This is a genomic window from Trichocoleus sp. FACHB-262 (assembly GCF_014696035.1).
Lineage (GTDB): Bacteria > Cyanobacteriota > Cyanobacteriia > FACHB-46 > FACHB-46 > Trichocoleus.
Map to the genome: position 1 here is coordinate 287266 of NZ_JACJPK010000017.1, position 115343 is coordinate 402608.

At 50.4% G+C, this 115343-nt stretch carries 88 protein-coding genes, 1 tRNA gene, 1 other RNA gene, 1 pseudogene and 1 riboswitch (2 of these 92 only partly in view); of the genes and pseudogenes, 44 read left to right on the forward strand and 47 right to left on the reverse strand.

Annotation, left to right across the window (positions count from 1 at the left end; translation table 11 throughout):
• A protein-coding gene (locus H6F68_RS02475; protein ID WP_190556191.1) for a cellulase family glycosylhydrolase crosses the window boundary here: on the forward strand, nt 1-978 show its 3' portion. 765 nt of this gene lie to the left of the window's left edge; 978 of the gene's 1743 nt are visible here — the last part of the coding sequence; its start codon lies beyond the left edge, outside the window; its stop codon occupies nt 976-978.
• Nucleotides 979-1081: 103 nt separating this feature from the next.
• On the opposite strand, the gene H6F68_RS02480 is transcribed toward H6F68_RS02475, so the two are convergent.
• From H6F68_RS02480 to rpsT, 5 genes are all read right to left on the reverse strand, one after another.
• Complete coding sequence (locus tag H6F68_RS02480) at nt 1082-5074, reverse strand: DNA-directed RNA polymerase subunit beta' (protein ID WP_190556193.1); 3993 nt, start codon at nt 5072-5074, stop codon at nt 1082-1084.
• 125 nt (nt 5075-5199) lie between these two features.
• Complete coding sequence (locus tag H6F68_RS02485) at nt 5200-7074, reverse strand: DNA-directed RNA polymerase subunit gamma (RefSeq protein WP_190431416.1); 1875 nt, start codon at nt 7072-7074, stop codon at nt 5200-5202.
• A 124-nt stretch (nt 7075-7198) separates the two neighbouring features.
• Nucleotides 7199-10498 carry a DNA-directed RNA polymerase subunit beta gene (gene rpoB / locus H6F68_RS02490; protein WP_190431415.1) on the reverse strand — a complete coding sequence of 1100 codons (3300 nt, stop codon included), beginning with the start codon at nt 10496-10498 and terminating at the stop codon, nt 7199-7201.
• Between the two features lie 399 nt (nt 10499-10897).
• Complete coding sequence (locus H6F68_RS02495; protein ID WP_399312576.1) at nt 10898-11836, reverse strand: TatD family hydrolase; 939 nt, start codon at nt 11834-11836, stop codon at nt 10898-10900.
• 74 nt (nt 11837-11910) lie between these two features.
• A complete protein-coding gene (gene rpsT, locus H6F68_RS02500; RefSeq protein ID WP_190431411.1) occupies nt 11911-12216 on the reverse strand; it encodes a 30S ribosomal protein S20 in 306 nt (101 codons plus the stop codon).
• A gap of 183 nt (nt 12217-12399) precedes the next feature.
• Between rpsT and hisD the strand changes: the two genes are divergently transcribed.
• Both hisD and H6F68_RS02510 read left to right on the forward strand, forming a co-directional pair.
• Nucleotides 12400-13716, forward strand: a complete 1317-nt coding sequence (gene hisD / locus H6F68_RS02505) for a histidinol dehydrogenase (protein WP_190556197.1) — start codon at nt 12400-12402, stop codon at nt 13714-13716.
• A gap of 138 nt (nt 13717-13854) precedes the next feature.
• Nucleotides 13855-16167: a bifunctional serine/threonine-protein kinase/ABC transporter substrate-binding protein gene (locus tag H6F68_RS02510; protein ID WP_190556199.1), complete on the forward strand. Its 2313-nt coding sequence runs from the start codon at nt 13855-13857 to the stop codon at nt 16165-16167.
• Nucleotides 16168-16205: 38 nt separating this feature from the next.
• Here the strand turns inward: H6F68_RS02510 and H6F68_RS02515 are convergent, their stop codons facing one another.
• The 5 genes from H6F68_RS02515 to H6F68_RS02535 form a co-directional block, all read right to left on the reverse strand.
• Entirely contained in the window at nt 16206-16631 is a 426-nt protein-coding gene (locus tag H6F68_RS02515; RefSeq protein ID WP_206755493.1) for a hypothetical protein, read from the reverse strand.
• A gap of 176 nt (nt 16632-16807) precedes the next feature.
• The gene (locus tag H6F68_RS02520) at nt 16808-17725 is read right to left on the reverse strand and encodes an ABC transporter permease (protein ID WP_190556203.1); all 918 of its coding nucleotides are present in this window, start codon (nt 17723-17725) and stop codon (nt 16808-16810) included.
• Between the two features lie 40 nt (nt 17726-17765).
• On the reverse strand, nt 17766-18785 hold the full coding sequence (locus tag H6F68_RS02525; protein WP_190556205.1) for an ATP-binding cassette domain-containing protein: 1020 nt from the start codon (nt 18783-18785) through the stop codon (nt 17766-17768).
• Between the two features lie 58 nt (nt 18786-18843).
• Nucleotides 18844-19839, reverse strand: a complete 996-nt coding sequence (locus H6F68_RS02530) for a heme o synthase (protein WP_190556207.1) — start codon at nt 19837-19839, stop codon at nt 18844-18846.
• 110 nt (nt 19840-19949) lie between these two features.
• On the reverse strand, nt 19950-20924 hold the full coding sequence (locus tag H6F68_RS02535) for a heme A synthase (protein WP_190556210.1): 975 nt from the start codon (nt 20922-20924) through the stop codon (nt 19950-19952).
• A gap of 500 nt (nt 20925-21424) precedes the next feature.
• On the opposite strand from H6F68_RS02535, the gene H6F68_RS02540 reads away from it, so the two are divergent.
• The 9 genes from H6F68_RS02540 to H6F68_RS02580 all read left to right on the forward strand — a co-directional run bounded on the left by H6F68_RS02540 (nt 21425) and on the right by H6F68_RS02580 (nt 34589).
• A complete protein-coding gene (locus H6F68_RS02540) occupies nt 21425-22552 on the forward strand; it encodes a cytochrome c oxidase subunit II (RefSeq protein ID WP_190556212.1) in 1128 nt (375 codons plus the stop codon).
• Nucleotides 22553-22641: 89 nt separating this feature from the next.
• A complete protein-coding gene (ctaD, locus tag H6F68_RS02545) occupies nt 22642-24408 on the forward strand; it encodes a cytochrome c oxidase subunit I (RefSeq protein WP_190431392.1) in 1767 nt (588 codons plus the stop codon).
• Between the two features lie 49 nt (nt 24409-24457).
• Nucleotides 24458-25090, forward strand: coding sequence for a heme-copper oxidase subunit III (locus H6F68_RS02550; RefSeq protein WP_190431390.1), 633 nt, complete (start codon nt 24458-24460; stop codon nt 25088-25090).
• Between the two features lie 112 nt (nt 25091-25202).
• Nucleotides 25203-26411: an esterase-like activity of phytase family protein gene (locus H6F68_RS02555; protein ID WP_199299857.1), complete on the forward strand. Its 1209-nt coding sequence runs from the start codon at nt 25203-25205 to the stop codon at nt 26409-26411.
• Nucleotides 26412-26594: 183 nt separating this feature from the next.
• Nucleotides 26595-28169, forward strand: coding sequence for an alkaline phosphatase (locus tag H6F68_RS02560; protein WP_190556214.1), 1575 nt, complete (start codon nt 26595-26597; stop codon nt 28167-28169).
• A 160-nt stretch (nt 28170-28329) separates the two neighbouring features.
• Nucleotides 28330-28920, forward strand: coding sequence for a chromophore lyase CpcT/CpeT (locus tag H6F68_RS02565; RefSeq protein WP_190556216.1), 591 nt, complete (start codon nt 28330-28332; stop codon nt 28918-28920).
• A 183-nt stretch (nt 28921-29103) separates the two neighbouring features.
• Nucleotides 29104-30255 (forward strand): NAD-dependent epimerase/dehydratase family protein, encoded by a 1152-nt coding sequence (locus H6F68_RS02570; RefSeq protein WP_190431381.1) that lies wholly within the window; start codon nt 29104-29106, stop codon nt 30253-30255.
• 84 nt (nt 30256-30339) lie between these two features.
• Nucleotides 30340-31473 carry a glycosyltransferase family 1 protein gene (locus H6F68_RS02575; protein ID WP_190556219.1) on the forward strand — a complete coding sequence of 378 codons (1134 nt, stop codon included), beginning with the start codon at nt 30340-30342 and terminating at the stop codon, nt 31471-31473.
• 485 nt (nt 31474-31958) lie between these two features.
• Nucleotides 31959-34589, forward strand: a complete 2631-nt coding sequence (locus tag H6F68_RS02580) for a GAF domain-containing protein (RefSeq protein WP_190556777.1) — start codon at nt 31959-31961, stop codon at nt 34587-34589.
• A 93-nt stretch (nt 34590-34682) separates the two neighbouring features.
• Here H6F68_RS02580 and H6F68_RS02585 read toward each other — a convergent pair whose 3' ends face one another.
• On the reverse strand, nt 34683-34940 hold the full coding sequence (locus tag H6F68_RS02585; RefSeq protein WP_190431375.1) for a hypothetical protein: 258 nt from the start codon (nt 34938-34940) through the stop codon (nt 34683-34685).
• Nucleotides 34941-35415: 475 nt separating this feature from the next.
• Here H6F68_RS02585 and H6F68_RS02590 point away from each other — a divergent pair, with 475 nt between their 5' ends.
• The 4 genes from H6F68_RS02590 to H6F68_RS02605 all read left to right on the forward strand — a co-directional run bounded on the left by H6F68_RS02590 (nt 35416) and on the right by H6F68_RS02605 (nt 40685).
• A complete protein-coding gene (locus H6F68_RS02590; RefSeq protein WP_190556221.1) occupies nt 35416-35604 on the forward strand; it encodes a DUF4089 domain-containing protein in 189 nt (62 codons plus the stop codon).
• Nucleotides 35601-36998 carry an AtzE family amidohydrolase gene (locus H6F68_RS02595; RefSeq protein WP_190556223.1) on the forward strand — a complete coding sequence of 466 codons (1398 nt, stop codon included), beginning with the start codon at nt 35601-35603 and terminating at the stop codon, nt 36996-36998. Before H6F68_RS02590 ends, H6F68_RS02595 begins: the two co-directional genes overlap by 4 nt.
• The gene (locus tag H6F68_RS02600; protein WP_190556225.1) at nt 36995-38179 is read left to right on the forward strand and encodes an FAD-binding oxidoreductase; all 1185 of its coding nucleotides are present in this window, start codon (nt 36995-36997) and stop codon (nt 38177-38179) included. The genes H6F68_RS02595 and H6F68_RS02600 overlap by 4 nt, the downstream gene beginning before the upstream one ends.
• Before the next feature lie 313 nt (nt 38180-38492).
• On the forward strand, nt 38493-40685 hold the full coding sequence (locus H6F68_RS02605; protein ID WP_190556227.1) for a sensor histidine kinase: 2193 nt from the start codon (nt 38493-38495) through the stop codon (nt 40683-40685).
• On the opposite strand, the gene H6F68_RS02610 is transcribed toward H6F68_RS02605, so the two are convergent.
• The 10 genes from H6F68_RS02610 to rimI all read right to left on the reverse strand — a co-directional run bounded on the left by H6F68_RS02610 (nt 40654) and on the right by rimI (nt 52113).
• The gene (locus H6F68_RS02610; protein ID WP_190556229.1) at nt 40654-41724 is read right to left on the reverse strand and encodes a Gfo/Idh/MocA family protein; all 1071 of its coding nucleotides are present in this window, start codon (nt 41722-41724) and stop codon (nt 40654-40656) included. The genes H6F68_RS02605 and H6F68_RS02610 overlap by 32 nt on opposite strands.
• Before the next feature lie 36 nt (nt 41725-41760).
• Nucleotides 41761-42495: a ribonuclease III gene (rnc, locus tag H6F68_RS02615; protein WP_190556231.1), complete on the reverse strand. Its 735-nt coding sequence runs from the start codon at nt 42493-42495 to the stop codon at nt 41761-41763.
• Between the two features lie 85 nt (nt 42496-42580).
• Nucleotides 42581-43171: a hypothetical protein gene (locus H6F68_RS02620; protein ID WP_190431369.1), complete on the reverse strand. Its 591-nt coding sequence runs from the start codon at nt 43169-43171 to the stop codon at nt 42581-42583.
• A gap of 334 nt (nt 43172-43505) precedes the next feature.
• An RNA gene (gene rnpB / locus H6F68_RS02625) (RNase P RNA component class A) lies at nt 43506-43961 on the reverse strand.
• A gap of 62 nt (nt 43962-44023) precedes the next feature.
• Nucleotides 44024-44668, reverse strand: coding sequence for a hypothetical protein (locus tag H6F68_RS02630; RefSeq protein WP_190556233.1), 645 nt, complete (start codon nt 44666-44668; stop codon nt 44024-44026).
• 3 nt (nt 44669-44671) lie between these two features.
• Nucleotides 44672-45883 (reverse strand): magnesium/cobalt transporter CorA, encoded by a 1212-nt coding sequence (gene corA, locus H6F68_RS02635; protein ID WP_190556235.1) that lies wholly within the window; start codon nt 45881-45883, stop codon nt 44672-44674.
• Between the two features lie 221 nt (nt 45884-46104).
• Entirely contained in the window at nt 46105-47790 is a 1686-nt protein-coding gene (gene groL, locus H6F68_RS02640; RefSeq protein WP_190556237.1) for a chaperonin GroEL, read from the reverse strand.
• A 105-nt stretch (nt 47791-47895) separates the two neighbouring features.
• Entirely contained in the window at nt 47896-48717 is an 822-nt protein-coding gene (locus tag H6F68_RS02645) for an SDR family oxidoreductase (protein ID WP_190556239.1), read from the reverse strand.
• Nucleotides 48718-48818: 101 nt separating this feature from the next.
• Nucleotides 48819-51287, reverse strand: a complete 2469-nt coding sequence (locus H6F68_RS02650; RefSeq protein ID WP_190431364.1) for an ATP-dependent Clp protease ATP-binding subunit — start codon at nt 51285-51287, stop codon at nt 48819-48821.
• 211 nt (nt 51288-51498) lie between these two features.
• A complete protein-coding gene (rimI, locus tag H6F68_RS02655) occupies nt 51499-52113 on the reverse strand; it encodes a ribosomal protein S18-alanine N-acetyltransferase (protein WP_190554125.1) in 615 nt (204 codons plus the stop codon).
• Nucleotides 52114-52215: 102 nt separating this feature from the next.
• Between rimI and lysA the strand changes: the two genes are divergently transcribed.
• The 3 genes from lysA (at nt 52216) to H6F68_RS02670 (ending at nt 55461) form a co-directional block, all read left to right on the forward strand.
• Nucleotides 52216-53622, forward strand: a complete 1407-nt coding sequence (lysA, locus tag H6F68_RS02660; RefSeq protein ID WP_190556241.1) for a diaminopimelate decarboxylase — start codon at nt 52216-52218, stop codon at nt 53620-53622.
• Between the two features lie 169 nt (nt 53623-53791).
• Nucleotides 53792-54715 carry a diadenylate cyclase CdaA gene (gene cdaA / locus H6F68_RS02665; protein WP_190431361.1) on the forward strand — a complete coding sequence of 308 codons (924 nt, stop codon included), beginning with the start codon at nt 53792-53794 and terminating at the stop codon, nt 54713-54715.
• Nucleotides 54712-55461 carry an isoprenyl transferase gene (locus H6F68_RS02670; RefSeq protein WP_190431360.1) on the forward strand — a complete coding sequence of 250 codons (750 nt, stop codon included), beginning with the start codon at nt 54712-54714 and terminating at the stop codon, nt 55459-55461. The genes cdaA and H6F68_RS02670 overlap by 4 nt, the downstream gene beginning before the upstream one ends.
• 34 nt (nt 55462-55495) lie before the next feature.
• Here the strand turns inward: H6F68_RS02670 and H6F68_RS02675 are convergent, their stop codons facing one another.
• From H6F68_RS02675 to H6F68_RS02690, 4 genes are all read right to left on the reverse strand, one after another.
• A complete protein-coding gene (locus tag H6F68_RS02675) occupies nt 55496-55762 on the reverse strand; it encodes a DUF3143 domain-containing protein (RefSeq protein ID WP_190431359.1) in 267 nt (88 codons plus the stop codon).
• 124 nt (nt 55763-55886) lie between these two features.
• Entirely contained in the window at nt 55887-56495 is a 609-nt protein-coding gene (locus H6F68_RS02680; protein WP_313930003.1) for a J domain-containing protein, read from the reverse strand.
• A gap of 33 nt (nt 56496-56528) precedes the next feature.
• Nucleotides 56529-57938, reverse strand: coding sequence for an O-antigen ligase (locus H6F68_RS02685; protein WP_242065302.1), 1410 nt, complete (start codon nt 57936-57938; stop codon nt 56529-56531).
• A gap of 9 nt (nt 57939-57947) precedes the next feature.
• Nucleotides 57948-58925 (reverse strand): YaaW family protein, encoded by a 978-nt coding sequence (locus H6F68_RS02690; protein WP_399312605.1) that lies wholly within the window; start codon nt 58923-58925, stop codon nt 57948-57950.
• Between the two features lie 2 nt (nt 58926-58927).
• Between H6F68_RS02690 and H6F68_RS02695 the strand changes: the two genes are divergently transcribed.
• Complete coding sequence (locus H6F68_RS02695) at nt 58928-60064, forward strand: FAD-dependent oxidoreductase (RefSeq protein WP_190556243.1); 1137 nt, start codon at nt 58928-58930, stop codon at nt 60062-60064.
• A gap of 97 nt (nt 60065-60161) precedes the next feature.
• On the opposite strand, the gene H6F68_RS02700 is transcribed toward H6F68_RS02695, so the two are convergent.
• Nucleotides 60162-60344, reverse strand: coding sequence for a hypothetical protein (locus H6F68_RS02700; RefSeq protein ID WP_190431357.1), 183 nt, complete (start codon nt 60342-60344; stop codon nt 60162-60164).
• 246 nt (nt 60345-60590) lie between these two features.
• Complete coding sequence (locus H6F68_RS02705) at nt 60591-61967, reverse strand: CCA tRNA nucleotidyltransferase (RefSeq protein ID WP_190556245.1); 1377 nt, start codon at nt 61965-61967, stop codon at nt 60591-60593.
• Nucleotides 61968-62083: 116 nt separating this feature from the next.
• Here H6F68_RS02705 and H6F68_RS02710 point away from each other — a divergent pair, with 116 nt between their 5' ends.
• The 3 genes from H6F68_RS02710 (at nt 62084) to tsaB (ending at nt 65054) form a co-directional block, all read left to right on the forward strand.
• Nucleotides 62084-62332 (forward strand): Ycf34 family protein, encoded by a 249-nt coding sequence (locus tag H6F68_RS02710; protein WP_190431355.1) that lies wholly within the window; start codon nt 62084-62086, stop codon nt 62330-62332.
• 138 nt (nt 62333-62470) lie between these two features.
• On the forward strand, nt 62471-64360 hold the full coding sequence (locus tag H6F68_RS02715; protein ID WP_190556248.1) for a serine/threonine-protein kinase: 1890 nt from the start codon (nt 62471-62473) through the stop codon (nt 64358-64360).
• 34 nt (nt 64361-64394) lie between these two features.
• Nucleotides 64395-65054 (forward strand): tRNA (adenosine(37)-N6)-threonylcarbamoyltransferase complex dimerization subunit type 1 TsaB, encoded by a 660-nt coding sequence (tsaB, locus tag H6F68_RS02720; RefSeq protein ID WP_190556250.1) that lies wholly within the window; start codon nt 64395-64397, stop codon nt 65052-65054.
• 526 nt (nt 65055-65580) lie between these two features.
• On the opposite strand, the gene H6F68_RS02725 is transcribed toward tsaB, so the two are convergent.
• The 3 genes from H6F68_RS02725 to H6F68_RS02735 form a co-directional block, all read right to left on the reverse strand.
• Complete coding sequence (locus tag H6F68_RS02725) at nt 65581-66645, reverse strand: ABC transporter permease (RefSeq protein WP_190556252.1); 1065 nt, start codon at nt 66643-66645, stop codon at nt 65581-65583.
• Nucleotides 66646-66711: 66 nt separating this feature from the next.
• Nucleotides 66712-67902: an AI-2E family transporter gene (locus H6F68_RS02730; RefSeq protein WP_190556254.1), complete on the reverse strand. Its 1191-nt coding sequence runs from the start codon at nt 67900-67902 to the stop codon at nt 66712-66714.
• 24 nt (nt 67903-67926) lie between these two features.
• Nucleotides 67927-68769 carry an Npun_R2479 family HD domain-containing metalloprotein gene (locus H6F68_RS02735; RefSeq protein ID WP_190431350.1) on the reverse strand — a complete coding sequence of 281 codons (843 nt, stop codon included), beginning with the start codon at nt 68767-68769 and terminating at the stop codon, nt 67927-67929.
• A 320-nt stretch (nt 68770-69089) separates the two neighbouring features.
• Here H6F68_RS02735 and H6F68_RS02740 point away from each other — a divergent pair, with 320 nt between their 5' ends.
• From H6F68_RS02740 to H6F68_RS02755, 4 genes are all read left to right on the forward strand, one after another.
• Nucleotides 69090-69812 (forward strand): tetratricopeptide repeat protein, encoded by a 723-nt coding sequence (locus H6F68_RS02740; RefSeq protein ID WP_190556256.1) that lies wholly within the window; start codon nt 69090-69092, stop codon nt 69810-69812.
• A gap of 66 nt (nt 69813-69878) precedes the next feature.
• Nucleotides 69879-69950: transfer RNA gene (locus H6F68_RS02745), tRNA-Gly, on the forward strand.
• A gap of 163 nt (nt 69951-70113) precedes the next feature.
• A complete protein-coding gene (locus H6F68_RS02750; protein ID WP_190556258.1) occupies nt 70114-71304 on the forward strand; it encodes a site-specific integrase in 1191 nt (396 codons plus the stop codon).
• Between the two features lie 284 nt (nt 71305-71588).
• On the forward strand, nt 71589-72071 hold the full coding sequence (locus H6F68_RS02755) for a hypothetical protein (protein WP_190556260.1): 483 nt from the start codon (nt 71589-71591) through the stop codon (nt 72069-72071).
• Between the two features lie 109 nt (nt 72072-72180).
• Here the strand turns inward: H6F68_RS02755 and H6F68_RS02760 are convergent, their stop codons facing one another.
• Complete coding sequence (locus tag H6F68_RS02760; protein WP_190556263.1) at nt 72181-72339, reverse strand: hypothetical protein; 159 nt, start codon at nt 72337-72339, stop codon at nt 72181-72183.
• Between the two features lie 464 nt (nt 72340-72803).
• Between H6F68_RS02760 and H6F68_RS02765 the strand changes: the two genes are divergently transcribed.
• Together H6F68_RS02765 and H6F68_RS02770 are read left to right on the forward strand one after the other, a co-directional pair.
• The gene (locus tag H6F68_RS02765; protein WP_190556265.1) at nt 72804-75914 is read left to right on the forward strand and encodes an MHYT domain-containing protein; all 3111 of its coding nucleotides are present in this window, start codon (nt 72804-72806) and stop codon (nt 75912-75914) included.
• 91 nt (nt 75915-76005) lie between these two features.
• On the forward strand, nt 76006-76542 hold the full coding sequence (locus H6F68_RS02770; protein ID WP_190556267.1) for a cysteine hydrolase family protein: 537 nt from the start codon (nt 76006-76008) through the stop codon (nt 76540-76542).
• Here H6F68_RS02770 and murD read toward each other — a convergent pair.
• The 4 genes from murD to H6F68_RS02790 all read right to left on the reverse strand — a co-directional run bounded on the left by murD (nt 76539) and on the right by H6F68_RS02790 (nt 81079).
• Nucleotides 76539-77906, reverse strand: a complete 1368-nt coding sequence (murD, locus tag H6F68_RS02775; RefSeq protein ID WP_190556269.1) for a UDP-N-acetylmuramoyl-L-alanine--D-glutamate ligase — start codon at nt 77904-77906, stop codon at nt 76539-76541. The genes H6F68_RS02770 and murD overlap by 4 nt on opposite strands.
• Nucleotides 77907-78007: 101 nt before the next feature.
• Nucleotides 78008-78220 (reverse strand): hypothetical protein, encoded by a 213-nt coding sequence (locus H6F68_RS02780; RefSeq protein ID WP_190556271.1) that lies wholly within the window; start codon nt 78218-78220, stop codon nt 78008-78010.
• 227 nt (nt 78221-78447) lie between these two features.
• Nucleotides 78448-80622, reverse strand: a complete 2175-nt coding sequence (gene glyS, locus H6F68_RS02785; protein ID WP_190556273.1) for a glycine--tRNA ligase subunit beta — start codon at nt 80620-80622, stop codon at nt 78448-78450.
• Between the two features lie 301 nt (nt 80623-80923).
• The gene (locus H6F68_RS02790) at nt 80924-81079 is read right to left on the reverse strand and encodes a hypothetical protein (RefSeq protein ID WP_190556275.1); all 156 of its coding nucleotides are present in this window, start codon (nt 81077-81079) and stop codon (nt 80924-80926) included.
• 97 nt (nt 81080-81176) lie between these two features.
• Here H6F68_RS02790 and H6F68_RS02795 point away from each other — a divergent pair, with 97 nt between their 5' ends.
• Together H6F68_RS02795 and H6F68_RS29570 are read left to right on the forward strand one after the other, a co-directional pair.
• A complete protein-coding gene (locus H6F68_RS02795) occupies nt 81177-81335 on the forward strand; it encodes a hypothetical protein (protein ID WP_190431340.1) in 159 nt (52 codons plus the stop codon).
• Between the two features lie 477 nt (nt 81336-81812).
• The gene (locus H6F68_RS29570) at nt 81813-82931 is read left to right on the forward strand and encodes a RodZ family helix-turn-helix domain-containing protein (RefSeq protein ID WP_190556277.1); all 1119 of its coding nucleotides are present in this window, start codon (nt 81813-81815) and stop codon (nt 82929-82931) included.
• 85 nt (nt 82932-83016) lie between these two features.
• Here H6F68_RS29570 and proB read toward each other — a convergent pair whose 3' ends face one another.
• The 7 genes from proB to H6F68_RS02835 all read right to left on the reverse strand — a co-directional run bounded on the left by proB (nt 83017) and on the right by H6F68_RS02835 (nt 90329).
• The gene (gene proB, locus H6F68_RS02805) at nt 83017-84189 is read right to left on the reverse strand and encodes a glutamate 5-kinase (RefSeq protein WP_190554106.1); all 1173 of its coding nucleotides are present in this window, start codon (nt 84187-84189) and stop codon (nt 83017-83019) included.
• Between the two features lie 244 nt (nt 84190-84433).
• On the reverse strand, nt 84434-84955 hold the full coding sequence (locus tag H6F68_RS02810) for a YqeG family HAD IIIA-type phosphatase (protein ID WP_190556279.1): 522 nt from the start codon (nt 84953-84955) through the stop codon (nt 84434-84436).
• 112 nt (nt 84956-85067) lie between these two features.
• Nucleotides 85068-86210 (reverse strand): endolytic transglycosylase MltG, encoded by a 1143-nt coding sequence (gene mltG / locus H6F68_RS02815; protein ID WP_190556281.1) that lies wholly within the window; start codon nt 86208-86210, stop codon nt 85068-85070.
• A 56-nt stretch (nt 86211-86266) separates the two neighbouring features.
• Nucleotides 86267-86854, reverse strand: a complete 588-nt coding sequence (locus tag H6F68_RS02820) for a DUF3727 domain-containing protein (RefSeq protein ID WP_242024560.1) — start codon at nt 86852-86854, stop codon at nt 86267-86269.
• 179 nt (nt 86855-87033) lie between these two features.
• Complete coding sequence (gene ruvX / locus H6F68_RS02825; RefSeq protein ID WP_190431335.1) at nt 87034-87504, reverse strand: Holliday junction resolvase RuvX; 471 nt, start codon at nt 87502-87504, stop codon at nt 87034-87036.
• Between the two features lie 64 nt (nt 87505-87568).
• Nucleotides 87569-88960 (reverse strand): GNAT family N-acetyltransferase, encoded by a 1392-nt coding sequence (locus H6F68_RS02830; protein ID WP_190556283.1) that lies wholly within the window; start codon nt 88958-88960, stop codon nt 87569-87571.
• 169 nt (nt 88961-89129) lie between these two features.
• On the reverse strand, nt 89130-90329 hold the full coding sequence (locus H6F68_RS02835; protein WP_190556285.1) for a F420-0:Gamma-glutamyl ligase: 1200 nt from the start codon (nt 90327-90329) through the stop codon (nt 89130-89132).
• A gap of 473 nt (nt 90330-90802) precedes the next feature.
• On the opposite strand from H6F68_RS02835, the gene cruF reads away from it, so the two are divergent.
• From cruF to H6F68_RS02850, 3 genes are read left to right on the forward strand one after another with little or no spacing between them, the layout of a single operon-like run.
• On the forward strand, nt 90803-91774 hold the full coding sequence (cruF, locus tag H6F68_RS02840) for a gamma-carotene 1'-hydroxylase CruF (RefSeq protein WP_190556287.1): 972 nt from the start codon (nt 90803-90805) through the stop codon (nt 91772-91774).
• Between the two features lie 32 nt (nt 91775-91806).
• Nucleotides 91807-93021, forward strand: a complete 1215-nt coding sequence (gene cruG, locus H6F68_RS02845; RefSeq protein ID WP_190556785.1) for a 2'-O-glycosyltransferase CruG — start codon at nt 91807-91809, stop codon at nt 93019-93021.
• Between the two features lie 32 nt (nt 93022-93053).
• Nucleotides 93054-93848 carry a ZIP family metal transporter gene (locus tag H6F68_RS02850; RefSeq protein ID WP_190556289.1) on the forward strand — a complete coding sequence of 265 codons (795 nt, stop codon included), beginning with the start codon at nt 93054-93056 and terminating at the stop codon, nt 93846-93848.
• A 4-nt stretch (nt 93849-93852) separates the two neighbouring features.
• Here H6F68_RS02850 and cimA read toward each other — a convergent pair whose 3' ends face one another.
• The gene (gene cimA, locus H6F68_RS02855; RefSeq protein WP_190556291.1) at nt 93853-95511 is read right to left on the reverse strand and encodes a citramalate synthase; all 1659 of its coding nucleotides are present in this window, start codon (nt 95509-95511) and stop codon (nt 93853-93855) included.
• 109 nt (nt 95512-95620) lie between these two features.
• Here cimA and H6F68_RS02860 point away from each other — a divergent pair, with 109 nt between their 5' ends.
• The 6 genes and pseudogenes from H6F68_RS02860 (at nt 95621) to H6F68_RS02880 (ending at nt 101446) form a co-directional block, all read left to right on the forward strand.
• Nucleotides 95621-95959 (forward strand): 2Fe-2S iron-sulfur cluster-binding protein, encoded by a 339-nt coding sequence (locus H6F68_RS02860; RefSeq protein WP_190556293.1) that lies wholly within the window; start codon nt 95621-95623, stop codon nt 95957-95959.
• A 32-nt stretch (nt 95960-95991) separates the two neighbouring features.
• On the forward strand, nt 95992-96357 hold the full coding sequence (locus H6F68_RS02865) for a hypothetical protein (protein WP_190556295.1): 366 nt from the start codon (nt 95992-95994) through the stop codon (nt 96355-96357).
• Between the two features lie 36 nt (nt 96358-96393).
• Nucleotides 96394-97389 (forward strand): annotated as a pseudogene (gene thiO / locus H6F68_RS28815) (glycine oxidase ThiO); the annotation flags it as partial.
• Between the two features lie 237 nt (nt 97390-97626).
• Complete coding sequence (locus H6F68_RS28820; protein WP_313930015.1) at nt 97627-98430, forward strand: thiazole synthase; 804 nt, start codon at nt 97627-97629, stop codon at nt 98428-98430.
• 103 nt (nt 98431-98533) lie between these two features.
• Entirely contained in the window at nt 98534-98713 is a 180-nt protein-coding gene (gene psb34, locus H6F68_RS02875) for a photosystem II assembly protein Psb34 (RefSeq protein WP_190431326.1), read from the forward strand.
• 219 nt (nt 98714-98932) lie between these two features.
• Entirely contained in the window at nt 98933-101446 is a 2514-nt protein-coding gene (locus tag H6F68_RS02880) for a tetratricopeptide repeat protein (RefSeq protein WP_206755494.1), read from the forward strand.
• A 28-nt stretch (nt 101447-101474) separates the two neighbouring features.
• On the opposite strand, the gene H6F68_RS02885 is transcribed toward H6F68_RS02880, so the two are convergent.
• Nucleotides 101475-102305 (reverse strand): universal stress protein, encoded by an 831-nt coding sequence (locus tag H6F68_RS02885; RefSeq protein WP_399312828.1) that lies wholly within the window; start codon nt 102303-102305, stop codon nt 101475-101477.
• A 148-nt stretch (nt 102306-102453) separates the two neighbouring features.
• Nucleotides 102454-102583: riboswitch (cyclic di-AMP (ydaO/yuaA leader) on the reverse strand.
• 575 nt (nt 102584-103158) lie between these two features.
• On the opposite strand from H6F68_RS02885, the gene H6F68_RS02890 reads away from it, so the two are divergent.
• Nucleotides 103159-105816: an RNA helicase gene (locus H6F68_RS02890; RefSeq protein ID WP_190556300.1), complete on the forward strand. Its 2658-nt coding sequence runs from the start codon at nt 103159-103161 to the stop codon at nt 105814-105816.
• A gap of 485 nt (nt 105817-106301) precedes the next feature.
• Nucleotides 106302-109070 (forward strand): family 10 glycosylhydrolase, encoded by a 2769-nt coding sequence (locus H6F68_RS02895; RefSeq protein ID WP_242065306.1) that lies wholly within the window; start codon nt 106302-106304, stop codon nt 109068-109070.
• Between the two features lie 42 nt (nt 109071-109112).
• On the opposite strand, the gene H6F68_RS02900 is transcribed toward H6F68_RS02895, so the two are convergent.
• Both H6F68_RS02900 and H6F68_RS02905 read right to left on the reverse strand, forming a co-directional pair.
• On the reverse strand, nt 109113-110441 hold the full coding sequence (locus H6F68_RS02900) for a response regulator (protein ID WP_190556305.1): 1329 nt from the start codon (nt 110439-110441) through the stop codon (nt 109113-109115).
• Nucleotides 110442-110515: 74 nt separating this feature from the next.
• On the reverse strand, nt 110516-113338 hold the full coding sequence (locus tag H6F68_RS02905; RefSeq protein ID WP_190556307.1) for a hybrid sensor histidine kinase/response regulator: 2823 nt from the start codon (nt 113336-113338) through the stop codon (nt 110516-110518).
• A gap of 160 nt (nt 113339-113498) precedes the next feature.
• Here H6F68_RS02905 and H6F68_RS02910 point away from each other — a divergent pair, with 160 nt between their 5' ends.
• On the forward strand, nt 113499-114113 hold the full coding sequence (locus H6F68_RS02910) for a GDSL-type esterase/lipase family protein (protein ID WP_190556309.1): 615 nt from the start codon (nt 113499-113501) through the stop codon (nt 114111-114113).
• Between the two features lie 175 nt (nt 114114-114288).
• Here the strand turns inward: H6F68_RS02910 and rppA are convergent, their stop codons facing one another.
• Nucleotides 114289-114984 (reverse strand): two-component system response regulator RppA, encoded by a 696-nt coding sequence (gene rppA, locus H6F68_RS02915; protein ID WP_190556311.1) that lies wholly within the window; start codon nt 114982-114984, stop codon nt 114289-114291.
• Between the two features lie 74 nt (nt 114985-115058).
• On the opposite strand from rppA, the gene hisG reads away from it, so the two are divergent.
• Nucleotides 115059-115343, forward strand: the start of a protein-coding gene (gene hisG, locus H6F68_RS02920) for an ATP phosphoribosyltransferase (protein ID WP_190556313.1). Its footprint extends 360 nt past the window's final position; only the first 285 of its 645 coding nucleotides appear in the window; its start codon is at nt 115059-115061; its stop codon lies beyond the right edge, outside the window.

Sequence of the window (115343 nt, forward strand, 5' to 3'; positions counted from 1 at the left end):
CTGGCCGCTGAGCGAGCAGGTAGTGCCATTTTGAAGACGAATCCTCATTGGCTGATTGTCGTTGAGGGAGTAGAGAATAATGTCCCTGGACAAAAATTATCCAGGCACTGGCAAGGCGGCAACCTAGAAGGCGTGAAACGTTATCCAGTTCGCTTAGCAGTCAAGAATCAACTCGTTTACTCCCCTCATGAGTATGGCCCTGGAGTTTACGACCAACCTTGGTTCTCAGAAAGAACTTTCCCTAAAAACCTCTACAACCGTTGGGAAACTGGATTTCACTACATTGCGACTCAGAAGCTAGCTCCAGTTTTAATTGGAGAATTTGGGGGACGGCAGGTAGACAGCAATTCCAAAGAAGGCATTTGGCAACAACAGTTGGTTGAGTTTATTAAACAGAAACAACTGAGTTTTACTTACTGGAGCTGGAATCCTAATAGCAAGGATACCGGAGGCGTTTTACAAGATGATTGGCGCAGCATCGAGGACGCTAAGCAAAAACTCTTGAGCCAACTCTTACCTACAGCGCGTTCTCCACTCACAACTTTCCAGCCAACGGGTGCGGCTGTCCCAGCAAAGCAGCAACGAGCGGGGGCAAGCCAGGGGTCAATTCCACGGCCAACTCCGCGATCGCCTGTCACCTCACCCACCTCCTTATCACCTAACAAAACTCGAACGACCAAAAATCAACTCACAACTAAGATGACAATCGAGTCGGATTGGGCGAGTGGCTTTTGCGTCAGGTTCCTAGTCCAGAATCCAACTCAGAAGGCTGTGCAGAATTGGCAGTTAGCTTTTCGCATGAATCAAGCCAACATTAACAATAGCTGGAACGGAAATTTCAACCGCCAAGGTTCGCAATACCAAGTCACACCACCGAGTTGGGCAAGAGTACTACAACCCAATCAAACCGTTGACCTAGGTTTTTGTGCCAACAAGGCAGGCTCTGACTACCGACCACAGCAAGTGTCTGTGTTTTAGTCGTTAGATTTACCGTGGCAAAGAAAAACCGGAGGCTCAGGAATATCTGAACCTCCGGTTTCACTTAAGTCTTAACGGTGTTAGATAGCGCGATTAAAGAAGATTACTCTTCATCGTCATCATCCACCACATCGGTAAACTCATCATCAATCAGTTCATCATCGTCCAAGATGGCAGATGTTGGTTTTTCATCTCCGGGAACGGGAGCCGTGAAACTCTCGAAGCTGAAGTTGGGGCGATCGTCGAATGCACCATCTAACCCGTAGCTACGAGCAGTGCGATCGTCTAAGACCACATCTCGGAGGTCCGCATCTTCATCAAAGACACTGGTGCCATCGAAGGTAAGGTCAATATCGGGACTGCCCACTTCTTCATAAGCATTGAAACCAGTACCCGCTGGAATCAAGCGTCCAATAATCACGTTCTCCTTCAGACCTCTCAACCAGTCAGACTTCCCTTCGATCGCCGCCTCTGTGAGCACCCGTGTAGTTTCTTGGAAACTAGCCGCCGAAATAAAGCTGTCCGTGTTGAGCGATGCCTTGGTGATCCCCAACAACACAGGAGTGTACTCAGCAGGTGCCCCTCCGGTAATGGCCATTGCCTCGTTTACTTGCTGAACTTGGTAGAGTTCCACCAATTCACCAGGCAACATGGTGGTGTCTCCACCATCATCGACGCGAGCCTTAGAAGTCATCTGCCGCACAATCACTTCAATGTGTTTGTCCGAAATATCAATCCCTTGGGATTGGTATACAGACTGCACTTCGTTCACTAAGAAGGTTTGTACCTTCTGCAAACTAATCAGGGATGCGTCATGAACTCCCAACGTTTCGCGGTTGACCTTGAAGACGATCTCCAAAATCTCGTGGGGGTTAGAAGGACCATCCGTGAGAGGTTCTGATGCACCAACTTCCTGCCCATCGGAGACAATCACGTTCTGACCAGGACCAAGGGGATAGTCTGTCATCACGCCATCAGCTTCGATGACTTTGACTTCTGCCACATCATCATCGCTGTAGACGACTTGCGCGGTACCGGGACGCTCTGAGAGGACACAAGCTTCCTTAGGTTTGCGAGCTTCCAATAATTCTTCAATTCTGGGCAAACCTTGGATGATGTCTCCAGTTTTCGTCCGCTCAAACACCAGCAGCACTAAGTTGTCACCCCGCTGAACTAGATCCCCATCATCAATGTGGAGTACAGCTCCAGGAGACACCCGATAAGGACGAGCAATGCGTAAGGTGACTTCACTCTCGCCTATCCCAACGACTTGGCCAGATTCCTCTAGCTTGGTACCAGAGGCGATTTCTGTGCCAGCTACTAGTAAGTCACCTTCTTTCACTTTGGGAGCCTTGCCTTGAGTGCTAATGACCACTCGGTCAGCATCCCTCACCACGAGGATTCGGCGAATCGCTTCGGCTCCTTCGCGAATACCTCGTACTTCACCGGATTCCTTACACTGAATTTCCGTCCGCGCTACGACAGCACCAGGAGCAATCTGCTCGCCATCTTTGACCAAGAGACGAGTGTGAGTACTACCTTGAGTGGTGTCTGCGGCAATATCGCGACGAATCACTAGAGATTCCAGAATCACGAGTTGGAGCCGCATAATCTCTGGATCAGTCTCGTCCGGAATTAGCTCAATGTCAGCGGCTAATTGAGGTGCGTCTTGATCAATCTCCAGTACGAGCTGAGTGCGGAGTAGTTCTAGACCTTCCACGGACTTAACTCGCTCTCCATCCTTGTAAGGCAAGCGTTGTACCGCACGTAGCTGAATGGTACGGCCCGACTCTTCACTAGTCGAGGCTTGACTCGGCACAGAAGGTTCGTTTGGCACCACAAATTCGGTAACCGGACGCAGGAGCACGGCTGGACCTTCGGGCGTTTCTACATACTCCAGGAAGCGGAGTTCGCTCAGGGTTAAACCAGGGAGCACTTCTTGCCCAGGATTAGCCAAGGTGGGTTCTTTACCCATAAATTCTTCGGGATTGTCAATCATGTGCAAGTCCCCTGGCTTGACCACGATTTCCCGCAGAATGTCGTTCTTCTGAATGACTTCAACTACACCATTGCTTTGACAGAAGATGTCTTTAACGACTTCCGTTCCTGCTTCGACGTACTGGCCGTCCTCAACGAGGAGCAAAGAAATATCTTTGTTCACTTCGTGCGCTTCTTCCGGAATCCAAAGCAGCGTCCCGCCTTGAACCACTTCGTAGCCTTGCTTAGCCTTACCTCGCTTCGCCACTTCAACGCCAGAGTAGCGAATGATCCCACCGGTTTGAGTCCGGTAGCGATCGTCGATCAGTTCTGCGACGACTTGGTTGTTTGTCACTTTCGTTCCAGGCGTTGCTTTCAGAGAGAACGACTGGTTGTGGTTGGTTTCAACTAAGTAGTGGTCGCGGCCTTGATAGCTCTCAACCCGCACTCGCGCTTCATCTAGCAATACGGAAGCTGTAATAATTTCAACTTCACGACCGCCCTTACCTTCAGCTTCCTGCTGAGGTAGGCGTACGGTTCCACCATGCTCAGTGATCAGCTTGGTTTCAGCGAGGACGCTACTAGAATCCACGCGATCGCCGTTCTTCACGGTCGGTTCGGCACCAGGGGGCAAGTTGTAAACTTCACCCGATAGAATCCAGATCAAGCCACCTCTTTGAGCAATTCGGGTGGTGTTGCCTTGACGGTCTTTCTTTTCTTCAGGAACGATGTCGGCAAACTTGACTTCTCCAGCCAAGTCAGAAGCTACGTCTTTACTAGCCTTCTCAGTGGTGCGCTGAGTTCGACCCGCCAGCGGGACTTCTGCCAAGAATTGATCCTTCTTGACATGCTCACCATCTTTAACGAGCAAAGTTGAACCTTGAGGAATCGCAAAGGATTCTTTCTTAGAACCCGACTCCAGCATCAAATCAGTATTACTTTCCGCAATTAAAGCTTCATCTCCATGACGGGTCCGGTAGGGACGAGTCCGGAAACGCTTAGCGTAGCGGATGGTGCCTTCAAAAGTAGCCCGCACTTGACGCGCCATTTCTCCAGTAAATACCCCTCCAGTGTGGAAGGTCCGCATGGTTAGCTGCGTTCCAGGCTCACCAATAGATTGGGCAGCAATAATTCCAACCGCTTCACCCAAATCCACCATGTGAGCGTGCGCCAAGCTCCACCCGTAGCAATGCTGACAGACAGAACGAGTCGCTTCACAAGTTAGAGGCGATCGCACCATCACTGTTTCTACGCCTGATTGACCAATGATGTGGCATAGGTCATCCGAGAGGTCTTGGTTCCGAGCAGCGACCACTTCTCCGGTTTGCGGATGCACCACATCCTCTGCGATCACTCGACCAAACAAGCGGTCTTTCAGGGGAATCAAGACGCGATCGCCGTCGGTCATGCTACGCACTGGGATACCCCGTTGGGTGCCACAGTCAAGTTCGCGAATAATCACATCCTGGGCCACGTCCACCAGACGACGGGTGAGATATCCAGAGTCTGCGGTTCTGAGCGCAGTGTCTACTAGTCCCTTCCGCGCCCCGTAAGAGGAAATGATGTATTCAGTAACGGTCAAACCTTCCCGGAAGTTGGTCTTAATTGGCAAGTCAATGATTTCACCTTGCGGATCAGCCATCAGTCCGCGCATACCAACTAGCTGGCGTACCTGGGAGATGTTTCCTCTGGCTCCAGAGAAGGCCATCATGTAAACCGAGTTCAACGGATTGGTGGTTTTGAAATGGCGTACCACCTCATCCTTGAGTTCTTCGCTCGTCCCGTTCCAAGTATCGATCACCTTTTGAAAGCGCTCTACTTCGGTAATCTCGCCACGGGTATAACGGGTTTCCGTTTCTCGAATTTCTTCTTCCGCTGCGTCCAATAGCGCTCGCTTGGTTGGAGGTATTTGTAGGTCATCTACACTAATTGAAACCCCTGCCTTCGTAGCGTAGCGAAAGCCCAGATCCTTCAATAAGTCAGCCACCTGAGCGGTCCGAGCCGTACCGTAGTTGGTAAAAGACCAAGAAATTAGTTTCTTAAGTTGTCCTTTATCAACCACTCGATTCCGAAAAATCACTGGTGCTTCAGGCTTTTGATTTGAATTTTGCTCTGCCATTGTTGCTCTCTGTCCCTCTTTTGATGCAGGAAGAGACGCGTATAGACGCGACTTCCCAGTCGCGTCTACTCATCACGTCTGTAAAGGCTTACGCCACGAAATTGAAGCTTCTACTTTCATGAAGCTTAGTCAGTCAAGGCGTCTTGAATCGTCTTGTTGTAGATAATTCGTCCTGGAGTCGTCCGAATATACTGCGAGATTAAATTCCCCTCCCCGTCTTCACGGGTTCTGCGGAACTTATAAACCTTAGTGACCGTACCATCGGTAGACTCTTGGACTTCTAATGGGTCTGTATCCGGTTCATTGGATTCCATAGCACCATCAAAGCGCACCCAAACGTAAGCATGAAGGTCAACCTGTTGCTGCTCATAGGCCGTGATCGCGTCATCTAAGCCAGAAAAATAACGGCCTGAACCCTTCTGATGAGTAGGATTTTCCGCAGTCAAGTAATAGCAACCCAACACCATATCTTGGCTCGGAGTGACAATTGGGCGACCTGTCGCTGGCGACAAGATATTATTAGAAGCCAGCATCAACAGCCGAGCCTCTGCTTGCGATTCTAACGAGAGTGGAACGTGAACGGCCATTTGGTCACCATCAAAGTCAGCGTTAAACGCGGGACAAACTAATGGGTGCAATTGAATCGCGCGGCCTTCCACTAGAATCGGTTCAAACGCCTGAATCCCCAATCGGTGGAGGGTTGGCGCTCGGTTTAGTAGCACTGGGTGACCATCAATCACTTCTTGCAGCACATCCCAAACACTCGGATCGCCCCGCTGGATTAGCTTCTTGGCAGCCTTGATGTTGTTGACTAAGCCTTGGCGAATCAGCCGATGAATCACGAAAGGTTGGAATAGCTCGATCGCCATTTCCCGTGGCAACCCACATTGGTGAATTTTGAGTTTCGGACCCACCACAATTACAGAACGGCCAGAGTAATCTACCCGCTTACCCAATAGGTTTTGGCGGAAGCGACCTTGCTTACCTTCAATAATGTCTGACAGCGACTTCAAAGGACGGTTGTTGGCACCTACTACGGTTCGTCCGCGACGACCATTGTCAATCAAGGCATCCACTGCTTCCTGAAGCATCCGTTTCTCGTTACGGACAATAATTTCAGGAGCCAGAATTTCTTGTAGACGGGCTAGACGGTTGTTACGGTTAATTACCCGCCGATACAAGTCATTCAAGTCGGAGGTCGCAAAACGGCCTCCATCCAACTGCACCATTGGCCGCAAATCCGGCGGAATCACCGGAATTACCGACAACACCATCCATTCCGCTTGAGCGCCGGTTGCAATGAAGTTGTCAATTACACGCAGTCGCTTAATCAACTTGGCTCGCTTCTGACCCTTGGAGGTCGCAATTTCCTCACGCAGCTGCTCAGCTTCTGTTTCTAAGTTGATGTCTTGCAGCAACCGTTGCAGTGCTTCGGCTCCAATGCCAACTTCAACCCCTTCCAGAGGGGAGTCTTCGCTGTAGATTTGGTCTTCAATCTCAATCCACTGGTCTTCTGTCAGCAGCTGCTTATAAGTTAGATTTTCTGCATTACCTGGATTGAGCACCACATAGGCGTTAAAGTAAACAATCTGCTCCACATCCCGTAAAGGCATATCGAGTAGAATCGCCATGTAGCTCGGAATCCCCTTGAGGTACCAAACGTGAGCTACAGGGGCAGCCAGCTTGATATAGCCCATGCGATGCCGACGCACCCGAGATTCTGTGACTTCGACGCCACAACGCTCACAAACGATCCCGCGATGACGAACTCGCTTGTACTTACCACAATGGCATTCCCAATCTTTAGCTGGGCCAAAGATCCGCTCACAGAATAAACCATCCATCTCTGGCTTCAGGGTCCGGTAGTTGATGGTTTCTGGTTTTGTTACTTCACCAACCACTTGCCCATTAGGTAGAGTCCGCTCCCCCCATTGGCGAATTCGATCCGGAGATGCCAGACCAATTTTGACGTAGTCAAATCGCTGTTCTAGCTTTGGCATCGCTTGCAGCTTCCTTAGTATCTATTGTTGAGATCTGTTGTTGCGCTTAGTCTTTGGGTGACAGGTTGCTAGCTGCCAGCTCTATGAACTGACTATTAGCGCTAGCAACCCATCTCGTATTGACTTAAGCGTCTTCTTCTTCCAGCTCTTCTCTGGAAATGGATTCGTAGGTGGGCCGAGAGGGGGCTCGACGGCTATTGACATCCGCCATTAGGTCTACCTCTACGTCTCGGCTAGTGCCGTCCTCCTTCGTCTCTACCTTGTGGACTGCGATATCCAAACAGAGAGATTGGAGTTCTCGCATCAACACCTTGAAGGATTCTGGGGTTCCCGGACGAGGAATGGCTTTCCCTTTGACAATTGCATTGAGGGCTTCATTCCGACCCTGCATGTCATCCGACTTCACAGTCAACAACTCTTGCAAGGTGTAGGCAGCACCAAATGCCTCCAGTGCCCACACTTCCATTTCCCCAAAGCGCTGACCACCTTGTTGAGCTTTACCACCCAACGGTTGCTGCGTGACGAGCGAGTAAGGTCCAGTAGAACGAGCATGAATCTTGTCATCCACCAAGTGCACCAGCTTCAGCATGTAAGCTTTACCAATGGTCACAGGTTGATCGAAAGGTTCGCCAGTCCGACCGTCAAAAACTTGAGTCTTGCCAGCATTGTCAGGGTCAAACAACCAAGGTTGTCCCTTTCGCTTGCTCGCTTCCTGAAGTTTGCCGTGCACGGTTTCACGAGACTTCTCTGCTCCGTGCATTTCGTCGAAAGGCACGACCTTGAAGCGGGCATCCAAGTTCTCTCCCGCCCAAGCCAAGAGGCATTCAAAGACTTGGCCCACGTTCATCCGAGAAGGTACGCCCAAAGGATTGAGTACGATATCCACAGGACGCCCATCCGGTAAGTAAGGCATGTCTTCGAGCGGCAAGATGCGGGAAATAATTCCCTTGTTGCCGTGACGACCTGCCATCTTGTCCCCGACTTGGATCTTACGCTTCTGGGCTACATAAACCCGCACCACCATGTTGGCACCCGGTGGCAGTTCATCTCCTTGCTCACGGGTAAAGACTCGCACATCCACCACTCGGCCTTTTTCACCATTGGGGACGCGCAGAGAGTTATCACGGACATCTCTGGCTTTTTCACCAAAGATCGCTCGGAGTAGCTTTTCTTCAGGGGGTTGGTCCGATTCTCCTTTGGGAGTCACTTTACCAACCAGAATGTCGCCTGCTTCTACCCAAGCGCCAATCCGAATGATGCCGCTTTCATCCAGTTGGCGAAGTGAATCTTCACCGACGTTGGGAATTTCACGGGTGATTTCTTCGGGGCCAAGCTTGGTTTGACGCGCTTCAATCTCGTATTTCTCAACGTGAATTGAAGTGTAGACGTCGTCAGAAACGAGACGCTCGCTGATCAGGATCGCGTCCTCGTAGTTGTAGCCTTCCCAAGGCATGTAAGCCACTAGAACGTTTTGTCCTAGAGCCAATTCTCCGCCTTCAGTCGCTGAACCATCAGCTAGAACTTGACCTGCCACGACGCGATCGCCCACGAACACGATGGGGCGTTGATTCAAGCAGGTATCTTGGTTAGACCGCTGATACTTCTGCATGGGATACTCAATCTCGCGACCTTGAGGATCTCTCACTCGCAGCTTGTCAGCCGCTACATAAGTGACTTCACCGTCGGTTCGGCTGACTACAACCATCCCGGAGTCACGCGCCGCTTGGGCTTCCAAACCTGTCCCTACCAAGGGCCGCTCTGGCCGCAACAGAGGAACTGCTTGGCGTTGCATGTTAGAACCCATCAGAGCGCGGTTCGCGTCATCATGCTCTAGGAAAGGAATCAACGAAGCTGCCACCGAAATGATTTGCACGGGCGAGACAGCCACGTAGTCCACCTGATCTGGCGTAGTGGTCGTGAAGTCTTGGCGGTAACGCACTGGAACAGTCACACCTTGAATGTAACCTGCCTCATCCATCGGGATATCACCCGGAGCAACCCGCAGATCATCTTCCTCATCTGCGGTCATGTAGATAGGGGGCTGGTCCTTCAGAACGCATCCCGTCTCCACAGGATAAAACGGTGTCTCAATGAACCCGTAGGCGTTGACGCGAGCATGAGTTGCCAAAGAACCGATCAAACCAGCGTTCGGACCTTCTGGAGTCTCAATCGGACAAATCCGCCCATAGTGGCTAGGGTGAATATCCCGTACTGCAAAGCCCGCCCTCTCTCTCGTCAAACCACCAGGGCCTAAGGCACTGAGGCGACGCTTGTGAGTCAACTCGGCCAACGGATTGGTTTGGTCCATGAACTGAGACAGTTGGCTGGAACCAAAAAACTCTTTAATCGCAGCAACGAGGGGTTTGGGGTTCACCAAAGAGGCAGGTGTCAGAGAATCTGCATCCGAGACAGTCATCCGTTCTCGAATAATCCGCTCTAAACGGTTGAGGCCGACTCTAACTTGGTTTTGCAACAACTCACCCACGGAGCGCACCCGACGGTTGCCCAGGTGATCGATGTCATCAATGTTGCCAATATCAAATTCCAAGTTAATCAGGTAATCAATGGCCGCCAAGATATCCTGAGCCGTCAAGACTCGGACGGTATCCGCCACATTGAGTCTGAGTTTCTTGTTGAGCTTATAGCGACCCACCCGACCCAAGTCGTAACGCTTAGGATCAAAGAAGCGGGAGTCCAGCAGTTGTTGTCCCCCGGAAACGGTTGGAGGTTCACCAGGACGCAGTTTGCGATAAAGCTCCATCAAAGCTTCTTCTTCGCTAAACTGGCCTTCCTTCTCAATCGTTTTCTGGAAGTACTCTGGGTGACGCAGAGCATCAAAAATTTCGTTGTCGGTGAGACCTAAGGCCTTCAACAACACCTGAGCAGATAGTTTGCGGGTTTTGTCAATTCGTACCCACACCAAGTCGTTCTTGTCAGTCTCAAACTTGAGCCAAGCGCCTCGGTTGGGAATCAAGCTGGCATTGTAGGTACGACGACCATTTTTGTCAGTTTCAGACTTATAGTAGACGCCAGGGCTGCGAACAATCTGATTGACGATAACCCGCTCAGCACCGTTAATAATGAAGGTACCGCGATCGGTCATTAAAGGCAGGTCACCGATGAAAACTTCCTGCTCTTTAATCTCACCCGTCTCTTTGTTGATCAAGCGGGTAGGAACGTACATCTGGACAGCATAAGTGCCATCCCGTCGCTTCGCTTCATCAACGTCGTATTTGGGTCGCTTCAGTTTGTAATTCTTACCTAGGAAATGTAACTCCAGTTTGCCCGTGTAATCGGTAATAGGCGAGAAGCTCTCTAGCTCCTCAATGAGTCCCTCTTCTAAGAACCAGCGAAAACTGGATCGCTGAATCTCAACTAAATCTGGAAGGGTGAAGGCCAGTGCAGTTTGAGTCTGATTAGTCATGCGTCTCCTCAGGAGGGTCACGCCCAGCGCGAGTCCCAGATGTTATGCGATCTGCACAAAAATGTCAATAGAAAAGTTTGGACCCTGACGAGAAGGACCCAAAAGTGTAGTCTAGCGAATTAAGTGGGCAGTTGAGAGATTTAAGGTAGTCTCCAAGGGGCTTGTTTAGCTAGCAAGCTTGACTTTTTAAATTAAGAGTGGGGAATTGTATGGACTTGCTGAGATTTCAGGGAACTGAAACTTCAGGGGCAGCAGAGGTAGTTTGCAAACAGCAGCCGTCTAATTGGATTGGCTAAAGCTACGAAGCGACCTAAGTAATTCACACTTCTACCATTATGGCGCAAGCAAAGCCTAACTGTGGTCTGTAGTTTTCCAAACCCAGTTGAGATTTTTGCTTGATCAGGAGATGGCGAGTCCTTCAGTTGCTTTCAGTTGTAGCTGAGACAAACCAAAAAGTTTGCAAGCATTCTGTGTGGTCTGTGCTGCTAGCACTTCTAGAGAAACCGCTCGCAAATGAGCGACTTGCTCGGCTACATAACGTACATAGGCAGGTTCGTTCCGGCGCCCACCCCGCTTGGGGACAGGAGCTAAGAAGGGGCAGTCTGTTTCTACTAAAAGGCGATCGCTAGGCACTATACGGGCAGAAGCTTGAATCTGAGCCGCATTTTTGAAAGTCACCGTACCGCTAAAACTGATGTAGAACCCTAGTTCTAGGAACCACTCAGTTTCGGTTGGTGTCCCTCCCCAGCAGTGCATTACGCCCCGAACTGGACCTTGGCTTTGCCAAAAATCCTTGAGTAGCTGCGCCATTTCGAGTGCAGCATCTCGGCAATGAATGATCACTGGCAAGTTCAGCGTTTGAGCGATCGCAAGTTGAGCTTGAAACACAGCTGTTTGCTGCTGCCGATTCTCCGCCTTGTAAAAGTCTAAACCCGTTTCTCCAATCGCCACGACTCGAGGGTCAGAGGTAGCCAACTCCAAGATCTGGCGATGAGAATCAGGGGTCCATTTGTCCACATCCAGGGGGTGCAGACCCACGGCAAAAGACAGCTCTGGAAACCGATCAGCCAGCGCTTGTATACTGCTAAACTCCGCTGGCTCTACACAAGAATGGATCAGATGAACCAAACCTGCTTCTCGCCAGCGCTGAGATATAGCCTCTAAGTCAGGCTGAAAAGTATCAAAGTTGATATGGACGTGCGTATCAATCAACTGCATAAGCGAGCTGCTTGCGGCTTCTAAGATGAACAAGCTGTTTACTGCCAACAGACTGGCTTGATCCAGCCACCAAGCTTTCGCCAGCGCCTTCTCAGCAAAACAGCCTGGCGTTTTAAACACCAGACTATGACAATGCCAGAGTTGAATTATTCGCAGCTAGCTTTACTTTTGCTGACAATCTATTTACAGACTGCCTAGGAAGCAGCAGAAACAGAGGCATCTTGCCGCTTTAGAGCTTTAGCAAGGTTCGATTTCTTGCGAGCCCCAGTGTTAGGGTGCAATACGCCTCGCTTCACAGCTTTATCAATTTTGCTGTAAGCATTGGCCATGTGCTGCTGTACTTCTTGCTCTAGCTCAGGGCTAGGATTGGCTGTATAGGTGTCTACAGCTGCTAAGTACTTCTTCATCAGGGTTTTCACCGCTGACTTGTAGGTTTTGTTGCGCAAACGGTTGCGTTCTGCGATCTTGACGCGTTTAATAGCAGACTTAATATTCGCCACAGCCAGTCCTAAGGAAACTCTCTACAACTACTTTCAATGAAATAAAATACCAGAAAAACCAATATAGCATCTCCTCACCCTATTCCGATCCTTCAAAAATCCAGGTTAAGCTAGAGAGGCGAGTACGGGTTTGTCAAACCCGCTCTCCGACGGGTAATTCCTAAGAGACTGCATTCTGACTCCATGCTGCGAATTATTACTCAGCGAACTGAGGCACGGACCGAGCTACGGCGTATTTGCGATCGCACTCACGACGACCAAGTGTTTCACAAAGAAGCCACGGTTCGGGAAGTGTTACAAGCTGTGAAGCGCCAAGGTGATCGAGCCCTGCTACACTACACAGCCGAATTTGACCAACAAGAACTGAAACCTGAAGAATTACGTGTGAGTGGCTCAGAGTTAGATGCTGCCTACCAGCAGGTATCAAAGGAGTTGCTAGATGCGATTCGTCTGGCTCATAAACAGATTGAAGCGTTTCATCGGCAACGAGTCCCTAAAAGCTGGGTGCAGTTTGGTGAAGATGATGTAGTTCTAGGGAAGCGCTATACACCCGTTGATCGAGCAGGGCTCTATGTACCTGGGGGCCGAGGAGCTTATCCTAGTACGGTTTTGATGAACGCAGTTCCAGCGATGGTCGCTCAGGTACCCAGAATTGCGATCGTGACCCCACCAGGACCAGAAAAAACTGTAAACCCAGCCGTACTAGTGGCTGCTCAAGAAGCAGGCGTTCAAGAGATTTATCGAGTGGGTGGGGCGCAAGCGATCGCAGCTTTGGCATTTGGCACCGAAACCATTCCCAAAGTAGATGTGATTACGGGACCGGGAAACATCTATGTCACTTTGGCGAAGAAACTGGTTTACGGCACCGTTGGCATCGATTCCCTCGCTGGCCCTTCAGAAGTATTAGTAATCGCCGACGAAACTGCCAACCCAGTGTTTATCGCGGCTGATCTGCTAGCTCAGGCAGAGCACGACCCAATGGCAGCAGCGATCTTAATTACCACAGACTCTTCTCTAGCTCTCAAAGTAGTGGCGGAAGTAGAGCAACAACTAATTGACCACCCCAGACGTACCCTCACTGAGAAAGCGATCGCTCATTACGGCCTAATCATTGTTGTAGATTCGCTCGAAACTGCGGCTGAGCTTTCCAATGAATTTGCCCCAGAGCATTTAGAGCTAGAAGTCGAAGACCCGTGGGCCTTAATTGACTATATTCGTCATGCTGGCGCTATTTTCCTGGGATCTTCGACTCCAGAGGCTGTAGGAGACTACTTAGCAGGCCCCAACCACACCTTACCTACTTCTGGTTCGGCTCGCTATGCGTCGCCTCTAGGAGTAGAAACCTTTATGAAGCACTCTAGCTTGATTCAATACAGTCCTACAGCGCTACAAAAAGTCTCAGAAGCTGTGGATGTTTTAGCCACAGCGGAAGGGCTCAGTTCTCATGCGGACTCAGTACGACTAAGAACTAAGCCCAAGCAGATAGACCCGGAATCCTAAAAAAAGCAAAGTTTACTTACTAACCCTGGAAAGTGCTTCTTGGATTGAACTTTCTCAGCAGTGATTGACAACGAATACAATGCCAATATCGTAGCTCGCATATTTTGGGGCTAGCGATAGTAGACTCTGCTGTATTCTATGAATGCAATGCTAGGAAGACTGTTAGGGGCGCGCTACAAAGTTATTCAAGCTCTAGGCTCAGGCGGGTTTGGTCAGACTTTCATTGCAGAGGACATGCAGCGACCTGGAAATCCCCCCTGCGTGCTCAAACACCTCAACTTTGCGACGCAGCATCCTCACGTGTTGCAACAGGTGAGGCGCTTATTTTATGCAGAAGCAGAAACTTTAGAAAAATTAGGTAGACATCACGACCAAATTCCTCAACTTTTAGCTTATTTCGAGGAAGCAGAAGAGTTTTATTTGGTGCAAGAGTTTATCCCTGGTAATCCTTTAAGCGTGGAATTGCCTTGGGGGACTAAGTTATCAGAAGCTCAAGTCATTGGCATCTTAGAAGATGTTTTGGGAGTCTTAGCTTACATTCACTCCCAAGGAGTTATTCATCGAGATATTAAACCAGACAATTTAATTCGGCGGCAGCATGACGGCAAATTAGTTTTAATTGATTTTGGTGCAGTCAAAACCATTACTAACCAGGTTGCCGAAACCATAGGCCAAACCCAATTAAGCGTTCCCATTTACACCTCAGGCTATGGAGCGAGTGAGCAATGTTTAGGCAAGCCTCAATTTAGCAGCGACATTTATGCGTTGGGGGTCATCGCGGTTCAAGCCTTAACTGGAATGCGGCCTTCTCAATTTCCCGTTGATCCAGAGAGCGGAGAGATAGTTTGGCGCGACCAAGCCCGGGTCAGTGTCCAGTTAGCGACTATCATCGACAACATGGTGCGCTATCACTTCAATCAGCGTTACCAATCGGCAACGGCAGTTTTACAAGCACTGCAACATATTACTGATTTGCCTCGGGCTGATCCTGTCGAGCCTATGATTCCTGCGATCGCAACGCCTGAGAATCCCCTAGATCGCCAATTTCGTCACCTGCGGCCAGTTTTATTAGGGCTGGGCGTTGCCACAATTGCCAGCTTTGGAATGGCGGTTTTGCTCAGAAAACCCCTACCTCAACTTTTCAGCGATGTAACTGTCGAAACATCAACTCCAACCCCTAGCCCTGCTATAGCGATCGCGACTGATTACATTAGTTGGGGCGAGAAACTTCTGACACCAGGAACCAGCCAACCTGCCAAACAAAAGGGGGTAGATGCATTTGCAATTAAAGCTTACCCGCAGGCAGTAAAAGCCCTAGAAGTAGCTCGCCAGGCGGAGCGCAGTGACCCAGAAACTTTGATTTACCTCAACAACGCCCGGATTGGAGCCATGCCTGCCCATGCGATCGCTGTCGCCGTCCCGTTGGGTGACACGTTGAATTCTTCCCTAGAAATTTTACGAGGGGTAGCACAGGCTCAAACTCAAGTGAATCAAGGCGGCGGCATCAATGGAGTACCCCTGAAAGTAGCGATCGCCAATGATAATAACCAAAGCGAAACGGCTCAAGCCATTGCTACAGATTTAATCAATCATCCTCATGTCTTAGGCGTAGTAGGACATGGTACGAGTGATACCACCTTAGCGGCTGGGAAGGTTTATCAAACAGGGCAATTGGCAATAGTGGCTCCAATTAGTTCTGCTGTGCAACTCTCAACGCTAGGCAGCTACATTTTTCGGGTCATGCCCAGCGATCGCTTTACCGCCCGTGCGCTTTGCAACTACATGCTGACCCGATTGCAAAAGAAACGAGTCGCTATTTTTTTCAGCTCCAACAGTAGTTACAGTGAATCTCTGAGCAGCGAGTTTAAGAACGCTCTGTTTTATGGTGCTCCGGGCAAGGTTGTAGCTGAGTTCGATCTAGCTGGCCCTGACTTTAATGCCTACGAAAGTGTAGAGAAAGCGATTCAGCAAAAAGCAGAAGTTATTATGCTGGCTGCTCCCAGTCAGGTGAGCGATCGCGCTTTGCAGGTTGTACAGATTAACCGCAGACGGCTTCCCGTTCTCGCCGGGGACAGCATCTATACCAAGAAGACCTTACAAGTGGGGGGAGAGGCAGCAGTCGGCATGGTCGTGGCTGTCCCTTCTAACGTTTTAGGTAATACTCGCCTACCTTTTCAACAGCAAGCCCAGAAGCTATGGGGGCATGAAATTGACTGGCGCACAGCTCTTGCCTATGACTCAACCCAGACTTTAGTCGCAGGAATCCAACGTGATCCTTCCCGTCGCGGAGTCAGACAGACATTGGGAACACCTAACTTCACTGCGACGGGTGCTCTAGGGGCTGTATCTTTTTCTTCAACAGGCGATCGCGAAGGAGTCGTGCAGTTAGTTCAGGTCACACCTGTAGCTAAAAAGCAGCCCCAAGTCTACCAGTTCAAGCCAATTAACTAAAGCTGACTTGAACGGCGACTTACTTAAGCTATTTTGGTCTACTTAACTGAAGTGCCAGTAGCAGGAGCAATTTCTAGGGTCGTTGCAGGAGTCGAGGGCCGACTAGCAGGGCCATTTTGCTGTTTTAGGCGTTGTAGTTGGATTGCCCGGAATTGAGCTGCGGCATCATTTAAATTTTGTTGCTGCTCAGTCCCGTAGTCATCCGCGCTCCGCATACCACCAAAAGCAGCGCGATGCATCAAGTCAAACAAACTAGAGGCACCATTGCCAGAACGGTCAGAAAAGAGATCAGTGCCCCCATCCTTATTTTGAAAATCCTCTAGCGGCTGCACAGCCCCAGCAGTTTGAGCCGAGGTAGCTTGAGGCAGTAGACAAGGAGCAAGCGCAACACCAAGTAACAGACCGAGGGCAAGTCGAGCCTGGAAGCGAGGAGAAGCTAATTTAGTCTGAGGCTGCATCTTCATAAGCCCTTTCGGATCCAATATTTACTAAACTTTGACTGAGATTTTAAGACGATAGGAAACCAGAAAAGCTCCCATGCTTGAGTATGAGGCTACGTTGTTTTCTAGTTTGACAGGTTCACTTAACCTAAGGACAGTCTAACCCTGCCGCTCTGACCTCGCAACGGCCCCAAGACCAGTTAAGCAAAGGTGCGCCGGAGCAGAGGCTGAATACTCAACAAAGCGACGAGGTCAAAAGCAAAGAGCACCAATAAAGCCCCACCCAAGCTGACTGATCCCCAAGGTGCTTGCATCACGATACTGCTCAAAGCCCAGTCATTATGTAGATAGAGATAGCGAATCGGCTCGATCGCGTAACTCAGGGGATTGAGCGTCGCTACCACTTGCAACCAGTGGGGCATAAACGACAGAGGGGCGAGGGCTGTACTGGCAAACAACAACGGCAAATTCGTGACAAAAATCACGGCAATCAGTTCGACGTGCCCAGGTAAGGCGAAGGCCAACCCTAAGCTCAACCCAGTTACACCTAGAACCAAGGCAAACACAATTAAAGTCACGACACCCAAGCCTAAAAGATTAGGCAAGCCAGCACCCAAGAAGGCGATCGCGCTGACAATCACTGCTGTCTGAATCAGGCTGAGCGTGGTGATGAAAATCGCTGAGGCCACCACAATCGAGAAGCGAGAAGCTAGAGGTGCTACCAGTAATCGATTTAAGAAGCCAAACTCGCGATCGAACATCACAGGCAAACCTGCATTCAACGCCCCACCAAAGGCCGTGAAGACGATAATGCCTGCGCCCAAAAACTGCCCGTAACTTTGGCTATCCCCAAACAAGCCCTGCGGCACGTTTTGAAACAGAGCGCCAAACAGCACTAGCCACATCAGCGGCTGAATGATGCCCGCAATCAGCGTGGAGGGACGACGCTGCAACTGAATAAACAGGCGACGAGTCAGCGCTAACGTTTCTTGGATAAAGTCGCTCAAAGCGCTGGTTTGAGGCAAGGCTGGTTTTGCAGCTAGTCGAACAGCATGACTAGGTAAGGCTGTATTCTCGGAAGTCAAGCTGGGTTTCGGGGGAGTTACACTACGGCTCATTCAACTGTCCTCAGTTAGCTTAGGAATTAGGGCTCAGGGATTAGCGCATATTTTGTTTACGTTCGGCTTTGGGATCACGACTCCCTGCCGCTGCCAGTTCTGCATCTACCAGGGTACGACCTGTAGCAGCGAGGTAAACATCATCTAAACTGGGGCGGGCTTGAGCAATGCCAAACGTAGGTAACCCAGCTTCTTTCAAGGCTTGCTGGACAGTGCTCAGTGCCTCGGTTTGGGACGCGACTACTAAGTTGAGTGAGTTACCTTGAGCGCTGTTGATAATTACTTCTTGCACAGTTGGCAAAGCTGACAACATGGCTCTGGCTGTTTCTGCTTCCTCAAGGGGCGTAAACTCTCGAATTCTCAAGGTAATGCGATCGCCACCAACTTGATCTTTCAAGGCAGAAGGAGTACCTGTAGCAATCACCAAACCGCGATCGATAATGGCGACGCGATCGGCTAGAGCATCGATTTCTTCTAAATAGTGGCTAGTGATCAGTACTGCAGTGCCTTCTGCTCGCAACTGACGCAGGAAGTTCCAGACGGCCACTCTGCTCTCAATATCTAATCCCACCGTTGGCTCGTCCAGAACCAAGACATCCGGTTGGTGCAACAAACCTGCTGCCAAATCTAGGCGTTTCCGTAACCCCCCAGAATAGGTGCCTGTCTTTTTATCGGCCCACTCTGCCAAGCCCAGTAATTCGATCGCCGTAGCAATTCGTTCTTTAGCGATCGCACGGGGCAAATGATACAGTGCCGCTTGCAGTTGCAGCAGTTCCCGTCCAGTCAAAACTTTATCCAGGGCGACTTCTTGAGCGACGTAACCCAGCAACTGTCGAGCCGCTCTGGGATTTTCAGTGACTGAAACACCGGACACTTCGACTTGGCCAGCGTCCGGTTGCGCCAGGGTGCAAAGGCAGCGAATCGTAGTAGTTTTACCCGCACCATTTGGTCCCAGGAGACCAAAAATTTCCCCTGGTTCCACCTGAAACGAAACGTCTTTAACCGCTTCAACCTGACCGTAGTGCTTCTGGAGGTGTTGAATCAGAACAGCGGGAGGCATAGCGATCAATATTCCTTGGCAATTTATAACTAAAGTTTAAGCAGCATCTCCTTTTATTCTAAACAGTTAGACCTTGCAGCATCGGAATGGCGCTGATGAGAGCTTGCAAATGCTCAGTGCAGAAACTCAAGAGTTGATGGGTGACAGGTAGGCTATCAACTACCATGCCCGCACAAAGCAGCATCATGTAGAGGATGGAATACTTAAACAGCGATCGCGCTTGGTCTAGATCCTCAGGAGCTTGCATGAGTTGCCATGCCTTCTGAACCAAGACTCCACCCAGCAGCAATGCCACGACTGCGTACACAGCGCCCATTACATGCAGCGGGTAAACCAGCAGTAGCGTGACGGGGATCAAGAGCAAGCTGTACCACAAAATCTGCCGAGCCGTTGCTGCTTCTCCTTCAACCACGGGCAACATCGGCACGCCAACACTCGCGTAGTCTTTACGGATCATCAGCGCCAAGGCCCAGAAATGCGGTGGTGTCCAGAAAAAGACAATTGCAAACAGCACCCAAGCGGCCCAGCTCAGATCACCTGTCACAGCCGCCCAACCCACTAAAGGTGGGATCGCACCCGCAGCTCCGCCAATCACAATGTTTTGGGTGCTGTGCCGTTTGAGCCAATGGGTATAGACCAAGACATAGACCAAAATGCCCGACATCGCTAGCAGGGCGCTGAGTAGATTGGCAAAGACTACCAGCAAAGAAAAGGAAATTGAAGCTAGGGCGATCGCGAAAATCAGCGCATCCCGAGGCTGCACTCGTCCAGACGGTAGGGGGCGATGGCGAGTCCGCTCCATCACATAGTCAATATCGCGATCGTATAAACAGTTGATCGTGTTCGCTGAAGCGGCGGCCAAAGTACCACCCGTCAACGTCACGAGCAGGAGCAGCGGATTAACTTGACCCTCGGCTGCAATCCACATGCCACCCGCAGTCGTAATTAGCAGCAGCAAGATAATGCGAGGTTTGGTGAGTTGGTAGTAGCTCTGAATAACCTGAACCAAGTTTTGGTTGCGGCGGGGGGCTTGAGTCCAAAGCGTTTCTTGCATTATTTAGTTCCTATAAAACTTGCAGGCTATAACAGCAGGGCCATACACCTACTGATTTGTAAGCCATCAATGGCCTGACCCTCTTCTTTCAGGTCTTGCCACAAAAGAAGCTAGGCAGGCTCAGACTGAGCACTCGGCAAGGATTGTCCCGATGAGGTGGTTGGCTCAGTGGCTTTAGTACCGGCGCGATCGCGAAGAGCCAGCACCGTAAACGCTACCAGCGTTCCGAGTAAGCCAGCACCGATTGCTTGGTGAGCCACAGTCAGCGGTTCAACTTGTAGGTGTAAGCGAAATGTAGCGATCCCCAAGGCAACTTGCAACACCAACAAACCTGCAATCCAGTTGGCAAATTGGCGCAGCAGGGGGCTGAGCGCAGGAGTTCGCCAAGCGAGCCACACCGTTGCAAGGGTGGCTAAACTAGCGGGCACCACTCCAGCGATATGGCTGTTCATGACTTGGCAAAGCTGGGCGGCACCAAAGCATTGGTGTAATGCCCACTGAGAGCCAACTAACGCGCCTAAAATGCTTTGAGCATAGACGAAAACAGCGGCGCTCAAGCTGACCCAGGGAAGTTGGCCAACGGTGCCTGTGCCCTGGTAAGGCACCAATGCCATGCGAATCACGAGCAACGTCGTGAAATATAACAGCGCCGTTCCCAAATGAGCCGTAACGATGTCGAAGCGGAGGAGTTCAGTAACCGTCAGCCCTCCCAACGCTCCTTGAAAAACAATTAAGCCCACCACCAGCGTGGCAGACCAAGGCAACCAAGCTGGCAATTGGCGGCGATTCCACCAAGTAACTCCAAATAAAGCGAGCGAAGACAAGCCTAGAAGGGCGGCATCTAAGCGGTGAAACCACTCTAGGAACACTTGCAGATTCATCTGCTGGCGGGGCACCAACTCGCCATAGCACAAAGGCCAGTCGGGGCAGGCTAATCCAGCATTCATGACTCGGGTAGCACTGCCAATCGCCATCAACAGCAACGTCGCGATCGCCATCCGCATGACAAAGCGTGAGATCCATTGAATGAGCTGGGATGACTCTGTCGCTGATTCAGGGTGGCGAGGTAAGACAGAATCTGTCATAAGCGGTACCCTAACAAAAATCAAAATTTACAAAGATTTGAGCCATCTCTTATCCTCACCCTAACACTGGATTTTCAGGATGAAGGGCTCTAGTTATTACTTTAAGGACGCTATCCTGAGATAGAGGTAGGTTTAGGAATTTCTTCGGATTGTGAAGCAAGCCGTGAGTGGTTACATCTGACTTTGAAAAGTTAAACCCGTGTAAAATTCAGACCTAGGATAAACACTTCTAGCGCTTGATTCATCTCTCTTCGGTGCGATCCCGAAGAAATTCCTAAAGATATACAATGACGACCGATCTTCCTAACTCCCTGCTTTACCTTGGTAGGTAGATCGCACTGATAAAGCTTGATGATCCTATTTGCATTTAGCAAATTAATTCAGTTTTGTGGGAAGTCTCTGAGTTGAATTTCCTCATTTAATGAGATCCGAACTCATGAATAAAGAATTAGTTGCTACTTAATCTCAAACTTAGTTTTGATAGGACTCTCTAACTAGCCGTGAAAATCCCAAGCGCTATTTCAGCCATGATTGCTGGCATCCTACTGACACTCGTGAGTGTTTGGTACGGCCAAAATCATGATTTGTTGCCAATTGCAGCTTCTGAAGAAGCTTCTCTCGTAGACGGGCTCTTCAATGTGATGATGACTATCGGAACTGGCATTTTCTTGTTAGTTCAGGGAGTCCTCATTGTTTCCATCATTCGATTCCGACGGCGTGAGGGGGACGATACAGACGGGCCTCCCATCCACGGCAACATTCCCCTGGAAATCCTTTGGACCGCGATCCCCGCCATCATTGTTTTGGGTATTTCGGTCTATAGCTTCGAGGTTTATCTGCGGGAAGGGGGCGTTGATCCCATGAATCACGCGGCTGCCCATGCTCCTAAACCAGAGCGGATCGCTCAAATGCCTGGAGCGGCGATTGCAGCCACCCTTACGGATGCACCCGCCACAGAAAATCGCAATCAACTAGAGCAAGAGAAGGCTCTGCAAGATCCGGCGACAGCTGCGGTCAGAAATGAAACGATTCCCCAGCGCAAGGATGCTCCGGGTGAAGGAGTTACCGCAGGCAAGGTAGGGGCAACGCCTGATAAGCAAGGCAAAGCCCCCGAAATGGTGGTGAACGTCACAGGCTTGCAATTCGCCTGGATCTTTACTTACCCAGACAGCGGTATTGTTGCGGCTGAGTTGCATGTCCCGACAGGGCGCGAGGTTAAGCTCAACATCTCTGCCAACGATGTGATTCATGCCTTCTGGGTACCAGAATTTCGCTTGAAGCAAGATGCAGTGCCTGGCTTGCAGAGTGAACTACGCTTTACGCCTAATAGAGTTGGCGAATATCCCCTGATCTGTGCCGAGCTTTGCGGTGCCTATCACGGTGCAATGAAAACTAAAGTCTTGGTTCAGGCCCCTGGAGACTTTGACAATTGGGTTCAAAGTCAGAAGGCGACTGCATCAGCAGATTTGACCCAGGCGATCGCGGCTAACCCAGCCGAGCTATCTACCGATGAATTTTTAGCGCCTTACACCCAAGATTTAGGCATCAGCGCAGCAGCCCTCCAGGAACTTCCCCATAGCATGCATCAAATGCATCATGCGGATACTGTTGGTAGTACTGCTAGCTAAATCACGCTCAAATTTAAGGTCTGTTGAGTTTTGCTTTCAGAGAAATTTAGAGACTGTCACTTGGCATCTCTCTGTTGTGAGAATTGGCTATGACACAAGCACAGCTTCAAGAAACTGCCAACATCCCCGCCCACGGCTCCGAGCCTAAAGTGACCCATTGGCGCGAATATTTTGGCTTTAGTACTGACCACAAGGTAATTGGGATTCAGTACCTGGTCACTACGTTTATCTTCTATTTAATTGGTGGTGTCCTGGCAACTGCCGTCCGCACCGAACTGGCAACGCCAGAAGTTGATTTTGTCAGCCGTGAGGTTTACAACAGCTTATTTACGGTCCACGCCACGATCATGATCTTTTTGTGGATCGTGCCAGCAGGAACGGGTGGCTTTGGCAACTTCTTGGTGCCCCTACTGATTGGGGCCAGAGACATGGCCTTCCCCCGGCTGAACGCGATCGCCTTCTGGATCATTCCACCCGCAGGCTTATTGCTGCTGAGTAGCTTCTTAGTCGGAGCACCGGGTTCAGGCTGGACTTCTTATCCGCCTCTCAGCACTATGGCTGCTGGCAAGGCTGGAGAAGCAATCTGGATTATGAGCGTGCTGTTGCTTGGAACCTCTTCGATCCTGGCAGCGGTCAACTTCATCGTCACGATTGTGAAGATGCGGGCCCCCGGCATGGGCTATAACCAAATGCCTTTGTTCTGCTGGGCCATGCTCTCCACTTCAGCCTTAGCGCTGATTGCTACCCCCGTTCTAGCAGGCGCACTGATTCTCTTGGCCTTTGACCTACTGGCAGGAACAGCATTTTTCAACCCCACGGGTGGCGGTGACCCGATTGTTTACCAGCATTTGTTCTGGTTCTATTCGCACCCCGCCGTTTACATTATGATCTTGCCCTTCTTCGGCATGATCTCAGAAATTTTGCCTGTCCATGCTCGCAAGCCCATCTTTGGGTATAAGGCGATCGCCTACTCCAGCTTGGCGATTAGCTTCTTGGGTCTGATCGTCTGGGCACACCACATGTTCACCAGCGGCACTCCTGCTTGGCTCCGCATGTTTTTCATGATCACGACAATGGTGATCGCCGTCCCTACGGGGATCAAGGTGTTCAGTTGGCTAGCTACGATCTGGGGTGGCAAGCTACGGCTCAACAGCGCCATGCTGTTTGCGATGGGCTTTGTCTCCATGTTTGTGATCGGTGGCATCAGCGGCGTGATGGTGGCGGCTGTCCCCTTTGATATTCACGTCCACGACACCTACTTTGTCGTCGCCCACTTACACTACGTGCTGTTTGGTGGTAGCGTCTTCGGCATCTACGCTGGCTTCTATCACTGGTTCCCCAAAATGACGGGGCGGATGCTGAATGAAACTTGGGGCAAAATTCACTTTGCCATGATGCTGGTTGGCTTCAACATTACTTTCATGCCCATGCACAAGCTAGGCATGGAAGGGATGAACCGACGCATTGCTGAGTATGATCCCAAGTTCGCCACCCTGAACCTAATTTGTTCGATTGGTGCCTATTTGCTGGCGCTCTCTACCATTCCCTTCATTGTGAATGCTTGCTGGAGTTGGATAGCAGGTCCCAAAGCTCCTGACAATCCTTGGCAAGGTCTGACCTTAGAGTGGATGACGACTTCCCCACCGCCTGTGGAAAACTTTGAGAGTGATCCCGTTTTGGCTACAGGTCCCTACGACTATGGGATGGGCAATCGCGCCACTCAAGTCGATGTACCGTTCTCAGATGCCCGCGATCCAGCTTTATCTGCGGGTCCTAGCTCTGCTCTCAGGGCCGAGCCTGATCCAGCGGTTGCCGCGCATCCTGACGATCGCCAAGGCGAAAGTCACAACCGCTGATCAACCGAGATAAATGCACTTGTCGTTGCGCTAAAGGCATTGGAGATTCATGCAAGGTTCCACTATTGACCCGTCGAAAGCCGAGCTAAACTACCATCACCAAGCCGAAGTGTCAGAAGTTTCGGCGCATGGAGTTGAGCATCACGACTATCGCTTACTAGGCGTGATTGTGTTCCTGATTGCTGAGGGCATGATCTTCCTGGGCTTATTTACGGCTTATTTAACCTTCCGAGCGGTGGCTCCGAGTTGGCCCCCGGCAGGGACGCCCAAGCTGGAATTACTTTTGCCTAGCATCAACACAGTCATTCTGATTGCTAGCAGCTTTGTGATTCACCAAGCCGATACAGCAGTCAAAAAAGACGATGTGAAAGGGCTACGGACTTGGTTTGCTGTTACGGCTCTGATGGGAGCTGTCTTCTTGTGCGGCCAGATCTATGAGTACAAGCATCTAGAATTTGGTCTCACTTCAAACTTGTTTGGCAGTACTTTCTATGTCTTGACTGGCTTCCACGGTTTACACGTTTGCTTTGGCTTAGTGCTGATGCTGGGTGTGCTGTGGCGATCGCTCAAGCCCAACCACTACTCGAAGGAAAATCACTTTGGCGTAGAAGCCGCTGAATTGTATTGGCACTTTGTAGACGTAATCTGGGTGCTACTCTTTCTGCTGCTCTATCTACTCTAGAAACTGCTGCACCTTAAACTTAATCAGTCTCACCCCCTCCCCAGGGGGTTTTTAATTACTAGTGAATTTAGCAAATATAGATAATGCTTTGTGTATGCGTCGAGGATGGGCAGTGAAACAGGATCAATCTTTTTCCTCAGCAGTTCTACGAGCGATCGCCCCATCGTTTAGGGCTTACCGTCGAGCCTTGAGCGCCCTGATTTTGATCATCCCCCTTTTACTCACTGCTTGCGGTGTACCGAGGATTTCCGCCGAGTCCAGACTGTTTTTAGACCGCTCCCTAGAGTTTTTGGGCGAGTATCAACTATCCCAGTCCACTTACGACAACACCCCAGTCGGAGCTTTGTCAGCCCTTACTTATGATCGCCAGCACGATCGCTTTTATGCCGTTTCTAATGATTCGAGTCAGCAAGCGCCAGCCAGGTTTTACACCTTCAAGCTCAGCCTGGATACCAGCGACGCGCAGGCTCCCAAAATTCAGCAGCTAGAAGTAGAGCAGGTGACACTACTGAAGCAAGAGAACGGTCAACCCTATGCTCCTAATGCGATCGCTCCCGCTGGCATTGCCTTGTCTCCGCAACAGTCTGTCTTTATTTCGAGTGACAGCTTAGATACCGCAGGGGGCACTCCTTTAGTCGGCGAGTTTGATCTAGCGACAGGCAAGTTACGGCATCGCTTGCCCATCCCCAATCGGTATTTGCCTAGCACGGGCACGCCAGAAGCACCCGCAGGGGTTCAAGAACATGGAGCATTTTCAGCCCTCACCATTAGCGCTCCTAGTGTCAGCCCTGCTAACCTAGAACCTTTTCGCATATTCACTGCTACTCAATCGGCCTTGGTGCAAGATCGGGAAACAGAGAACCAAACCGCTAATAATCGCTTACTCCACTACCTGATCGGAGAAGGCCCTCCGGTGCTGATTGCCGAGCATGTGTATCCCATCAAAGCTCCTCCCGTAGGTGCGATCGCCCCTCAACTCACAGAACTGATGGTTCTCGATCAAGGCGGGCATTTCTTGAGCTTGGAAGAAACCCTGAATGACTCCACCCCTTCTGCTGAAATTTTCCAATTGGCGATGGGTAGCGCTACAGACACTTCTAGTTTGGCTAGCCTGCAAGGCGCAGAAGGAATTCAGCCGATTCGGAAGCGATCGCTATTGGATTTGAACAAGCTTGGAATTCCACTGGGCGACTTAGCCGGGATGACGTTGGGGCCACAGCTACCAGATGGCTCCCAAAGCCTACTACTGGTCAGCAATAACCACCTACAAGCCGAACAACCAACTCAGGTGCTCTTGTTTCGGCTCAAAAATTCTACCTAAGCTGGCTCAAACTTTTGCTTCGGCTGCGTTACTGATTAATTTGACTTTAATGACATCTTGAAGCCTCGTTAATCCCTCACTGATAGGTTATTTCTAGCTGGGCAGTCACTTTCAGCTCTATGGGTCGTGATAATTCGGGCCAATGCTGAACCAGTCCTGCTTTTAACTAGGGTGAGGAGAGAAATGGATTCCTTGCAATTTGACCGTTTGCTATCCGCTCGCATGAAGCGGCGTAGTCTAATCATTGGGGCAGGAGCGTTAGCAGGGTTGGCGATCGCGAGCCAGAAACCCAGCCGAGTCATTGCAACTCCTCGCTTTACGGACTATCCCTTCAGTCTGGGTGTCGCTTCCGGTGATCCGTTACCCACCAGTGTAGTGCTATGGACCAGGCTGGCTCCTGATCCCCTCAACGGTGGCGGGATGATTCCCAACCCAGTGCCGATCCAATGGCAAGTGGCGACAGATGCCACCATGCGGCAAGTGGTGCAGCGGGGCACAGCAATGGCTACCCCGGAGCTCGCCCACTCAGTACGTGTGGTTGTGGAAGGTTTGCAACCCGATCGCTGGTATTGGTATCAATTTCAGGTCGGTAAAGAAATTAGTCCCATTGGTCGCACTCGAACTGCCCCTGCTTTAGGCGATCGCTTCGCTCGTTTGCGCTTTGCCTTTGCCTCTTGCCAAGATTGGCAAAACGGCTATTACACTGCTTATAAACATTTGGCTGAAGAAGACCTAGATCTGGTTCTGCACTTAGGCGACTACATCTACGAATACGGCCCCGAAGCAGGCAAACCCAGACAACACAACGGTCCTGAAATTGTCAGCCTAGAAGATTACCGCAACCGCCACGCCCTCTACAAAACTGACCCTAACCTTCAAGCGGCTCATGCCAACTTTCCTTGGATCGTCACCTGGGATGACCATGAAGTTGACAACAACTACGCCGATGCCATTCCTGAAGATGACCAAAGCCAACAAGCGTTTCTCAGCCGTCGAGCCAATGCCTACCGCGCGTACTATGAGCACATGCCCTTACGCCCCACCGCATTTCCCAAAGGGCCAGATTTGCAGCTCTACCGTCGCTTCGTCTTTGGGGACTTGCTGGAATTTAATGTGCTAGACACTCGGCAATATCGCACCGATCAGCCTTGTGGAGATGAACTCAAACCTCGCTGTCCAGAAGCATTTGCAGCTCAAGCAACCCTCACAGGCCTCAAGCAGGAGCAGTGGCTCTACCGGAATTTAACCCGTTCGCGAGCGCGCTGGAATGTTTTGGCTCAGCAGGTGATGCTGGCTCAGTTCGACTTTGACCCCCGACCCACCTCCGAACTGTTCAATATGGATCAGTGGGATGGGTATGTGGCGGCTCGGCAGCGTCTGCTTCAGTTTCTCCAAAATCGCCAACCTAGCAATCCAATTGTGCTGACGGGTGACATTCACTCTAGCTGGGTCCACGATTTAAAGGCTGACTTCAACAATCCCAATTCAGCCACCCTCGGCACTGAATTTGTCGGCACCTCCATTACGTCTGATTTTCCCCAAGCCTTTATTGCACCTGTCACCGCAGCGCTGCCTGCTAACCCTCACACCAAGTTTTTTGATGGCGCTTTCCGGGGCTACGTCCACTGCGAGGTCACGGCCCAGCAATGGCAGACTGATTTCCGAGTTGTGTCTACCATTCTGGCTCCCGATGCGACCGTCAGTACTTTGGCGAGTTTTGTCGTTCAAGATGGGCAACCTGGAGCCCAACGAATTTAACCAGAATCCTTGACAGTAGAAAAACCAATCAAGCGAGCACCCCCACTCGGCCTCAAACATTGGCCCTCAAAACCTGGCCCCTAAAAACTAGCTAGATCCTAGACCCTAGATCCTAGACAATAGTGGGGATCACTTTTAGATATGCGATTTTAATTTTTCCATGACTCACTCGACCGATGTTGGCACCTTAGCCCGCTGGATGGCGGCAGACTTTAGCAACCAAGAACAAGCCTTTGAGAACCCGCCTTTCTTTGCCCACATCCGGGTTTGTATGCGTCCCATTCCCCAAAAAATTCTGTCTGGCATCAGCCTGCTCGTTGAGCAAGCCTATGATTATCAGCTAAATGATCCCTATCGGGTGCGAGTGCTCAATTTGGTGGTGCAAGGCGATCGCATTGAAATTGAGAACTACACCGTCCGGGAAGAAGCGCGGTTTTATGGAGCCTCACGAGACCTAGAGCGCCTTGAAAGCCTCAAGGTTGAAGATCTAGAAAAATTGCCCGGATGCAACATGATTGCCGAGTGGACGGGCGACAGCTTTAAAGGCTATGTAGAACCTGGGAAAGGATGCATCGTGGTTCGCAAAGGCCAAACCACCTATCTCGACAGCACGTTTGAGATAGACGGCGAAAAATTTATTAGCCACGATCGCGGTCGAGATCCTGAAACAGACGAGCATGTCTGGGGTGCAGTTGCGGGCCCCTTCTATTTCGTCCGTTGGGCCAACTTTGGCGACGAAGTGAGAGTTTAAAATTTCTGTTCCGGGGGGAGGTCTCAATGAGCCCCATTCCTGGTACGGTGTGTAAAAGGTTCTCAAAGTTCATTCCAGTCTTGGGCTGATAGTGAACTCAGAACTTAGTCTAGTCTGTCCCCAGGCGGAAAAACTCTAGACCTGACGGATTCAGCGAACACTACTCGTGCAAGATTCAGCAAGATGAAAGTCCTGGTTATTGGCGGCGATGGTTACTGCGGTTGGGCAACTGCGCTCTACCTCTCCAATCGAGGTTATGAAGTCGGCATTCTGGACAGTATGGTGCGCCGACACTGGGATACGGAACTTTGCATCGAAACCCTGACCCCCATTGCACCGATCCAACAACGGCTCCAGCGTTGGAAAGATTTAACCGGAAAGTCCATAGACCTCTTTATTGGTGACATTACCAATTACGAGTTCTTGAACAAAGCGCTTCATACCTTCGAGCCAGAAGCAATTGTGCACTTTGGGGAACAGCGTTCTGCCCCCTTCTCCATGATTGACCGCGAGCACGCCGTCCTCACCCAGGTCAACAACGTGGTGGGAACGCTGAACCTGCTCTACGTGATGCGTGAAAGCTTCCCTGACTGCCATCTCGTCAAGCTGGGCACGATGGGTGAATATGGCACACCCAATATTGATATTGAAGAAGGCTACATCACGATCGAGCACAACGGTCGTAAGGATACCCTGCCCTATCCCAAGCAACCTGGCTCGTTCTACCACCTCAGCAAAGTCCACGACAGCCACAATATTCACTTTGCTTGTCGGGTTTGGGGCCTGCGTGCTACCGACTTGAACCAAGGCGTGGTTTATGGCGTCCTCACCGAAGAAACCGGAATGGACGAGCTGTTAATCAACCGCTTAGACTACGACGGCGTTTTTGGTACTGCGTTGAACCGCTTCTGTATCCAAGCAGCGACTGGGCATCCAATCACGGTTTATGGCAAAGGTGGTCAGACTCGTGGTTTCCTAGATATCCGCGATACCGTGCGTTGTGTGGAGCTGGCGATCGCGAACCCCGCTGATGCGGGTCAGTTCCGAGTCTTCAACCAATTCACCGAGCTCTTCAGCATTGGCGACTTAGCCACGATGGTGAAGCAAGCGGGTGCTTCCTTGGGCCTAGATGTGAAAGTTGATCACATCGACAACCCCCGGGTCGAGCTAGAAGAGCATTACTTCAATGCCAAAAATACCAATCTGCTCAGCCTCGGACTGCAACCTCACTTCCTCTCCGATTCTTTACTCGATTCCTTGCTGAACTTTGCTGTGAAGTACCAGGATCGCGTTGACCAGAATCAAATCCTTCCCAAAGTTTCTTGGCGTAGATAACCATCTCAGGCAGAGCTTCTTCTAGGGGCTCTGCTTTTTTTCAACCCTAAAAAAGTTGTCAGCAATTAAGTATTTCTAGACTTTATGCGAATTGCTCTATTCACTGAAACCTTTTTGCCCAAGGTTGATGGAATTGTCACGCGCCTACGCCATACCGTTGAGCACTTACAGCGTACTGGCGATCAAGTATTAGTTTTTTCTCCAGATGGAGGCTTAACTGAGTACAAAGGTGCCAAAATTTATGGGGTACCGGGAATTCCTCTGCCCTTGTACCCAGAGCTAAAGCTGGCTTTTCCTCGCCCTTCAATTGGGGAAGCCTTGGAGCGATTTCGCCCAGACTTAGTTCATATCGTCAATCCTGCCGTCTTAGGATTGGCAGGTCTGTACTACAGTAAAACTCTAAAAATTCCTTTAGTGGCTTCTTACCACACGCACCTACCCAAGTACTTGGAGCACTATGGCTTGGGGATGCTAGAAGGTTTGCTCTGGGAACTGCTGAAAGCGGGGCATAACCAAGCGCAACTGAATTTATGTACCTCCACGGCCATGGTGGAGGAACTGACGGCTCACGGTATTGAGCGAGTAGACCTTTGGCAACGGGGCGTAGATACAGAAACATTTCAACCGAGCTTAGCCAGCCAGGAGATGCGATCGCGCCTCAGTCAAGGCCACCCAGAAGCACCGTTATTGCTTTATGTGGGTCGCCTCTCTGCCGAAAAAGAAATCGATCGGATCAAGCCTGTTTTGGAAGCAATTCCCAACGCTCGCTTGGCTTTAGTGGGAGATGGTCCCTTCCGCCAGGAACTCGAGAAGCATTTTGCGGGCACCCCCACCCACTTCGTTGGGTATCTCGGAGGCAAAGAGCTATCGAGTGCCTTTGCTTCTGCCGATGCCTTTGTCTTTCCTTCCCGGACCGAAACTTTAGGGCTGGTACTCCTAGAAGCGATGGCGGCAGGTTGCCCAGTGGTGGCAGCTCGCTCTGGGGGAATTCCTGACATTGTTACGGATGGAGTGAACGGCTACCTGTTCGACCCCACCAATGAGCAAGGGGCGATCGCGGCCACTCAAGCTTTGCTAAATCAAGTTGAGAAGCGTGAAACTCTGCGCCAAAATGCCCGCCTAGAAGCAGAACGTTGGGGTTGGGCAGCAGCCACTCGTCAGCTTCAGAGTTATTACCGTGCTGTGGTTAACTCTCAAGTCCTACCTTCAGCAGCTTAGAAGTACCGATTCAGACAATTCAAACCTCATCCCGCCTACGGCACCCCTCTCCCATATGAGAGGGGATGGGGGAGAGGGTATGCTCAGCAGAACTACAGTTCTGTATAAGTTGTTGCTTGTTGGACTGTAGACAACCAGTTACATTCGTAGTGGTTCTGTTATTGCTCAGTCTTGTGAGGGGATACTAACCTTGACTGAACCAATAACCTGTTTTAGTTGCAGCGATCTCTTGATTAATCGAGAATACCTCACGACACTATAGATAAGAACCAATCTGAACTTGAACGAGTTGGGTATCCCCAGACCTGAATCAAGTTTTCTGACTGGCTCTGGGTGGTATCAGCTTGACTAGACAAGCTACGCTAATCAACAGGAAATGAGCTTTAGTGTAGTGTCTATAAAAACATCTAATTCTCCTGCGATCGCCTCGCTCAGAATCCATCTACCAAGCATGGGCTGCCTCGCCCCATTTATCGGTCATGACTATGACACTCCATAATTCTGGCGCTGTGCCTCAAGCGGGTGGCATGCTGGCTACCCTGACTCAAGGCAATAACCGTAAAGGCAACCTAACTCATCGCGTCAAGGATTTACCTGTTCCGCAATTCATTGATTTGCTGGAGCAGATTACCCGTGAGTTTGAGCACTTTTTACGGGCGATCGATTTAATTAATAATGAAACCTTAGAGACGCTGCTAGAGCAGATTCTAGAGGCATTTACCTTAAAGATTGGCCAAATTCTTCAGGCCGATCGCACCACTATTTTTTTGGTAGATGAAGAAAAAGCCCAGCTTTGGGCCAAAATTGCTCAGAGTGATGACGGCAAGTCACCAGAAATTCGCATTCCGATTGATAAAGGCATTGCAGGTCACGTCGCTACGACCGGAGAATGCCTAAATATTCCTGATGCCTACAGTCATCCTCTCTTTAATAAAGAAGTTGATAAGCAAACGGGCTACCACACCAAAAATATTTTGTGCATGCCTATTTTTAATAAGCATGAGCGGGTGGTTGCAGTCGTCCAGTTGCTGAACAAGATGGGAGGGATGCCATTTGACGCCACAGATGAGCAACACTTCCGTGAATTTGCTTCTTCGATTGGCATCATCCTAGAAAGTTGTAATACATTCTACATTGCAGCCCGCAACCAGCGCGGGGTGGCAGCGCTGCTAGAAGCGACCAAGATGTTGGGGCGCAGCTTAGATCTAGAAACCACCCTGCGGGCAGTGATGAATCAAGCGCGTGACTTGATGCAGGCCGATCGCAGCACTTTGTTCCTATTGAGCCGGGAAACCAATGAGCTGTGGACCAAAGTTGCGGCAGCCGACGAAAAAACAATTTTGGAAATCCGCATTCCTGCCAATAAAGGCATTGCTGGGTACGTTGCTTCTACGGGTGAGACCCTAAACATCCCGAATGCTTACGAAGATCCACGCTTTGATCCCAGCACTGATAAGAGAACGGGTTATTACACTCGCAATATTCTCTGTATGCCCGTATTTAACTCCAGCAGCGAGCTGATTGGAGTCACCCAATTAATTAATAAGCATCAAGGCAGCTTTACTAACTCTGACGAAGAGTTCATGCGGGCCTTTAATATTCAGGCGGGGATTGCCTTAGAGAATGCCCAACTGTTTGAGAACGTGCTGCTGGAGAAACAGTATCAAAAAGACATGCTACAAAGTCTGTCGGATGCGGTGATCTCCACCGACATGCAAGGCAGAATCGTTACCATTAATGATGCGGCCATTGAGTTGCTAGGTTGCCCGGTCCGCAAAGCCAGTGGCAAGGTGAATAAATTGCACTGGCAAGACAAACTGGTAGGCCGCTACGTCTGGGACATTATTCCGATCGAAAACTTGCAAATGCGATTGCAAGATAGCTTGAAAACTGCGGCCAAACACTACGTACCCGAGCAGAGCTTAACGGTGGGGCTGCATATTGCCACGAGTGCTGTAGGCGAAGGAACTGTAGAGGATGACGGTAACACCGTATACACTTTAACGATTAGCGATCGCACCGAGCCCAGCCGTTACGTTGCTTGGAACGAACTGCCTACGGAACCGACGGCTGAAACTAGCAATGGCAATTATGTAGTCGAGGCGACTTACTTCACCAAAGCGCAGATCCGGGAAATTGAGCGCAGTATCAACCTCACGGTGAATCCCCTCACCAACCCAGAAGGTAGCGTGCGCGGTGGCTTGGTGGTCCTAGAAGACATCAGCCAAGAGAAGCGGATGAAGACGACCATGTATCGCTACATGACCCCAGGCGTGGCGGAGCGAGTCATGGCTTTGGGTGAAGACGGCCTCATGGTGGGTGAGCGTAAAGAAGTCACAATTCTGTTCTCAGATATTCGTGGCTACACCACTTTGACGGAGAACTTAGAAGCGACCAAAGTTGTCGAGCTGCTGAATCAGTACTTTGAGACGATGGTGGAAGCGATCTTTAACTATGAAGGCACCCTGGACAAGTTCATCGGGGATGCGATCATGGCTGTGTTTGGTGCGCCTCTCCCTCTCAACGAAAACCATGCCTGGATGGCAGTGCAATCGGCGCTGGATATGCGGCGACGGCTCAAGGAGTTTAACGAGGCGCGAATGGTGGAAGCCCAGCCCCAAATTCACATCGGGATTGGGATTAGTTCTGGAGAAGTGGTTTCTGGCAACATCGGCTCCCAAAAGCGCATGGACTACACCGTGATCGGAGATGGTGTTAACCTCAGCTCTCGCTTAGAGAGTGTGACGAAGGAATATGGCTGCGATATTGTGCTGAGCGAGTTCACTTATGAACTCTGCCGCGATCGCATTTGGGTGCGAGAACTCGACAAAATCCGCGTCAAAGGTAAAAACAGACCTGTCAGCATTTTTGAGCTGATTGGCGATCGCCGGGAGGCTTTGCCAGCCGAAAGCGAAGATTTTTTAGGTCTCTATATTGCTGGACGCACAGCTTACACTCAAATGGAATTTCAAGCCGCGCTCAAGCACTTCAGCGCTGCTCAAAAATTGCGAGAAACTGATCAAGCGGTGGAAGCCCATCTCCGGCGAATTCAAGACTACCTCACAAATCCGCCCCCCGAAGACTGGGACGGCGTGCATACGATGACGAGCAAGTAGCCAAGTCAACAGCGTCAATAGAAGTGAATAGTCTACTTCTATTGACGCTGATTAGATCGCTCAATTGCCAACAGACTTTGCTCAAAACCTTGGTTAAAAGCCCTCGTCTTGCTGATGAAAAGGCTTTTGCCCAATTCCTAGCTGCTTCTTGGTCCGCTTCAGCTGTTTCCACAGCGCCTTCACTTGCTTGTAGGACTCCTCAGGCGTGAGCTTGCCACCTGTCTCTAGGCAACAGATGTAACTCACTCGTTGAGCGAACTCTTGCAAGTTGGCGTTGAAAACTAAGTTTTCTGGCTTCACCTCGCCATGGTAACGACTGCGCGGATAGAGAAAGTTAGAGCGTTCTGTCACAGTTTCCTCCCTGAGTTTTTAAATTGTTATCTTGTCTAAGTTTTTAACCCTGTAGCCCCTGATACAAGTTCCTGCGGCGATCGCTGGCTCGAAGATCTGAACAGATTTCAGAAGCCAGGGTTTTATCAAAAAAAGCTAATGGATCTTTAATTACTTATTAACCAGATCTTAACCAAAAAGTGCTCCCACTCCAGTAATAGTCAATACATATATATTTCTTAGCTTTAAAGCAGCCGTGAGGCGGTGATTCGCAGCAGGACTCATTAGAATAACAAGTTTTACTTCAGTTAAGAATAGATTAAGGAAATTCAGTTAAGTAAAGTTGCTCATTTGCTCGTCACAGCATTTTTGTAGGTCTTAATACTGACTATCTGAAACAAAGATTCAGCCATCTACCCACGCCGAGATTTATTTTTCCAGCCCTAAGAGATCACGCAAATTCATTACTATAGGCTTAGCCACGTCTTACTAAACCATGTCAAAGGCCACTATTGACCCAACGGATTACGTTCACGCTGCGGCCAGCTTGATCGATTTGCCTCTTGACCCAGAAGGTGTCCCTAGTGTCGTCACCAACTTTGCTCGCATTCAGGCGATCGCGGAGCTAGTGCTGGAGTTTCCGCTCCCCGATCAGATTGAATCCGCTCCGATTTTTGTCCCATGAGGTCAGCAGATGCTACGAGCATAGCGACGGCAATCCGCGATCGCGAAGTCACAGCTAAAGCGGTTACGGCGGCGGCTTTGGCAAAGATTGCGGAACTAAATCAGCACCTCAACTGCTTTACCGCAGTGATAGCAGATACGGCTTTGGCGACCGCTGAGCAGATTGACCATGCGATCGCCAAAGGGCAAGATCCTGGGCCTTTAGCTGGCGTGCCCTTTGCGGTCAAAAATCTGTTTGATGTTCAAGGTTTAACCACCTTAGCAGGCTCCAAGATCAACGCGGAACAAGCACCTGCCACCACCGATGCAACAGCAGTAGCCAAGCTGCGGCAAGCGGGAGCAGTTTTGCTGGGTACGCTCAACATGGACGAGTATGCCTACGGCTTTGTCACCGAGAATAGCCATTATGGGCCGACTCACAACCCCCACGATCTAAATCGGGTGGCAGGTGGCTCTTCTGGAGGTTCAGCAGCGGCAGTGGCAGCGGGTTGCGTTCCCTTGACCTTAGGATCTGATACGAACGGTTCTATCCGGGTGCCCGCGGCGTTATGTGGCGTGTTTGGCCTCAAACCTACTTATGGGCGTTTATCCCGCGCTGGCACCGTTTTGTTTTCCAGTAGCTTTGACCATATTGGACCTTTTGCTCATTCAGTACGAGATTTAGCCGCTGTTTTTGATGTGTTGCAAGGCCCCGACCCCCGCGATCCCGTCTGTACCGATCGCGCGCCTGAACGATGCCTGCCTCAACTCCAGCAAGGCTGTGACGGAGTGAGAATCGCGATCGCAACTGACTACTTTGCCCAAGGCGCGCTAACAGAAGCGTTAGAAGTGGTGGACCAAGTCGCAGCCGTTTTAGGCGCAACTCAGCGCATCACCATACCAGAGGCGCACCGAGCTAGAGCCGCAGCTTTTGTCATTACTGCAGCGGAAGGCGCTAATTTTCATGCGGCTAACTTACGATCGCGCCCCCAAGACTTCGACCCTGCGACTCGCGATCGCTTTCTAGCTGGATCTTTAATTCCAGCTCATTGGTATCTCCAGGCCCAACGCTTTCGCCGCTGGTTTCAGCTTCAGGTGCAAGAAATCTTTCAAACTGTGGACTTGATCTTGGCTCCCACAACCCCTTATCCCGCTCCTTTGATCGGCCAAGAAACCATCGTGATTGATGGAGTCGAGATGCTCATTCGACCCAACCTAGGGTTATTTACTCAGCCGCTATCCTTTATTGGGCTCCCAGTCTTATCAGTGCCGATTCAGCGACCAGGCCAGTTGCCTCTAGGCGTGCAACTCATAGCCGCACCTTATAATGAAGCCTTAATTCTCCGTATAGCCGCATTCTTAGAAACGGCTGGCATCGTATCTGCGCCTATTGTTCAACCGCGAATCGAGGTATGAGTACATACGACTGGATTGTGATCGGAGGTGGAGTCACAGGAGCAGCTCTGAGTTATGAACTTGCTCAGAAACAGTTTTCTGTGCTCCTCATCGAGCAACATGGCACCTTACAAGGGGCAACGCGGTTAAGCTATGGCGGCATTGCCTATTGGTCTGGTACAACCGATTTAACTCGACAACTTTGCCAAGCAGGTTGGCAGCGCTATCCCAGCTTAGCAGCGGAGCTAGGAGCAGAAATTCACTTTCGGGAATTAGATTTGTTGCTCACGGTGGCTGCCGATCGCGACCCCACTGCTATCGCTCCTAGTTACGCTGATTACGCGATCCCCCCCCGTTTGCTCAGCGTGGCTGAAGCCTGCGAGTTAGAGCCTTTGTTAAATCCTGAGGCGATCGTCGGAGCCTTCACAGTGCGCCACGGTCAGGTTGACCCAGAAGCCATGACCCAAGCCTATCAGCAAGCCTTGGTGCGATCGGGTGGCAAAATTGTCATCGACTCAGTGATGGGATTGCAGCGACAAAACCAGCACATTACAGGGGCGATCGCGACACAGCAGATTTATACAGCCGCCAATGTCGTGATTTGTGCGGGTGGCTGGAGCCGAGCTTTGTTGGCCGAGGCAGGATTGACAGTGCCCCTCTACTTTACCCATGCTGAACTAATCGAGACACCCCCAGTTGATGTCCAGCTACGAACGCTAGTGATGACGGCAGAGATGCAGCGTTTTCAGTTAGAGGCGCAAGCCAGCACAACTGATAAAGAGCAGCAGTGGCAGCAACCGGATACAGAGTTATCGCCTTTCGTTCTGGATGCAGGTGCCGTGCAACTGGCAAATGGCAGTTTCCGCTTGGGGCAAATTAGCCGCGTCCTTAGTAATCCAAAAGCTCAAGTGGATGCTGTGGCCAGCGAAGCCGCCATCCGGACAGCAGTTGGCCAAGTACTACCAAGTTTGCAAAATCTCCCTGGTCAATGGCAGCACTGCTTGGTTGCCTTTAGCCGCGATCGCCTTCCCTTAATTGGGGCTGTTCCCGAAACTGCTGGGTTATACGTTTTCTCTGGCTTCAGCAACCCCTTCGCGATCGTGCCTCCTTTATCAGAACGGTTTGCCGAAGCTGCCACAGGCAAAACAGACTCAATTTTGACGCAACTTTCGCCAGCCCGCTTCGCTACGCCTATAACTTAATCAACTAACTCGATAAACTAGGCCCATCAAACGCTCAATGGCGGCTTTTTTAAGACAGGGTAGAGCCCTAAAACCCTCAAGTGCCTGAGTCTAAGCCAAGAATAGCTCACACAGTAGACCCAGCTTAAATAGAGTTCATTTAGAATGGGTGATTATACTAGGTACGTACTTATCCAGGCTAGATTGTGTTGTTTCTGCTCAGTCAGTCTTGACGGCACAATTCATTTCGTAGCGCAAGCGTCAACTCCCATCTGTGTCTATCCTGCAAAGCACCTTCATCGCTGGGTCTTGCACCTTAGGTTAAAGACTTCCTATGGCTAAGCTAGGTCAATCTTCTTTCCGTCGTGTTTTGTTATCCTGCATTCTGCTACTCAGCGTCCCAGTGCTGTTGTTAGGGGAAGTTGTGACCTACAAGAAGGCGCGCTCCAGTTTATTAGAAACAGCTCGCCGCAATTTAACCGAAAGTGCAGTGCGAAAAGGCAATGATATCAAGGATTCGATCACAGCCTTACAAGCCAATCTAATTACCGCTAGTGAAACCTCAGCTCTACAGTCAGGCTCGCTGGCCCAAGCTCGGCAATCCTTAAGTCAGTTGCAGCAAACGATCCCCACGCAAGTTCAGTGCATTCAGCTGACCGAGATTCAAACGAGAAAGCTGGCCCTAAGTACCTGTGGCACTCAACTACAACTGCTCTCTGCCACAGCCCCCTCTACTTCACAGCCCAATACTTTTGCGACTACTCCCAATTCTGGCAGTGTCAATCAGTTGTGGCCACCAGATCAGAAGCAGTTGAAGCCAGGTCGCTCCATTGCCTATGTCACCCCAGCAAGCCAAATTAACCAGGCTAACCATCCCCAAGGTCAGCTCAGTTTAGTTCTCAGCGTGCCAGTTTACAGCGACAAGGGGCAGCTCAAGTATGCTCTTAGCGTTCAGACCGCGCTGCATCAGAAAGAGGGCGATAAACCGGGTTCGCTCTCTGGCTACACAGTGGTCATCGATCAAGATGGCACAATCTTGGCGCATCCCGACCCAGTCCGAATTGGCAAAAATATTCGGCAGGAGGCGGATTCTAACCGTTTAGAGGGGATTTTGCACAACGCGGTTGTTGACGGCAACTCAGATGTGCGGCATCTATTTGGGTTTGAAGACAACGGTGCCGAATGGCTGGCTGGATACAGTCCGATTCGGGTGCCCATTAACCAATCCGAGAACCATACTTGGGTCGTGCTGGCTGTGACTCGGATTGACAATGCCCTTTATGGTCTCGACGAAATCAAGCAGATTCTGGTGGTGCTGACGTTAGGGCTGATAGCGGCGAATTTACTCGCCACCCTATACGTAGCACGGGAACTATCGCGACCGTTAGAGCAATTAGGCAACTATGCTCTACATATCCAGCAGCGTCATACTGCAACCTCATCGCAAACGACTTCTGCGGCGATCGCAGCTGACACTCCTGCTTCACCCGACTCCCATCCAACCAACTCCGCTCAGACAAATCAGCTCGCAACGCTTCACTCGGCGCTTCCAGAAGGAAGTTCTTCATTGAGCATCACAGAACCTCTAGGCATTAGCGATCGCGCTCCCACTAACTTTAGAATTCGGGAGCTCAATCAACTGGCTAAAGCGCTCAATAGTATGGTGGAACGACTGGAAGAACGCGCTGAAGAACTAGAAGCAACTTGGCGGGAGGCAGAAGCGGCTAACCGACTCAAAAGCGAGTTTTTGGCTAACACGTCTCACGAATTACGCACCCCCTTAAACGCCATTATTGGTTGCATTCGTCTGGTGCGAGATGGCTGCTGTGACGATCGCGAAGAAGAAAACGAATTTTTGCAGCGGGCAGATGACGCAGCGATTCACTTACTCGATGTGATCAACGATCTGCTGGATATTGCCAAAATCGAGGCGGGTACCCTCTCAGTCGATCTGCAAGCGATCGATTTGCGCACCATCCTCCAAGATGTAATTGCTTTACAAAGTGTGCCGATTCAGCAGAAAGGCCTAGAGTTAGATTTTCCTCACTTGAAAGAACCGATTGCCGTTTACGCAGACCCAGCCAAACTGAAGCAGGTTTTGCTCAATGTGGTTTGTAATGCAATTAAGTTTACCGAGCAAGGAAAAATCGAGATTTTACTCCGGATTGAGCCGACCACAGGCACTCAAAATGGGCATCGAGGTGCACGAGTAGTCATTGCCGTCCAAGACACAGGGGTTGGCATTGAGCCGACTCAGGTTCCTAAGCTCTTCCGTCCTTTTGTGATGGCCGACGGCACTACCACTCGGCGGTTTGAGGGCACAGGTTTAGGCTTGGCGATCTCACGCAATTTTATGGAACTAATGGGTGGCAACATCACCTTAGATAGTGCTGGGCCAGACCAAGGGACAACGGTTGAGATCACCCTACCTGTGATAGATGGGGCACAGTTACCCAAGTCAGAACTGAAGGAGCCCAGCCACAGGCGCAGTATTCCTAAAGCAGCACTAGTTGTCCCGATTGATTAAGTGACTCAGTTAGGCCATTTAGCACCCGCACCAACTCAGCCCCCACCAGCCCAGAAGAGATTGGCGAAGCAATATTATGACGCACGCAATCTAAAAAATGAGTGCAGACTTGCTGTAACGGCTCACCAGGTTCTAGGCTCAGAATTTCGCGACGCTGCTCTATAGGGGTGTAGTAAGTTGGCGCAAGCTCTGCTTGGCTGAGTTGATTACTGGCAAGGGGTTGTAGCTGACCATGTTGAATGGTAAGTGGAGCTTCAATTGCTAGTTCATCAAATACCAGAGTGCCTTGACTGCCCACTACTCCTAACCGTCGCTGCTTATCTGGATTCAGCCAACACAAGTGCAGTGAAGCTTGAAAACCGCTTGGGTAAACCAGTGTCACCCAAACTAAATCTGCTAAACCTTGGGGGAAGTAATCTTGGTTGGGCGATCGCGTCTGTAACCAGACCTGACCTTGAGCTTGCACTTGAGTTGGGGTTTCTCCCAGCCAAGTATTGAAAATGGCAATGTCGTGGATGGCTAAATCCCAAAGCGCATCTACGTCGGGACGCACGGGACCTAGATGAGTACGGGCTGCATACCCATACCTGAGCTCCCCTAATACACCTGAGCGCACCACCGCTCGCCCCCGCTCTACCGCCGGATGAAATAGATAGGTATGGTCCACCACGAGTTGTCGTTGTTGCATTGCCGCTAAACGGCAGAGTTGTTGCGATTCGGATAGCGCTAGAGTGAGAGGTTTCTCCGCTAAAACGTGGTACCCCTGCTTCAAGGCAGTGGTGATTAAAGCATAGTGAGTGGTGGCAGGTGTGGCGATCGCGACTGCTGCTAGTTCCGGCGGCGGCGGCAACGCTGACCAATCAGTTGCCAAAATCACTTGCTCGTCGAAATTAAAGCGTTGGCGTAGGGTGGCTAAACTCTCCGGATCAGGATCAATCACTGCGATTAAACGAGCTTGAGGGTGCTCTAAGAAATTCCGCACCAAATGCACTCCCCAACGCCCCGCACCGATAACCGCGATTCCAATTCGATTCGTCATTTGATTGGTCCTTCCATCCCAGGGCTTGTGTGCGTCTCAATTATCTTCTGAGTGAGATGCAGGCTGTGTCAGTTGGAGGAAGGCTGCTTGCGCGGCTGCCTGTTCCGCAGCTTTAATCGAGCGTCCAGTGCCTCGCCCCAAAAACTGTTCTTGTAGCCAAACCTCAGCCGCAAAGCGATTTGGATCACCATGCATTAAGCCAATTTCTTGGGTGCGATAAGTGGGCAAGCTTTTATGTTGAGCTTGAGTCCATTCTTGTAGAGCCGCTTTGTAGTTTTGCCGCGCCGGATCAGTACGAATCTCGATCGCGAATGCCTTAAAGTGAAAGTCTAACCAAGAGCGAATCAACGCCAAGGTGTGGGTGCTCAAGTACAGTGCGCCGACTAGAGCTTCCAATGCCTCAGCTAAGCGGGACTCTTCCCCAGCCTTGTCACCCAAAGCGCTGCCAGAAACCAATAGATACCGTTCTAAGCCGTAGTGTTGGGCAATGCGAGCCAGGGAGCGATCGCTGACCAACATCGACCGAATCGCAGCGAACTCTCCTACAGGACAATCCGGATAGGTTTCAAACAGCAATTCAGAAGCAGCCAACCGAACCACTGCATCTCCCACAAATTCTAGTTGTTCGTAATTCGACTCGGCTGAAATCGTGGGATGCGTTAGCGCTAAATCCAAAAGTGACCACTGGACAGGGGCTGTTTCGGGTAGAGCCAATTTTCGCAGTAGGCTCTGGAGTTGCTGCTGACGATGCGGATAGCCCAAGGTTGTCATTTCAAACTCAATCAGTGACTTGAGCCCACTTGCTACTGCCAACCGTAGGGTTCTGTCTCAGGGAGAGTGAGCCCCTCAGACCAGTTTAGGCAGAGCAAGGTAGCTGATGAATACTCTGATTGAAATTGTAGACGCTCAAATAGGAGCTTGTAGCGTCAAAAAAACAATAATCGGTTGTAGATCCGGCAGGTTCACGCTGCGATCGCGGAACCAGCACAGGCTGAGATAACTGCTGCCAGCTCGAAGCTTGCTTCTTTTGATGGGTATACCAGAAGCCGTATTGCTGCGATCGGACGGCATTGACAGTCTGCGGTAGCACTCCGACTAAAAGTGCCAACACCTCATCAGGCAGTTCGAGGACAACTTGACGGCTAAAAAACGCTTCAAACCCAGCCAATAACTTTTCGACTCTCAGAGCTGGATCAGAATAGTTAGTAATTCTTTCTAACCACCGCATCCACTGAATCCGCCGCCCATAAGCTTTCTGCCGTTCTTCAAAGGTTTCGACCGGAACTAATTCAGGCGAACCAATGGCAATTACAACGTTATAGCCTTGCTCAACCGGGCTCCCTACCGCTGCCCCAGGCCCAGCAAAATCAGCATGATAGGCTTTGCAGAGGATCAGTCCACATTTTTTCTGTTCACTCACAGCGAGGATAGGGTTGCAGTGTGGCACAGGCTTTGATCCACCTCATTAAAAATTAGGGTTCGCCGTCACAAGCCTGGTTTAGTTGAACCAGCTATGTATCTAAGCAAACCTTTCTAAGTCAGAATGCCTTCATCTTAGAGCAGGGATAATACCTTGCCTAGCGATGAACCCCAGACTTCTAATAATCTACACAATGGCTTCTTGAATCTAAAAAATCCGTAAACTCCCAAGCCAACAGCTCTAAGCCCAGAACTGGCTGGCTGGCGTTGAGGCGAGCAACTTCAATACAAGTACGTAAACTTTATGAGAAATAGATAAAACTTTAGCCAGAACCCAAGTTGAAAGCTTAATTTCAAAGAGTCGGAAGAGTTGGACATAAGCCGGGTTCTGTTTTCCTCAGTGCTAGGCACCTTGGAAGGCGGTTATCTATCTGGGACGTTTGTTACCAAACGCCTCTAGCGGTATTTGCATTAGGAACAGGAAAAAGACCAACCCTTGTTCCCGCGACCTTGCTCCCGACCGGGGTTTACCGAGCCAGCACCTCTCGATGCTGCTGGTGCGCTCTTACCGCACCCTTGCACCCTTACCCGCGATTTCTTTTATTTTTAATGAACTTGTTCATTAAAAATAAAAAGATCTCCGTTGGCGGTATGTTTCTGTGGCACTCTCCTCACGGTCACCCGCACTGGGCGTTACCCAGCAAGTCTGGTCTTTGGGGAGCCCGGACTTTCCTCAGACTGGCTTAAAGCGCGATGCCTTAGCGCGCTGGAATGAGTTTCTCACTCCTACCAAGTCCGCAACCACCTACACCAACTCTTCCTAACCATCCAGTTTAACAAGCCGTGGAACAGCCAAAGTGTCATGGCCAAAACTGTCGGGTTAGGTTTTCAGGTGTTTCCAAGGGAGGGCATCCGTCCAAGGCAAGCGTCTCGCTGTAAATTTACAAGACAGCACATGGAAGCGATCGCCCCCGCCGCCGACCGGATCAAAGACTCGTAAAACCAGCCTTAAGGAAAATTCTTTTTTGTCCATAGCAGTCTTTAGACTCGCTAAGTTCACTAAAGGAGCACCTACCTTGACCGCACCCGCATCGGATTCGCGCTTTAGCGTATCTTCTGCGGTTACAGCCTCCTTGAGAGTTTTGCCCGGAGCAATCACACTAAAGACCTGCGGTTGAAATAAATCTGTGGTTAATCCTGGCATCAGCCGGATCACCCGTCGCGATCGCCCATCAAAATCGGCAAAGGAGCTGTGGTCCCAATCCACATAGATAGAGTAGCGACTAGAACGGTTGCTAATAATGATAGGCAGCTTTTGCAGCTCATCTGGCTTGGTGTAGCGTGCAGCCAAGCCAAAACCAACCCCAAGGGTGTCTTGTAAATTTTGTTCTTGCAATTGCTGCTTCAAATCATCCGGCTCAAACCGCACGGTGAATCGGGCATCCAGCGATTTGATCGCCTCGTTGATCACATAGGTAACGCAAATAATGTAAATAGCCAAGATCAGCAGATCAAACTGATTCATTGCTCAATCATCTTTGACCGTAGATTTGACCGTAGAAATATTTTCAAACCAACCCCTCCGCCAGAAAAAAGCACAGAGGCTCACTGTAATCAGCAACATCAGGGTTAAGCAGGCTGGATACCCCAAGTACCAGTTCAACTCAGGCATATTCCAAGGAGAGATTTCTGTGTTGAAATTCATGCCATAAATACCAGCCACAAAAGTCAGGGGAATAAAAATGGCTGAAATCACTGTGAGAGTTTTCATAATCTCGTTCATGCGGTTGCTGACCGAGGATAGGTAGACATCCATCAAGCTAGAAGCTAACTCTCGATAGGTTTCTACCATGTCAAGCACCTGAACTGTATGGTCATAGCAGTCCCGCAAGTAAATCTGCACGTCATGGCTAATCAGGTCACTGCCGTCACGAATTAGCATGTTAATGGCATCGCGTTGAGGCCAAATAGAGCGGCGTAGGGTCAGCAGTTCTCGCTTGATTCCATGAATTTTTTCGAGGGTTTGTCTGGTAGGGTTTGAGACAACCTCGTCTTCTAACTCCTCAATCCGTTCTCCATAGGCTTCTAAAACCGGAAAAAACCCGTCAATAATCGAGTCTAAGAGGGCATAGGTGAGGTAATCAGACTTTTGTTTCCGAATCGTTCCTTTATTACAGCGAATTCGCTCTCGGACTGGCCCGAAAGAGTCATGGTCTGGTTCTTCTTGTACAGTCAACAGATAATGCTGCCCCAAGATAAAGCTCACTTGCTCACTAATGAAGCTTTGCCCGTTGGCTTGCAGCGTTACCATCCGCGCTACGATTAACAGTTGGTCTTCGTACTCTTCAACCTTGGGTCGCTGCGGCACATTGACGATATCTTCCAGGACGAGCGGATGCAAATTGAATACATGGCCTAACCGCTTCAAGATGTCCTCACTGCCTAGCCCTTTCACATCCACCCAAGACACTGATTCAGTATCCAGGTAAGGCTCACAGTCTTCTGGTGCTTCAATCTCTACTTTTGTCGCTTTGGTGTCACTGTAGTCAATCAGAACTATGACTGGGGGGGGCGCATCGACCTCAATCTTGAGCGTTCCGGGCATGCTCCCGGGCTGGTCATAGAAATAGTCAATATAGGACGGTTCGTCTCCTAAAAGACTTGCTTCAGACAAGTCGAAAGCGTTCTTAGGAGTTTGGGAATTGAAACCACGCAATGGTTGACTCGGTCGGTTAGACATAGAGAGTTTTGGACAAGACGCGCACCGCCATCTTAAGCAATTCAATCAGGATTGAGTACTATTCCAGGACGTTAATTTTGCTGGTTGGGCAAAGTTCACTCCACCCAAGTCCAGAAATCTCATGGGATGAAGTTTTACGCCTAAAGCTAAAAAAGCAGCAGCTTGTAATAGCTACTGCTCCAATGAGTTTAGATGTTCAAACTAGCGTTGTAGCAGCAGGCCTACATCATGCCCATGCCGCCCATACCACCCATGCCACCCATGCCGCCCATGCCACCCATACCGCCCATGCCGCCCATATCGGGAGCACCAGCAGGAGGGTTCTTCTCAGGGCGCTCGACGATCACAGCTTCTGTGGTCAAGACCATGCTAGCGACAGAAGCCGCATCTAGCAGCGCCGATCGCACAACTTTAGCAGGGTCAATCACCCCAGCGGCGATCATGTCCTCGAACTTCTCAGAAATGACGTTGTAGCCCATGTTGAAGTCCATGTCACGCACTTTTTCCACGATGACAGAGCCTTCAACCCCTGCGTTGTCAGCAATTTGACGCAAAGGTGCTTCCAAAGCTTTAATCACGATATCAGCCCCGATCTTCTCTTCATCGTTTAACTGGGCTTTGATTTCTTCCACCTTTTTAGTTAAGTGGATCAAGGTAGCACCACCACCGGGTACTGTGCCTTCTTCTACGGCTGCTTTGGTAGCGTTCAAAGCATCTTCGATCCGCAGTTTCCGATCTTTCAGTTCGGTTTCAGTAGCTGCCCCAACTTTGATTACAGCCACGCCACCTGCTAACTTAGCGAGGCGTTCTTGCAGCTTTTCTTTGTCGTAGTCTGAGTCGGTTCTTTCTAGCTCTTGGCGAATTTGGCTGACTCGCTTTTCAATGTCAGATTTGGTGCGATCGCTAACCTCAGCCACAATCGTGGTGTTGTCCTTGGTGATCGTTATTTTCCGAGCTGTGCCCAACATCTCTAGAGAGACGGCATCCAAGGTAAGACCGACATCTTCAGAAACCATCTGGCCACCAGTCACCACGGCAATATCTTGCAACATGGCTTTGCGGCGTTCACCAAAGCTGGGGGCTTTTACAGCAGCAGCATTCAAGACACCCCGCATTTTGTTGACTACCAAGGTCGCTAGGGCTTCTCCCTCAATGTCCTCAGCAATAATCAATAGCGGCTGACCAGAGCGGGCAACTTTCTCCAGAACAGGCACTAGCTCTTGGATAGAACCAATTTTCTTGTCTGTGATCAAAATGCGGGCGTTTTCATAGTCCACCAGCATCCGTTCGCCATCGGTGACGAAGTAAGGAGAGATATAGCCCCGGTCGAACTGCATCCCTTCTACAACTTCCAGTTCAGTAGATAAGGACTTAGATTCTTCTACAGTGATTACGCCATCTTTGCCCACCCGGTTCATGGCTTCGGCAATCATGGCTCCTACTTCTTCATCGCCACCTGAAGAAACAGTGGCAACTTGAGCGATCGCGTCTCCTTCAACGGGTCTCGCGACCGCTCTGATTTCTTCTGCTAAGAGAGCTACTACCTTTTCGATACCCCGACGCAGGCTCACCGGATTAGTACCCGCTGCTACGTTCTTCAAGCCTTCGCGGATCAAAGCTTGAGCCAGCACTGTGGCAGTAGTAGTGCCATCCCCAGCAATATCCTTGGTTTTAGAAGCCACTTCCCGAATTAGTTGGGCTCCGGTTTGCTCTAGAGGATCTTCGAGTTCAATTTCTTTCGCGATCGTGACACCGTCATTGACGATCTGAGGTGCTCCAAACTTTTTCTCTAGCACCACGTTGCGGCCTTTGGGTCCTAGAGTGATCCGAACGGCATCTGCTAACGCATTCACACCTCGTTCTAACGCTCGCCGAGATTCTTCGCTGAATGCAACAATTTTTGCCATATTTCGTTCCCTACGCTTCCAACTAGAATTTAGCACTCTATCGGAATGAGTGCTAAACCGATCGCCTTCTTTGTAGAAATAAGCAGGGTTAAACCAGCGATCGCCTTACACTTGCAATTCAGGATAGATGAATTGGTATCCCGCAGTTTTGAGCTTTTGGTTAGATACCTTCGCATTGTAGGAGCGAGCACTGGGTTGCGATTCGTCCCAAGTTACAGGAGCTAGATTGTAGCGCTGACACACCTGCTCAATCAGTTCTCGACTGGTTAGCGTCACTTCTTGCACCAGATTATAAATTCCCTGGAGTTGGTGTGCTTGGGCAAAGGCGATCGCGCCCACGATGTCATCTAGGTGAATCCAATTACTCGGCTCTGCCCCTGTGCCCGGTCGAGTCGTGCCCGCCGCTCGCCCAAAAATTCGCTGGAGTTCTCGTCCTGGCCCATAAATACCGCCTAGTCGCAGTACACAAACCTTGAGTTGAGAATTCGCAGCGTTGAGCAATACCTGTTCAGTCTCCGCCAAGATTTCACCGTTGCGGTTGGCAGGTTTAACGGGTGAGGTTTCATCTACCCAATTGCCCTGCTGGTCACCATAAACGGCATAGCTCCCTGTGTAAATGAGTTGCTGCACACTCGGCGTTTGAGCGAGAACCTTAACTAAAGTTTTGGCGGTGTGCAGATAAGTTTCTTCATAGCTGTTAGGGGTACGCGCCCCCACACTCAGCAGCACGACTTGTTGATCCGCCAAAGCCTCAGCTAGTGAGGTTTCATCATTGCCTTGGGCTAAAACGGCATGGTCTGCGATCGCCTCCAGTTCTGACAAACGCGGCACGCTGGTTGTGGTAGCCGTGACAGTCCAGCCCGCTTGCTGCCAATGTCGAGCGGTTGCCATCCCGACATACCCACAGCCAATAATTGCAACTTTCACAGAACCTCCTTATCTTCTTCCTTCAGCAAAAACAAAAAAACGGTAGAGGATTTGACGCTCTACCGCTTAATTATTAGTCAGTTATCTCTCGGAACTAAAGGCTATTCAGCCGCTTGAGGCAGTAGCTCGCGCTTCTCACCTTTCAGCACCTTCACCTGCCCCTCATCCACATCCATAACGGCGGTGTCGCCATCCTGGATTCGGCCAGAGAGGATTTCTTCAGCGAGGCTATCTTCTAACAACCGCATGATGGCTCGACGTAACGGTCTAGCACCATAGCTGGGGTTGTAGCCTTCTTCCACTAACCGATCCTTGAACCGCTCAGTGACTTCCAGCGTAATGCCTTGCTCGCCGAGGCGGCGGAAGACCTCGTTCAACATGATGTCGGCGATTTCCTTAACCTCGTCCTTCGTCAGTTGACGGAAGACAATAATCTCGTCAAGACGGTTGAGGAATTCTGGGCGGAAGTACTGCTTCAGCTCTTCGTTAACCAGAGAGCGGATGCGGTTGTACTGAGAATCAGCCTGGCTCTCTGCCGAGAACTCAAAGCCGAGACCACCGCCACCCTTCTCAATTACCTTAGAACCGATGTTGGAGGTCATAATCAGCAGCGTGTTCTTGAAGTCTACTGTGCGGCCCTTGGCATCGGTCAGGCGACCATCTTCCAAGATTTGCAACAGCATGTTGAACACATCGGGGTGGGCTTTCTCGATTTCATCGAACAGCACCACTGTGTAAGGCCGACGACGCACTGCTTCAGTCAACTGACCGCCTTCGTTATAGCCAACGTAGCCCGGAGGCGAACCGATCAGCTTGGAAACGGTATGGCGCTCCATGTATTCCGACATGTCAAGACGGATCATGGCATCTTCGGAACCAAAGAAGTAAGCTGCCAACGACTTGGTCAACTCAGTCTTACCAACCCCGGTAGGACCAGAGAAGATAAAGCTAGCGATCGGGCGGTTGGGGTTCTTCAAGCCAACTCGTGCTCGACGAATGGCACGAGACACAGCCTTAACCGCTTCGTCCTGTCCAATTAAGCGCCCATGCAAGGTGTCTTCCATGTGGAGCAGCTTTTCAGACTCAGACTCGGTGAGCTTGTTCACAGGGACACCTGTCCAAGAAGCCACGATATGAGCAATGTCTTCTTCATCCACCATTGGAGAAGCATCTTCATTGCCAGGTTCAGCCTTCTTGGTTTGAGCGATCGACCGGATTTCAGTTTTGATTTCCATTTCGCGATCGCGCAACTCACCCGCCCGATCAAAGTCCTGTGCCCGCACTGCATCATCTTTCTCTTTCAGAACTTGACGAAGTTCCTTATCGAGTTCTTTAGCAGCAGGAGGTAATTGCGAGTTAAGTAAACGAACCCGAGAGCCCGCTTCATCAATCAAGTCAATTGCCTTGTCAGGCAGGAAGCGATCGGAAATGTAGCGATCCGACAGCTTAGCCGCAGCGTCTAAGGCAGCATCAGAAATTTTTAGCTTATGGTGCTGTTCGTAGCGCTCACGCAAACCGCGTAGGATTTCGATGGTTTCATCCACGCTGGGTTCACCCACCATCACAGGCTGGAAGCGACGCTCTAGCGCAGCATCCCGCTCAATGTGCTTGCGGTATTCATCCAAGGTGGTAGCACCAATACATTGCAGCTCACCTCTGGCTAAGGCAGGCTTGAGGATGTTGGCTGCGTCGATCGCGCCTTCAGCCGCCCCTGCACCAATCAAGGTGTGAACTTCATCGATTACCAGGATGACATTTCCGGCAGAACGGATTTCATCCATGATTTTCTTCAAGCGTTCTTCAAACTCACCTCGATACTTGGTGCCTGCTACCAGCAAACCAATATCGAGTGTGACCACGCGCTTGTCTTCCAGAATGTCTGGAATATCGTTGTTAGCGATGCGCTGGGCCAAACCTTCGGCGATCGCCGTCTTACCGACCCCTGGCTCCCCAATCAAGACTGGGTTGTTTTTGGTCCGACGACCCAAGATTTGGATGACGCGCTCAATCTCTTTCTGACGACCCACGACGGGATCGAGCTTTCCTTCCGCTGCCATTTGGGTCAGGTTAGAGCCAAATTCATCCAGGGTAGGAGTCTTCGTCCGACCGCCCCCTGGCGTGGTTGAAACTTCTGCGGTTTCACCCAACATGCGAATGACTTGAGTCCGTACCTTGGAGAGGTCAACTCCAAGATTTTCCAGCACTCTAGCTGCAACGCCTTCGCCCTCCCGAATCAGACCTAAGAGCAGGTGTTCGGTGCCAATGTAGTTGTGTCCCAACTGCCGAGCTTCTTCCAAGGACAGTTCCAAGACACGTTTGGCGCGAGGAGTGAACGGAATTTCTACAGCAACGAAGCCAGAACCTCGACCAATGATTTTTTCTACTTCAATCCGAGCGTCTTTGAGATTGACACCCATAGACTTCAGTACTTTGGCGGCGACGCCGGTCCCTTCTCCAATTAGACCCAGGAGGATCTGTTCTGTACCTACAAAGTTGTGCCCAAGGCGGCGAGCCTCTTCTTGGGCCAACATAATTACCTTAATGGCTTTCTCTGTAAAGCGTTCAAACATGGCGTGTATCCATCACCTGCTGCGTTGCCGGTACGCTGATTTTAGCATAGGGAAATTTTGCTGCTATCATCCGCAAGATAGCAGCAATACAGACCGAGCGATCCCAATTCAAGGTGGCGATCGCTGAAGTTTTTGAATATTTACTTCCGAAGGGAGATTTTCGACAAAGATTTGTTGCAAAGTCAAGGGGTAAGCCCCAAGTTCTCCAAGCTCAGGGATTGTCCAGTTCCGGCAAGTGCCAACCTGCTTGGTGTAGCCGAGCCTGAACCTGATCTTGCCAATCTATAAGTGCTTGACCAAACTCAGGTGATTGTAGCCCACCACGCCACAAAATCAAGGCATCTTCCCCGGTTTCTTCGTAATAACGCCGTCGCCGCCCCGCTTCTTGGAAGCCAAACTTCTCATAAAGTAACAATGCAGGTTGATTAGAGGCGCGAACTTCTAGAGTGGCCCGCTCTAAACCCCGCTGTCGCGCTTTTTTAAGGAGCGCATACAAGAGAGTTTGGCCCAATCCTTGAGCTTGGTAGTTAGGATGCACCGCTACGATGGTGATGTGAGCTTCATCGACGATCGCCCAAAAGCACCCCAAACCAACTAGTGGAGCAGCAGGATCATCTTTAGACCCCAGTTCTATAGGCTCTATAGGCTGTTTCTCTAAAGTTTGGTGAGCTTGGCTGGTTTGCAGGACTAATAATTCACTGTTTGGGCTCTCTAGTTCTCTTCGATAACCCTCCAAAGTCCATAGGCCCCCGAAACACAACTGATCGAGGACTAGAGTGGCGGGCAACAATTCTGGAGTTAATGATTGGAGATCCAGGAAATTCACGAGAAGTCTGGGTCGAAAGCTCTGGATGCACAGCCCTCAATTGTACACTGAGAAACAAGACGCACTCACGCCTGTCAACTAACCAAGGACAACTATTACGCAATGGTATCGACTTACTCTGTGGAGGTTCAGAACTCTGGCCGTCAGTATTTACCTGCCCCTGGAGATGCTGCGGCAACCCGATCCCCAAACCAATTCCTTTTGCCCCTGACCGCTCAAGTCAATGGGCAGGATCACTTGGAAGTTGGGGGTTGTGACGTTACGGAGTTGGTGCAGCAGTTTGGTTCGCCACTGTACGTTGTGGATGAAGAAACGCTACGCACAACCTGCCGCCAATACTGTGATGCTTTTAAGCAATATTACCCCGGCGAATCTCAGGTTCTTTATGCCTCCAAAGCTTGGAGTTGTCTAGCCATCTGCGCAATCGCGGCCAGTGAAGGATTAGGCATTGATGTCGTTTCTGGCGGCGAGCTTTACACAGCACTGCAAGCAAGAGTTAGCCCCGACAAGCTCTATTTTCACGGCAATAACAAATCAGTTGCAGAACTTGAGTTTGCGGTGGAATCGGGTTGCAACATTGTGGTCGATAACTGGCTGGAGTTGCAAACCCTAGCTAGGATGCCTGCCAGAGAAAAACCCATCCGGATTTTGTTGCGCTTGACTCCTGGGATTGAGTGCCACACCCATGAATACATTCGCACTGGGCACTTAGACAGCAAGTTCGGCTTTGATCCCAATCAACTGGATGAAGTCTTTACCTTCGTTAGTCAGCAACGCACATTAAATTGCGCTGGCTTGCATGCTCATATCGGTTCCCAAATTTTTGAGCTGCAACCTCACCAAGACTTGGCAGGGGTGATGGTACAGTGGCTGAGCAAAGCCGCAGGATATGGTCTCTCCATTCAAGAGCTCAATATTGGCGGTGGTTTAGGGATTCGCTACACCGAATCCGATGACCCTCCCAGTATTGACGCTTGGGTAAAGGTGATCAGTGAGGCGATCGCGGCAGCTTGCCAAGCCCAAAATATCGCCCTACCCAAACTCCTTTCCGAACCAGGGCGATCGCTGGTAGGCCCAACTTGCATTACGGCCTACACGATGGGTAGCCAGAAGACTGTGCCTGATATTCGCACCTATGTCACGGTCGATGGTGGCATGTCTGACAACCCCAGACCGATCACCTACCAGTCTGTCTATCGGGCCGTGGTTGCGAACAAAATGTCAGCAGCCATGTCTGAGACAGTGGCGATCGCGGGCAAGCATTGTGAATCCGGCGATATCTTGATCAAAGAAGCCAGTCTGCCCCAAACGGAACCCGGCGATACTCTCGTCGTAATGGGCACAGGAGCCTACAATTACAGCATGGCTTCTAACTACAATCGGTTGCCTCGCCCGGCAGCAGTTTTAGTTAGAGCTGGAGAAGCCAACCTGATCCTGCAGCGGGAAACTTACCAAGATCTAATTCGACAGGATCGCCTACCAGAGCGCCTGAGCGGATTAACGGCCTAACCCGCCAACCTGATTTAGAGCTAGCTTGCTAGTTTCTTCACGATCAGGTGGCCATGCAGTGACTTGCACAAGGCTTAACCGAAATATTCTTGACTGGCAACTGGGAGGCTAGAAGGCTGCACAGCCTCTCAGTTGTCCCCGTTGAGGCGCAAGCGTAATTCAGGTTCTGATGGGACAATTGTGGAAGCGATGGCTGGCTGATCCAGGTTGGACTCAGTCTTTGCTGCTTCAAATTATTGATATTGGACTGGTGCTACTCCTGACGTATATGGTGCTCATCATTATTGGTGAGCGCCGGACACTCTGGATGGTACGGGGATTCATTATCCTAATGCTAGCCGCAGCCGTCAGCACCAACTTGAAGCTCAAACTCTTGAGTTTTGTCTTGAACAGTTTGGTGATTGGCTCCGCTGTCTCAATGGCCTTTATCTTGCAAGCAGAGTTTCGCCGCTTTCTAGAGCAGTTGGGGCGGGGTGAAATTCTGCAATTGTTTCAACCTTCACGCCGCGCTATTCCCAAACCTGACAATGTCATTGATGAGATTGTCGATGCAGTCAAAGAACTTTCGCAAAACCGCATCGGAGCGCTATTGATTTTAGAAACCAGTGCTCCGATTGATGAGCGCGATTTTTCGGTGCCAGGCGTGAGGTTGAACGCTGAAGTTTCTAAAGAACTCATCCAGACCTTATTCCAACCCACTACCCTACTTCATGATGGTGCGGTTTTAATCCGAGCTTCCCGCATCATGGCTGCTGGCGTCATTTTACCCATCTCAGAGCGTACTGCTTCCCGGCAATTAGGCACACGCCACCGAGCCGCGATGGGAATCACTGAGCGAATCGAAAATTGTATGTGTATTGTTGTATCTGAAGAAACAGGGTCGATTTCCCTAGCAGAAAGGGGAACACTCAATCGGCCCCTGACCAGCAGTAAACTGAAAGAACTCTTAGAAGCAAGCTTCTCCCCATCCGTTGACCGCGAAGCAGTTGCCTCAGATTTACGCAACTTTGGTCGTCAAATTGGGTCTCAAGGATTGGCACTCATTTCACGTTTACTTCGTTTGCCCTCTTCGGCCTCTCGGGAAAAAAAATGACTGCAAAGCCAACCATCTTACAAGATCTGCCTGCTGATCTAGATCGAGAGCGGCTGCCTAAGCATGTAGCTGTAATCATGGATGGCAATGGTCGCTGGGCTAAGCGCCAAGGTCTACCTCGGATCATGGGCCACCGCCGAGGAGTAGACGCGCTTAAGGATCTGTTGCGCTGCTGTCGCGATTGGGGAGTTCAAGCTCTAACGGCCTATGCCTTTTCTACAGAAAATTGGGGGCGACCGTTTGAAGAAGTTGACTTCTTGATGACACTGTTCGAGCGGGTGTTACGGCAAGAACTCCGGGAAATGATGCGAGAAAATGTCCGCATTACTTTTGTGGGTAATTTGGACGCGCTACCCCAATCTCTGCGAGCCGAGATTGAGCGCTCTATGGCTGAAACTCGGAATAATTCTGGCATTCACTTTACGGTTGCCACCAACTATGGAGGGCGGCAAGAAATTTTGCAAGCTTGTCGAGCGATCGCCACTCAAGTCCAGCAGGGACACTTGCAGCCAGAAGATATTGATGAGGCAGTGTTTGAGCGGCATCTCTATACCGCAGGCGTGGGCGATCCTGACTTACTAATTCGGACCAGTGGCGAAATGCGACTGAGCAATTTTTTGCTTTGGCAAATGGCTTATTCCGAGCTTTATGTGACAGATACGCTCTGGCCTGACTTCGATCGCGCCGAGTTCCACCAAGCTTTATGCGCTTATCAACAACGGCATCGTCGCTTTGGCAAGCTCTAAGCCGTGAGGTGAATCAAATAAACTTATGGGTTAACTAAGGCCCAGAGAAAATGGCATCTTCCACATCTTGGCGGCTGAGCAAATATTTAAAGGAGCGCTGAATCGCCTCCCCTCCCACTTCCAGATAACGGACTGTCAGTTGGTCTACATCTAGATACAACTCGGCTTTCCATGCGGGTTTTGCTATACGCCAGCAGTGAAGTTCTGCTGGGTCTTGTTCGCAACCTTGTTCAGTTAACCAAGTTTCAAGGTCTGGTAGGGAGTGGTTATAGAGGGGAGTGTCACTAGAAGGTAGCGTCATAAATCTCAAAGATTGCGTAGACCAAAATTGTGCACAGAACGAGCCTCAAGAAGCAACTCAGGAATACTACCAATTCTCTAAATCGGATTTGTAGATCCTCGTAGGGGCAAATAGCCGTTCACTCCTACAACTGAGCATTTTTTTGATTGGCATCAGAATCTAAAACCTTAGCAGATGGAGCAGCCAGTTCTGATCTCGCTGTCTGAATTTGCTCACTAGGAGCACTCTGACTCTGCAATTGCAAAGGATGAAAGGCAATATCGCCTCTCGTTAGACCAATCGCGATCGCTAGCACCAAGCAAGCTACAAACGTGACACCCAAGATAAATAAAGCAAAGATTTCTCCAGGTGACAGGGGCCGATCGGTAGGGTCTAAATAGGCAGAGGAAGAATAGCGCCGAGATTGCGAGACAGAACGGTTAAGGTCCGCTGGGGCTTGCATCACATGCAAACGGGAATAGCCAATTTTAAGGTCGTAAGCAACACGACGCTCCGGATTACTGACAGTAGCATAGGCTTCATTGAGTTGCTGAAACTTTGCTGTGGCGATCGCTGGAGGCAACGTAGTGGTATCGGGATGCAATTGTTTGCTCAAATCGCGATAAGCTCGCCGGATTTGTTGCGGTGATGCGGAAGGATGCAATCCTAGCAGGGCGTAGTAATTAGGAGCCGCAGTTTTTGGCAATGGCGACCCTTGATTCACCTGATTTGGCGTTGCTCCATCTTGAGTCACGCGAGTTCCCACCCTACCTAGCTTTTGATTATTCTAACCAGGTTCCTCGCTAAAATTCCTAGCTCCAGCTTGCTGTCGCTCTACTAAGCCACAAATGGCGGCTAACAGCAACCAGCCTAAAACATTGATGCGGATATCAAACAGAGTGACATCAAATAAGTTGAATAAGCTGCAAGCTAAGAACGCTACTAAATAGGTAAATAAAATCAGGCGATCGCTTTGCTGCAAAGGATCTGAGGCAGGATTCCAAGACAGGAACAACCGCACGCCACGATACACCATCCAGCCCACTAATCCCACCAGTAGCAAGGTCGCGAACACCCCTGTCTCTGCCATCAACATCAACGGCAAACTGTGAGGATGGCCCATAAAGACTTGCCACTTGGCTTGATACAGCGGGGTAAAGTTGCGTAAGCCCCAACCTGTGAAAGGCCGCTGCTCGGCTAGAGACCAAGCAAACTGCCATTGGGTTGCCCGGAGGGTGGCGACAGGGCGATTGGGATACAACTCATCCGACAGTCTTGCCCAGAGAAACGCTGGAACAATCAGCCTGAGTGGAGCCTTGATGACCGCAGGGCCAAAAGCTGCTCCGCCAATGCCAGCAACAGCTATACCAACCGCAATTACTAGCCAGCGCCAACCGATATATAAAGCGTAAGTTAGGCAAGCCAAGCCTGCTAAGACCCAAGCATTGCGGGAGTTCGTGAGGAGTAGCGCGATCGCATTTCCCAGCACGACGGCAGCTAAAAAGCACCAACGCCCCCAAGCACTATTCAATGAAGTGGAAGCGTTTAGGGCAGGATAGGGCTCCTCGGATAGTGCCGCGATCGCAGGTTCCGCAATTGATTGCGACTGGCTCCTACGGCTTGGAAACGCATCGATCCACAGTCCAATTGCCAAAATAAACGCAATCACCAAGTAATTAGCTAAGACATTGGCATAGGCAAAAATCGAAGACATGCGACCCAAAGGATTGCCGCCTCGTTCCACACCCAGATCGACAATAATTCCCAGCAAACGTAAATGTCCTGCCCAGCCCCAAAACTGCTGACCCAAACCAATAATGACCACGGGCACGGAAGTTAAAACCAAGACCCAAGCGAGCTGTCGTAGTTGAGCAGGCGTTTGAATCAGCGTACTAAGGGCTGTAAACAAAAAGAATAGCGGTAAGAAGTTAGCCAAGCCCAAGAGTGCCGCAGTGCGATCGTAAGCAAAAATTCCTGCCACCACAAACCACAAACTCAGAACCGCCAAACCCCAATTGAAAGGACGGCGTTTGATCCAAGTAGCTTGCTTAATCCAGGTAGCGATCGCGGCTCCCAACAAGCTCAAGCCACCCAACAAAGGGCTAAAAGGAAACAGGAGCAAACCAATTTGAACCCAGTGCCAAGGCATTTGCAGATGCCGTTGCGGATGGGTCTGTAAGTGGAATAACTTGTTCAAGGTTGCTTCCTACACTGGTTCCCAAGCCGCTTCAAGGCAATCGGCGCGAGTCAAGCGAATTTGCGCCAAAGCAAACACTGTGGGAATCACCCGACCATAGTTAGTTGCGATCGCCCGCCAGCCTAAATCGGCAAAAAACAAAGCCCACATCGCTGGCCCCACAAAAGCCAAAACGCTGCGAGTCACGCCATAGCGAGCCGCACTGAGAGCCATCCCTTGTTTTGCGGTTTGTAGCGCTACATAACTTTCAAATTGAGCGGCTGCCACAGCGCCACCTTTCGCAATCGCTTGCTGGGCTACTTGGTAAGTTGCAAAGTGGTAGGCAAACTGTTTTGCGATCAATTGCATCAACATGGGACGCACAATTGAGCTAATCGCCAAAGCACTACCCCCCTTGACCAGCAATCCCATTGGATCTTGCTGCACTGCCAGAGGTAGCTGATCTCGAATTTCAGAGCGAGCTAGCGATTGTTGTACCCGCAGCGTCAAAGCTCCTTTTTCTTTGGTCGATAGTTGTTTCCAGGCACGACTCAGCAGATTGAGAAACACTTCCGCTTCTAAGTCAGTGGTGGACAATTCTTCGGAGTAAGGAATTCTGAGGTAGCGGCAAACTTGAATTAAACATTGGCGATAAGTGATGCGATCGGCATGACCTTGCAGCACTGTCATGCCATCTGCCGCTAAGAACCGAAAGCGTTGCTCTAAGGCATCTAGCCAAGCTTGTCGCCCTTGGCTTTGCACATCCATCGGGTCCGGGGTATATAGATAGTCAATTGGGTTAAACTTACGGCGAAACAAAATCTCAGTTAGCTCACCTAATTCTTCTTCAGTCGCTAACTCCAAGGCTGCTCTTAGCTCGTCCGCCATAAATTCCTCCACAACTGCACTGTTAACCCCGCTGTCCCATATTCTACTCTTAGCGATTGGCTGTTCGCTGTTGGCTTGTTCGCTATTGGCCCGATGCAAATTCTCTAGGAGACTCAACATTCGTGTTTGATGTTGCTGTGGTTGGAGCTGGCATTGCAGGCATTAGTTGCGCTCAGCAGTTGCGGCAATGGGGCTATCGCGTTGTCGTAGTAGAAAAGTCGCGGGGGTTAGGTGGCCGCATTGCCACTCGTCGGGTGCAGGACACTTGCGCAGATTATGGAGCCCGCCATCTCAGTGCCCAAGGAGAGCATCTGGCCCAACTCATTCCAGTTTTGTGCGAAAACCAAATTCTGAGAACTTGGACAGATACTGTTTATGAACTAGGGAGCGATCGCCACCTGCATGCACCGCAACCTCAAGACATCTATCCTCGTTATACAGCTCCCGCAGGAATGAGCGCGATCGCCAAATTCTTAGCGACTGGATTAGACATTCAGCGGAGCCAGCGAGTAGAAGCGATCGCCTTGCCCCCAGAAAATACTTGGCAACTGACTTTGGCAAACCCCAGTGATCCTGCTGCAACTCCCACAATGTTGGCTGCTCAGGCAGTGGTTGTAGCGATTCCTGCCCCGCAAGCCCTGACTTTGCTCAAGCCTTTGGAACAGATAATACCTGCTGATAAGTTCTTCAAAACTCTACGCGCGGTCCAATATCATCCTTGCATCACTGCGATCGCAGGTTATGCTCGCGATCGGCAAGCTGATTTAGCCAGCCACGCTCCACCCTGGCAAGCTGTCACCTGTCCTGGTGATTCGATAATTGATTGGATTAGCCTGGAGAACAGTAAGCGCCCCAGTCAAGTCTCAGAACCACAGCCGCCCACTTTTGTCATCCAAAGTAGTGCTGCCTTCGCTCAAAAAAACTTAGAAACTTCTGATTTACCAGAGGTAGGGTGTCAACTCTTAGACTATGCCGCCCAAGTTCTCTTCTCTTGGCTCGACGCCCCTGACTGGTTACAAGTTCACCGCTGGCGCTATGCCTTTCCTGATCAATTTTGGCCCGCTCCTTTCCTATCCGCTCCAGACGCTTTACCACTCGTTTGTAGTGGCGATTGGTGTGGGGGGGGGCAGATTGAAAGCGCTTTAGAATCTGGACTGGCAGCAGCAGCCGAAATTAATCGTCAGCTTCGGAATCTACCCCTGCCAGAAACCAGCTTTTGGCATACCATTCCCAGTCACTCTGTCGATTCCACGGGCTGAAGCAAATTCAAGCAATGACCCGGAATTTCTTGCTATTACCTTTCATACTTAGGCCGTTAGCAAGCTTGACTGCATCTCAATGGGAAACCCTGGGAGACTAGTCTGTCGCTTCAGCGCCGTCTCTTGCACCCTCTTGATCTGTTTCAGTTTCTTCAGCCCGGTTGTCATTACCGAAGCGTCTCTTGCCAAAGCGGCCTTTGTTGGTGCGCTTACGGAATTTGCGAGCGTAAGCTTCATTACGGAGAGCTTTTTCTTTCTTTAAGTTGCGGCGTTTAGCCATGTTTACCTCTTTGAATCTATCTGCCACGCGAAAAGCGATCGCTTTTCCAAACTTCTGCGAGAAGCGATCTCAAGCCAGCGATCTAAAAACCAGAACGCCTAAAAAAATCGGTCAGATGTTTACTCTAACCTAATCTGTGACTCTCACCCAAACAGCTCAGCCTTTAATTTTAGCTGAATTGCGGTTGATAGAGCAGTTGGCAAAGCTGTTGACCGAAAAAGGCCAAGCTTTCAAAGCCAATCAGAGTTATAGTTTGGCCATTTTGGCAGCCAATTCTAGGGCATTGGCTGGAGTAGTGATTAGTCCCTCAGCTCGTGCCAACTGAATCTCAGCTAAAAGTTGCCCAATTTGCGGACCAGCAGCCAGCTTCAAATGCGTCATCAGGTCTTGACCACTGACAAGAGGCATAGGATGCGCGACTGGATCGTCAGGAGTTAGAAAACGCTCAATCAGGCCTAACAGCACTGATATCGGTACACCTACAGCTAAAGCCCGCACCATCAGCGCTGGGAATACAGGACCGACCGATTGAAACAGAAAATACTGCTCTCGACAAGACAAAACATCTGTGACGCTAACTGCTTGTAACTGAGGCAAAAACTTAATAATAGTTAGGGCCGATTGAATCTCGGCTCGGCTGTATTTCAAGTTCAATAACTCTACCTCAGCCTGCGCTAGGTCTGGAGACAGCAAACTAGCTAGCTTAGCCACCGTGATCCAAGTGCGATGATCGCCTGCAAGCTTGGCTTTAGCAGCTCCCGACTCAACACCAGAGTTGCCATTAGCAGATTTGTTGCCCGTGGCGCTGGATGAATTTTTAGTGCCTTTCCGGCTAGCTTTGGTTGTGTGGCGTAGGGAGGCATAAAGTTCAGCTTTGAAGCTAGGACAAGCCGCCACCAAACTGATCGCTGAGCGATCGATCGCCACAATTTGAGCCAGACTTTGAGCACTGGCTTGAGGAAACCAAGCTTGGAGCAAGCCATCTTGCCAGGCGGCGGTCAACCACGGAGTTCCCTGAACGCTGCCAAATAAATAGTTGAGTTCCGACTGGATGCGCTCGGCGGCAACCTGGCTCAAGTAAGGAGAAAACTGACGAATCACAGCCCGCGTTTCCGCGTCTAGGCTAAAGCCCAACTGAGCTGCTTGGCGATAAGCCCGCAACAGACGTAGAGGGTCTTCGCGCAAGTTTTCCGAAGCTACCATGCGGATCGAGCTTTGCTTCAAATCCACAAAGCCTTGCAGCGGGTCAATCAACTCTTCGGTATGCGGATTGTAGGCGATTGCATTCACCGTAAAGTCCCGCCGTTGGAGGTCAATTTCGAGGCTAGACCCCATTTGTTGCGCAAAATCTGCAGTGGCTTGCTCAAACACCACCCGGGCAATTTGCCGCTCTGCGTCTAATAAAACAAAGCCAGCCTTGTGATGATGCGCGATCGCTTGAGCCGTTTCCACTGCCTTTTCTGGCATGACAAAGTCGAGGTCTAGGTAGTCAGCATGACGACCGAGCAACGCATCACGCACCACACCTCCCACCAAATAGGCAGGCTGGGGCAACCATTGCAAACCAAAAGGCCAAGTTTGAGGCGATAAAACAGATAAAGAAATTGAAGAAGTAGCGTACATGGAAACAAAAATCAATCGAGCGGCTAGCCAAGAATTGACTCGCCTAAGCTAGAGTAACAGAAAGACATGCGGGGTCTGGTAAACCCATCTTGTCAACCTACGGAGAGGTTCTGATCATGTGCATTTGTGTGAACTGCCACTACGTAGATCGCTGCACCACGTATCATGCAGTCGAAGGGCAGCATCAACAGCCTCACCTCACAAATACACCAGATTTTGAAGCGGTTGAACCCACTATTAATGTCAATATCCGTTCCTCAGAGGATGAAATCCAGATGGAATGGGATGTGGTCGGCTGTCAGAGCTTCAAGCAAGAAACAGGTAAGTGGGCTAACTTGCGCCCAGGTGAGTTAGTTCCAACTTAACCTGGTTGCGATGTTTCCAACCAATTTCTTGGAGTTTCTCAGGATTGCAGCTGCGATCGCCAGATAAAGCACATTTAGCTACCTGGAAATCTGGAGGAACGGCGTAGGATAAACTCAGTGAACTTGGGTTCCTAGGGTATGCGCTACTGCCTCAATCCGGTTTGTCGAAATCCGCACCATGCAGAGCCAGCCAAGTTCTGTGAAACTTGTGGCTTTAAGCTTGTTTTGGGCGATCGCTACTGCGCCATCGAACCCATTGGGCAGGGAGGTTTTGGCAGAACTTTTTTGGCTTTAGATGACTACAAGCCTTCCAAGCCGCGCTGTGTGATCAAGCAGTGTTTTCCCTTGCCCCAAAGCATTCGTAACCCGACTAAAGCAGCCGAGCTATTTCGGCTAGAAGCTGTTCGGCTAGAAGAATTAGGCCACCACCCTCAGATTCCAGAGCTACTGGCGTACTTTCAGCAAGATCAGTTTCAGTATCTGATTCAAGAATTTATTGACGGAGCCACGCTAGAACAAGAAGTGGCTCAAAACGGTGTCTTTAACGAAACCCAAATTCGGCAGTTACTGGGCGATCTGCTGCCAGTGCTGCAATTTGTCCACGAACACCATGTGATTCATCGCGACATTAAACCCACAAATATTATTCGCCGCCGCACTGACCAGCAATTGGTTCTGGTGGATTTTGGGGCGGCAAAGTCGGCTAGCAGCGCCGATCTTTCTCGTACGGGCACTAGCATTGGCAGCCCCGCATTTGTATCTCCCGAGCAAGCGATGGGTAAGGCTATCTTTGCCAGCGATCTCTACAGTCTAGGGGTCACTTGTATTTACTTGTTGACTCACACCCATCCCTCAGATTTATTCGATACCGAAGAAGGCACTTGGCTGTGGCAGCCTCACCTCAAACAACCCATTAGTGGTGATTTGGGTCAGATTCTCGATCGCCTGTTGCAAAGTGCAACGAAGAAACGCTATCAATCCGCGATCGCAGCATTACAAGATTTACAGGCTCCAGCCTTATCACTCACACCAGCTTCAAATAGAGCAACCGCAGTTAATCAGGCAGACTCGGTATTACCTTCAATCTCAGAAGCTACGCCCAGTGATTTAACATCCCCAACTTGGCGTTGCGTGCGAACTTTGACTGGGCATTCTCGCTGGGTGCGATCGCTTGCCATTAGCCCAGACAGTCGAGTACTGGTGAGTGGTAGCGGCGATCGGACTGTAAAAATTTGGGATCTCACAACCGGACAGTTGTCACAAACTCTATTGGGTCATGAGCACTGGGTGCGATCGGTGGCAATTAGCCCGGATGGAGAGTTAGTCGCCAGCGCCAGCAATGACAAAACAATAAAAATTTGGCAACTCAGTACCGGAAAGTTATTAAAGACGCTGAGTGGTCATACGGATTGGGTGCGCTCAGTCACTTTTAGCCCCGATAGCCAGTATCTAGCCAGCGGCAGTCAAGATAAAAGCATCAAGCTCTGGCAAGTTGCAACAGGTCAACTGCTCCAAACGCTGGTAGGGCATGAGCATTGGGTGTTAGCGATCGCCCTAGCCACAGGAACAGTAAATGCGTCAACTACTAAGCAACCCCTACTGGTGAGTGGTAGCCGCGACACCAGCATCAAAATTTGGCAACTAAATACCCAACGACTGCTCCACACCCTGACAGGGCATGATGAACCCGTCACTTCCCTGGTGCTTAGTTCCAATGGCCAACTACTGGTGAGCGGTAGCCAAGACAAAACCATCAAAGTTTGGCAACTCGAAAACCAAATCCTGCTTCGGACTCTAACGGGTCATGCAGACACAGTGAATGCTGTCACTCTCAGCCCCGATGGACAGCTACTGGTGAGCGGTAGCCAAGACAAAACCATCAAAGTTTGGCAATTCGATACCGGAACCCTGCTGGAAACATTAGTGGGGCATGTTGCTTGGATTTGGTCAGTCGCGATTAGTGCCGATGGCCAAACCATCGCTAGTGCTGGTGATGATGGCAGCATCAAGATCTGGCAACGTGATTAAATGACTATTGATATTTGTGATTTCTGAATTAACTTTGACTCCTGATCCTTCCTCTTCTGCCGCCCAATACGGCTTAGCGCTACATACCAGCACTCCCGAACTTGGCTTAGCTTTGGGTAACTTTGCAGGCGATCGCCGCCATCAAGTTTGGAGCTTGGATCGGGGGTTGTCTACCCATCTGCACCACTATTTGGGTGAGTTCATGGCACCTCAAACTTGGTCAGACCTCGCCTTTATCGCAGTAGTGCGAGGACCCGGCGGCTTTACGGGCACACGTATCGGCATGGTCACGGCTCGCACCTTAGCACAACAGCTAGAAATTCCTCTCTTCGCCATTTCTTCGCTAGCTGCCTACGCTTGGATTTCTGTCTCCCAGCAATCTCAACCTGTCCTTCCACAGGTGATTGCGGTGCAGATGCCAGCTCAACGAGGGGAAGTGTATGGCGCTATTTACCAAGTAGGCTCGGAGACTGGTTTAACGCCTCTCTTGGCAGATACCATCCAGCCCCTAGCCAATTGGGAAGCAACTTTAGCTAGTTGGCCCACTGCCTATGAGTTAGTGAAAGCGGAAGGCGGATTGGGTAGCTCAGTTTTGGGAGTTTTAGCTTTGGCTGAACAGCATTGGCATCAGGGGGAGCGATCGCATTGGTCAGAAGCGTTGCCCTTCTATGGTCAACATCCAGTCACCAAGTAGGAATCCTAAGTATTTGTGAGCAGTGTATCTAAGTACACCTCTCACAAATCATAAAGAAGGCACAAAAAAAGACAGGAAGTGCCTGCTTCCTGTCTTGGTTGTTCACCCAGTATTTGCCCTATCAGTCAGCTCACGAGCGTTGCAGCAATTCGTAAGGGTAGAGAGCACCAATGCTTACACAGCGGTTGTTTTTCCCACGTTACTTTTCTGCTGAAGCGCTGATCTAGAGTCCTGAGGTTTTGCAACCAAATCAGTGTTATCTCCAGGAGCGTTTTGCATGACCGATACAGTCACATAGAGAATATACTGAGCTAATTCTAGGGAAACCGGGAAAGGAAATGATAGAAATGTGACAAAAATCAAGAATATGACGAGTCTCACTAGAGCTTTTTTATTCTTGATAGCTGGAAATACTGGAAATATTGGCATGCAGCGATCGCCTACTCATTGACGATGCCACATTTAGTCTTTACGTAGTTCTGCTAAACTCCGCTCAGGGAAATTACTTATCCCCGTTTCTCACCAACTATCGTTGTAGGCTGCGGGGATCCAGTGCATCTCGCAAGCCATCACCCAGCACATTAAAAGACAGCACCGTGAGAATAATCAACAAAGCTGGAGGCCATACTAGCCAAGGTTGTAGCACCAGAATGGAGGCGTTGGTCGCCAGAGATAGCATATTTCCCCAGGAGGGATCGGGCTGCTGAATGCCCAAGCCAATCAAGCTCAACACCGATTCCGCCACAATAAAGCTCGGAATGGATAGGGTAGCCGAAATAATCACATAGGTTGCGGTCTGGGGCAAGATGTGGCGCACAATAATGTAGAACGGCTGACCGCCCATCGCTGTCGCAGCTTGAACAAATTCCCGCTGTTTGATGGACAGTACTTGGCCGCGAATTACCCGTGCTAAGCCTGCCCAGCTAATAAACGATGTAATCAACACAATTAGAAGAAATCGTTGGGCACTCGTTAGCCCAGGTGGTAATACTGCTGCTAGAGCTACCAACAAATAAATGCTGGGGATCGTCATCAAAACTTCTACCAAACGCATTAAGAAGCTATCAGTGAAGCCGCCAAAAAATCCCGAAATGCCACCAACCAGCATGCCTAAGGGAAAGGAAATGGCGACCCCCACCAAGCCAATGCTAAGGCTGATGCGTCCGCCATATAGCAATCGACTAAACTGATCTCGCGCTTGCTCATCAGTACCTAGCAAGTTAAACCTAGCTGGCCCAGCCGCACCAAAGAGATGCCGCTTAAACTCCAGCCCCAAGATTTTGTAAGAATGCCCTGCTACAAAGAGGCGAAGTGGTGAAGGTTGGCTACGGTCAATGATTAGCTTGCGATCGCCTGTATTGATGTCAACCGGACCTTGAACCGTGGGATAGACATGAGGCCCAATAAATTGCCCCGCTTGATTGCGCCAGTAGATTTGCGTCGGGGGTAGCAGCCCGCCATCTGGCTGTGAGGCGTAGGGGTCATAGGGGGCGACAAAATCAGCGGCGAGCACTGCCAGGTAGAAAATTATCAGCACCAACGCCCCAAATCGGGCCAAAGGATTCTTTTTAAGTTTCTGCCACCAATCCATAACACTGCTACCTAATGCGAACTGACGAAAACTCTCGTACTTAGCGATCGTGCTGTGGGCCTGTACTTAGCGATCGCGCTGTGGGCCTGTGGAACTCACCATAACAGGAGGCACTGGCTCAGATCCATCCTTCAAACCATCTCTAGAATCTGAGTTGACCAATTCTAGGGTTGTTGTATCCAGCGCTTCTGGGTTAAGAGGATTGTAGAAGAAGGAACCCGTTTGCGGAGGCAAAGTTGGGTCTAGAACAACTTCGGCAATACTTTTCACAACACCAGTTAGAGGAATCGCCAAAATCACGCCGAGTAGGCCCGCCACTTTAGCACCGAGCAGCAACGATGTAAAAATAATCACTGGGCTAAGTCCCGTCAGGTTACCCATGAGTCGGGGAGCCAACAAGTTGTCTTTGATCTGTTGGGTCGCGATCGCCACTCCTAGAACTTCCAGCGCTAACCACCAGTCGATAAATGCCACCACGACACTCACCGTGGCAATTCCCAATGTCGCCCCAATAAATGGAATCACTTCCATCACACCGATAAACACGGCAAACAATAAGAAAAATGGCACTCGCAACCATAAAAACGCCAAAGACAGCACCACGGCCATAAATAGCCCTAGCAATAATTGGCCCGCAAAGAACTGTCGGAGATTGCGCCGTAAAGAATCCGTTAAACAAGTCCGAATTTGGGGCGAAAAAATATTGACCAGTCCCCGCCAGACACGCTCCCCATCTAGGAGCATATAAAACGAAATCACCAAAATCAAAACCAGATCCAGTGTCCAGTTGACCGTTCCCAGGACCAAGCCAAATCCTTGAGCCGCGATCGCCTGTGCCCGTTCCCGCACCTCCGCCGATAACTGCTGCTCCAACAGCTGCACATCAAAGGGTAAATTGTGCGCCTCGCTCCAAAGCTGAAAATCTGCTAACTGATTCCGCCCAGACTCCATCAAACTAGGGAAATTCGTAGCTAACTGACGAGCTTGCTCTGAAACTGGAGGTGCGATCGTCAAACCAATCACTACCCCTCCCAGCCCTGCGGCCAAGTACACCAGTGCTGCTGCGACCCCACGAGGTAAAAAAGTCTGTAGCTTAGCCACTGCATAATTTAGCAGAAAGGCAATCAAACCTGCCGTCACCAAGATGCTAATGAGATCGCCAAAGTAGTTGAGGGCGTTCAGGGTCAACCAGCCCGCAACCAGCACCAATAACCAGGTGATTAAAAGTTGTTGAACAGGAGAAAAAACACGGTTCATGAGTGTTAGCGCTATGCCGTTTTGCTAAGCAACGGGAATTGGATCTTCGTGTTCTACCACAAAAACATTAGAGTACAAGTTGGCAATAATCTGCTTACCCTGCTGAGTTAAGGACAAATAATGCAAGGCATCTTTAACGTAGGGGTGAACGCCATGCCAATAAAACTTGGGATAGTTCTTCCGCAGGTCGGCAGGGTTACGGTAACCTAACGCTTTGTTCACGCCTGTTTCTTCAAATTCATAGTACAGAGCACAGATTTTCTTTAAGTAGCGGGGGTCGCTCAGTTGACCGATTAAGTCAGAGGCTCGGATCAGCCCCGGATAGTCAACCGTATCTTGATGGTCTTCTACCGAAGGCACCGGAAAACGAGTTAGCTCAATGTTGTACTTAATCACATCAGCATCGATCAGCTTATGCCCACCAAAGCGCTCATCAATAAAGAGCTTGGCGCGATCGACGTGGTAGGGAGTCAGGCTTGCATCAGAAGACCCAGCCGCTAAGGGCACCATTGCTCCATCTTTACCTGTGGCATAGTAACCATCTTTGTCTTGGCGGCAAACTCCTTTCACATAGCCAATATCGTGGCAGACCAGGGAGATAATGAAGTGCAGCCAATCTTCACAGGAAACACCGCCTTCCCGAATATGCCTGCCCCGCAAGATTTCTTGGCCTACCAAGGTGACGAGGATGGTGTGTTCAACGTTGTGGTAGAGCGCATCACTGTTCGCAATGTTCTCTAGCGCCATGCTGCCTGCCCAACCAATAATGTCTTCGTAGTCTGGCTTCCACCCGCCATAGGTACGCCGATAACCTTCTTTGAGTCTCTGAACAAAGTTATCAATCAGAATTTCCGTGGCATTAAACATGCTAAATACTCGCTTTTATGGGCTTGCAGGATAGGAAGGGTGAAGGCAGGCGATCGCAGCATTACGAATGCTTATTTGTTCTAGAGACACACAGGCAAACCAGTCATGTAACTGGGTCAAATTTTTTGTCTGATTATCACTTGAGCAAAGAAATCTAGAGAGGGTTGGCGTCAAATCACAAGATCTTGAGCGAGCGTCTAGCTGCATAAATATCTATATCTGCTAGGCATCAACCTTTAGTTTTCCCGGTTATGGTGGTGGCAGGTTAGTCTTGCTACAGACTTTCTCAATTAATTTCCCTTCAGGAGTAGATAATCCCCATGAGGCACGCCCCAGTTCGTTACGCTAGGCAACTGCTCACCCTGGGGATGATGAGTCTAATCGGGGCTACAGTTGTAGAGCCAACTTTGGCTGCCCAGAAAAGCTCTACACCCAATCCAAACCAACAGAAGGTCCAACTGGATTCTAACAATGCTGCATCGTACTATCAGCAGGGTAATGAACTTTATCACCAAGGGAAGTTAACTGAAGCGATCGCGGCTTATCGCAAAGCGATTGAGCTTGATGGGAAGTATGTGGAAGCTTACGTCGGTCTAGGCAATGCCCTGGATGATAATGGGAACACGGATAAAGCGATCGCCGCCTATCAACAAGCGATTCGTCTCCGCCCTAATGATGCAATCGCCTACTACAACTTGGGGGTGACTCATTACCGCCTCAACAAGTACGCTGAGGCTGTAGCCGCCTTTGAGCAAACTACTAAGCTTGATCCCAAGTTTGTCTCAGGCTTCATCAGCTTAGGCAATGCCCTGGATGATATGGGAAAATTTCAGCCCGCCCTTCAAGCTTATCAACAAGCCATTCAATTAGAGCCTGACAATGCCAGTGCCTACCTGAATATGGGCATTGCTTACGCTCGCCAAAAACAAACCAAAGCCGCGATCGCCGCGCTGCAAAAAGCCAAGACTCTCCTGCAAACTGAAGGCAACTCGGACGCAATTCAGCAAATTGAGCAAATGTTGCAGCAACTCACGACTTCCTAGCCTCTAGCGTCTCCTCTCGCGATCGGTCTATAATAAGCGTTCAGCTATTGACTAGCTGAGCCTGCTGCGGGTGTAGTTCAGTGGTAGAACGTTAGCTTCCCAAGCTAAATGTCGTGGGTTCGAGTCCCATCACCCGCTTAAAACATAAATCCCCTAAAGTCGATATTTACAGGGGGTTTTCAGTTTCTAAGAGGTTTAAAGAAAAAGCTAAATTCAGTACATAAGAACTAAAATTGGGTAGCTTTGGTAAATAACTGGGGTAAAATTGAGGTAGATACTTAGCTCTTACCCCAGAAAAATCATGTACTCAAAAACCACTAATCGCAAGGCTTCTAAAGGTTCTGTTCAGATCAAAAGCTCTAATGGTCGCTTACAGCTAGTCTTTAGTTTTGGGGGTAGACGGCACTATCTTTCATTAGGATTCGACGATAGTCCCCAAAATCGCAAATTAGCTGAAAAGAAGGCCAGAGAGATTGAACTAGATATACTCTCTGGTCACTTTGAAGGCGTGGAGAAGTACAAACCTAAATCAGTGCTCAGTGCCGTTGAAGCTGTTACCGCAATTTCTACCCCACAGCCGAGCCTAGCGGAGATGTGGGATAAGTTTGTTGAGTACAAACGCCCTCAATGTTCTCCAAACACAATGAAGTACGTGTACGGAGTTTATACGCGCTATCTTCAAAAGATCCCGACTCAAGAGTTAAGCCAAGCCAATGAAATGAGAGATTACGTCCTCAAACGTTTTCCTATCGACTCAGGAAAACGTTTCATCACTTGCTTATCTGCTTGCTGCCAATGGGCTGTACAGTCTGGCATGATTTCTGAAAATCCATTCAATGGTATGGCAGCAGAAATCCAACTTCCTAAATCAAATAAAGGTGAAGGAATCCCTGAGATTAACCCGTTCACGCTAGAAGAACGAGATGCAATCATTGCAGCAATTGAAACTGATCAATTTTGTCCACTTAAATCGGGTTTCAAGCATAGCCGCTATGCCCCTCTAATTAAATTCCTGTTTATGACAGGATGTAGACCTTCAGAAGCGATCGCTTTGGAGTGGCAGCATATCTCTCCCGACTTTAAACAAATTACTTTTGAACAGGTTGTGATCAACACTGACTCAGGTAGACAGGTGAGAACAGGGCTGAAAACTCAGGAGCGGAGAAGATTTCCATGCAATAACTCACTCCAAGAAATCTTGCAATCAGTTAAGCCTGAATACGCTACTCCAGATTCATTGGTATTTCCTTCACCAGAGGGCAAACCAGTTGACTTGAATAATTTTCGCAATCGGATCTGGAAAACTGTTCTTAAAGGGTTAGGAATTGAATATCGCAAGCTCTATCAAACTCGACACACCTTTATTACCCATGCCCTAGAGACAGGCAAGCTGGATGCTAAAGATGTAGGCCGTTTAGTAGGCAATTCTCCGGAAGTCATCTATAGGCACTACGCAGGCAATAAGCTCGAGTTGTTCGTCCCTGAGTTTTAGATAAGTTGCCATTTACTGTAGGAAACCTTTCCCACTCAAAATTCCCTATCTACCCTATTAAACTCCATTCCTATCGAGCGATCGCCCCTTAACCACTTAAAGAGGGCGTGAGGTGCATTCGCAAAGTTACCGCTATACGAAATGAGTCGATGAGTTGTGTAGTTCTTATTAGCGACTAACAGCTCTAGCTAATTTCCCTGCAAGTCACTGGGGGTAAGCCATGAGCTGATGTTTTGTCGCTCAATCTTACACTTCAGCATTGCCATCAAGGACTCACTCTCACTATGCAAAAAAAGCTTGCAACCATTACGCTCTCTCTGACCTGCGCTCTACTAGGCTTAGGCGCTAACTTTGCCTTGGCCATCCCTACAACCAACCAGCAAGGAGACTACCCTGCCCCACCGCTAGGGCAGCGAGGTGGTAGGCAGGTCAACTGGCAAGTTGTTGATTCAGACCCCAAGGGGCTCAACTGCCGAATGGCTAGACAATTCCAGGGTATCTCGGTAGACAGCATTGATGCACCACCCGATTTGTCTGCGCGAAACAAACACAATATCTCTCAGTGGCCTGTGGTGTTTGCCTTCAAGCGAGGGCAACGTTTACGCGCAGAGACTGGCAATTGGGATAATCAAATTATGTTGACTGATCGGCAAGGAAAACCCTGGTTGCCTGTCTCTACTAGCAAGGGTAATTGCTTTGTCCGTGCCAACAGCAATTTCATTCGACCTGTCCGAGAAGATGCCGTGACTCTAAAGCCATTGGAGTAATCCTACGCGTTGGGTTCCAATCGCTTCACAAGCTAACAAACATAAAGCTTCAAGCCCTACAGATTTTTGAAATCCATAGGGCTAATTAGCAATTCTGGGCTTTTTAGATTCATTCAATTTCGTCTGGGTTTACTCCTCGCTTTCGTAATGAGGCTAGCATTTGCTGCCTGACCTGGGCAGCCCAGGATTCAAAGCCGATCTTCTCTACATTTCTATCTACCACTGCCTCATCGGGAGGAGTTTGTGGTTTCTTAGTTTTGGTTTCCATAACCGTCGGTACCTGGAGAACTGAGGAAGAGCGTGCAGCGAACTACTCACCCTGCTCACATCTTAAAAGGGTTAGCTAGGAAGCTCCACTCGGAAATGCGCTAAGTACATTGAATGCTTGCAGTTTCCGAATCGCAACCCTAAAGCTGTTACATAGACGACAATTGAGCCACTTGAGCGTAATGATGGCAGTTCCATTTAGCGATCGCCCGTGTCGCTTCTGAGGCGATCGCACTTACAGTGCCAGAACAAATCAATATTTGCCAACTTGCCTGCTTTGTCTACCATCTCCGTTGTAGAAAGCATAGTTGTAGACATATGTGGACATAATTTAAACAGGCGCTTCAGGGTGTAGCCGCTTTAACCAAAGGGAACTTTATAGTAATTAAGTTACTAAGTTACAGAGCTTCCCACACTTCTTCGTAGAGAACGAAAAAGTTATTACACAAACTTGCTTGAAGCACCATGAATCATGGCATGACTGGCAGCTATAGCCTGAGCCTAGTTGCGCTTTCGTTTGCGATCGCCGTCTTTGCTTCCTACACAGCCCTGGATTTATCTGGACGGGTGCGGCCAACCGAAAGATCAACGCGCTACCTTTGGCTGTTGGGTGGAGCTGTGGCAATGGGGATTGGCATTTGGTCGATGCACTTTGTGGCCATGTTGGCTTTTCACCTCTCCGTGCCCGTTGAATACGACCTGTGGACCACTCTACTATCGCTGCTCTATGCCATTATTGCCTCTGGCATCGCCCTGTGGATCTGGAGCCGTCCTAATTCAAGATTTCTTCCACTACTTTCTGGCGGTGTCTGCATGGGTGTTGCCATCGCCTGGATGCACTACGCAGGGATGGCTGCCATGCGCCTTCCCGCGAGAATTGAGTATCGCTTTGGCTTAGTGGCCCTGTCGGTGGCGATCGCCATTGCCGCCTCACTCACAGCTCTTTGGCTAGCCTTTCGACTGCAAGATAAGTCACTCAAAGCACCCTTTTGGCAGAAGTTAGGCAGTGCTTTTGTGATGGGAGTTGGCATTAGTGGCATGCACTACATAGGCATGGCAGCCAGCCGATTTGTGTCTGAACCCGTACTTGCCAACTCCTCGCCAACAGTTCACGCTCCCTTCATGGCGATCGCGGTCGCTGCTGGCGCTCTACTGCTTCTCAGCTTGATCTTGATTGCGTCTTTGATTGATCAGCAATTTACGATGCAACTGAGCCGACAACAAACGTTGCTAGAAAGCGAAAAGCGGTTTCGGACCTTGATTCGTGAGATGCAGGTTGGGGTGCTGTTTCTAAATGCTGACGCAGAAATCGTCATTAGTAATCAAGCCGCGATCGCATTATTACAGTTGGATCAAACCGAGGGTATCCGGTCTATATTTGGGACCAACCAACGTTGGCTCCGCGAAGACGGCACTTACTTTGCCACAACAGACTTACCTGTGCAGCGGGCGATTGCCCAACGCCAACCAATCCGAAATGTGGTGATGGGCATTGAACAAACCAATAGCTCTGAGCGCACCTGGATGCTGGTCAATGCTGATCCGCAGTTTACAGAAAATGGAGTTTTAGAGCGGATTGTTTGTACCTTTAGCGATATCACTCAGCAGAAGCAAACAGAAGAAGACTTTCAACAAAGCCAAGACCAATTTGCCAAAGCTTTTCATTCCAATCCAGTCGCGAGTTGCATCACTACTGTTGCCGAAGGCCGCTTTGTCGATGCCAATAACAGTTTCCTCAAGTTGTTTGGCTACCCACGCGAACATTTGATTGGCTGTACTTCGAAAGAGCTACAAATTTGGGCCGATCTCAAAGATCGCGATCGCGTGATTCGAATGCTGCAACGCGATCGCTCAGCTCAAATGGTAGATGCTCCTTTTCGCACCAGTTCCGGTGAAATTCGAGAAGGACTCTGTTCTTTTGAAATGATTGAGGTCAGGGGGGAACCTTGTCTCCTCAGCATTGTGAATGACATTACCGAGCGCAAGCGGGCAGAGCAAGCTTTACAACAAGCAAAAGAAACAGCAGATGCCGCAAATCGGGCCAAGAGTGAATTTCTGGCCAACATGAGCCATGAGCTGCGTACGCCTCTGAATGCCATTCTCGGCTTCACGCAACTCATGAGTGGCGATAATTCTCTTTCGGCCCAAAATCAGGAGTACCTCAGCATTATTAATCGCAGCGGCGAACATCTGTTGCGGCTGATCAACGACATTCTGGAGATGTCCAAAATTGAAGCGGGGCGAGCGACACTCAATGCCAATGATTTTGATCTCCATCGTCTGCTGCAAAACCTCGAAGAGATGTTGCAACTTGCCGCAACTGCTAAAAACTTAAAACTGATCTACGACTGTGATCCTCAAGTCCCACAATGCGTCAGAGCAGATGAAAGCAAACTACGTCAGGTCTTGATTAATCTCTTGGGCAATGCCATCAAGTTTACTCAGCAAGGCAGTGTGACATTGCGGGTCAAGCGAGCAGAGATCGGGCAGGAGTTAGCAGGGAGGAGACAGGAATCAGCAGCTAGCGGTCAGAAGGTTGAGGTTGCTTCCGACCTAAAATTGCCCTGCGGAAATGTTGGCAGCGAGCAACCCCTAGCGCTTTCTTTTGAGATTGCCGATACAGGCCCTGGGATTGGAGCCAATGAACTGAATAATTTGTTTACAGCTTTTGCCCAAACAACTAGTGGCTTAAAATCGCAGCAAGGAACGGGCTTAGGCTTAGCCATTAGCCAGAAGTTTGTGCAACTCATGGGTGGAGAAATTACCGTTAGTAGCACGATGGGGCAGGGTTCTCAGTTCCGCTTTACCTTGCCCGTTTACCCAGTGCGAACCGCTCAGGTAGCCATCTCTCTACCAATCCGCCATAAAGTCGTTGGCATAGCACCTAATCAGCCTACTTATCGCATTTTGGTTGCCGAAGACCAACGCACCAATCGCCTTCTGCTCACCAGGCTCCTCAGTTCTGTAGGGTTTGAGGTTAGAGAAGCCACCAATGGCCAAGAAGCGATCGCTCTATGGGAAAGCTGGGCTCCACATCTGATCTGGATGGATATGCGGATGCCTGTGATGAATGGTTATGAAGCAACTCAATGTATCCGGGCTTCGCTAAAAGGAGAAGCCACGGTGATTATTGCTTTAACTGCTAGTGCCTTTGAGGAACAACGTCAGTCCATCTTATTGGCTGGATGCGATGACTTTATGGGCAAACCTTTCAACCGAGAGGAATTATTAGGGAAAATCAGCCAGTATTTGGGCGTGCAGTACATCTACAGCGAACTAGAGGATAGCTACTCTGCAAAAATTTTTCCTCGCACTACGCAGGCAGATGGATCGCTCATTCACCGGAGTTCTCCCGAACCACTAAGTCCCCATAACCTCAAGGTGATGCCGCCCGATTGGATAGAACAGTTGCATTTAGCGGCTTTACAAGGAAGTGATCTCCTGCTCCTCAAGCTCATTCAACAAATTCCTGGAGAGCATGCTGCCCTTAGCTGTGCTTTAGTTGAACTGGTGGCAAATTTCCGCTTCGACCAAATTGTTATTTTGGCGCGATCGCTACAAAGCGAAATTAGCTAGGGGTAACAGGGATAACAATTACTCTCCTGACTGATGCATCACCTTACCCCCAGCAGTAAGTTGATCAGTAATCAGTTCAGCAGGCTTCTCCATGTCGGTGCCATTACTTGTCGTTGATGTACAGCAAGGCTTTATCAACGAGTTTACCCATCATATTCCTCGGCGCGTGGTTCGCTTAATTCAGCAAGGAGATTATGGGCCAATTTTGTTCACTCGGTTTGTGAATCAAGACGATGGGCCTTATTGTCAGCTACTAAATTGGCACAATTGCGATCGCGAACCCGAAACCAGCCTGGTTCCAGAGCTGGAACCATATGCCAAGCCAGAATGTGTCTATACAAAACCAGGGCTTTGTGGCTTACCCAATACTTTGATTCAATCCTTAGGTGAGCACCAAATCAAACGGATTAATGTGGTAGGCATCGACACCGATATGTGTGTGCTGAAAATTGCGATGGATTTGTTCGATCGCGGTATTGAACCGATCGTCCTTACCGACTGTTGCGCCAGTACCGCTGGATTACAAGCTCATCTAGCAGGCTTGGCGGTGCTGAGTCGTAATATCGGAGCACAGCGGCTTTGTGATGCGGGTCTGAGCGAGGGCATGTTAGCTGCCCCCTCAGCTTAGAGTGTGGGGTGCTCAGCCACAAACGTCTTACAGAGTTGACGAAAATGATCGCCGCGTTGCTCAAAATTGGCGTATTGATCAAAGCTGGCACAGGCAGGCGAGAGCAGCACTACTTTTGCTTGGTGCTTTTGAGCTAGTTCTGCCCCACTTATCACGGCTCGCTCCATTGTTTCCACAATCTCAAACTGGGTGTAGCCGACTTGCTGGAGGCGCTGAGCAAATGTAGGCGCAGCATTGCCAATTAGCAACACTGCCGTCGCTTTCGCGTGGATTACTTGCAACCAACCTTTGTCGTCACCTTCTTTAGCTTCGCCACCTGCAATCAAAATCGCCGGACTCTCCACCGAAGCCAGCCCTACCTCAGCCGCATCATAATTCGTGGCTTTACTGTCGTTGATAAACTCGATGCCTTGCCAATCGCAGATATGTTCTAAACGGTGAGGAACTCCAGGGAAATTCGCGATCGCCTGAGTAATGGCCTCTTTGCTAATTCCTGCTAGCCGAGCCGCTGCCACGGCTAGCAAGAGATTTTGTTGATTGTGACTTCCAGGCATCCGTAGGGTATTCGCCGGGAGGATCGCTTCTCCTTGAGCAACCACCCAACCATCCTCAACGTACGTGCCTAACGCTGGATCGCCAATTAACCCGGCTTTTCCAATCACACTTGTCCAGCCTGCATTGGGCCACTGGCTAGGCCCAATCTGTCTCAGAAAAGGATCGTCTCCGTTAAACACTTGATGCTGAGACTGACGTAGCAAGTGAGCTTTGATGTTGTAGTAATTTTCTAAAGTCTTGTGACGCGCTAAATGGTCGGGGGTGAAGGTCGTCCAAACGCCAATCCGAGGAGCCACAGCGGGAGAGGACTCGATTTGGTAACTACTCAGCTCAGCGATGGCCCAATCAGGCTGAGGCTCAGCGAGTGCCACCTCACAGGCCGCATAGCCAATATTGCCAAAAGCAGGCGCATCAAACCCAGCCGCTTGAAAAATAGCCGCAATCAGAGCCGTAGTCGTCGTTTTTCCATTGGTGCCCGTGACACAGACCCAAGGCTGCTTTTGCAAATATCGCCAGGCCAGCTCAATCTCGCCAATCGTGTCAATTCCTAGCTCTCGCGATCGCACCAATCCAGGCACATCCCAAGGCACCCCAGGACTAACCACCACTAATTCAGGAGCTGCCACCTCCGGATTAAAGCTGTCTCCCAACTCAACCGCAATTCCTGCACTCAGAAGCGATTGGCCCTGTTGTTGCAACTCCTCAGAATTGCCGCGATCGCTTACCGTTACTTGCCAACCTTCACGCTGTAGAAGTTTTGCTGAAGCAATCCCTGATTTTCCCAAACCAATCACATAAGCGTTAGGCATATTGGCAGTCGGTAGGCATTCCTAAAAGAGCAACCCTTATGTTACTGCGGAACGGAGTCGCACAGCCAGATTTAGCCGCCAAGGAGACTAGGATATACCGCTCAATCCTCTGGTTCTCTTCCAGGGAAAACTTCCGGAGATGAAGAGTAATATCGGCGCACCTGATATAGGCATAGGCCGAATAGCGCTCCTACCAAAACTGCTTTAGAATCCGTCAACGCGATCGCCGTAGGCACCAACACCCCGCTACTTACGATCAACACCCACAACCGCCACCGCGATCGCCTTTTACCCTCAAACTCAGAAACACCCATAAACCTACCTACAATTCACCCCATCATTCACCTCCAACCCTTAATTCCCTTTTGGAGGTGGTCGTCGGGCGGGTGCTGGTCGTCCTGCGAAACCATTATTCACCACCAACCCTCAAAACCCTTTTGGAGGAGGTCTGGAGGACGCAACCGTCCTTCAGCGGGGGTTTGGGGGCGAGTGCCCCCAAGGCTCGGTTTCCACAAAACTCAGCCAGAGAAAACAAACCAACCTAACCCTTCACAATCGCCCCAAAATCCGCCAATACCCGCGCATGATTTCGCAGCAAACCCAGCAAATTCAGCCGATTTCGCTTAATCTCTGGGTCAGGGTCCATCACCAAAACGCTCTCCGGACCATCAAAGAAGCTGCTAACCGTCGGCGCAATCTGACTCAACCCAGCCACTAACTTTTGGTAATCTCGCTCCGCCTGAGCCGCTTGAGTTTGAGGCACCAACTGCACCAACGCATCATAAAACGCCTGTTCAGAGGGCTGCTTAAACAAACCAGAATTAACCAAAGCTGCTGGGTCTAACGACTTCGTATCCAGATCTCCCTGAGCCGCCAACCGCGATGCTCGATTCACCGTTTCATAGATTTTCGCTAGCGTGCCATCATTGCGGAGAGATTGCAGAAAGAGAGCGCGATCGCGGACATCCAGCAAATCCTTCAAGGCCCGCTCTGTATACTCTGGGTCGTTTTCTCCCAGCACCGCATTCACCAAGTCGTAATCAATGTGGCGGTCTTCTTGTAGCAGCGTCCGAATTCGTTGCAAGAAAAAGTCCTTCAACTGTTGCAACAGTTCTGACACGCTCATTTTCAAAACTGCTGCATGACTGGTCGCAAAATCAGCCGTAACTTGTTCCAGTAGTTGCAACAAGTTCAGAGGTAAGCTAGCCGCCCAAGTGACGTTCACCAACGCATTCGCGGCCCGACGTAGAGCAAAGGGGTCAGAGGAGCCGCTGGGCACCATGCCCAAACTAAAAATGCCAACCAGGGTATCTAAGCGATCCGCTAAACCCACCACCTGACCCACCAAAGTTTGCGGTAAGCGATCGCCTGCGCCCTTCGGTAAGTAATGCTCCACAATTGCCGTCGCCACAGCTTCAGGTTCACCACCAGCCAGGGCATACTTTTGGCCCATCACTCCTTGCAGTTCCGGAAACTCACCCACCATCTGCGTCACCAAATCCGCCTTACACAGCAGCGCTGCCCGTTGGATTTGGCTGCGATCGCCCGCTGACACCTGCAACTGCTCAGCAATGCGATCGGCAATTTGACCAATTCGTGTGACTTTATCCCGGACTGACCCCAAGGCTTCTTGAAAAGTCACAGTTTCCAGACGTGGCAGATAACTCTCTAGAGGATTAGCGCGATCGGCATCAAAAAAGAATTTGCCATCGGAGAGTCGCGCCCGAATCACCCGCTGATTCCCCGCAGCAATAATGTCAGCCTTGGCAGGGTCACCATTAGAAGCAGTAATGAAATAAGGCAGGAGTTCGGGCGAACCTTCACTTTGAAACACCGGGAAGTAGCGCTGATGGCTCTCCATTTCGGTGATGCTGACTTCCGAGGGTAGTTCTAGAAACTCCGCATCAAACTGACCAACGACAGCAGAAGGCCATTCCACTAAATTCGTTACTTCTGTCAACAAGCTGGGCGAGATTAAAGCGTAACCTCCAACCTTTTGCGCTGCTGCCTGCACTTGTGATTGAATCGTGGCTCGGCGCTGCCCTGGGTCAGGCTCTACCGCAGCCGAGCGCATCGTGGCTAAATAATCTTCAGGCTGCTGAATGGTGACAGGTTGGGGATGTAGTACTCGATGACCACGCGAAATGCGATCGCTCGTCACCACTTCCGAACCACTCACGATTTTGAGGGGTAAAACAGTCTCGTCTAGCAAAGTCACCAGCCAACGAATTGGGCGAGGAAACTTCAGGTCGCCATCTCCCCAGCGCATAAACCGTTTCCCTTCCAAGCTGTTGATCCACTGCGGCACCAGCTCTGTGAGCAGCTCAGCCGTCGGGCGGCCAGCAATCACCTTCTGAACAAAAACAAACTCTCCTTTCTCCGTCGCCCGGATTTCTAGCGCCTCCAGAGCCACACCCTGCTTCTGAGCAAATCCTTCTGCGGCTTTGGTAGGGTTCCCATCCTTAAAAGCTGCCTGTACCGGAGGGCCTTTCACCTCTTCTGTTTGGTCCGGTTGTTGAGTGGGCAAACCTTTAATCAGTACAGCTAAGCGCCGGGGGGTACCATAGACCTCAACCGCTTCATTCGCTCGATTTTCAGGCAATAAGTAGCGCTCAGTCAGGCTTTGAGGAATCCGCGATCGCCACTGCTCCAAAGCTGAATCCACAAAACTTGCAGGCAGTTCTTCCGTGCCTACTTCTAACAAAAACGTCGCCATAGCGCCCCATCTCAAACATCAAGCGGCCAAGTAACCAGCCAATTTCACCAGTTTACCCTGGGAGGAATCCTGGCGGACGTGTCCCGAACGGATTTGAGGAAATCCCAAATTTGCCGCTATAGCGATCGCTGCCCCTGTCTACATCCTCAACTACATAAAGAAATCTCTTTAAAATGCATTTAAACATCAACTTTTCATCTATAACAGTGCGGATTAGCTCTTACCATTGCGGAATCTAAAGATAGAGATTTTGTTTCGATTCCTTTGGAGCGATTCATGAAATAGAGCCCCCACGACATGACTACAGCCAGCTCATTTGGCGCAGTTCAACAGCATTACCCACCACCGATATTTCAGTACTGTCGCGTTCTTTACCTCGTGAAAATACGGAGCCTGAAAAAATAGCCTCTAAGATTCCGCAATCCTCACTAGGAAATTTAGTAGTGACTTCTGGCATGTTAATAACAACACCAAACAGCGCGGCAGAATAAAACGTTGGTATCTTCTGACACCTGCTTCATTGCCTCCGCCCTACACCTCAAGAGCACAACCCCATGAACATGAGCTTCCCCTTCTGGCAATTCCTCAATCAACCTGTTTTCTCCTCCAGCCATAAAGTGATTTTGAATCCCCAGCGCTTCTGGCACGTGCACAAAGTTGAAGTGTTAGAGCGTTGCTGGTCGAGAGCCTATGAACCCGAAGGACGCCGCTAAAAGGATTTGCTCTGAGGAATTATTCCTTATTTCTGAGCAGCCATAAATTTTTACCTATGATTAAAATCACCGCATCTGCCAGATTTTGATTGTCATCATCCATACACTCCCTAGACAATGGATGCGGTTATAGATAACAACAATGCGAGCCCTGAGTCTTTAATGATCTCAAGGCTCGCATTTTTCTAGGTCGCGATCGCCAAATCTTATAGCCAAATCTCACGATAGATAATAATCTCAAGGCTTGTCCGGAATTAGTACCAGCTGAGCGAAGAAATGATTGGATAGAGGGTCGATGTACTGACACCTGTGACTGATTGAATAAACCTTTTTCAATATCACTTGTTGCCCTACAAATACCTTTTGAAAAAAGTTTAATCAACAGGACCAAGACACGGGGGCTGAGTCCCTTGCTGCATCCTGATCGCTTAGTCAGTTCAGCCCTATCTCTAGTTAAGCAAGGAGATTCGAGACATCGTGGTACTAAAACCTGTGTATTGCTCAGACGCTACTGGAAACATCGCAATTGAGATTTCCCAAGAAGAATTGCGAACCATCCTAGGCCAAATAGAGTCCGAACTCTATCACAGTGAAGTCTATCGCCGAGTGTTGGCTGGCCTACAAACCATGCTGGGCGAAACTGCTGGGGGGGCTCAGACCCTCGTCAAAGCAGTGAGCAGAGAAGCCATTCGCCTCGCATTTCGGCAATTTTTTAAGCAATACCGAGCTATTTCTGCTTCGCTCAAGCAAGAGGCTAGTCAAGATGAAGCTGTAGAGGCAGCAGAAGAGCTACCAGCCGCAGTTAGCTCCGCTACTCTTGAAAGCCCCATCGAAACTTCAACCCCAACAACTTCTGCCTTTACCGACGAAGACACCACTAACGAAAACATGGTTGTGGTCGTAGAGGATGCTCCCTTGGAAGCAACGGCGGTTGAAGGTGTCAAATCAACTCCTGTAGAAGAGCAGCCCTTCCTTTTAGGCATGATGGGCAAGCCAACCAAGAAACTCACAAAGGCAGAGCTAGCCGCGCAGAAGTTTGCTCAAGAAAGAGAGGAAAGCCTGCGTCAAGTTGGCCAGGATATTCGGGCAGCTCGACAGGCGCGATCGCTCTCGTTGCATCAACTCCACAGCCTAACGCTGGTGCCGATTCATCAACTCCAGGCCCTCGAAGCAGGCCGCATTGAGCAATTGCCAGAAGATGTCTATGTCCGGGGCTTTATCCGGCGCATTGGCAACGCTTTGGGCTTAGATGGCAATAATCTTGTGGCTGGCATCCCAGCGCCCGATCCAGTCAAATCAGTTTTACCATCCTGGTATCATCCAGAAGCCGAGTCCGGCGGATTATGCCTGCGGCCCGTACATTTATATGTTGGTTATGCGGCTCTCATGGCGGGTGCCGTAGGTGGTTTAACCTGGCTATCACATCAACATGCACCCGAAGCTGCTACTGACACCACTCAGGTCTTTCCAGAGCAAGCCTCCATTACTCCTTCGTCACGTCAGCAAACACCTAAGACAACCCCAGGGCTGAAAGCAAGCAAGATTGGAGCTGTAGCTGGGCCAGATATTGCCCCACCAGAGGCATTTTCTAACTAACAGTTCAATCAACATTCACGACAGGGTTATGCAGGGGCGAACGGTAATTCGCCCTGATCCAGATCTCGCCTAGATGTCTTAACGGCTAAAGGGGAATATCCGGTTCTTCGACCATCACCCTGAGCGAAGGGGAGTTGGGGCTGGGTTGCCCACTCAGCACTAAGTTATCTCGATGCACCACAGTCTCGGGCGCGGCATAACCCAAGATACTAGGAATTGCTTCAGAACGGCAGCCCCGGATCCGCTGTAGTTGTGCACTGTTGTAGTTAACCAGTCCTCTGGCAATTTCTCGACCATTGCGATCGCAGAGTTGCACCGCGTCTTGGCTCTGAAACTCCCCTTCCACTTCTACAATCCCAGCTGCGAGTAAAGATTTGCCTGACTGACAAATCACTTTAACAGCACCGTCATCTAGATACAGTTTGCCAGCGGGCAGCAAACCGTGAGCAATCCAACGCTTACGAGCACTAGCCGCTTGCGGCTGAGGCTCAAAGTGAGTCCCAATCGGTTCGCCTTGCACAATTTTGAGTAGATTCTGAGGCGATCGCCCTTCCGTAATCACTGTTCGCACCCCTGCGCCTGTGGCAATGCGGGCTGCGGTAATTTTAGTGACCATGCCACCTGTGCCCCAACGAGAGCCGCGATCGCCAACTTGTACTTGTAGCGATTCCAACTGTTCGATCGATTGCACTAAACTAATGGGTTGGGCGTCTGGATTACTGCGGGGATCAGCCGAGTACAGGCGATCGACATCGGTCAACAAAAACAGCCAATCTGCTTCTACCAAGCTGGCGACCAAAGCCGATAAGGTGTCGTTATCGCCAAACTTCAACTCGTCCACAGCGACGGTGTCATTTTCGTTGACAATCGGGATCACGCCCAACCGCAGCAACTCCTGGAAGGTACCGTAAGCATTCAGGTAGCGACTGCGCTGCACTAAGTCAGTCCGGGTCAGCAGCACTTGAGCGATCGGCTGTTGTAGCGACGTAAAAAAGTCATCATAAACCCGCATCAATCGGCCCTGACCTACAGCCGCTACAGCTTGCTTTAGGGCAATCGTGCGGGGTCGCTCGGTCATGCCTAAGCGGGCACAGCCAACCCCAACGGCTCCCGAAGACACCAAGATTACGGAATGGCCCATTTGCCTTAATTGGCTTAATGTTTCTACCAAAGCCGCGATCGTGGATAGAGCCAAATACCCAGTACTGGGATTCGTCAAGCTCGAAGTTCCAATCTTGATAACTAGGGTTTGAGGCATGAAAACAGGCTGAGTTTCGCGAGCGTCACTAGAGAAAGTGTAAAGCGCCAGACCCTCTATTGATGAGGCTGGCGCTTTACATAAGTATTCACAGCGATTTATGCGTTAGGGTCTTTATCTTCGCTGACCCCAATTGAACTTTATATAGAATGCCAGAAATTTTTAGCAGAGCTCGGATCTCATAATGTTTTCTTTATATTTTTGATTTGTTAGATTTATCACGCTCTGCGAAGACTTGTTAAGCCTATTGCTTGGAGGTTAAAGAAGCACCCAAAGCTTGGGATAGCCAAACTTCAAACGTACGGACAGGATGGCGACGGGCGACTTGAGTGGGGTCTACCATTGGCTCTACCAAAATGGTAAACATGCCAAACCGATTCCCTGCCAGAACATCCGTGAAGAGGCGATCGCCCACCATTGCCACTTTTTCCACGGGCAGATCCATCGCGGTCACAGCTTTTCTTAATTTGCGGCGAGAGGGTTTGCCTGCTCCAAATAGGTAGGGTAAATTCAAAGATTGAGCAATGCCACGAATGCGACTCTCACTCAAGTTATTACTCACCAACCAGAGCGTCGCAACTTGTTTAATGTCTTCTACCCAATCCAGCAATTCCGTTGAGGCTTGCGTCGTTCTAAAGGGTACTAGGGTTTCATCCACATCTAAAATCAACCCCTTCAAGTCATACTGCTGCACAATCTCTGGTGTCAGCGTTAGGATCGAGCCTTCCAAATTCAAATCAGGCTGTAATAGGGAACCCCAGGACATAAATCAAAACAGGATAGCGCTAACAAAGAGAGAAATTAACAAGGGAAAGTAGGCTGATAAAACCAGACCAGTAACTCACTCGGTCAAACTTTTACCAACCACAGGTCAGAGGTTACTCACGTTTCTGAGGAGTTTTTGAGGCATTCTCTGGTTCAGCATTACGTACAGCCGCCCGCCCGTCCTGAATTTGAGCTTGGGCAGCTTCATGCTCTGCTAAGGTACGGCTGAACACATGCGTGCCATCATAGCGAGCGACAAAATAGAGGTACTCCGTTTTTTCAGGCTTCAGAGCTGCCTCTAGACTCGCTAAGCCAGGACTGCCGATGGGTGTAGGGGGTAGACCTGCATTGAGATAGGTATTGTAAGGCGAGGCTGTATTGACTTGAGCCAGAGTCAAAGGTTGGTCAGGCGTTTGTTGAATTCCTAAGCCGTATTCCACGGTTGGATCTGCACCTAGAGGAATGCCTTGTTGCAGACGCTGAGTAAACACCCCAGAAATTCGGGGCCGTTCGGCAGAAATTACTGCTTCCCGCTCCACAATACTGGCTAAGGTCACCCACTCCAGCAAACTCAATTTGGTTTGTTGCTGATTCTGTTGATAGAGCGGTAAGGCAACTTGCTCGAAGCGGTTGAGCATTTGCTCTAAAACTGCTTGAGGCGTAATTTGGCCGTCCGACAACTGATAAGTATCGGGGTACAAAAAGCCTTCCAAGTGGGGTAGCCCTGGCGGCAACCAAGCATATTGATTTTGGGGAATTTGGCTGGCGGCGGTGAGAAATTCTTGAGCTTTGAAAAAGCCCTGGGACTCAAAATAAGCCGCCATTTGTTGCAGGGACCAGCCCTCCGGAATGGTAAAGCTAGCCTGTACTACCTCTCCAGCCCAAATTTTGTCGGCGATCGCAGGCAAAGGTTGTGCGGGCGACAACTCATAAGTTCCAGCTTGAAAGCCACCCTGTCGATTCTGCAAAGATAGCCAGCGGGTCCAGAGATCCCAAGCCGTGGCCGAACGAATTAATCCCGCCCCTTCCAAATCGCGACCAATTTGCTGGGCAGGCGTGCCAGGAGGAATTTGAATCCGTACTGCTTTACTTGTAGCCGCCGTCGGTGCTGAGTTTGAGGTTGACGAAGTTACCGTCAGGGGAGGGGCACTTGCCCAACTCCACCAAGCCCAACCTTGCCAGGCCGATAGGCCCAGAACTGCGGGTAAGAGTAATAAGTAGAACGACCACTTGGAAATACGTTGAACAGCTTTCATGGTTTAGTTGAGTGAATCACGTTTCCCGGCAGGTGCGTGCAAGGCTCAACTCAGCCTTATTCCATTTCATCAAAGAGTTGATCTTCAATCATCGGCAGCATCGGTTCAATCTTGCTCAGTTCTTCGGGTGAGAGCAATTTAGGCTGTCCATCGGCATCTAGCCTAGCCAAAATGAAGAATGGATCTAGGGGCGCATAAATGGCGTATTCTTGCTCTTCGTCGTAAAAGCTGGCGAGCAATTGCAACTCTTCATGCTCTTCCGAATCACCATCGTTGGCGACTTCTAAGTCTTCCTCGCTAACTTCTGGCAGATCACCCTCCACTGTAAGAGTGACCGCAGTCCGTTTAAGTTCCAAATTTTGCTCTTGCAGAACGGCACGGGCGATCGGAAAAATCCGTTCAATCTCTGCTTCGTCCTCGACGGGAATGGCTTCTTCCTCATCTCCTTCTTCTTGCCAAGCAAAAATTTCGACGGGAGAGTCAACCGGGAGCAGGAATACGTAGTCTTGGCCCTCGATATCAATGGAATGTTCGATATAGCAGCTCAGCGATCGCCCTGTCTCATCGGTTAGTACTACCGTTGGGGCATCAAAATCTTCTTCGTGCATGCCTGCGCCTTCTCGATCCATATTTGACTCAGTCATCGGATTTCTCCTGCATTATTCAAGCGCTTTCCTCTGAAAAGTATCTCCTACATAGACACTTTGCAGCCTGGTTGACTGCATCTGACTCAGGCAATCTTTTGAGTTCAACCTGACCAGTGAATGGGTCAATCGGTTGAATCGGCAAAATATCGCAACGTAGAAGCGGCGAAGCCAGCATACTACATCAGTGCAGAGTTTGGGGTTGTCATGGCAGAATCCTGCATTTTTTGAGAGCGGCGCTGATCTAACCATTGTTGCAGAATTAGGGCCGCAGCTTTGCGATCGATTAACGCCTTATTCCGTGATGGGGAAATATTTTCAGCTTGAAGTAACTGCTCAGCTTGGAACGAAGTAAGTCGTTCATCCATATATTCCACGGGCAGTTGCAGAGCGGCCGTGAGCCGTTTAGCAAACTTTTGTACCTGCTTGGCTTGAAAACCCAAGCTCCCATCCATCGAATAGGGTAAACCTACGACTAAAACTTGTACCTGACGCTGCTGGATTAAGTCTCTCAGCTGGTCTACCACCTGGACAAAGGATTTGTACTCAATCGTCGTTAGCCCAGTTGCAATTAGCCCAGTGCCATCACAGCCCGCCACGCCAATGCGTTTTCTGCCGACATCTAAACCTAGAGCTGAAATCCTCGCCATGCTGGGTTAATTCCTATGGCAGCCGTAGCAGTGAGGCTGAGTGAACTGCATCAACTCAGCCAGCTTAGCACCAGGAATCATTTTGATGTCCCTGAGGAAAATGAATTTCTGGCACAGGGTTGAGCTTTAGCTCTTTCTTGCTAGTGAAGATGCGGCGTTTACCCCAAAAGTTACGCCCAATGGAAAAGCCTAACTTGCGGGCAGGTGCTTCCGAAACAGTTGAAGATGGAGGTGTGAAGGCAGATGACTCTGGTGTAGAAAGCGGTGCTGTCATTTCAGCGTCGGAAGCCTCGCTATAAGCTAAAGGAGCTTCGGTTGAATTAGGAGTTTTGTCGCCTTGCCATAGGTTAGGGAGAGACATCCGACCAGGCACAGGCTTACGCGCAGGTTGGAAGCCTTGCAAAACATCGGATAGCTGCAACCCTTCTAGGGAGACTGGTTTAGCTTCTCGTAATTTGTGCCAAACAGAACGTGACATCATCAGCGTATGCTCGGTGCGAGTTGCGCCAATCCGCTCTAAATATTCTTCGCGTTCGGGTTGGTAGTCTGCCGAAGACAAGAGCAGTGCTTGCGCCGGAAAATCTTGGGCAATCCGAGCCATCTGAGACAATAGCTCTGGATACAGCCAGGTGTAAGCGGGATGAACGGTTAACTGCCCCTGGTGGTTTTGGGAACTATCACGGCAAAGTTGAATCTGGAAGTAACCAATGGCAGCTTTGCGTTGAGGTTCAAACACGTAGCCACTAACCACTTCAGTCTGATTAACCCACTGCTTCACACCTTCAAGCAGCGCCCCAAACAAGCTGGTTTTGAAGTCGTGCAGGTGGCGATCGAACACCTGTCGTACCAAAGGTGGCATCGCTGCCGTATCGAGCTGATACAACAACTGCGCATCGGCATTACTCACAGGCAGCAAGTTAGGCAAATCCGGTTCGCGCTCAGCTAGTTCTTGCAGCAACTCTGGCGCGATCGCCCAGTGAGTCAGTTGGGCTAGCGGCTGAAACCCATTTTGGCGATAGAGGGCTAAAGCCATTTTGTTGTTGACGTTGACTTCCAAGAGCCAAGTTCGCGCTTCCCAAATCGCCTCAAAACAAGACCGCAGCAGTTGAGAGCCTGTCCCTTGAGTCTGAGATTCTGTCTCCACCACCCCCACTCGCTCTACCCGCCAAGTGCTGCGAGTGCGATTAAACGGGGACACTTGAATGGCACCTCGCACCTGATGATCTTGCTCTGCGACATAGGCGCAAAAGCGGTACTGGAACGGATTGGGAAACAAGCTGAGAAACTTGAACAGCCCATACCAGCGCCGTACTTGCTGTAAGCGTCGCTGCACGGCATCTAAGTTGCTGTGATTGTCTGCGATCGCAGCCTCCACAAACAACGGCTCAACAATGTCCAGGTCTTGGTGCTGGACTGGACGAATCACAGAGTTGGAGTTTTGGGAGACTGAAGTCATGACAGGTAAGGCTACAGTTAAGCCTAGGGTAACAGCTAAGGCCCGAAGTCTTCATCTACCCCTGTAGAGCTTTTTCATCAACCCAAACTCACGGCTCCAAGTCGCCGAGGCAACCAGACTGAACGAATAGAAGCAGCCAAAGAGCCATCAATTTATCAGCTAACTTTACTCAGCTCACTGCTGGCTTGGCGCTCCCGTTGGCATCAGTGGGTCGAATCAAAACGATTGGCGTTTGTTCGTCAGAATTTCCGGCAGGATTACTGATTAATGCCTGCTCTAAAAAGGTTTGAGTTAGGCCAGGGGATGCTGCCAATATCTTAACTGCTTTTAAATCGTTCACGTCTACGATCGCGGCTAGTAAACCCGTTTCTCGATAGATCTGATCGACCACTTGCTGCGGGTTTTCTGGTCCCATGACAATAAATTGGTCGTAAGGCGGCAGAGTACCCGTTACATCGTCGATCAGGCGAGCTTGTTCCCCAGCTAACTGGTAAAACATCCCCGGTTTACCAAAGATTTTGGCGATCGCGCCCACCACGAATGCAAAGACCACTCGCCCAGGGCCCACAATATCTACCAAGGCTTGCAAACCACAAGCGGTCGCCAAGCTGGAAGTAGGCAAGAAGAAGTAACACAATCGCTTCGCAACCCAACCAGGCTTAACTTGCGTGGGGTGCCGAAATCGCCCTTGCATAATTGCTACTGGGCTTTCTCCCAGCGTGACCACATCTCCGGGTTGCGAGTAAGGCGCGACGTAGCGCTTGATCACCTCAACCGGATCATCTAAGTGAGTCAGAAGATGCGTACGGATGGGCAACACATCGGCATTGGTGGCAGGTCGCCAGCGCGAGGGAGCGGTTTCAGGGGTCGGAAATTGCAACGGCACAATCACATGCCGCACCTTGGGAATGCGTCCCTCCGGACCATAGGTAACATAGCGAATTTGAATCCAGGCAACCTGAAGCGGTGTTAGGTCTTCACCTTGCATCTCCACAACAACTTGCAAGCGTGTGGACTTACCAATTTTGACGATGTAGCCAAACCAGTAGTCATCAGGTCTAGCTGGGGTATCTGCATGATTAGGAATCACTCTGGTGGTGTGGGTTACACCCTCCAAGCTCGCCTTGGATAGCAGTTTTACCTGAGCCTGAACTTCTGGCACCATAATTTCTAGGCTGCGAGTCCGGTTGCACAGCTCTAGCTCACCGACCAGGACATACCGTTGCGGTTCGTACACCTCCAGTTGCCAGTTACCTGAGGTCAACTCCAGGTCGTTTCCCGGACGGCGACGATATTGACTCTCTAGCGCTAAGCCCCCTAGCCCGACGAGTAGCGCCGCTGCTCCTAAACCAATTCCGATACTCCCCACAGTCGCCCAACCCTCGATCAATTAACTAAAGCAATTACCTAGTGCAAATTGGTTGCAATCAAACCACTTTAAGGCAGTGTGATATCTAACCAAGTCCAAGTACTTGAAACAATGCGTCTTTAAGTCTATAGAAGAAACGGGTGCTTGGCAGCGAGGAAAATCATAGTTTTTGTCAAGCTTCCCTCTGGGCTCAAGCATCCAGCTAATAGCCTTATTATTCAAGCCAGTGCCAGATGCTCCGAAACGAACAGCTTTTTTCTCGTTTCAGGTTTACAAAACTTATTATGATAAGTGAATCAAGTTTGAGCGGCTGGAGATTGCTATAGCTGTCAGGGCTTGGAGTTGATCCAAATCTGTCAATATAGCTGCTCAGCTCGATCGAACCTGGCTGGACTGAGTCGGTAAATTTTTCTTAAACGTTTGTAAACTTTTAGGATGCACTCACAGAGTGCTTTGGTTTCTGAGGAGTCTGTATGAAGCAACTTTTGACTGCTGAGCGCTTCAGTTTAATTGGCCATGTGGTAGCAATGGCCTTTGGACTAGCTGGATTGCTGTTAGTTTTACCCCACCCAGAGTTTGTTCTGATGTTACCTCCAGCGGGGCAAACGCTGTTTCAGTGGAGTATGGCTGGGGGCGGCGTGGTTTACATTCTGCTAGGAGCGATCGCCGTTGCCATCTACACCTATCGGACTTTAGGCTGGCAGCGTTGGCTGGCGTTTATGGTGCCCTCTGTCTGCATTTCTCTTTCCAGCGAACTTTCGGGCACTAGCACTGGTTTTCCCTTTGGTAACTACGATTATCTGAGCGGTTTGGGTTACAAGATTGCGGGCTTGGTGCCGTTCACGATTCCTTTGTCTTGGTTTTACCTCGGTTGTGCTTCCTATCTATTGGCCCGCGTGGGTTTGGAGGCTAGCCAGCAGACCAAGTTACCAGGATGGGTCCGGGGTGGCTTAGCGATCGCCCTGGGGGCTCTGCTGCTGACGTCTTGGGACTTTGTGCTAGACCCTGCCATGAGCCAAACGGCAGTTCCTTTTTGGGAGTGGAAACAACCAGGCGCTTTCTTCGGCATGCCTTACCAAAACTTTGCAGGTTGGTGGGGCACTGGTGCGGTGTTTATGAGCGTGGCCGCTTTGCTATGGGGTAAAGCGCCCATCCAACTCACTCGGCAGCAGTTACAGCTACCTTTGGCTATTTACCTCAGCAATTTCGCCTTCGCGATGATCATGAGCTTGGCCGCAGGCATCTGGATTCCAGTGCTCTTAGGCCTAGCGCTTGGCGTGGCTCCAGCATTGATTCTGTGGCGCATGGCCCCCGCTACTAGCATTGCCTACCAAGTTAGCGATACGACAGAGGCTGTGTTGCCTTTTGTGGGCGAAGTCAGTGAACCAGCGATTAGTCTGGCGAGTGAATTGTCTGTTGCGCCTATGGAACTCGGCTCGAAGTGAATCTCAGTTTCGTCTTGTTGCATGAGTTCGCTTTGACTCCAGTAGCGTTCAGTGGACAAGGAGATGGTTCTATAACAGGAGCGATCGCCCTTGTCCTACTGCTGCTACAAATTCCCGCTATCGCGATTTTGCTGTCCCGTTTGCTGCGCGGTCCTACTCGTCACCCTCCTTTACAGCCTCAGAAACCTAGCCCAGAGCTGCTGGGAAAGGTCAGTATCGTTGTGCCTACGCTCAACGAAGCAGAACGAATTGGGCCTTGTCTCGCCAGTTTGAGCCAGCAAAGCTACGAAGTGCGAGAAGTTTTGGTGGTGGACAGCCGTTCCCAAGATGGCACGCCAGATCTAGTGAAACGAGCGGGTCAAGCTGATCCACGCTTCCGGTTGCTGACGGATGATCCTTTACCTCCAGGTTGGGTGGGACGGCCCTGGGCTTTACATACAGGTTTCATCGAAAGCTCGGAGCAAAGCGACTGGGTGCTGGGCATAGATGCTGATACTTATCTAAACCCTGGCTTAGTTAGCAGTTTGGTGAAGACCGCGATCACGGAAGGCTACGACATCCTTTCCCTAGCCCCTCAATTCATCCTCAAGTATCCGGGAGAGCTGTGGTTACAGCCCGCTCTGCTAATGACGTTGGTGTATCGCTTCGGCCCCGCTGGCGAAACTAATAATTCCGCTGAACGGGTGATGGCGAATGGCCAATGCTTCCTCAGTCGGCGCTCGGTTTTGGCAGCTTTGGGCGGTTACAGCAGCGCGCGCAACTCCTTCTGTGATGATGTCACGCTAGCTCGGTGTGCGGCTGCCCAAGGAGCCAAAGTGGGATTCTTTGATGGGTCGAAGTTGCTGAAGGTACGAATGTACGAAGGAGCAGCGGAAACTTGGCGCGAATGGGGGCGATCGCTCGACCTCAAGGATGCAGCAGCCCGTGGTCAAATTTGGGGTGATCTATGGCTACTTGCCGCTGTGCAAGGATTACCAGTACCTCTAACGCTGATTTTGCTGAGCTGGATCAGCCTGGGGTTTGGTTCTTTACCTGTACTAGCGGCTTTGGGCTTAAACCTAGCCTTGCTAGCCATGCGGGTTGGGTTGCTGTGGGCGATCGCGCCGTCTTACGACCTCACCCAAGCTAAAGCGACTTGGCTCTTTTGGCTCTCACCCTTAGCCGATCCCTTGGCCGTCCTCCGCATCTTCCTTTCGTCTACCCAGACCTCAATTCAGTGGCGAGGGCGGAGTTACACCCAGGCTTAGCCCATCTCGTTAATCTCTTCTGGCTTTACCCCATGCTCCACAGCTTCGCTCAACTACCAGTGTTTTATCTGGGATTGCTTGGCAGTCTGCTCGCAGGATTGGCTACAGGGATCGGAGCCTTACCTATCCTATTCTTGAGCAAAGTTACCCAGAAGTTTCAAGGGGCTTTGATGGGGTTTGGCGCAGGGGTGATGCTAGCTGCGACTTCATTTTCCTTGGTAATTCCAGGAATTGAAGCCGCAACCGAGCAGACAGGTAGCGAAGTGGTAGCAGCCTCGATCGTTACCGTGGGAATGATTCTAGGTGGATTGTTTCTCTGTCTCAGCCATCGCTATTCTCCTCACGAACATTTTATTAAGGGTCCAGAAGGTGCCAATCCGGCGAGCTTAAAGCGGATTTGGCTCTTTATTATTGCGATTACCATTCATAATTTCCCTGAGGGTTTAGCAGTAGGCGTGGGCTTTGGCGGCGAAACTCTAGCCAATGGCATCACCCTCGCTACCGGAATTGGGCTGCAAAATATGCCCGAAGGCTTTGTGGTGGCTCTAGCCCTAGTGGGTGAAAAATATTCGAAGGGGACTGCCCTTCTAGTGGCTCTGATGACTGGTTTAGTTGAACCTGTGGGTGGCGCGATCGGCGCGGGCCTAGTTTCTTTAGCCAAACCGATTTTGCCTTGGGCAATGGCGTTTGCGGCAGGAACCATGCTGTTTGTGATCAGCGATGAAATTATTCCAGAGTCCCATCGCCTCGGTTACGAAAAAGGCGCAACCTTTGGGGTCATCCTCGGCTTCGTTTCCATGATGTTTCTAGATGTCACCTTGGGCTAACTGCTTAGGTAGAAGTGGTTAGGGCTACCTTAGCTTGGTGTTGCAGTAGCAGGCCGTACTCCAAACCTTCCACCACAGCTTGGTAAGACGCTTGCAAAATATTGGTGGAAACGCCCACCGTAGTCCAGCGTTGGTAGCCGTTGCTAGATTCAATCAGCACGCGAGTTTTAGCAGAGGTGCCCGACCCACCATCCAAAATCCGCACCTTGTAGTCGGTGAGATAGAAACTCTCAATTTCTGGGTAGAAGTTAACTAAGGCTTTACGCAGGGCTGTATCCAGTGCAGAAACGGGGCCGTTACCCTCCGCTGCTTCGAGAATGTCTTGGCCATCTACTGCCAATTTCACCGTTGCCAAAGACAAACTCTGCGATGGCTCGGTGTCGGGCATCATGTGGTAGTGAACTTGCCAGCTTTTGAGTTCAAATGGTTGCTGTCGTTGACCCAATGCTTCGCGCATCAGCAACTCAAAGCTGGCTTCTGCCGCCTCAAATTGATAGCCTTCGTGCTCCAGATTTTTCAGGTGTTGCAGAATTTGGCGATAGGTGGGGTCTTGCGGGTCGAGTTCGATACCGAGGCTCCGCGCCTTTGCCAGAATATTGCTCAGACCTGCTTGGTCAGAAATCACAATTCGGCGGTTGTTGCCGACTAGCTCTGGCTGGATGTGCTCGTACGTGATGGGATTGCGTTCCACAGCGCTGACATGCAAGCCCCCTTTATGAGCAAAGGCCGAAAGTCCCACATAAGGAGCATGGTCGTCGGGAGCCAGGTTTACTACTTCACTGACATAACGGCTGAGTTGCGTTAACGTCGTCAGTTTTTCGGGAGGTAGGCAGGAGTAACCCAGCTTCAATTGCAAGTTGGGAATCAAAGAGCAAAGATTGGCATTGCCACAGCGTTCGCCATAGCCGTTGATCGTGCCCTGTACCATCTGCGCCCCTTCCATTACTGCCGCGATCGCATTGGCCACCGCCATCTCTGTATCGTTGTGGGTGTGAATGCCCAAGGGGGGTAAGGGAGCGTGGAAATCCGCGTTTTGAGCGGCTCGACGCTCCCTTAAGCGCTGCTTGACCTCTCGCACAATCTGACTAATTTCGTGCGGCAAGGTTCCGCCGTTGGTGTCACACAAAACTAACCACTCCGCTCCTGCTGCGATCGCGGTTTCTAGCGTTTCCAGTGCGTAGTCGGGGTTATGTTTATAGCCATCAAACCAGTGCTCCGCATCATAAATCACCCGCCGTTCTTGGCTGCGAAGATAGGCGATCGTATCCTGGATCATCGCTAGATTTTCGGCCAGCGTGGTTTTCAGTCCTTCAGTCACATGCAGATCCCAGGATTTTCCGACGATCGTGACCCAATGAGTACCTGCGGCTAGTAAGGGTTGCAACATGGGATCAGTCGCAGCCGTTCTTCCGGGACGGCGAGTAAAGCAAAACGCCACAACTTCTGCCTGAGCCAGTGGTGCTTCTTTGATTTGCCAAAAGAACTGCACATCCTTAGGATTCGCTCCGGGCCAGCCTCCCTCAATAAACGGCACTCCCAGTTGGTCGAGTTGCCGAGCAATGCGGAGTTTATCTTCTAGGGATAGAGATAACCCTTCGCGTTGGGCACCGTCCCGCAGGGTAGTGTCATAAATCCAGAGTTGGGGAGAAGGTTGTGAGGTCATGGAAGCAGCCAAAGCAGAGGAAGGATGGAATAAAGGCGTTTCAAAAAGTGTAAAGAAATTTAAACTTTAAAGCTGTAAGACAATCCGTTGGTTCGCACAGCTTAAAATCATGCCGCAGGTTACAGCTCAAGGAAAAACTTTTATCTGCGATCACGGAGCCAATCTCCGTCAGGTTTTGCTTCAAAATAGCGTTGCTTTGCATAATGGCAACGCCAGCTTCATCAACTGTCATGGTTTAGGGAGCTGTGGTACTTGTGCCGTTGAGGTCGAGGGGGAAGTCTCAGAAGCTAACTGGCGCGATCGCACTCGGCGGTCTTTGCCACCCCATGACACTAACCAAAATCGCCGACTGGCTTGTCAAACCAAAGTGTTAGGGGATGTGCGAGTCACTAAATTCGATGGATTTTGGGGCCAAGGCACTCAACCGCTCTGGACTCCAGAGGGATAGACTGAAGAGAGGTTTGGGGAAGAAAAACACCAATGAATGACTTACTAAAAGCTGTGATTGGACTGATAGTTTTCGCTATCTTGCTGGGAGCATTCATTGCCTTGCGCGCTCGTGACTCGACTCAACAGATTGGCGGGTCAGCAAGTCCTAGCCCCACTGCTTCTCCTGCTACTCAGGTGCGGAGTGTGGGCCAAACCACTCAACGCTCGACCAATCAGCCTGTCACTTCTGCTCCTGCTAGCCAAACTGGTACCGCTGGCACCACAACCACCACAACCACCCAACCCAGTGGCACTTCCGCTACAGGCACCGCCGGATCAAGTGCTGGTGGCGGCAGCACGACAACTGCTCCTAGCGCTGTGGGCGCAGGCAGTAAGCCAGTTCCAGCGCTTTGGTAATCACGACTTAGTAATTGTGACTCAATTTCAGCTTGCATGAATACAACCAGTGACGTTCTCATCATTGGCGGCGGTATCGTCGGCCTTGCGATCGCGATTGAGCTGAAATTGCGAGGAGCTACGGTAACGATTCTCAGCCGTGATTTTAAGCAAGCCGCCGCTCATGCCGCCGCCGGGATGTTAGCGCCTCAAGCCGAAGGCATCCCGCCAGGGCCAATGCTGGAGTTGTGCCTGCGATCGCGCCAACTCTATCCCAATTGGGTTCGTAAGCTGGAGGACCTGACGGGTGCCAACACAGGTTATTGGCCCTGTGGCATTTTGGCTCCTGTCTACGCAGCAGATGATAGAGCAGATCTGAGAGAGGCAGCCGCGATCGCCCGAGCCTCCGGAACCGAAGCTCAATGGCTAGATCAATCTGTGATTCACCAATACCAAGCAGGTTTGGGCTCAGAAGTCGTCGGGGGTTGGTGGTTTCCAGAGGATGCTCAAGTGGATAACCGCGCCCTCACCCAAACGCTATGGATTGCTGCCCAAACTCTCGGCGTGAATATTCAGGATGGCCTCAGCGTCCAAGCAATTCAGCAGCAGCAACGCCAAGTCGTCAGCGTCCAAACTTCGGTGGGAGATTGGCAAGCCAAGCATTATGTCTTAGCCACAGGGGCTTGGTCGAATGAACTGTTGCCAATTCCAGTGCAGCCTCGCAAAGGCCAAATGTTAGCTGTTCAGTCACCCGACTCAGCCGCAGGGTTACCTTTACGACGAGTTTTGTTTGGCTCCGATTTGTATATCGTGCCGCGCCAAGATGGTCGGATTATTATTGGAGCCACCAGTGAGGAGGTTGGTTTTACCCCCAACAACACCCCCGCAGGCGTTCAAGAGTTACTGGCACGAGCAATCCGGCTGTATCCAGCCCTACAAGATTTTGCTTTACAAGAGTTGTGGTGGGGCTTTCGGCCTGCAACTCCAGATGAATTGCCGATTCTAGGGGCGAGTGCTTGCACTAACCTGCTACTCGCTACCGGGCACTACCGCAACGGCATTTTGCTGGCACCGATTACCGCTCAACTGATTGCCGATGCGATCGCCCAACAACCCGATCTACTGTTGGGGCATTTTAGTTGGCAACGGTTTCACCAAGCGAAACCCTCAACTCCCCCTGCTTCGTTGGCAGCTTCCTCAACTCCTACTGCTCTTAGCTCTTCTACCCACGTTCTCCCAAGGTCTAATTCTGTGTTGACTCACGCTGTTCCTGCCTTAGCTCAAGCCGATATCACGACGCTAGATAGCCCCTTAGTGATTGCTGGGCGATCCTTTCGCTCTCGCTTGATGACAGGCACTGGCAAATATCGCAGCATTGCCGACATGCAGCAGAGTGTCGTGGCGAGTGGTTGTGAAATTGTGACGGTGGCGGTGCGACGAGTACAAACCAAAGCCCCAGGCCATGAAGGTTTAGCTGAAGCACTGGACTGGAGCAAAATCTGGATGTTGCCCAACACCGCAGGCTGTAAAACCGCAGAAGAAGCCATCCGAGTTGCCCGTTTAGGCCGAGAAATGGCAAAACTCCTGGGCCAGGAAGACAACAACTTTGTCAAATTGGAAGTGATTCCAGATACCAAGTACCTGCTACCCGACCCCATCGGCACTCTAGAAGCAGCTGAGCAATTGGTTAAAGAAGGGTTTGCCGTGTTGCCCTACATCAATGCTGACCCACTCCTAGCCAAGCGATTAGAAGAAGTAGGATGTGCGACGGTGATGCCTTTGGGTTCGCCGATTGGCTCTGGGCAGGGCATCAAAAATGCTGCCAATATCCAAATCATTATTGAGAATGCCCAAGTGCCTGTCGTCGTAGATGCAGGTTTAGGGGCACCCAGTGAAGCCGCCCAAGCAATGGAAATGGGGGCTTCGGCTTTACTGATTAATACCGCGATCGCCGAAGCGCAGAATCCGGTAGCAATGGCTAGAGCGATGGGCTTAGCAGCAGAGGCAGGTCGTCTAGCTTACCTAGCAGGTCGTATTCCGGTGAAAAGCCACGCTAGCGCTAGCTCACCCCTCACGGGCACCATTACTCAGTAAATCTAAAGTAAATTTGAGCATTTTTTAGTTTCTAACTTAGGAGCGAGAGTATCTTCCTGATTTTTGTTACAGTTAGTTAATACAAAAACTGAGGGTTTTGTTCATGCGTTATACGACCGAGGAAGGTGGACGCTTAAATAACTTCGCTGTTGAGCCGAAGATGTATCAAGCAGAACCACCCACTAAATCCCAACAAAGAAACTCCCTTATCTTGGGAGCTTTAGGAATGGTTTTAGTCGGTGGGCTCGTTTTTGTCGCCTTCTCCGTATCCAACCTAGGCTAGAAAAAATCAGCTTTAAACTTTCAAAATATAAAAATAGGCCAGGTACTGCTTATTTCGAGCAACCTGGCTTTTTGCTATAGGTTTCCGCTGCAGTGAGCTGATCAGCGCGATCGCTTTACATTAAAAGTTCGTCAAAATCAAGCTTTAGTCCTGAATCGAGCTTGAGGAATTTGAAGAGTGTTATACCTCCAGATTTCCTCGCCACGATTAAGGGTATTGTTGGTGCAACTAGCTGATCGCCACTCCCCATTGCTCCGAATGACTGGGCCGAATCAAACCAGTTCACATTTGAATCGGCAAAGTTATCAGCGTTTAAAACGAGCGCTGAGCTTACACTTACGCCGTCAAATTTTTGTAGCGGTCTGCGATGATCTAGCCCTACGAAATCGCTTGGCGGCTCGGCTCCATGCGGAACTCGCGTATCCCGCTGCCTCGGCAAACATGCGTCACCCTGAAGAGGCTGGGCTTGCTTCAGATTATCCCCGACTGGTTACGCTCAACCTCAATCTCAACGATCCTAATCCGATCGCTCAGGTGACTCAGTGGTTAGCTCGTCATCCTTTACCCAAAGGAGCAGGAACAGAGCCACCGACCCCTAGCTTCCAAATCTTGGGGACTGAGCGACTGACGCGACAATCGGCTGCGGTACAGCGGTTGTTTCTCAGTTATTTACAAGGGTGCGATCGCAGCTTACCTACTCTGGAAGCCAGCTTGTTGCTGTGGGTGCCGCATCCTTGGTTTCGAGCCATTCAGCAGTCTGCCCCTGAGTTTTGGGGTTGGCGGACTGGCGTGTTTGAGTTTGTCGGAGAACCCACGCCACTTTCAGTCGTTTCTGAGCAACCCAAGCGCCGTCACTCAGACCAAGTAGCTCTCACTCATCAGCCAACCCCGAAGCGTCCCCAGCCAGCGATCGCCTCTGCTTCTGACGTTGGCCATCATCCAGTTTCACCTGCCAATCAGAAACCCGCAGATGTGCCCATTAGTGCACGGGATTTGTTGGCTGATGAATTGGCCTTTGGAGATTTGGTGGATGACTTAGAAACCACAGCAGCTTCAGCAGGAACAACAGAAAGTACAGGCGATCGCCTGACTGCCAATCCAGCTTCTCCTCCACCGACCTCTTGGAGCGTTCACGTTCCGACTGCTGCCGCGCCAACCAACCAGGTTACAGCCAACAGCCTGCCTGCCCGCTCTGGATTTCACTCAGAATCACCCGCCTTAGAACCGCAGCCTCTGCGTACGGCTGCTACAGAGCCTCAATCCCCATCAATTACCGCTCCAGCAGCGAACTCATCAGAGTTAGACAATACACCTACAGAAGCTCCTCTTCCATCAATTGCGCCGGAACTTGTCAATTTAGTTCTGACAGCGGCAATTCAAGAGATTGGAGGGGCAACAGCGCTACGAGCCAATGCTCCGGTTCCGTCTCTCTCTCGTCTTAGTGCTACCTTGCCTGCCCCTTTAGTGGCTGCTCTGGAGGACTTTCCGCCTTTGCGGATGTTGCGGCATCTAGAGCAGTTACATCAACAACAAACAGAAACTACAGGGTTGGCTGTCACCTATCGCACTCTTGGTAATTTTTATCGCGATCGCATTGAGCAAGGACACAACTCTCCTCAACAGTTGGCGATCGCCATTCAAGCTTATGAGCAAGCTTTAATTCACCTAGAAGAGTCTTCGGCTTTAGTTCCGGATATTCTCAATGACTTGGGCAATCTCTACTGGATGTTGTCCCGGTTTCCGCCCAACCCGAAACAACGGTTGCCTTATTTAGAGCAAGGCATCGCGGCCTATCACCTGGCGCTGACTCATGTAAGTTCTGAGCAGCAACCGCAATCCTACGCCATGATTCAGAATAATTTGGGAGCCGCCTATGGAGATTTAGCTCGCTACCGGGAGCCGATCGAGAACCTACAATGCTCGATCACAGCTTACGAGGAAGCGTTGCGACATCGCAAACCAGACGTAGAACCTTTGAAGTATGCTTCCACCCAAAATAACCTGGGTACGGCTTACTGGCACTTGGCACAACACCATCAACCTGCCTTACATCTGAAGCAAGCCATCGTTGCTTACACCGAGTCACTCAGCTTCTACAACCCAGAGCAGGAGCCGTTGCATTACGCCATGATCCAAAACAATTTGGGCACGGCTTATTGGAATTTAGCCCAGCATGAGCAACCGGAAGAGTTTCTCAATTTGGCGATTAGTTGCTACCGCATCGCCTTAATTTACCGCACCGTAGAAGTTAATCCTGCTGCCTATGCAGCGACTCAAAACAATTTGGGCACCGCTTATTGGCACCTGGCTAGCCGTTCCAAAGAACAACCAGAAGCCCAACAACAAGCTTTACGGTCCGCGATCGCAGCCTACGAAGCAGCTTTAGCCATTCTTGAACAAATAAACCAAACGCCTAATGGTGCTGGCGCTAAACTGACCTTTGACGTGTTCGCAACTCACAACAACCTAGGTTTAGCCCACTACCAAGTAGCGACCGATCAGGCGGGCGCTATTCCGGTGCCTGCTAAGTCTGCTCATTTAGAAGCGTCTCTGCGTCACCATCTGCAAGCATTACAAGGATGGCAGCACCAACCTGATTTTCACCAAACAGCGCTAGGCTATGTCCTGCAAACGGTACGGGCTTTTTACAGCGAGTGTGGTCTGCAAGGCCAGAACTTAGCGCTATCTCTACTACCAGGTCATTTATTACCTGAAATTTTGCCACGGCTCTAAGGACAACTGCTCTAGGCCCAAGCGGGAGTTAGGCATCAAAGTAGCGATCGGGATGGAGAGAAGAGGGTACGCCCAAGACGGGACAAGGGCTATTAGCGCTCAAGGTTCGGACAATGGAGTTCTTGGGAGAGTCACAACCCAACCACAACAGCACTGCCGATTCTGCTTTAGCCACACTCCGCAATTCCTGAGCGACTTGCCCAAATCGTAGGTGCGTTTTCAGGGAACCACGCCACTCGTTAGCTAGACAGCGGGCTTGCCACAAAATTCGGTCTGCCTGCTCAAATTGGTCTACTTGGCACAGGGGGTAATTGCCAAATGGTAGCCCAGCATCTTCTAGGGTCGGTTCAGCTAGAGTTGCGATCGCGCCTTCCCGCTCCGAAGTGGCACTAGAGGTTGCGCTAGAGGCCGCACTATAAGTATCAGGTGCCACCAGTGCCTTAGATAGCTGCGCTTGACGCTGAGAAGATTTCTTGCCAGTTCTGACTGGGCGAAAATCGGTTGTAGTGGGAATGCTATCTAGACAGTCAGTGGGATTGATGACATAGACCACCTGCACCGTCACTTGGCGACGAGTCGCTAAACGAGTCTGGTGAGCAATCCACAGGGTCAAATCCAAAGCGGTCTGGCTCTTCGGGGAGCTATTGTAGCCCACCACCAAATTAATTTCGGCATCAGCTCCAGACGCTGCTTCTGGACGGTTAGCCTGGAGGTGCCGTTTAGTAGCCCGCCGAGCCTGACCTGGTAAATGCAGTTTACCGGAAGAGCGATCGCCCTTGGGCCGCTGAGGCAACAGCAGAATTTGCTCGATTAAGTCAGTTGAACCCAGTGCGCCCTGTAGCCGCACCAACATTGGCATAATATTCACGATAAAAACCTCTCCAGACTACTTGTTTCGAGAGGTGGGCCAGGAAACAGACATCATTAACTCTGAGAGAAATCTCTTAGGGGAATCTGATATCTGCTAGGAGACCGCAATGACCGTTGCTATCAAAAGCCTGCGTCCTAGGTACTCCTCCCACTGCCGACGGAGTTAGCTGACGGGCTAAGACTGGAAGGTGTCTCTCTCAAATTAATCTTTGAGATTAGCCCCAAAAATCGGTTCCTCCGTTCCAGATGAAACAGCATTCAAGTTTTCACCTTGATGCCTATTAATCCGGATTAGGCTACCCACTGAATGTTTTAATGAACGCCTTTTTGATGTAAGAAATGCCATCAAAAGACGGTTCTATTTCAGGGCAAAGATTGTGCTCAGATGTGATTTAAATAACGTTAAGAAATCCTTCACCAACACGGTTGTATGAGGAATTCCTTATCCGAGGTTGATTGAACCCTTCATCCTTGAGACAATATAGCTCACGTTAAACCGCATGGTCATCTACCTAAAAGCAGTAGCCAAGTTTACGATCAATCAGATATTTGCCGCTGTATCCTCGGTTGCTATTCGCCAGAAATGTATGTATGAAGTGGCGATCGCGGTCTGATTTGCCCTAGATTAAGCTGAAGAATAGTCAAGCTTTAATCACAATCAATTATTAAGATTCTTGAATGCAATAACCGACTTGGCTCAACCTCCTCGTAAGGTGACGAGGTCGATCTTAGCAAACAGCTTTAGTAGCTGCGGTTTACAATTGAAAAGATGAATTGTAGGCCAATTTCTCGCGAAATTTTGCCTCTTGAGTATAGATCTCAACCTGATTGGAACTTAGTGCGTGAACGTTTCCTCTACTCTGCCAGAACTAAATTTACGAGAGCTGTTTCCCTTTGAATTAGATGCGTTTCAGTATCAAGCGATCGCGGCTCTGAATGCAGGGCGATCGGTCGTAGTCTGTGCGCCAACGGGGTCAGGCAAAACGTTAATTGGCGAGTATGCCATCTATCGCGCTCTGGCTCAGGGGCGACGAGTGTTCTACACGACTCCGCTCAAAGCGTTATCCAATCAGAAGTTACGGGATTTTCGCGATCGCTTTGGCCCTGAGCAAGTTGGGCTGCTGACAGGGGATGTATCGATCAACCGAGAAGCACCCATTTTGGTCATGACGACCGAAATCTTCCGAAACATGCTTTACGGCACCCCGATCGGTGAAGTTGGCACCTCAATGGTTGGTGTAGAAGCGGTGGTTTTAGATGAATGCCACTACATGAACGATCGCCAACGGGGCACCGTCTGGGAAGAATCGATTATTTACTGCCCACCGGATGTGCAGCTAGTCGCGCTGTCAGCCACTGTTGCCAACAGCGATCAGCTCACGGATTGGATTGGTCGAGTTCACGGCCCCACAGAGCTGATCTATTCAGATTTCCGCCCTGTTCCTTTACGCTTTCACTTCTGTAACCCCAAAGGCTTATTTCCTCTCCTCAGCCAAGATCAAAAAAAGATCAACGCCCGCCTCAAACCTAAAGGAGGCCGAGGCCAACGCAAGCGGGAAGACGAGCCTGGGCTGGCTTATGTGGTCAGCCAGTTGCAGCAACGGGATATGCTTCCAGCTATCTATTTCATCTTTAGCCGTCGTAATTGCGATCGCGCCATTACCCAAGTTGAGCATTTATCCTTGGTCAACGAGGCGGAAGCGGCAAAGCTGAAACACCTGATTGATGAGTTTTTGATGCGACACCCTGACGCTGGGCGGGCTGGGCAGATTGAGCCGCTCTACCGGGGTATTGCCGCCCACCACGCTGGAATTTTGCCTGCCTGGAAAGGCTTAGTTGAAGAACTCTTTCAGCAAGGGCTGATCAAGGTGGTCTTTGCCACCGAAACCTTGGCCGCTGGCATCAACATGCCTGCCCGGACCACAGTGGTTTCTAGCCTCTCCAAGCGCACCGATTTGGGACATCGCCTCCTCAATCCCTCAGAATTTCTCCAGATGTCGGGTCGAGCGGGCCGACGAGGAATGGATGAGTTAGGGCATGTCGTCACGGTGCAAACTCCCTTTGAGGGGGCCAAAGAAGCCGCATACTTAGCCACAGTCGGAGCTGATCCGTTGATCAGCCAATTTACTCCCAGCTATGGCATGGTCCTAAACTTGCTGCAAACTCACACCTTAGAAGAAGCGCAAGAGCTGGTTGAGCGCAGTTTTGGGCAATATCTCGCCACGCTGTCTTTGCGGCCCCAACAACAGGCGATCGCTGATCTGACTAAAGAGCTTGAGCAACTTCAAGCCCAGCTTGAGCTGGTTGATCCACAACTATTTTCTAGTTACGAAAAGCTGCAAGAGCGCCTGAAAGAAGAACGCCGCCTCCTGAAAATTTTGCAGCACCAAGCCCAAGAGATGCAGTCGGGTGACATTGCTGTAGCGCTCTCATTTGCGATCGCGGGCACCGTACTGGGGCTGAAGGGAGAGAACGTCCCTACCGCCGAGCCAATCCCAGCGGCTCTGGTAATGAAAACTCCAGGTTCGGGCCAATTTCCTTATCTGGTTTGCTTGGGTCAAGATAATCGCTGGTATGTCGTAGCGGTAGGAGATGTCGTCAGCTTGCGAGCGGAGATTCCTCGTATTAAGGCGGTAGACAGCCTCATCCCTCCCGCTGACATGCCGCTGAAACCAGGACAATGCCGCAAAGGCAGCGAAGAAACAGGAGCGATCGCCCGGCAAATTCCTCCTGTGCCTTCGCTCCTCGAAACTGCCCCAGAAGTCCAAGCCCAACTCGAACGGCTGCAAGCGGTGCAAACCCAACTAGAGGCACATCCCCTACATCAATGGGGCAATTCTGCCACGCTCTTAAAGCGGCAGCGCCGAGTCCAGAATTTGCAGGAAGATATTGCTCAACGCCAAGCCAAGTTAGAGCAGCTATCCCACCAGCATTGGGAAGAGTTTGTTCACTTGATTGAGATTTTGCAGACGTTTGGCGGCTTAGATGGCTTAACTCCGACTGTTCTGGGTCAAGCAGCAGCAGCCATTCGCGGCGATAACGAGTTATGGCTGGGCATCTCCCTGATGTCAGGAGAACTCGATGATCTGGACCCGCACCATTTGGCTGCCGCTTGTGCTGCTTTGGTCACAGAGGTCTCGCGTCCTGACAGTTGGACTCGCTACCAAGCTTCCTCGGCAGTTGAAGAAGCGCTGGGTGGCTTACGGGGCTTACGACGGCAGTTATTCCAGGTGCAACGACGGCATCAAGTGGCTTTACCCGTTTGGCTAGAAGACGAGCTAATTGCTTTAGTCGAGCAGTGGGCTTTGGGAGTGGAATGGGCAGAACTGGGAGAAAACACCAGTTTGGACGAAGGAGACGTAGTACGGATTTTGCGGCGGACTTTAGATTTCCTTTCGCAAATTCCCCATGTCCCACATCTGCCAAATTCGCTGCGCCAGAATGCCTACCGAGCTATCCAGTTAATCGATCGCTTCCCAGTCAATGAGGCGGTTGAGTAGGAGATACTGCAACCCTGAGTGTTTGATATCGGTCAATGAGGCGGTTGAGTTAGGAGATGCTGCAACCCTGAGTGTTTGATATCGAGGTCTAGTTGAGCGTGCCACGGTTTGCACTCAGGAACTAGCAAGGGTAGGATAAACAGCGGGGTAAAGCTCTACACAGAATTTAATCGGGCAGGGGTGCAGAGATCGTTGAGCTTTTGGGCCTATTTAGGGAACCCTTCAAATTGAAATAAGTCTTAAAGTCTTACTCCTAGAAAGCTCCAGTTTCTCCCTGGCAATAGCTGCGGGAAGGTGCCTGTGGCTGCGATATCCGCTTTAGGAGCTGGTTTTTTCGCATGCGTGGTTTTCATAGCAATCTGTAACAGAAGCTGTGGCCTTGGTTCCAGCGATCGCTTCGCTCTCAGTCAGTTATTTTGGATGTTGCCGATCTAGTGATGCATCAAAGGCGCTCAACTCGTTCAACTCGTTTACTTTTGAATCTGATGAGCAAGAGTCGGCTAGCGACTAGTGTTTGTTTAGGCTTGTTGCTGCAATGTCTCGTGTTGCTCTCCCCAGCAGTTGCCGAACGGGTATCTCTAGGAGTGGCACGCAGCTCAGATAATGCGGCTGACTGGGAAAGTATTACCACTCGGCTGCAAGCCGCTAAAGTCGGTTATCGGGTAATTGATTTCCAACAAGTACAGCGAGCCGCTGACCTCAACGGCATCAGCGTGCTATTTCTACCCAATGTGGAAACAGTTACAGAAGCGCAAGCGATCGCCTTAGAAGAGTGGATGAGTCGAGGCGGACGGGTGGTCGTTAGTGGCCCGGTCGGTCGGTTGTCGCCTTTAGGAGTCCGCCAAGCTTTGCGATCGCTCTTGGGGGCTTACTGGGCCTACCCTCTTTCAGAACCCACGGGTTTGCAAACCATCACGAGGCAACCCCAGTCTTGGGCACGCAAAGGCCAAGCGGCCAGTGGCCTCTGGGGAGGTGTGATTATGCCCTCTAGCCTCAGCAGCCAAACGATTGCGACTTGGAAAAGTGCTACAGGCGTTAATCCTGCTGTCACTGCCACTGGAGCGCCCAGTGACAACCCACCGGCAATCGTGACCACGGAGCGATCCACTTTCTTTGGTTGGAATTGGGGTCGGCGTTCCTCGGGCTCTGCTGAGTTTGATGGCACTTGGCTCCGGGCCGCTTTGAGCCGCTATGGTGAGGTGCCAGTTGTTACAGTTCCTATCGCAGCAGCGCCACCGCCCGCGACTTCAACTAACAGCACAGCCCCAAAACCCACGGTAGGTACCAGCACCCTCAGCCTTCCTCTCAGCTCTACACCGCCAACCGGTTCCACAGCGTTGCGTCAGGCACCTACCCAGTCTGGCAACGACCCTGCCGAGCAGGTAGCGCCTCCAGGCATAGAAGTTGAGCCTGGGGCACTCCCCATCGCCACGCTCGAAGCGATCGCAATGCGCCAAGAGCTAGAGAATTTGATCGGCAGAGTGGCAAGCGCTCTCCTCACTGCCAATGCCGCTAACAGCTCTGCTCAGACAGCTAGCTCAATCTCCACACCCAATAACACAACTGCATCCAGTTTAGTTGCCAGCAGCAAGGAGTTTGTCGCCGCTACGCCTACTGAAACGTCAGCCACGGCTGCTTTCTCTGACCCGGTTCAAGTTGTAGCCACGGCTCGCCAAGGGCTGCAAAAATTTTCTCAATTAGTAGCACAAGGAGATTACCGCAAAGCTCGTAGCCAGTGGATTCAAACTCGACGATTCCTTTGGGATAACTATCCGACTGAACGGTTACGGGCTCAACCGGAAATTCGTGCTATATGGCTGGACCGAGGCACCATTGTCCGAGCGGGCTCCGAGCAAGGACTCGCAGCTTTATTCGATCGCTTGGCAGCATCGGGCATTAACACAGTTTTCTTTGAAACCGTTAATGCAGGCTATACCATTTATCCCAGCCAAGTGGCACCACAACAGAACCCGCTCACCCGTGGCTGGGACCCGCTAGCCGCTGCCGTCAAGCTGGCTCATGCTAGAGGCATGGAGCTCCACGCCTGGGTTTGGGCCTTTGCTGCTGGCAACGAGCGCCACAACTTGCTGCTAAATCTTCCTAAGGATTACCCAGGGCCAGTCATTTCAGCCCATCCAGACTGGGCCAACTACGACAACCGGGGTCGCATCATCCCAGCGGGCCAAGAGAAACCATTTCTTGATCCAGCTAATCCTGAAGTACGGCGTTATTTGCAGCAACTTCTCAACGAGATTGCCAGCCGCTATCAAGTTGATGGCATTCAGTTAGACTACATTCGCTATCCTTTCCAAGATCCAGCGGCTGGTCGCACTTACGGTTATGGCAAAGCCGCTCGTCAGCAATTTCAGCAATTTGCCGGCGTTGACCCCCTCAAAATCTCTCCTAGCGATCGCAACCTGTGGCAGCGCTGGACTAGCTTCCGCACCCAACAAATCGACAGCTTTGTAGCCGAAACCTCACAGCAATTACGTCGAGCAAAACCTAATTTGGTCATGTCAGTCGCGGTGTTTCCCCTACCGCAGCACGAACGCATCCAGAAGCTGCAACAGCATTGGGAAACTTGGGCAGAGCGGGGAGATATTGATTTGGTCGTGCCGATGGCGTATGCAATGGATACCAATCGGTTCCAACGCCTAGTCCAGCCTTACCTAACTTCCAGCAAGCTCAATTCCACCTTGATCATGCCAGGAATCCGGCTGTTGAACCTGCCCGAAGCGGTGGCGATCGATCAGATTCAGGCGCTACGAGACTTGCCCTCTGGAGGTTATGCTCTATTTGCGGCTGAGAATTTCAACGATCGCTTGCAAACCATCTTTCAAAAAACTCAAGGACCCATTCAACGAACCCCCAAAGAGCCTGTCCCTTATCGTCAACCTTTTGCGGCGGCAGCGGTACGTTACACAGCTCTGCAACGTGAGTGGAATTTCCTTCAAGGGCAAAAGCAACTTTGGATGCGGGAACCTGCTTTAAGCCGTTGGCAAAATCAATCAAAAGCCTTAGACCAAGCGCTCCAAGCCCTAGCCGAACGTCCCGGACGCGATCGCTTAAAAACTGCCAAACGAGAATTGACTAACTTCCGGGCTCAATTTAGCAGTTGGATGAATCTATACGCCTTAGAGCATCGTTACCAAGTAGACGCTTGGGAGCACCGCCTAGACACCATCGACACCCTATTAAACTACGGCGATCGCGTGACGCTCAACTCAACACCCAACCGCTCTGCTAATAGGTAAACCCATTACTCCCAGGATTGACTGAGGAGCAAAAGCTTGGTTTCAACTGAGGGGCAAGGCGATCGCAAACTTCGTTCCTTGACCGGGTTCAGAGGTGAAACTCAAATGGCCTGCGTGTTTTTCTTCCACAATTTGCCGAGCGATCGACAACCCTAAGCCTGTACCTTTACCCACGGCTTTGGTCGTGAAGAATGTCTGAAAAGCTCTTGGCTGCAACTCTGGCGGCATCCCCACTCCGTTGTCAGAAATATAAACAACAATCTGCTGATTAACTAAAACGGTTTGAATCAAGATCTGAGGTGTAGCGGGCAGCGCTTCCTCCAAAGCATCAATTGCATTAGCCAGAATGTTCATAAACACTTGGTTGAGTAGCCCTAAATAACATTCCACCGGAGGTAACTCCCCATAGTGCTTAACCACCTCAATGGCAGGACGGTGATGCTCCTTACCCGCTACTCGCACACTCCCAGCCTTCAACCGGTGGCGCAAAATCGTTAAGGTGCTCTCTAAGCCATCATGTAAATCAGCTCGCATTTTCACGGTGGCATCCGAGCGAGAAAAAGTTCTCAAAGAAATTGAGATGTCTTTAATTCTCTCTGTACTCAACTTCATAGAATGGAGCAGCTTTGGCAAATCCTCTAATGCAAACTCAACGTCAATATCGCCTAAGGTTTGCTTCAACTGCAAAGCCGCTTCAGGACAAGCCTGCTGATAAAACTCAATAACCTTCGTGATCTCAGTGACATACTCAAACGCTGGTGCCAAGTTGCTGACAATACAGCCAATGGGATTGTTCAGTTCGTGAGCAATGCCCGCGACTAGTTGCCCCAAGGCAGACATTTTTTCGCTCTGCACCAGTTGCACTTGGGAACGTTGCAAATCTTGTAAAGCATTAGAGAGTTCAGCAGTTCGCTCTGTTACCCGCGCTTCTAGCACTTCTGTCGAGTGCTGAAGTTGAGCATTTTTTTCTTCTAAAGCTTTCGTCAGTTGCCGCAGTTGTAAATGAGTATTGACCCTAGCCATCACCTCCTGCTCTTCAAAGGGTTTGGTGATGTAGTCTACTGCCCCTAATGACAGGCCCTTCACTTTGCTCTCACTATCCGCCAGAGCCGTCATAAAAATTACGGGAATCGCTTGGGTAGACGGATCAGCTTTCAAGCGAGTACAAGTTTCAAAGCCATCTATCCCTGGCATTTGAATATCTAGCAAAATGAGTTCGGGTAATTGTTGCTGAGCAATATTAATGGCGCTGACTCCATCCATTGCTACCCGCACTTTTAGACCTACTTGTTTGAGTGCTTGAGACAACACCGACAAGTTGGTGGAGTTGTCATCCACAATCAAAATGAATCCGGTCGATTGGTCATACATAGCTGATAAGCAGTGTTTGTTAAAAGTGAAGCTGTTAAAGCGGCAAAATGAATTTAAGTCAGCAGTCTGGGGCATCACTCTGGCAGAAACTGCTTGAGCAAAGTCGTGAGTGCGTTTAGTTCACAGCCTTCAGCTAGCTCCGCTACTTTGCGGGCAAAGGGAACCAGTTGAGAATCGGCCTGTTCTAGTCGCTGAGCTGTCTCTACAATGCCGTCCAGATCTCCCATCGCTAACAGTTGGTGTAAGTGTTGCAATTCTTCTGCGGCTGGGAGTTTCCAGGTTGAATCTATACTCTCCGCTGGATCGACGGTTGCACCTAGCTGCTCCAGCTTATGGTCATAAATCCATTCCAGTTCTAGGTAGTGTTGTATCCATTGCAATAAGGTTTCAGTCTGAATCGGCTTGGGTAAAAATTCATTGGCACCCGCTGTCACGCTTCTATATTCATCCGTCTCAAAAGCACTCGCGGAAGAAGCAATCACAGCCGTATTTCTGAACTGAGAGAGCTGCCGTAAATGTCTCAGCATTTCAAAGCCATCCATGACTGGCATAACTAAGTCGGTGACGATCAGGTCAGGACGTATAGCAACTGCTGTATCTAATCCTTCTTGGCCATTGTTTGCTTCAATCACCTCGAAACCGATTGGTTCTAGTAGACTCGCTAAAACAGAACGATTTTCCCAGCGATCGTCAATAACTAGGATTTTGCGTCTGGCTCCCTGATAACCTACAATCGTGCCTTGCTGAGCTGTCCTAGAAGCAACAGCCCAATTTTTAGCTTCGGGCAGATCTGCATCGAACCAAAATTTGCTGCCTCGGCCAAAGTTGCTTTGTACTTCCAGGCTGCTACCCATCAATCCCACAATTTTTTGGCTGATTGCCAAGCCTAGCCCAGTTCCTTCAGATTGTTTCCTAATATCTCCCACTTGCTCGAAGGGTAGGAAGATTTTCTTCACTTGCTCTGGCGTCATCCCTACGCCTGTGTCTTCTACGAGGAAGCGAATTCGCCAAGGAGAGGCATCTGTCTCGAGTTTGGCCTTCTGGCTATTGGTTCCTGGTATGGCTTGCACTTCCACCCGAAAAGTCACCTTGCCGCTATCAGTAAACTTGATGGCATTTCCCAGCAGGTTGATCAGTACTTGGCGTAGTCGCTTTTCATCAGCTCGAATCCCAGTTGGCAACTCTACATCTGGCTGATAGACAAAGGCGATCTGTTTTTGCTCTGCCCGAATCCGACAAATTTCGGCAATGCCTTGGAGGAAGGACGGAAAATGGAATTCGCTATGACTCAAATCCATTTTTCGAGCTTCAATTTTGGCTAAATCAAGGATGTCGTTGATTAGCATCAACAAGTGAGAGCCACACTGATGAATGATGCTGATGCCTTTACGCCCCTTATCGGTCATGGATTCGGTGCGCTGGAGGATTTGGGTGTAGCCGAGAATGCCATTGAGGGGAGTGCGTAGCTCGTGGCTCATGTTGGTGAGGAACTCGCTCTTGGCTTTGTTGGCGCTATCGGCGACTTCTTTGGCATTTTTAAGTTCTGCGGTGCGTTCTTCCACCCGCTGTTCTAGGGCTTGGTTGGTGTTTTCTAGCGCTGTAAAGGAGTCTCGTAGTTGTTGGGCCATGCGATTGAAAGATTGAGCCAGAACAGTAAGTTCTTTGACTCCAGAAACCTCGATTTTTTGGTCAAGTTCACCCTGGGCGATCGCCTCTGAAGCTTGACTGAGTCGCAAAATCGGTCGGGTGATCCAGCGAGAGGTATAGATCCCTAGGAGCGTAGCCAACCCCAACGCACCAAGGCAAAGCCAAATCGTGTTGATAGTATTGGCATTGATTTGGCCCATGAAATCTGATTCGGGCATAGCAACCACGACGAGCCAATCTAAGCCCCACTCATCCTGCCAACGGTTCACTTGGACAAACTGACGCTGGCCGTTTACTCGGAAGTCTAGCTGATGCTGATTTTGAATTGTTTTCAGGTCACCAAAGCGATTACCTAAATATTTAGAGGTGGCTTGAATGAGAGTGTCCGGGCTTTCTACACCTCTTAGTCTTTGCGGCTTCTCATTCACCACGGAGAAGACAGGGCGATCGCTAGAACTCGCAACCAAAAAGCCATCACGCTCCAAAATAAAAATTTTGCTGGACTGGCTGACTTGGATTTGTCGTAGGAAATCTCCAATTTGAGATAACCGCTGCTCTACGCCAACACTACCAATCAGCTGGCCCGTTTTGTCATAAATCGGACGACTGGTCGCGATCGACAGGGGATACGAGTTAGTTTCCCATTGGTAAATTTCACTCCATCCTGGCTTACCCGTTTCAACGCCTTTGGCATACCAACCTTCTTTTTGATATTGGTAATCTTTAGTGCCCGGAAAGGATTGGACTGGTTGACCCTGGTCATTCGTCGCATAGTTATACAGGTCTGTGCTGCCGTAGCGCTTTGGCAAAACTAGACTGATATCGGGGTTGCCATGCTTCGGAATTGAAGACTCGCGATAGTAACCAGAGGCGATAAATTCTCCTGTTTTAGAACCGTACAGAATGTAGCCAACGTTATAAATTTTTACCTGTTTAGAGAAAAATTGCGACAAGCGATCAGCGTCTGCTGGATTCAGCAAACCTAGATCAATTTGTTCGCCATCGATTTGAGTCAGATACCGAGTGGTGGCTGCATAGTTATCGAGGTGCTGATTGACGCGATTACTTACCTCTGTTTCTAAACGGGTTGCCAACTCATTCACCGCCTTTTGTCCGTTTCGCAGTGATAAGTACCCTGTCAGCCCCACCGCTACAAAAATCTGTAGGATGAATGGAACTATCAGAACTGTCCTGAGCGGAACTTTTCCAGAGGCCTTAACTACGACATTAGGTATAGAATCAGACAACATAGCTCAGTGACCACTGAAGTCAGGATGTGTTTCTATAGTTCCCACCCTGTCAAAAAACATCCTCACAATTAAGAAAATCTGTATTTATTGTTACTTTCTAGTTTTGAGAAAACCTGTGGCCTGACCGTTTTACCCAAAGCTTAGACTTCCTTTCATAATCATGTCCGATCAAGCGGATATCCGAATTTGTTTTGTCGGAGACTCCTTCGTCAATGGCACTGGCGACCCAGAATGCCTAGGTTGGACGGGTAGAATCTGCGCTGCGGCTATTCATAATAACTACAACGTCACTTACTACAACCTAGGGATTCGGCGTGAAACTAGTGCGGATATTCGCGATCGCTGGCAGCAAGAAGTAGAGCGTCGTCTTCCAGCAAGTTGCGATCGCCGAGTTGTGTTTTCGTTTGGGGTGAACGATACCACGATCGAAGATGGCAAGCCGCGCGTTGACCCCAATGATTCGATCAAAAATGCGCGTCAGATTTTGACTGAAGCACGGCGATCGCTGCCTGTGTTGATGGTAGGGCCACCCCCTGTGGCTGATGCTGAGCAAAACCGAAGAATTAGTAACCTGTCAGGGCAGTTAGGTGCGCTTTGTCAGGGGCTTGAGGTGCCGTTTTTGAAAATCGCGGGTCCGTTGCAAGCGTCTCCGGTTTGGGTTGCAGAGGCGATCGCCTCTGATGGAGCGCATCCGAGAGCGGCGGGTTATGTGGAGTTGGCGGAGTTGGTGCAGAATTGGTCGGCTTGGCGGGGTTGGTTTCCTAATCGGGGCTAAACATTTGTTTGTGACACGCTTCTCTGTGACACGCTCCTGATCTCTGAACCCGAGCCTTGGGGGAGAATCCCCCAAACCCCCGATTGAGGGACGGCTGCGTCCCCCAAACCCCCGATTGAGGGACGGCTGCGTCCCCCAAACCCCCTCCAGAGTGCAAGACTGTCTCAAGCTAGACTTAGTTTTCTTGGGTTGATCCGAAACGGTAGCCTCGACCGTAAACGGTGTGGATGAGGGGGGTTTCGTTTTCGGCTTCGATTTTGCGGCGGAGGAGGCGAATCTGAGCGGCCAGGACGTTGCTGCCTGGTTTTTGGTCGGTGTCACCCCAGAGATATTCGTGGATTTGTTGGTGGGTGAGCAATTGACCGGGTTGCCGCATCAGGTATTCCAGCAATTGGCTTTCTTTCTCGGAGAGATCAATCGAGCGACCTTGGCGGTAGGCTAGCTGGTTTTCGCGATCGAGTTCTAGGTCTTCGACTCGCAGGCGGGAGGGTGCGGTGGTAGGCTCTATGGTGGCGGGGCGACGAAGTAGAGCCCGTACGCGAGCTAGCAGTTCTCGCAGTTCAAAGGGTTTGATTAGATAGTCATCGGCTCCTGCATCTAAGCCTTGGACGCGATCGTCTAGGGTGTCTTTGGCAGTAAGGAATAAAACTGGGGTGGTGTCGCCTTGCGATCGCAACTTCTGGCAAATCTCTAAGCCCGTTTGCTGTGGCAACATCCAGTCCAGAATCAGCAAATCGTAGTGCCCCTGCGTTGCCAAATTTCCTCCCGCGGCTCCGTCATAGGCTACATCAACACCGTATCCTTCTCGTCGCAAAACATGGCTCAGCGGATCGGTAAGTTCTATTTCATCATCTACTAATAGAATTCGCATGAGCAACCAACGGCAATTCGCGATCAGCTTTCAGCTATTATTATCCTGCTGACCGCTGCACGCTGAACGTTTCTATGATTACCGTCGCATTACCGAAAGGTGCCCTGCTCAAGGATGCTATCCGTCTGCTGCAATCGGTTGGACTCGATTTTAGTGCTTTTCTCGACTCGGCCAATCGCCAATTGCAAATTTCAGACCCAACAAACACCGCCAAAGCGCTACTGGTCCGGGCGCAGGATGTTCCGGTGTATGTGGAGTATGGGCAGGCGCACTTAGGCATTGTGGGTTATGACGTGCTACGTGAGAAAAAGCCGCAGGTGGCTCAACTAATTGACTTGAAGTTTGGCTATTGCCGCCTC

What these genes read in the sequence shown, in the direction of transcription:
- H6F68_RS02600 (WP_190556225.1), top strand. Translation starts at nt 36,995, where the DNA reads ATGAGTACATACGACTGGATTGTGATCGGAGGTGGAGTCACAGGAGCA.
- H6F68_RS02790 (WP_190556275.1), bottom strand. Translation starts at nt 81,079, where the DNA reads ATGCCAGAAGTCACTACTAAATTTCCTAGTGAGGATTGCGGAATCTTA.
- H6F68_RS02710 (WP_190431355.1), top strand. Translation starts at nt 62,084, where the DNA reads ATGTGCATTTGTGTGAACTGCCACTACGTAGATCGCTGCACCACGTAT.
- H6F68_RS02520 (WP_190556203.1), bottom strand. Translation starts at nt 17,725, where the DNA reads ATGAGCCGTAGTGTAACTCCCCCGAAACCCAGCTTGACTTCCGAGAAT.
- H6F68_RS02850 (WP_190556289.1), top strand. Translation starts at nt 93,054, where the DNA reads ATGCTCCACAGCTTCGCTCAACTACCAGTGTTTTATCTGGGATTGCTT.
- H6F68_RS02700 (WP_190431357.1), bottom strand. Translation starts at nt 60,344, where the DNA reads ATGGCTAAACGCCGCAACTTAAAGAAAGAAAAAGCTCTCCGTAATGAA.
- H6F68_RS02650 (WP_190431364.1), bottom strand. Translation starts at nt 51,287, where the DNA reads ATGTTTGAACGCTTTACAGAGAAAGCCATTAAGGTAATTATGTTGGCC.
- H6F68_RS02730 (WP_190556254.1), bottom strand. Translation starts at nt 67,902, where the DNA reads ATGAACCGTGTTTTTTCTCCTGTTCAACAACTTTTAATCACCTGGTTA.
- cimA (WP_190556291.1), bottom strand. Translation starts at nt 95,511, where the DNA reads ATGACCTCACAACCTTCTCCCCAACTCTGGATTTATGACACTACCCTG.
- H6F68_RS02865 (WP_190556295.1), top strand. Translation starts at nt 95,992, where the DNA reads ATGAATGACTTACTAAAAGCTGTGATTGGACTGATAGTTTTCGCTATC.
- H6F68_RS02770 (WP_190556267.1), top strand. Translation starts at nt 76,006, where the DNA reads ATGTCGGTGCCATTACTTGTCGTTGATGTACAGCAAGGCTTTATCAAC.
- cruF (WP_190556287.1), top strand. Translation starts at nt 90,803, where the DNA reads ATGAAGCAACTTTTGACTGCTGAGCGCTTCAGTTTAATTGGCCATGTG.
- ctaD (WP_190431392.1), top strand. Translation starts at nt 22,642, where the DNA reads ATGACACAAGCACAGCTTCAAGAAACTGCCAACATCCCCGCCCACGGC.
- H6F68_RS02820 (WP_242024560.1), bottom strand. Translation starts at nt 86,854, where the DNA reads ATGACTGAGTCAAATATGGATCGAGAAGGCGCAGGCATGCACGAAGAA.
- H6F68_RS02860 (WP_190556293.1), top strand. Translation starts at nt 95,621, where the DNA reads ATGCCGCAGGTTACAGCTCAAGGAAAAACTTTTATCTGCGATCACGGA.
- lysA (WP_190556241.1), top strand. Translation starts at nt 52,216, where the DNA reads ATGGTATCGACTTACTCTGTGGAGGTTCAGAACTCTGGCCGTCAGTAT.
- rnc (WP_190556231.1), bottom strand. Translation starts at nt 42,495, where the DNA reads ATGACAACCTTGGGCTATCCGCATCGTCAGCAGCAACTCCAGAGCCTA.
- H6F68_RS02550 (WP_190431390.1), top strand. Translation starts at nt 24,458, where the DNA reads ATGCAAGGTTCCACTATTGACCCGTCGAAAGCCGAGCTAAACTACCAT.
- H6F68_RS02885 (WP_399312828.1), bottom strand. Translation starts at nt 102,305, where the DNA reads ATGCCAATGTTGGTGCGGCTACAGGGCGCACTGGGTTCAACTGACTTA.
- hisD (WP_190556197.1), top strand. Translation starts at nt 12,400, where the DNA reads ATGCTGCGAATTATTACTCAGCGAACTGAGGCACGGACCGAGCTACGG.
- rpoB (WP_190431415.1), bottom strand. Translation starts at nt 10,498, where the DNA reads ATGACTAATCAGACTCAAACTGCACTGGCCTTCACCCTTCCAGATTTA.
- glyS (WP_190556273.1), bottom strand. Translation starts at nt 80,622, where the DNA reads ATGGCGACGTTTTTGTTAGAAGTAGGCACGGAAGAACTGCCTGCAAGT.
- H6F68_RS02910 (WP_190556309.1), top strand. Translation starts at nt 113,499, where the DNA reads ATGTCCGATCAAGCGGATATCCGAATTTGTTTTGTCGGAGACTCCTTC.
- H6F68_RS02675 (WP_190431359.1), bottom strand. Translation starts at nt 55,762, where the DNA reads ATGACGCTACCTTCTAGTGACACTCCCCTCTATAACCACTCCCTACCA.
- H6F68_RS02765 (WP_190556265.1), top strand. Translation starts at nt 72,804, where the DNA reads ATGAATCATGGCATGACTGGCAGCTATAGCCTGAGCCTAGTTGCGCTT.
- H6F68_RS02725 (WP_190556252.1), bottom strand. Translation starts at nt 66,645, where the DNA reads ATGGATTGGTGGCAGAAACTTAAAAAGAATCCTTTGGCCCGATTTGGG.
- H6F68_RS02515 (WP_206755493.1), bottom strand. Translation starts at nt 16,631, where the DNA reads ATGAAGATGCAGCCTCAGACTAAATTAGCTTCTCCTCGCTTCCAGGCT.
- H6F68_RS02750 (WP_190556258.1), top strand. Translation starts at nt 70,114, where the DNA reads ATGTACTCAAAAACCACTAATCGCAAGGCTTCTAAAGGTTCTGTTCAG.
- proB (WP_190554106.1), bottom strand. Translation starts at nt 84,189, where the DNA reads ATGCCTCAAACCCTAGTTATCAAGATTGGAACTTCGAGCTTGACGAAT.
- H6F68_RS02715 (WP_190556248.1), top strand. Translation starts at nt 62,471, where the DNA reads ATGCGCTACTGCCTCAATCCGGTTTGTCGAAATCCGCACCATGCAGAG.
- mltG (WP_190556281.1), bottom strand. Translation starts at nt 86,210, where the DNA reads ATGAAAGCTGTTCAACGTATTTCCAAGTGGTCGTTCTACTTATTACTC.
- H6F68_RS02670 (WP_190431360.1), top strand. Translation starts at nt 54,712, where the DNA reads ATGACTGCAAAGCCAACCATCTTACAAGATCTGCCTGCTGATCTAGAT.
- groL (WP_190556237.1), bottom strand. Translation starts at nt 47,790, where the DNA reads ATGGCAAAAATTGTTGCATTCAGCGAAGAATCTCGGCGAGCGTTAGAA.
- H6F68_RS02580 (WP_190556777.1), top strand. Translation starts at nt 31,959, where the DNA reads ATGACACTCCATAATTCTGGCGCTGTGCCTCAAGCGGGTGGCATGCTG.
- H6F68_RS02575 (WP_190556219.1), top strand. Translation starts at nt 30,340, where the DNA reads ATGCGAATTGCTCTATTCACTGAAACCTTTTTGCCCAAGGTTGATGGA.
- H6F68_RS02480 (WP_190556193.1), bottom strand. Translation starts at nt 5,074, where the DNA reads ATGGCAGAGCAAAATTCAAATCAAAAGCCTGAAGCACCAGTGATTTTT.
- H6F68_RS02525 (WP_190556205.1), bottom strand. Translation starts at nt 18,785, where the DNA reads ATGCCTCCCGCTGTTCTGATTCAACACCTCCAGAAGCACTACGGTCAG.
- H6F68_RS02485 (WP_190431416.1), bottom strand. Translation starts at nt 7,074, where the DNA reads ATGCCAAAGCTAGAACAGCGATTTGACTACGTCAAAATTGGTCTGGCA.
- H6F68_RS02895 (WP_242065306.1), top strand. Translation starts at nt 106,302, where the DNA reads ATGAGCAAGAGTCGGCTAGCGACTAGTGTTTGTTTAGGCTTGTTGCTG.
- H6F68_RS02595 (WP_190556223.1), top strand. Translation starts at nt 35,601, where the DNA reads ATGAGGTCAGCAGATGCTACGAGCATAGCGACGGCAATCCGCGATCGC.
- H6F68_RS02705 (WP_190556245.1), bottom strand. Translation starts at nt 61,967, where the DNA reads ATGTACGCTACTTCTTCAATTTCTTTATCTGTTTTATCGCCTCAAACT.
- psb34 (WP_190431326.1), top strand. Translation starts at nt 98,534, where the DNA reads ATGCGTTATACGACCGAGGAAGGTGGACGCTTAAATAACTTCGCTGTT.
- H6F68_RS02900 (WP_190556305.1), bottom strand. Translation starts at nt 110,441, where the DNA reads ATGTATGACCAATCGACCGGATTCATTTTGATTGTGGATGACAACTCC.
- murD (WP_190556269.1), bottom strand. Translation starts at nt 77,906, where the DNA reads ATGCCTAACGCTTATGTGATTGGTTTGGGAAAATCAGGGATTGCTTCA.
- cdaA (WP_190431361.1), top strand. Translation starts at nt 53,792, where the DNA reads ATGGGACAATTGTGGAAGCGATGGCTGGCTGATCCAGGTTGGACTCAG.
- H6F68_RS02510 (WP_190556199.1), top strand. Translation starts at nt 13,855, where the DNA reads ATGAATGCAATGCTAGGAAGACTGTTAGGGGCGCGCTACAAAGTTATT.
- rppA (WP_190556311.1), bottom strand. Translation starts at nt 114,984, where the DNA reads ATGCGAATTCTATTAGTAGATGATGAAATAGAACTTACCGATCCGCTG.
- H6F68_RS02755 (WP_190556260.1), top strand. Translation starts at nt 71,589, where the DNA reads ATGCAAAAAAAGCTTGCAACCATTACGCTCTCTCTGACCTGCGCTCTA.
- H6F68_RS02780 (WP_190556271.1), bottom strand. Translation starts at nt 78,220, where the DNA reads ATGGGTGTTTCTGAGTTTGAGGGTAAAAGGCGATCGCGGTGGCGGTTG.
- H6F68_RS02630 (WP_190556233.1), bottom strand. Translation starts at nt 44,668, where the DNA reads ATGAATCAGTTTGATCTGCTGATCTTGGCTATTTACATTATTTGCGTT.
- H6F68_RS02530 (WP_190556207.1), bottom strand. Translation starts at nt 19,839, where the DNA reads ATGCAAGAAACGCTTTGGACTCAAGCCCCCCGCCGCAACCAAAACTTG.
- corA (WP_190556235.1), bottom strand. Translation starts at nt 45,883, where the DNA reads ATGTCTAACCGACCGAGTCAACCATTGCGTGGTTTCAATTCCCAAACT.
- H6F68_RS02610 (WP_190556229.1), bottom strand. Translation starts at nt 41,724, where the DNA reads ATGACGAATCGAATTGGAATCGCGGTTATCGGTGCGGGGCGTTGGGGA.
- ruvX (WP_190431335.1), bottom strand. Translation starts at nt 87,504, where the DNA reads ATGGCGAGGATTTCAGCTCTAGGTTTAGATGTCGGCAGAAAACGCATT.
- H6F68_RS02690 (WP_399312605.1), bottom strand. Translation starts at nt 58,925, where the DNA reads ATGTTGAGTCTCCTAGAGAATTTGCATCGGGCCAATAGCGAACAAGCC.
- H6F68_RS02740 (WP_190556256.1), top strand. Translation starts at nt 69,090, where the DNA reads ATGAGGCACGCCCCAGTTCGTTACGCTAGGCAACTGCTCACCCTGGGG.
- H6F68_RS02535 (WP_190556210.1), bottom strand. Translation starts at nt 20,924, where the DNA reads ATGACAGATTCTGTCTTACCTCGCCACCCTGAATCAGCGACAGAGTCA.
- H6F68_RS02565 (WP_190556216.1), top strand. Translation starts at nt 28,330, where the DNA reads ATGACTCACTCGACCGATGTTGGCACCTTAGCCCGCTGGATGGCGGCA.
- H6F68_RS02590 (WP_190556221.1), top strand. Translation starts at nt 35,416, where the DNA reads ATGTCAAAGGCCACTATTGACCCAACGGATTACGTTCACGCTGCGGCC.
- H6F68_RS02570 (WP_190431381.1), top strand. Translation starts at nt 29,104, where the DNA reads ATGAAAGTCCTGGTTATTGGCGGCGATGGTTACTGCGGTTGGGCAACT.
- H6F68_RS02905 (WP_190556307.1), bottom strand. Translation starts at nt 113,338, where the DNA reads ATGTTGTCTGATTCTATACCTAATGTCGTAGTTAAGGCCTCTGGAAAA.
- H6F68_RS02560 (WP_190556214.1), top strand. Translation starts at nt 26,595, where the DNA reads ATGGATTCCTTGCAATTTGACCGTTTGCTATCCGCTCGCATGAAGCGG.
- H6F68_RS02605 (WP_190556227.1), top strand. Translation starts at nt 38,493, where the DNA reads ATGGCTAAGCTAGGTCAATCTTCTTTCCGTCGTGTTTTGTTATCCTGC.
- H6F68_RS02830 (WP_190556283.1), bottom strand. Translation starts at nt 88,960, where the DNA reads ATGACTTCAGTCTCCCAAAACTCCAACTCTGTGATTCGTCCAGTCCAG.
- H6F68_RS02810 (WP_190556279.1), bottom strand. Translation starts at nt 84,955, where the DNA reads ATGTCCTGGGGTTCCCTATTACAGCCTGATTTGAATTTGGAAGGCTCG.
- H6F68_RS02735 (WP_190431350.1), bottom strand. Translation starts at nt 68,769, where the DNA reads ATGTTTAATGCCACGGAAATTCTGATTGATAACTTTGTTCAGAGACTC.
- H6F68_RS02760 (WP_190556263.1), bottom strand. Translation starts at nt 72,339, where the DNA reads ATGGAAACCAAAACTAAGAAACCACAAACTCCTCCCGATGAGGCAGTG.
- H6F68_RS02795 (WP_190431340.1), top strand. Translation starts at nt 81,177, where the DNA reads ATGAACATGAGCTTCCCCTTCTGGCAATTCCTCAATCAACCTGTTTTC.